General features: G+C 69.4%; 100 protein-coding genes and 2 pseudogenes (2 of these 102 running past the window's edge). 49 read left to right on the plus strand and 53 right to left on the minus strand.

The features are described 5' to 3' along the window. Positions 1–380, minus strand: the 5' portion of a protein-coding gene (locus J4H86_RS10155; RefSeq protein ID WP_236543262.1) for an acyl-CoA thioesterase. The gene continues 496 nt to the left of window position 1, outside the view; only the first 380 of its 876 coding nucleotides appear in the window; it begins with the start codon at positions 378–380; the stop codon falls past the left edge of the window. Positions 381–417: 37 nt separating this feature from the next. After that, on the minus strand, positions 418–2,463 hold the full coding sequence (locus tag J4H86_RS10160) for an ATP-dependent DNA helicase UvrD2 (RefSeq protein WP_236543263.1): 2,046 nt from the start codon (positions 2,461–2,463) through the stop codon (positions 418–420). Positions 2,464–2,674: 211 nt separating this feature from the next. Between J4H86_RS10160 and J4H86_RS10165 the strand changes: the two genes are divergently transcribed. Together J4H86_RS10165 and J4H86_RS10170 are read left to right on the plus strand one after the other, a co-directional pair. After that, positions 2,675–2,926, plus strand: a complete 252-nt coding sequence (locus J4H86_RS10165; RefSeq protein WP_236543264.1) for a mycoredoxin — start codon at positions 2,675–2,677, stop codon at positions 2,924–2,926. Positions 2,927–2,951: 25 nt separating this feature from the next. Further along, complete coding sequence (locus tag J4H86_RS10170; RefSeq protein ID WP_236543265.1) at positions 2,952–3,419, plus strand: ANTAR domain-containing protein; 468 nt, start codon at positions 2,952–2,954, stop codon at positions 3,417–3,419. Between the two features lie 4 nt (positions 3,420–3,423). Here the strand turns inward: J4H86_RS10170 and nudC are convergent, their stop codons facing one another. After that, entirely contained in the window at positions 3,424–4,407 is a 984-nt protein-coding gene (gene nudC / locus J4H86_RS10175) for an NAD(+) diphosphatase (RefSeq protein ID WP_236543266.1), read from the minus strand. Between the two features lie 116 nt (positions 4,408–4,523). Continuing rightward, a complete protein-coding gene (locus J4H86_RS10180) occupies positions 4,524–5,570 on the minus strand; it encodes a serine hydrolase domain-containing protein (protein WP_236543267.1) in 1,047 nt (348 codons plus the stop codon). Between the two features lie 72 nt (positions 5,571–5,642). Between J4H86_RS10180 and J4H86_RS10185 the strand changes: the two genes are divergently transcribed. Then, positions 5,643–6,191 (plus strand): PadR family transcriptional regulator, encoded by a 549-nt coding sequence (locus tag J4H86_RS10185; RefSeq protein ID WP_236543268.1) that lies wholly within the window; start codon positions 5,643–5,645, stop codon positions 6,189–6,191. Positions 6,192–6,836: 645 nt separating this feature from the next. Here J4H86_RS10185 and J4H86_RS10190 read toward each other — a convergent pair. The 5 genes from J4H86_RS10190 to moeZ form a co-directional block, all read right to left on the minus strand. After that, positions 6,837–10,280 (minus strand): ATP-dependent helicase, encoded by a 3,444-nt coding sequence (locus J4H86_RS10190; protein WP_236543970.1) that lies wholly within the window; start codon positions 10,278–10,280, stop codon positions 6,837–6,839. A gap of 1,147 nt (positions 10,281–11,427) precedes the next feature. Next, complete coding sequence (locus tag J4H86_RS10195; RefSeq protein ID WP_236543269.1) at positions 11,428–14,583, minus strand: ATP-dependent helicase; 3,156 nt, start codon at positions 14,581–14,583, stop codon at positions 11,428–11,430. Positions 14,584–14,833: 250 nt separating this feature from the next. Next, positions 14,834–15,148 (minus strand): MGMT family protein, encoded by a 315-nt coding sequence (locus J4H86_RS10200; RefSeq protein WP_236543270.1) that lies wholly within the window; start codon positions 15,146–15,148, stop codon positions 14,834–14,836. A 21-nt stretch (positions 15,149–15,169) separates the two neighbouring features. Beyond that, positions 15,170–15,547: a hypothetical protein gene (locus J4H86_RS10205; protein ID WP_236543271.1), complete on the minus strand. Its 378-nt coding sequence runs from the start codon at positions 15,545–15,547 to the stop codon at positions 15,170–15,172. A 368-nt stretch (positions 15,548–15,915) separates the two neighbouring features. Continuing rightward, positions 15,916–17,076: an adenylyltransferase/sulfurtransferase MoeZ gene (gene moeZ, locus J4H86_RS10210; RefSeq protein ID WP_236543272.1), complete on the minus strand. Its 1,161-nt coding sequence runs from the start codon at positions 17,074–17,076 to the stop codon at positions 15,916–15,918. A gap of 176 nt (positions 17,077–17,252) precedes the next feature. On the opposite strand from moeZ, the gene J4H86_RS10215 reads away from it, so the two are divergent. The 3 genes from J4H86_RS10215 to J4H86_RS10225 all read left to right on the plus strand — a co-directional run bounded on the left by J4H86_RS10215 (position 17,253) and on the right by J4H86_RS10225 (position 19,304). Next, positions 17,253–17,468, plus strand: coding sequence for a hypothetical protein (locus J4H86_RS10215; RefSeq protein ID WP_236543273.1), 216 nt, complete (start codon positions 17,253–17,255; stop codon positions 17,466–17,468). A 132-nt stretch (positions 17,469–17,600) separates the two neighbouring features. Further along, complete coding sequence (locus J4H86_RS10220) at positions 17,601–18,224, plus strand: TetR/AcrR family transcriptional regulator (protein WP_236543274.1); 624 nt, start codon at positions 17,601–17,603, stop codon at positions 18,222–18,224. A gap of 216 nt (positions 18,225–18,440) precedes the next feature. Then, positions 18,441–19,304: a mechanosensitive ion channel family protein gene (locus J4H86_RS10225; protein ID WP_236543275.1), complete on the plus strand. Its 864-nt coding sequence runs from the start codon at positions 18,441–18,443 to the stop codon at positions 19,302–19,304. Positions 19,305–19,391: 87 nt separating this feature from the next. Here J4H86_RS10225 and J4H86_RS10230 read toward each other — a convergent pair whose 3' ends face one another. From J4H86_RS10230 to J4H86_RS10240, 3 genes are all read right to left on the minus strand, one after another. Then, positions 19,392–19,634: a hypothetical protein gene (locus tag J4H86_RS10230; protein ID WP_236543276.1), complete on the minus strand. Its 243-nt coding sequence runs from the start codon at positions 19,632–19,634 to the stop codon at positions 19,392–19,394. Positions 19,635–19,865: 231 nt separating this feature from the next. Further along, the gene (locus J4H86_RS10235) at positions 19,866–20,084 is read right to left on the minus strand and encodes a DUF6401 family natural product biosynthesis protein (RefSeq protein ID WP_236543277.1); all 219 of its coding nucleotides are present in this window, start codon (positions 20,082–20,084) and stop codon (positions 19,866–19,868) included. A gap of 241 nt (positions 20,085–20,325) precedes the next feature. Then, complete coding sequence (locus J4H86_RS10240; protein WP_236543278.1) at positions 20,326–21,021, minus strand: ferritin-like fold-containing protein; 696 nt, start codon at positions 21,019–21,021, stop codon at positions 20,326–20,328. A 225-nt stretch (positions 21,022–21,246) separates the two neighbouring features. Between J4H86_RS10240 and J4H86_RS10245 the strand changes: the two genes are divergently transcribed. Continuing rightward, entirely contained in the window at positions 21,247–22,146 is a 900-nt protein-coding gene (locus J4H86_RS10245; RefSeq protein ID WP_236543279.1) for a hypothetical protein, read from the plus strand. A gap of 245 nt (positions 22,147–22,391) precedes the next feature. On the opposite strand, the gene J4H86_RS10250 is transcribed toward J4H86_RS10245, so the two are convergent. From J4H86_RS10250 to J4H86_RS10280, 7 genes are all read right to left on the minus strand, one after another. Continuing rightward, complete coding sequence (locus J4H86_RS10250; protein ID WP_269134548.1) at positions 22,392–22,862, minus strand: NUDIX domain-containing protein; 471 nt, start codon at positions 22,860–22,862, stop codon at positions 22,392–22,394. Between the two features lie 238 nt (positions 22,863–23,100). Next, positions 23,101–23,688: a GNAT family N-acetyltransferase gene (locus tag J4H86_RS10255; protein ID WP_330932511.1), complete on the minus strand. Its 588-nt coding sequence runs from the start codon at positions 23,686–23,688 to the stop codon at positions 23,101–23,103. A gap of 2 nt (positions 23,689–23,690) precedes the next feature. Continuing rightward, positions 23,691–24,413 (minus strand): lasso peptide biosynthesis B2 protein, encoded by a 723-nt coding sequence (locus J4H86_RS27235; protein ID WP_330932512.1) that lies wholly within the window; start codon positions 24,411–24,413, stop codon positions 23,691–23,693. Then, complete coding sequence (locus tag J4H86_RS10265) at positions 24,410–26,188, minus strand: albusnodin/ikarugamycin family macrolactam cyclase (protein ID WP_330932513.1); 1,779 nt, start codon at positions 26,186–26,188, stop codon at positions 24,410–24,412. Before J4H86_RS10265 ends, J4H86_RS27235 begins: the two co-directional genes overlap by 4 nt. 694 nt (positions 26,189–26,882) lie before the next feature. Further along, a complete protein-coding gene (locus J4H86_RS10270; protein ID WP_236543972.1) occupies positions 26,883–27,005 on the minus strand; it encodes a DUF397 domain-containing protein in 123 nt (40 codons plus the stop codon). Positions 27,006–27,198: 193 nt separating this feature from the next. Further along, positions 27,199–27,387, minus strand: coding sequence for a DUF397 domain-containing protein (locus J4H86_RS10275; protein WP_236543283.1), 189 nt, complete (start codon positions 27,385–27,387; stop codon positions 27,199–27,201). Between the two features lie 16 nt (positions 27,388–27,403). After that, complete coding sequence (locus tag J4H86_RS10280; protein WP_236543284.1) at positions 27,404–28,240, minus strand: helix-turn-helix domain-containing protein; 837 nt, start codon at positions 28,238–28,240, stop codon at positions 27,404–27,406. A gap of 335 nt (positions 28,241–28,575) precedes the next feature. On the opposite strand from J4H86_RS10280, the gene J4H86_RS10285 reads away from it, so the two are divergent. The 4 genes from J4H86_RS10285 (at position 28,576) to J4H86_RS10300 (ending at position 31,570) form a co-directional block, all read left to right on the plus strand. Next, positions 28,576–28,824, plus strand: coding sequence for a hypothetical protein (locus J4H86_RS10285; RefSeq protein ID WP_236543285.1), 249 nt, complete (start codon positions 28,576–28,578; stop codon positions 28,822–28,824). Beyond that, the gene (locus J4H86_RS10290) at positions 28,821–29,240 is read left to right on the plus strand and encodes an ATP-binding protein (RefSeq protein WP_236543286.1); all 420 of its coding nucleotides are present in this window, start codon (positions 28,821–28,823) and stop codon (positions 29,238–29,240) included. Before J4H86_RS10285 ends, J4H86_RS10290 begins: the two co-directional genes overlap by 4 nt. Next, positions 29,237–29,482: a hypothetical protein gene (locus tag J4H86_RS10295; protein WP_236543287.1), complete on the plus strand. Its 246-nt coding sequence runs from the start codon at positions 29,237–29,239 to the stop codon at positions 29,480–29,482. The genes J4H86_RS10290 and J4H86_RS10295 overlap by 4 nt, the downstream gene beginning before the upstream one ends. Positions 29,483–30,145: 663 nt before the next feature. Continuing rightward, a complete protein-coding gene (locus tag J4H86_RS10300; RefSeq protein WP_236543973.1) occupies positions 30,146–31,570 on the plus strand; it encodes a DEAD/DEAH box helicase in 1,425 nt (474 codons plus the stop codon). 774 nt (positions 31,571–32,344) lie between these two features. On the opposite strand, the gene J4H86_RS10305 is transcribed toward J4H86_RS10300, so the two are convergent. Together J4H86_RS10305 and J4H86_RS10310 are read right to left on the minus strand one after the other, a co-directional pair. Continuing rightward, positions 32,345–33,118 carry an MBL fold metallo-hydrolase gene (locus tag J4H86_RS10305; RefSeq protein ID WP_330932514.1) on the minus strand — a complete coding sequence of 258 codons (774 nt, stop codon included), beginning with the start codon at positions 33,116–33,118 and terminating at the stop codon, positions 32,345–32,347. Positions 33,119–33,251: 133 nt separating this feature from the next. Next, positions 33,252–33,905 carry a DUF6758 family protein gene (locus tag J4H86_RS10310; RefSeq protein WP_236543288.1) on the minus strand — a complete coding sequence of 218 codons (654 nt, stop codon included), beginning with the start codon at positions 33,903–33,905 and terminating at the stop codon, positions 33,252–33,254. Between the two features lie 103 nt (positions 33,906–34,008). Here J4H86_RS10310 and J4H86_RS10315 point away from each other — a divergent pair, with 103 nt between their 5' ends. Continuing rightward, positions 34,009–35,154 (plus strand): Mrp/NBP35 family ATP-binding protein, encoded by a 1,146-nt coding sequence (locus J4H86_RS10315; protein ID WP_236543289.1) that lies wholly within the window; start codon positions 34,009–34,011, stop codon positions 35,152–35,154. A gap of 79 nt (positions 35,155–35,233) precedes the next feature. Here the strand turns inward: J4H86_RS10315 and J4H86_RS10320 are convergent, their stop codons facing one another. From J4H86_RS10320 to sigE, 4 genes are all read right to left on the minus strand, one after another. Beyond that, entirely contained in the window at positions 35,234–35,620 is a 387-nt protein-coding gene (locus J4H86_RS10320; protein WP_236543290.1) for a VOC family protein, read from the minus strand. Between the two features lie 366 nt (positions 35,621–35,986). Then, positions 35,987–37,060: a S1C family serine protease gene (locus tag J4H86_RS10325; protein WP_236543291.1), complete on the minus strand. Its 1,074-nt coding sequence runs from the start codon at positions 37,058–37,060 to the stop codon at positions 35,987–35,989. A gap of 605 nt (positions 37,061–37,665) precedes the next feature. Continuing rightward, complete coding sequence (locus J4H86_RS10330) at positions 37,666–38,277, minus strand: anti-sigma factor family protein (protein WP_236543292.1); 612 nt, start codon at positions 38,275–38,277, stop codon at positions 37,666–37,668. Then, positions 38,274–38,897 (minus strand): RNA polymerase sigma factor SigE, encoded by a 624-nt coding sequence (sigE, locus tag J4H86_RS10335; protein WP_236543293.1) that lies wholly within the window; start codon positions 38,895–38,897, stop codon positions 38,274–38,276. The genes J4H86_RS10330 and sigE overlap by 4 nt, the downstream gene beginning before the upstream one ends. A 246-nt stretch (positions 38,898–39,143) precedes the next feature. Between sigE and J4H86_RS10340 the strand changes: the two genes are divergently transcribed. Continuing rightward, positions 39,144–39,749: an O-methyltransferase gene (locus J4H86_RS10340; RefSeq protein ID WP_236543974.1), complete on the plus strand. Its 606-nt coding sequence runs from the start codon at positions 39,144–39,146 to the stop codon at positions 39,747–39,749. A 34-nt stretch (positions 39,750–39,783) separates the two neighbouring features. Here the strand turns inward: J4H86_RS10340 and J4H86_RS10345 are convergent, their stop codons facing one another. Then, positions 39,784–41,310 carry a leucyl aminopeptidase gene (locus J4H86_RS10345; RefSeq protein ID WP_236543294.1) on the minus strand — a complete coding sequence of 509 codons (1,527 nt, stop codon included), beginning with the start codon at positions 41,308–41,310 and terminating at the stop codon, positions 39,784–39,786. An 82-nt stretch (positions 41,311–41,392) separates the two neighbouring features. Then, positions 41,393–41,557 (minus strand): DUF3117 domain-containing protein, encoded by a 165-nt coding sequence (locus J4H86_RS10350; protein ID WP_236543295.1) that lies wholly within the window; start codon positions 41,555–41,557, stop codon positions 41,393–41,395. 225 nt (positions 41,558–41,782) lie between these two features. Between J4H86_RS10350 and J4H86_RS10355 the strand changes: the two genes are divergently transcribed. Next, positions 41,783–42,562 carry an enoyl-CoA hydratase-related protein gene (locus J4H86_RS10355; RefSeq protein WP_236543296.1) on the plus strand — a complete coding sequence of 260 codons (780 nt, stop codon included), beginning with the start codon at positions 41,783–41,785 and terminating at the stop codon, positions 42,560–42,562. Here the strand turns inward: J4H86_RS10355 and J4H86_RS10360 are convergent. Continuing rightward, positions 42,549–43,136 carry a DNA-3-methyladenine glycosylase I gene (locus tag J4H86_RS10360; protein ID WP_236543297.1) on the minus strand — a complete coding sequence of 196 codons (588 nt, stop codon included), beginning with the start codon at positions 43,134–43,136 and terminating at the stop codon, positions 42,549–42,551. The two genes, J4H86_RS10355 and J4H86_RS10360, sit on opposite strands and share 14 nt — an antisense overlap. Beyond that, entirely contained in the window at positions 43,133–43,663 is a 531-nt protein-coding gene (locus J4H86_RS10365; RefSeq protein WP_236543298.1) for a hypothetical protein, read from the minus strand. The genes J4H86_RS10360 and J4H86_RS10365 overlap by 4 nt, the downstream gene beginning before the upstream one ends. Positions 43,664–43,840: 177 nt before the next feature. Between J4H86_RS10365 and J4H86_RS27435 the strand changes: the two genes are divergently transcribed. Next, complete coding sequence (locus tag J4H86_RS27435) at positions 43,841–44,053, plus strand: hypothetical protein (RefSeq protein WP_330932515.1); 213 nt, start codon at positions 43,841–43,843, stop codon at positions 44,051–44,053. A gap of 167 nt (positions 44,054–44,220) precedes the next feature. On the opposite strand, the gene J4H86_RS10375 is transcribed toward J4H86_RS27435, so the two are convergent. The 3 genes and pseudogenes from J4H86_RS10375 to J4H86_RS10385 form a co-directional block, all read right to left on the minus strand. Next, entirely contained in the window at positions 44,221–44,991 is a 771-nt protein-coding gene (locus J4H86_RS10375; protein WP_236543299.1) for an LOG family protein, read from the minus strand. Positions 44,992–45,277: 286 nt separating this feature from the next. Then, positions 45,278–46,336 (minus strand): succinyl-diaminopimelate desuccinylase, encoded by a 1,059-nt coding sequence (gene dapE / locus J4H86_RS10380; protein WP_236543300.1) that lies wholly within the window; start codon positions 46,334–46,336, stop codon positions 45,278–45,280. 23 nt (positions 46,337–46,359) lie between these two features. Next, a pseudogene (locus tag J4H86_RS10385) lies at positions 46,360–47,194 on the minus strand (2,3,4,5-tetrahydropyridine-2,6-dicarboxylate N-succinyltransferase). Between the two features lie 93 nt (positions 47,195–47,287). Between J4H86_RS10385 and J4H86_RS10390 the strand changes: the two are divergent. After that, on the plus strand, positions 47,288–48,139 hold the full coding sequence (locus tag J4H86_RS10390; RefSeq protein ID WP_236543301.1) for a hypothetical protein: 852 nt from the start codon (positions 47,288–47,290) through the stop codon (positions 48,137–48,139). A gap of 49 nt (positions 48,140–48,188) precedes the next feature. Here J4H86_RS10390 and dapC read toward each other — a convergent pair whose 3' ends face one another. Together dapC and fdxA are read right to left on the minus strand one after the other, a co-directional pair. Then, entirely contained in the window at positions 48,189–49,298 is a 1,110-nt protein-coding gene (dapC, locus tag J4H86_RS10395) for a succinyldiaminopimelate transaminase (protein ID WP_236543975.1), read from the minus strand. Positions 49,299–49,501: 203 nt separating this feature from the next. Continuing rightward, positions 49,502–49,825, minus strand: a complete 324-nt coding sequence (gene fdxA, locus J4H86_RS10400; RefSeq protein ID WP_236543302.1) for a ferredoxin — start codon at positions 49,823–49,825, stop codon at positions 49,502–49,504. A 186-nt stretch (positions 49,826–50,011) separates the two neighbouring features. Between fdxA and J4H86_RS27730 the strand changes: the two genes are divergently transcribed. The 3 genes from J4H86_RS27730 (at position 50,012) to J4H86_RS10410 (ending at position 53,161) form a co-directional block, all read left to right on the plus strand. After that, positions 50,012–50,290 (plus strand): putative acetyltransferase, encoded by a 279-nt coding sequence (locus J4H86_RS27730; RefSeq protein WP_449451342.1) that lies wholly within the window; start codon positions 50,012–50,014, stop codon positions 50,288–50,290. A gap of 70 nt (positions 50,291–50,360) precedes the next feature. Next, the gene (locus tag J4H86_RS10405) at positions 50,361–51,707 is read left to right on the plus strand and encodes a hypothetical protein (RefSeq protein WP_236543303.1); all 1,347 of its coding nucleotides are present in this window, start codon (positions 50,361–50,363) and stop codon (positions 51,705–51,707) included. A gap of 524 nt (positions 51,708–52,231) precedes the next feature. Continuing rightward, on the plus strand, positions 52,232–53,161 hold the full coding sequence (locus tag J4H86_RS10410) for a site-2 protease family protein (RefSeq protein WP_236543304.1): 930 nt from the start codon (positions 52,232–52,234) through the stop codon (positions 53,159–53,161). Here J4H86_RS10410 and J4H86_RS10415 read toward each other — a convergent pair. Beyond that, positions 53,150–53,647: a DUF6113 family protein gene (locus tag J4H86_RS10415; protein WP_236543305.1), complete on the minus strand. Its 498-nt coding sequence runs from the start codon at positions 53,645–53,647 to the stop codon at positions 53,150–53,152. The two genes, J4H86_RS10410 and J4H86_RS10415, sit on opposite strands and share 12 nt — an antisense overlap. Before the next feature lie 57 nt (positions 53,648–53,704). Continuing rightward, the gene (mshB, locus tag J4H86_RS10420) at positions 53,705–54,571 is read right to left on the minus strand and encodes an N-acetyl-1-D-myo-inositol-2-amino-2-deoxy-alpha-D-glucopyranoside deacetylase (RefSeq protein ID WP_236543306.1); all 867 of its coding nucleotides are present in this window, start codon (positions 54,569–54,571) and stop codon (positions 53,705–53,707) included. 123 nt (positions 54,572–54,694) lie between these two features. Here mshB and J4H86_RS10425 point away from each other — a divergent pair, with 123 nt between their 5' ends. From J4H86_RS10425 to J4H86_RS10455, 7 genes are all read left to right on the plus strand, one after another. After that, positions 54,695–56,821: a S9 family peptidase gene (locus tag J4H86_RS10425; RefSeq protein WP_236543307.1), complete on the plus strand. Its 2,127-nt coding sequence runs from the start codon at positions 54,695–54,697 to the stop codon at positions 56,819–56,821. A 480-nt stretch (positions 56,822–57,301) separates the two neighbouring features. Further along, a complete protein-coding gene (locus J4H86_RS10430) occupies positions 57,302–58,660 on the plus strand; it encodes a S1 family peptidase (RefSeq protein WP_236543308.1) in 1,359 nt (452 codons plus the stop codon). 238 nt (positions 58,661–58,898) lie between these two features. Continuing rightward, a complete protein-coding gene (locus J4H86_RS10435; RefSeq protein WP_236543309.1) occupies positions 58,899–60,233 on the plus strand; it encodes a S1 family peptidase in 1,335 nt (444 codons plus the stop codon). Positions 60,234–60,300: 67 nt separating this feature from the next. Then, positions 60,301–60,672 (plus strand): hypothetical protein, encoded by a 372-nt coding sequence (locus tag J4H86_RS10440; protein WP_236543310.1) that lies wholly within the window; start codon positions 60,301–60,303, stop codon positions 60,670–60,672. Positions 60,673–60,934: 262 nt separating this feature from the next. Then, positions 60,935–61,579 (plus strand): TrmH family RNA methyltransferase, encoded by a 645-nt coding sequence (locus J4H86_RS10445; protein ID WP_236543311.1) that lies wholly within the window; start codon positions 60,935–60,937, stop codon positions 61,577–61,579. A 1-nt stretch (position 61,580) separates the two neighbouring features. Next, on the plus strand, positions 61,581–64,556 hold the full coding sequence (locus tag J4H86_RS10450) for a DEAD/DEAH box helicase family protein (RefSeq protein WP_236543312.1): 2,976 nt from the start codon (positions 61,581–61,583) through the stop codon (positions 64,554–64,556). 298 nt (positions 64,557–64,854) lie between these two features. After that, positions 64,855–65,475: a GNAT family N-acetyltransferase gene (locus J4H86_RS10455; protein ID WP_236543313.1), complete on the plus strand. Its 621-nt coding sequence runs from the start codon at positions 64,855–64,857 to the stop codon at positions 65,473–65,475. Positions 65,476–65,552: 77 nt separating this feature from the next. Here J4H86_RS10455 and J4H86_RS10460 read toward each other — a convergent pair whose 3' ends face one another. The 3 genes from J4H86_RS10460 to J4H86_RS10470 are packed head-to-tail and all read right to left on the minus strand — an operon-like array spanning position 65,553 to position 68,928. Beyond that, a complete protein-coding gene (locus tag J4H86_RS10460) occupies positions 65,553–66,296 on the minus strand; it encodes a succinate dehydrogenase/fumarate reductase iron-sulfur subunit (RefSeq protein ID WP_236543314.1) in 744 nt (247 codons plus the stop codon). Next, a complete protein-coding gene (locus tag J4H86_RS10465; protein WP_236543315.1) occupies positions 66,293–68,233 on the minus strand; it encodes a fumarate reductase/succinate dehydrogenase flavoprotein subunit in 1,941 nt (646 codons plus the stop codon). Before J4H86_RS10465 ends, J4H86_RS10460 begins: the two co-directional genes overlap by 4 nt. Continuing rightward, positions 68,233–68,928 (minus strand): succinate dehydrogenase cytochrome b subunit, encoded by a 696-nt coding sequence (locus tag J4H86_RS10470; RefSeq protein WP_236543316.1) that lies wholly within the window; start codon positions 68,926–68,928, stop codon positions 68,233–68,235. The genes J4H86_RS10465 and J4H86_RS10470 overlap by 1 nt, the downstream gene beginning before the upstream one ends. 79 nt (positions 68,929–69,007) lie before the next feature. Here J4H86_RS10470 and J4H86_RS10475 point away from each other — a divergent pair, with 79 nt between their 5' ends. The 4 genes from J4H86_RS10475 (at position 69,008) to J4H86_RS10490 (ending at position 73,948) form a co-directional block, all read left to right on the plus strand. Further along, positions 69,008–69,976 (plus strand): LysR family transcriptional regulator, encoded by a 969-nt coding sequence (locus J4H86_RS10475; RefSeq protein ID WP_236543317.1) that lies wholly within the window; start codon positions 69,008–69,010, stop codon positions 69,974–69,976. A 317-nt stretch (positions 69,977–70,293) separates the two neighbouring features. Then, positions 70,294–71,103, plus strand: a complete 810-nt coding sequence (locus tag J4H86_RS10480) for a hypothetical protein (protein WP_236543318.1) — start codon at positions 70,294–70,296, stop codon at positions 71,101–71,103. A 119-nt stretch (positions 71,104–71,222) separates the two neighbouring features. Further along, positions 71,223–73,154, plus strand: coding sequence for a fumarate reductase/succinate dehydrogenase flavoprotein subunit (locus J4H86_RS10485; RefSeq protein WP_236543319.1), 1,932 nt, complete (start codon positions 71,223–71,225; stop codon positions 73,152–73,154). Then, entirely contained in the window at positions 73,151–73,948 is a 798-nt protein-coding gene (locus tag J4H86_RS10490; protein ID WP_236543320.1) for a succinate dehydrogenase/fumarate reductase iron-sulfur subunit, read from the plus strand. Before J4H86_RS10485 ends, J4H86_RS10490 begins: the two co-directional genes overlap by 4 nt. A gap of 87 nt (positions 73,949–74,035) precedes the next feature. On the opposite strand, the gene typA is transcribed toward J4H86_RS10490, so the two are convergent. After that, entirely contained in the window at positions 74,036–75,922 is a 1,887-nt protein-coding gene (typA, locus tag J4H86_RS10495) for a translational GTPase TypA (protein WP_236543321.1), read from the minus strand. Positions 75,923–76,147: 225 nt separating this feature from the next. Between typA and J4H86_RS10500 the strand changes: the two genes are divergently transcribed. After that, positions 76,148–77,068, plus strand: a complete 921-nt coding sequence (locus tag J4H86_RS10500; protein ID WP_236543322.1) for an SEC-C domain-containing protein — start codon at positions 76,148–76,150, stop codon at positions 77,066–77,068. Positions 77,069–77,132: 64 nt separating this feature from the next. Here J4H86_RS10500 and J4H86_RS10505 read toward each other — a convergent pair whose 3' ends face one another. Continuing rightward, complete coding sequence (locus tag J4H86_RS10505; protein ID WP_236543323.1) at positions 77,133–77,816, minus strand: DsbA family oxidoreductase; 684 nt, start codon at positions 77,814–77,816, stop codon at positions 77,133–77,135. Positions 77,817–77,879: 63 nt separating this feature from the next. Between J4H86_RS10505 and J4H86_RS10510 the strand changes: the two genes are divergently transcribed. From J4H86_RS10510 to J4H86_RS10535, 6 genes and pseudogenes are all read left to right on the plus strand, one after another. Beyond that, complete coding sequence (locus J4H86_RS10510) at positions 77,880–78,278, plus strand: winged helix-turn-helix transcriptional regulator (protein WP_236543324.1); 399 nt, start codon at positions 77,880–77,882, stop codon at positions 78,276–78,278. 146 nt (positions 78,279–78,424) lie between these two features. Continuing rightward, on the plus strand, positions 78,425–81,406 hold the full coding sequence (locus J4H86_RS10515) for a serine/threonine protein kinase (RefSeq protein ID WP_236543325.1): 2,982 nt from the start codon (positions 78,425–78,427) through the stop codon (positions 81,404–81,406). Between the two features lie 215 nt (positions 81,407–81,621). Beyond that, positions 81,622–83,538 carry a serine/threonine protein kinase gene (locus J4H86_RS10520; RefSeq protein ID WP_236543976.1) on the plus strand — a complete coding sequence of 639 codons (1,917 nt, stop codon included), beginning with the start codon at positions 81,622–81,624 and terminating at the stop codon, positions 83,536–83,538. Between the two features lie 207 nt (positions 83,539–83,745). Further along, on the plus strand, positions 83,746–83,874 hold the full coding sequence (locus J4H86_RS10525; protein WP_236543326.1) for a PQQ-binding-like beta-propeller repeat protein: 129 nt from the start codon (positions 83,746–83,748) through the stop codon (positions 83,872–83,874). Between the two features lie 15 nt (positions 83,875–83,889). After that, positions 83,890–84,111: pseudogene (locus J4H86_RS10530) on the plus strand (outer membrane protein assembly factor BamB family protein); the annotation flags it as partial. Between the two features lie 337 nt (positions 84,112–84,448). After that, on the plus strand, positions 84,449–85,225 hold the full coding sequence (locus J4H86_RS10535; protein WP_236543328.1) for an HAD-IIA family hydrolase: 777 nt from the start codon (positions 84,449–84,451) through the stop codon (positions 85,223–85,225). 72 nt (positions 85,226–85,297) lie between these two features. Here J4H86_RS10535 and J4H86_RS10540 read toward each other — a convergent pair whose 3' ends face one another. The 6 genes from J4H86_RS10540 to J4H86_RS10565 form a co-directional block, all read right to left on the minus strand. Further along, complete coding sequence (locus tag J4H86_RS10540; RefSeq protein WP_236543329.1) at positions 85,298–86,215, minus strand: ABC transporter substrate-binding protein; 918 nt, start codon at positions 86,213–86,215, stop codon at positions 85,298–85,300. Positions 86,216–86,270: 55 nt separating this feature from the next. Further along, a complete protein-coding gene (locus J4H86_RS10545; protein WP_236543330.1) occupies positions 86,271–86,951 on the minus strand; it encodes an ABC transporter permease in 681 nt (226 codons plus the stop codon). After that, positions 86,948–87,643, minus strand: coding sequence for an ABC transporter permease (locus J4H86_RS10550; RefSeq protein ID WP_236543331.1), 696 nt, complete (start codon positions 87,641–87,643; stop codon positions 86,948–86,950). The genes J4H86_RS10545 and J4H86_RS10550 overlap by 4 nt, the downstream gene beginning before the upstream one ends. Beyond that, positions 87,636–88,817, minus strand: coding sequence for an ABC transporter ATP-binding protein (locus tag J4H86_RS10555; protein ID WP_236543332.1), 1,182 nt, complete (start codon positions 88,815–88,817; stop codon positions 87,636–87,638). The genes J4H86_RS10550 and J4H86_RS10555 overlap by 8 nt, the downstream gene beginning before the upstream one ends. Positions 88,818–89,051: 234 nt before the next feature. After that, positions 89,052–89,711, minus strand: a complete 660-nt coding sequence (locus J4H86_RS10560; RefSeq protein ID WP_236543333.1) for an HAD family hydrolase — start codon at positions 89,709–89,711, stop codon at positions 89,052–89,054. Positions 89,712–89,815: 104 nt separating this feature from the next. Beyond that, positions 89,816–90,544 carry an NUDIX hydrolase gene (locus tag J4H86_RS10565; protein ID WP_236543334.1) on the minus strand — a complete coding sequence of 243 codons (729 nt, stop codon included), beginning with the start codon at positions 90,542–90,544 and terminating at the stop codon, positions 89,816–89,818. 850 nt (positions 90,545–91,394) lie between these two features. Between J4H86_RS10565 and J4H86_RS10570 the strand changes: the two genes are divergently transcribed. Continuing rightward, complete coding sequence (locus J4H86_RS10570; RefSeq protein ID WP_236543335.1) at positions 91,395–92,309, plus strand: hypothetical protein; 915 nt, start codon at positions 91,395–91,397, stop codon at positions 92,307–92,309. A 536-nt stretch (positions 92,310–92,845) separates the two neighbouring features. Here the strand turns inward: J4H86_RS10570 and J4H86_RS10575 are convergent. After that, positions 92,846–93,493, minus strand: coding sequence for a TetR family transcriptional regulator (locus tag J4H86_RS10575; protein WP_449451343.1), 648 nt, complete (start codon positions 93,491–93,493; stop codon positions 92,846–92,848). Positions 93,494–93,702: 209 nt separating this feature from the next. Here J4H86_RS10575 and J4H86_RS10580 point away from each other — a divergent pair, with 209 nt between their 5' ends. From J4H86_RS10580 to J4H86_RS10595, 4 genes are all read left to right on the plus strand, one after another. Continuing rightward, positions 93,703–94,983 (plus strand): AMP-binding protein, encoded by a 1,281-nt coding sequence (locus J4H86_RS10580; protein ID WP_236543337.1) that lies wholly within the window; start codon positions 93,703–93,705, stop codon positions 94,981–94,983. Positions 94,984–95,116: 133 nt separating this feature from the next. Beyond that, positions 95,117–96,388 carry a glycosyltransferase family 4 protein gene (locus J4H86_RS10585; protein ID WP_236543338.1) on the plus strand — a complete coding sequence of 424 codons (1,272 nt, stop codon included), beginning with the start codon at positions 95,117–95,119 and terminating at the stop codon, positions 96,386–96,388. Positions 96,389–96,450: 62 nt separating this feature from the next. Beyond that, entirely contained in the window at positions 96,451–97,164 is a 714-nt protein-coding gene (locus J4H86_RS10590) for a class I SAM-dependent methyltransferase (RefSeq protein WP_236543977.1), read from the plus strand. A gap of 20 nt (positions 97,165–97,184) precedes the next feature. Continuing rightward, positions 97,185–98,276 carry a glucosidase family protein gene (locus tag J4H86_RS10595; protein ID WP_236543339.1) on the plus strand — a complete coding sequence of 364 codons (1,092 nt, stop codon included), beginning with the start codon at positions 97,185–97,187 and terminating at the stop codon, positions 98,274–98,276. 739 nt (positions 98,277–99,015) lie between these two features. On the opposite strand, the gene J4H86_RS10600 is transcribed toward J4H86_RS10595, so the two are convergent. From J4H86_RS10600 to J4H86_RS10615, 4 genes are all read right to left on the minus strand, one after another. Then, positions 99,016–102,483 carry a transglycosylase domain-containing protein gene (locus J4H86_RS10600; protein ID WP_236543340.1) on the minus strand — a complete coding sequence of 1,156 codons (3,468 nt, stop codon included), beginning with the start codon at positions 102,481–102,483 and terminating at the stop codon, positions 99,016–99,018. Positions 102,484–102,704: 221 nt separating this feature from the next. Continuing rightward, on the minus strand, positions 102,705–103,280 hold the full coding sequence (locus J4H86_RS10605; RefSeq protein ID WP_236543978.1) for a class I SAM-dependent methyltransferase: 576 nt from the start codon (positions 103,278–103,280) through the stop codon (positions 102,705–102,707). Between the two features lie 104 nt (positions 103,281–103,384). Then, entirely contained in the window at positions 103,385–104,527 is a 1,143-nt protein-coding gene (locus J4H86_RS10610; protein ID WP_236543979.1) for a pyridoxal phosphate-dependent aminotransferase, read from the minus strand. A gap of 160 nt (positions 104,528–104,687) precedes the next feature. Then, positions 104,688–105,068, minus strand: coding sequence for a BlaI/MecI/CopY family transcriptional regulator (locus J4H86_RS10615; protein ID WP_269134550.1), 381 nt, complete (start codon positions 105,066–105,068; stop codon positions 104,688–104,690). 606 nt (positions 105,069–105,674) lie between these two features. On the opposite strand from J4H86_RS10615, the gene J4H86_RS10620 reads away from it, so the two are divergent. The 7 genes from J4H86_RS10620 (at position 105,675) to sigJ (ending at position 115,211) form a co-directional block, all read left to right on the plus strand. Next, entirely contained in the window at positions 105,675–109,313 is a 3,639-nt protein-coding gene (locus J4H86_RS10620; protein ID WP_236543341.1) for a multifunctional oxoglutarate decarboxylase/oxoglutarate dehydrogenase thiamine pyrophosphate-binding subunit/dihydrolipoyllysine-residue succinyltransferase subunit, read from the plus strand. A 6-nt stretch (positions 109,314–109,319) separates the two neighbouring features. Further along, the gene (locus J4H86_RS10625) at positions 109,320–109,496 is read left to right on the plus strand and encodes a DUF6104 family protein (RefSeq protein WP_236543342.1); all 177 of its coding nucleotides are present in this window, start codon (positions 109,320–109,322) and stop codon (positions 109,494–109,496) included. Positions 109,497–109,681: 185 nt separating this feature from the next. Then, a complete protein-coding gene (locus J4H86_RS10630; protein WP_236543343.1) occupies positions 109,682–110,539 on the plus strand; it encodes a DUF4097 family beta strand repeat-containing protein in 858 nt (285 codons plus the stop codon). Continuing rightward, positions 110,539–111,366 (plus strand): PadR family transcriptional regulator, encoded by an 828-nt coding sequence (locus J4H86_RS10635; RefSeq protein ID WP_330932516.1) that lies wholly within the window; start codon positions 110,539–110,541, stop codon positions 111,364–111,366. Before J4H86_RS10630 ends, J4H86_RS10635 begins: the two co-directional genes overlap by 1 nt. 1,123 nt (positions 111,367–112,489) lie before the next feature. Further along, positions 112,490–112,987: a hypothetical protein gene (locus J4H86_RS10640; RefSeq protein ID WP_236543344.1), complete on the plus strand. Its 498-nt coding sequence runs from the start codon at positions 112,490–112,492 to the stop codon at positions 112,985–112,987. A gap of 84 nt (positions 112,988–113,071) precedes the next feature. After that, positions 113,072–114,265 (plus strand): NAD(P)/FAD-dependent oxidoreductase, encoded by a 1,194-nt coding sequence (locus J4H86_RS10645; RefSeq protein WP_236543345.1) that lies wholly within the window; start codon positions 113,072–113,074, stop codon positions 114,263–114,265. 10 nt (positions 114,266–114,275) lie between these two features. Then, the gene (gene sigJ, locus J4H86_RS10650; RefSeq protein WP_236543346.1) at positions 114,276–115,211 is read left to right on the plus strand and encodes an RNA polymerase sigma factor SigJ; all 936 of its coding nucleotides are present in this window, start codon (positions 114,276–114,278) and stop codon (positions 115,209–115,211) included. A gap of 7 nt (positions 115,212–115,218) precedes the next feature. On the opposite strand, the gene J4H86_RS10655 is transcribed toward sigJ, so the two are convergent. Continuing rightward, a protein-coding gene (locus J4H86_RS10655) for a Uma2 family endonuclease (RefSeq protein WP_236543347.1) crosses the window boundary here: on the minus strand, positions 115,219–115,343 show its end. It continues 454 nt past the right edge of the window; the window shows 125 of its 579 coding nt (coding positions 455–579); the start codon falls outside the window, past its right edge; it ends in the stop codon at positions 115,219–115,221.

A 115,343-nucleotide genomic window follows, 5' to 3' on the forward strand; every position in this document is an offset into this window, starting at 1 on the left:
ATGGGTTCGGCGTGGCTCAGCCCTGGTTCCTCGCCGTGGAACGAGGCGGACAGGGTGAAGATGGCCTTGCCGTGCTGGATGGCGACGACCCGGCGCGTGGAGAAGGACCGGCCGTCGCGGACCCGGTCGACCTCGTAGACGATCGGGACCGTGGGGTCGCCGGGGCGGATGAAGTAGGCGTGCAGGGAGTGCACCGGACGCCCCTCGGGGACGGTTCTTCCGGCGGCGACCAGGGCCTGGCCGGCGACCTGTCCGCCGAAGACGCGCTGAGGTCCGACGTCGGGGCTGCGGCCGCGGAAGATGTTCACCTCGATCGGTTCGAGGTCGAGAATGTCCAGCAACTGTGTCAGTGACTGGCCCTCGTCGGTCGCGTCCGTCATTGGTCCCCTCCGCCTGCCTTGTGCGCTGTCGCCCCGGTCACGGGCTCTCTCCCGCGCACAGTGCCAGCACGGCCTCGCCGTAGCGTTCGAGTTTGACCGATCCCACCCCGGAGATCCGCGCCAGGCCACGGGCGTCGGTGGGCACCTGCTCCGCGACCGCCTGCAACGTGGCGTCGGTGAACACCACGTAGGCGGGGACCTTCTGCTCCTCGGCGACGTCGCGGCGCCACGCTTTGAGGCGTTCCAGGAGGGCTTCGTCGTAGCTGGAGGGGCAGTCGGTGCAGCGGCCCAGTTTGCGTTCGGCCGCCGCGATGAGGCGTGCGCCGCAGACCCGGCAGTCGACCTGTCGGGCTCCGCCCCGCCTCTCCGGCGTCTTCTTGGCGGTGTTGGGGCGCGCCCCGTCCAGGAACGGGCTGGGCTTGCGGGAGCGCCGTCCGCCGGGGGAACGAGAGAGGGCCCAGGACAGTGAGAGGTATTCCCGCGCCCTCGTGACCCCGACGTAGGTGAGTCGCCGTTCCTCCTCCACTTGGTCGGGGGTCTTGGCGTGCACGATCGGGAGCGTGCCGTCGACCACACCGACGAGGAACACCGCGTCCCACTCCAGGCCCTTCGCCGAGTGCAGCGACGCGAGGGTGACTCCCTCGAACTCCGGAGCGTGCTCGGTGCTGACACGCGCCTCGAGTTCCTGCACGAAGTCCGCCATCGTGGCGTCGGGCCGCGCGGTGGCCATGTCCTCGGCGAGCTGCGCGAGGGCGGCGAGCGACTCCCACCGTTCCCGGGCTTGGCCACCGGACGGCGGGGTGTCGCTCAGGCCCATCGGGGCGAGCAGGTGGCGCACGGTGGTGACGAGTGGGTCGGTGGTGGCGCCCAGGCGCGCGCCACGCAGGGTGTGCACGGCTTGGCGGATCTCGGGCCGTTCGAAGAACCGTGCCGCGCCACGCAGCACGTAGGGGATCTCCGCGTCGGCAAGAGCCTGTTCGTAGGTCGCGGACTGGGCGTTGACCCGGTACAGGACCGCGATCTCGCGGGCGGGGGTGCCGGAGGCGATGAGCGCCGCGATACCGCGCGCGACTCCCGCGGCCTCCGCTGGTTCGTCGTCGTACTCCTGGAACACGGGGTCGGGGCCGGTGGGTCGCTGGGCCTGGAGCTCGAGACGGTGGCGGGCCGCGTCACCCTTCGCCTGGGCCAGGACCGCGTTCGCCAGGCCGACGACCTGTGGGGTGGAACGGTAGTCGCGCACCAGGCGCACCACGCTGGCGTGGGGGAAGGCCGCGGAGAAGCCGGTCAGGTAGCTGGCGGTCGCGCCGGTGAAGGAGTAGATGGTCTGGCTGGGGTCTCCGACGACGCACACGTCGTCCCGGTCACCGAGCCACGCGTCGAGCACGAGCTGTTGGAGGGGGTTGACGTCCTGGTACTCGTCGACGACGAAGTAGCGGTACTGGGAGCGGACGCGTTCGGCCACCTGCCTGTTGTCGACCAGCATGGCGGCGGTGAGTTCGAGGACGGACTCGAAGTCCAGCAGGTTGCGTTCCCGGCGCAGTTCCTCATAGGCGTCGTAGACGCGCGCGACGTCACGCGGCGGGTTGGAGGTCTCCCGCGCGGCCTTGGCGGCCGCGGCCTCGTAGTCCTCGGGACGGGTCTGGGTCGACTTGGCCCACTCGATCTCCCCGGCGAGGTCACGCAGCTCTCCGCGGCCTGGGGTGAGACCACATCCGCGGGCGACCTCGGCCACCGCCTGGAGTTTGCTCTCGATCAGGGTGGGGGGCGGACCACCGACCACCTGTGGCCAGAAGTAGGACAGTTGACGCAGCGCGGCGGAGTGGAACGTCCGCGCTTGGACGCGCGGTGCCCCCAACTGCCGCAGCCGGCCGCGCATCTCCCCCGCGGCGCGGGTCGTGAACGTCACGGCGAGGATCTGCTGTTCGTTGACGACCCCGCTCGCGACCGCGTAGGCGATGCGGTGGGTGATGGCTCGCGTCTTGCCGGTCCCCGCGCCGGCGAGGACACAGACGGGACCTCGTACCGCGCGGGCGACCTCAAGTTGTTCCGGGTCGAGCCCTTCGAGGATGCGATCGGCGTGCACCACTTCTCCCCTCTACTGAACCCGGCCCACAACGGACTCTCTAGTCTCCCAAATCCCCACGACACTCGGCACGCGCACCACCAGTCCGTTCTTCCTGGAACCGCGACCCTGGGTCGAACGTCATAGGAGGCGGACATGGGAAAGGGAAGGAGATGTCGGCGTCAGGTGTTGGCAATGGATGGTCATGTCATCCCAGCAGAGAGGACCACTGATGACGTCCACACCGGAGATCATCATGTACACCACACCGTGGTGTGGATTCTGCCGACGGCTGAAGAGCCAGCTCGCCCGCGAGGGTGTGGAACTCACCGAGGTCGACATCGAACAGGATCCGACGGCGGCAGAGACCGTCATGCGTCTCAACGGCGGGAACCAGACGGTACCGACGGTGGTCTTCCCCGACGGGACGGCGATGACGAATCCGCCGGCCGCGAAGATCCTGGAGAAGATCGCCGGCAATTGAGCATGGGAAGAGGGGCAGGGGAGCATTGGGCGCGGACGCCACCGGCACGGGGTCTGATTCACCGGACGCCGATCCACAATGGATCCACCGCACGGCGACCGGTTGGCGGGTCGCGAGTGAGGAAGTTCCCGATCTCCTCAACGCGATCGTCCTCGCTGACCTCCTGCACAACGAACGGGGGGACGGTCGTGTTCGGCGCGACCTCCCGCCGCGTTCGACGCCGAACCAGTCAGAGGTCGAGCGGTTGCGGACCACGGTCAGTCAGCTCGAACACGCGCTGCAGACGCGCGTCGCGGTGGAGCAGGCCATCGGGGTGTTGGCGGAACGTCACAAGGTGACGCCACGCGCCGCCTTCGATGAACTCCGCCACGCCGCGCGTTGTCGGGGCCGCAAGGTCGCGGAGCTCGCGGTGAACGTCGTGCGCAGTTGTGACAGCCCCCTCGTCGCCCTGCCCCGGGAACTGGCGCGGGATGGCTCCGTCGTGGAGAGCTAGCGGGTCACCAGTCGCCCGAGAGCCGCGCGCCGTTCCAGTGCTCGATGAGCTTGCGTGCGATGGACACCGATCCCGGGAGGAGCACCTCGCCCGAGAGGGTGGCTTCACGGAGTTCCTTCCGGGAGAACCAACGGATCTGGTTGATCTCCTCGTGGTCGGTGCGTGGGGCGTCGCCCACCGCGCGGGCCGTGTAGCCCAGCATCAGGCTGCGTGGAAAGGGCCAGGGCTGGGACCCCAGGTAGGTGGGTTCGGTCACGGCGACGCCCACCTCCTCGGCGACCTCCCGCACGACGGCCTGCTCCAGGGACTCCCCTGCCTCGACGAACCCCGCGAGGATCGAGTAGCGCCGCCCGTCCGGCCACTGGGCGTTGTGCGCGAGCAGACACTTCTCCTCTCCGTCGCGGTCGCCGTGTACGAGCATGATCACGGCGGGGTCGGTGCGGGGGAAGTGCTCGATTCCTTCCTGGAGGCAGACCCGGATGTGGCCCCCGGCGCGCGGTTTGGTGGGTGCGCCGCAGGTCGGGCAGAAGCGGTGTGTAAGGTGCCAGTTGGCCAGGGACACCGCGTGGGTGAGGAGTCCGCTGTCCCGAGCGCCGAGCAGTGCCCCGACGTCGCGCAGCGACCGGAGCTCGGCGTCCGCTCCGTCGTCGACGGGCAGGTGCCCCGGCGCGCGGACCGCGAAGTAGGCGTGGCCCACCTCGTCGACGCCCAGGAAGTAGCGCTCACCGTCGGGCGAGGCGTCGGAGGCGACGAAGACCAGCTCGGCGTCCTCTTCGGTGAAGCGCACCAGCGCCCGGGACTGCTTCGCCCGCAACGCCTGGTAGCCGGTCTGTGACGTTCCCTCTCCGCTCCGCAAGACGAGGACGCGTGTCCGCGGGTCTCGCCACGCCCGCTCCAACCACTCCTTGTCCCGACGATGGTGGGCCGCGGTGTCCACGCCGCCCCTGGACAGTGCGGGAACGATCCCGGCCCCTTCGAGAATGCTCACCCCGCGAGACTAACCCCCGGCACTGGTCCGGCGCATATCCCGGCCGGAAACGGTGACGCTTCTCCACCGGGGGCGCAGGTGTGGGAAGGGTGTGGGGGCCGGCGCGTAGGGGGCGTTCAGGAGAGTCGGTGGATGCGGCGGGCGATGCGGATGTGGGTGTTGAAACTGCGGGCCATCTCCCGTGACCCGTGGAAGTTCAGCACCACGTGGGCGTCCTGTTCGGGGTAGTAGAACATGTGGACGGCGAAGTAGCCGATCCCCCCGACGGGGCTGGGCAAACTCCGGAGGAGCGGCAGGAACTCGCCGAACCGGATCGTGGCCGTTCCCGCGCCGTAGTGGATGCCGAGGCGCATGCGGTTGCGTGGCGGCAGCATGTGGTCGAGGGCCGCGCGGGAGACGAGTTGTCCACCGTGGAACGCCTCCTGGAACCGGACGAAGTCCTCCGCCGGGCCGACGACGCCGCCACCGGCCCAGTCGAGGCTGAGGGCTCGGGCGCGGCTGAGCTCGTGTCGACCGATCCAGAAGGGCGCGACGTCGATGTCGTTGAGGTCGTCGGGCTGCTCGGTCGCGTCGTAGGGCGTGGAACTGCGGGTCATGCCGCTCGGTTCGAACACCCGGCTACGGAGCAGGTCCGCCAGTCTCTCCCCCGTGGCCTCCTCCGCGATTCGTCCCATCAGCACGTAGACGGTGTCGCTGTAGTGGAAGCGTTGCCCCGGTCTGCCGATGGCGGGGAGGCGCCGGGCCTCGTCGAGGAGGTCGCTGGGCGTCCACAGGCGGTCGCGGTTGCTGGCGATGGACGCGGGTGACATGGGGGTGTCGCCGTGGTGCGGTTCGAAGAAGTCGGGCAGGCCACTGGTGTGGGTGAGCAGGTGGTCGACCGTGACGTCCGTGGCGATGTCGACGCCGGGGGCGGCGGGGAGCCCCGCGAGGTCCTTCGCGGGCAGCAGCCGGCCGATCGGGGTGGTGAACTCCAGTTGGCCGCGGTCGAACAGGCCGGCGATGAGCGTTGCCGTCATCACCTTGCCGACGCTGGCGGCGTGGAAGGGCTGCTCCAGGTCCCCGAACTCGAACTCCCAGCCCGGCGCCCGGATCAGCACCTGTGGCGGCGGCATGTCGCCGCGGCGCGCGCTGATGCGCTCCAGCGACCGCCGCAGCGTATCCACTGACCTTCGCTCCAAAACTCTCATAGATATATATCTATAGGACATATCTAAGGGAGTCAATAGACTGGGTTCATGGCGAACGTGATCCTGGGTCTGCTGCTGATCCGACAGATGAGCCTCTACGACCTGGTGAAGGGATTCGAGTCCGGGGTGTCGCTCTTCTACAGCGCGAGCACCGGAAGCATCAAGCGCGCGCTGGACACCCTGCTCACCAGGGGACTCGTCGAGGTCGCGAGTGTGGAGCCCGGGGCGCGTGGCCGGAAGGTGTATCGACCCACCGACGCCGGACGCACGGAGTTCCAGGCGTGGATGCGCAGTGACCTCACCGGTTCCGACCTCGAGGCCGCCGTCCTGTCCCGCCTGTACTTCCTCGGTCTCCTCCCCGCCGAGGAACGGGCGCCCGCGCTCCGGAGGATCATCACCCGCGTCGAGGCGCACCTGTCCACACTCACCACCATCAAGACCCAGGCGGACTCCTCCACGGTTCCCGAGGAACTCCGGGACGTGGCCACCCACCAACTCGCGACCCTCGACTACGGCATCTCCTCGGACCGCTTCACCCTCGAGTGGTTCCGGGAACACCTCCGCCGCCTCGAGGCGTCGACCGCCACCGAGGACTAGGTTCTGTGTCGTGGTTGGGCGGTGGCGGTCGGGGTGATGCTGGCACGATCACCGCGGGACGCCCAGCGGCGTGATCCACAAACTCGTTACGGGCTGCCTGAGGTGTGACCTGACGAGCGCCACGGCTCTGGGAAGCCCACGGCCACTCCGGCGCTGGGCCAACGACGGCACCCCACCGCATTCGCCCACGTCCCGGACGCCATCCGCGCGCCACGCACCCGCCCCGAACGCCTCATCGGGGACAGGGCCCCCTCCTCCGCAGCGATGAGACGACTACCACGCGACCGCCGGATCGCCCGCATCATCTCCCGCGCACCGATCGGAACGCCCCGCGACGCCGCCAAAGCTCATACGGGGGACGCCCGCCCACCTCCGACCCACGGGCCTGCAAGCGCCGCGACCGCGCCGAACGCCGCGTCGACCGACTCACGCACGACAGAGCCGGAATCCTCCTGATCAGCGCATGACTCTGGCGCAACCACCACCCAAGAACACAACCTGGGACACATCGCGCCTCTCTGACGGACCCGTGGCTCCACTGGGTGGGGGCTGTCGACCCCGGTATGGCGGGTCGATGCGCACCCCCACCGGTTGGATGTGGCGTGATCCCGGTGGGGGTGGAGAAATCCCGATGGGGGGTGGGTTCTAGGGAGGCGGGAGGTCGTCGAGGAGGGCCGCCAGGGCTTCGGGGGTCAGGAGGTCGGCGGGGCGGATCGTCTGTTGGGTTCTCACGAAGTAGAACGCCGCGCCAACCCGGTCGAGGGGTACGTCCGCGAGCTCGGCCCACGCCGCGCGGTAGGCGGCGAGCTGGACCGCGGCGGCGTCGCGCTCCTCCTGGGTGGCCGGCGGGCGTCCGGTCTTCCAGTCGACGACGTCGTAGCGGTCGCCGTCGGCGAACACGGCGTCGATCCGGCCCCGCACCAGGTGGCCCGCGATCGGGGTCTCGAACGCGACCTCCACCGCGACCGGTGTGCGTTCGGCCCACTCGCCGGACTCGAAGTTCTCTCGCAGGCGGTCGAAGTCCTCGTCCGGAGCGAGCGCGTCGTCGGCGGCGCCGGGAAGCTCGTCCGGGCCCAGCAGAGCTCCCTGGCCGAAACGGCCCTCCAGCCAGGCGTGGAACGACGTTCCACGCCTGGTGTGGGGAGTGGGTGGGTGTGGCATCGGGCGCCTGATCTCCCGGGCGAGCGCGGCCGGATCCCGCCGGAGTCCGACCAGTGCCGAAACGGAGACGCGGCGCGGGAGCACCACGTCCGCCCCCGTGGAGTTCTGGGGTTCGGTGCGGTCCCGGTGTGCCAGCAACAGGTCCGTGTCGCGCTGCCAGGCTTCCGCGCGGCGCCGCTGCCACTCGGGAAGGTGGTGTGCGTCGGAGAGCTGCTCCAGCCAGCGTTCACCGACACCGTCGCGGGATTCGGCGAGCAGTCGGGCCGCGGCCACGCTGGCGTGGTACGACGCCGCCGCTCCCGTCACCGGGTCGGACTCGGGCTCGACCCCTTCCTCCTCGGGCTGGGATGAGGGCTCTTCGAACTCCATGTCTGGGCCGCCATCCAGGTCGTCCAGGGCGGGTGCGGCGTGTTCGAGGGGGGTGTCGGGCGCGGGCCACGGAACGGGGACGGGGTCACCGAGCCGTGGATTGCGTTCGTCCTCCTCCGGTGGCGCCGCCCACCGGGCGACGCGCCCCGCACCGCCCGCGCAGGCGGCCCGGACCTCCTCCAGGAACTCCGAGGGGCCCCGCGTCCGCTGCGCCTCACCCCACCAGTGCCCGGTACACAACAGGGTGTCGGCCGCACGGGTGAGCGCCACGTAGAAGAGACGGCGTTCTTCCAGCCGTTCTCGGGCGACGTTCGCCGCGTCGAGGTCCGCGATCGCGGCGGGATCCACGTCCTCCAGTGTCGGCAGCGCGGCGCGGTCCCCCCGCAGGGGAAACGGTAGCCGTCGTTCGTTCTTCAGCCAGTTGCTGGTGCGGACGGGTTTGGCCGGGAAGACCGGGGCGCTCGCTCCTCCGCAGAGCCCGGGGACGATCACCATCGACCACTGGAGCCCCTTGGCCCCGTGCACCGTCATGAGTTTCACCGTGTCCGAGGTCCCGACCCGGCCCCCCTCCAGGCCGTGCTCGTTGTCCTCCGCCGAGGACAGGTAGGCGAGAAACGCGCCCAGCCCCGGATCCTCGCTCGACCCGGAGAACCGCGCCGCGGCGTCGGCGAACGCGTCGAGGTCCGCGCGGGCCACGGTAGGGGCGACGCCGGGCCGGGCGGGGACCTCGATGTCCAGGCCGTGCAGTCGTTCCACCTCGCTGATGAGCTCGGTGAGGGCGTGCCCACCGAACCCGGTGAGTCCGCGCAGTTCGGCGGCGAGTTGGCCGATGCGTTCGAGGCCGCGGGCGGAGTAGCGCTCCGGGGGGCCGGGGTCGTGCAGGGCGTCCAGGAGGCTGCCGCGCTCGGCCGTGAGGTCCAGGAGCGTCTGCCGCAGTAGGTCGCCGGACACCTCCTGTTCCGGGGCCTCCGTGGTGAGGTCGCGCCGGCCCGACTCGGCCAGTTCCTTGGCCCGGGCGCCGAGGGCCACCAGGTCGCGGGGGCCGAGCCGCCATCGCCGGCCGGTGAGGAGACGCACGAGTTCGTTGCCCGCCGTCGGGTCGTGCAGGATCCGCAGTGTCGACACGACGTCCCGGACCTCCGGCACGGTCAGTAGTCCGCCCAGGCCCACCACCTCGACCGGGATACCCCGCCGCTCCAGGGCGCCGCGCAGGACAGGGAACAGGGAGCGCTTGCGGCAGAGCACGGCGACGTCGCCCGGGGTGAGGAGTGGTTCCTCCGGGCTGGCCGTGGAGGCGTCGAGCGCGGATCGGACCTGGTCACCGATCCAGTCCGCCTCCTCCAGGTCGGTCTCGAACAGTCCGCAGGCGATGGTGCCCTTGCCCCTGCGGTCCGGCCCGGGGTGGAGGATCGGCACCACGCCGGTCCCGCTGTCGTCCTCTCCCTCTCCCGCGATGTCGGCGCGCAGCGGGTCGGAGGCGACGGTCGCGACGTCGAGGATCCGCTCCCCGTTGCGGAAGCTGGTGGCGAGTTGGCGCACCGGGGCGGGCGTGCCGGGGCGCACGGGGAAATCGGTGGGGAAGCTCACCAGGTTCCCGGCACTCGCCCCTCGCCAACCGTAGATCGACTGGCAGGGGTCACCAACGGCGGTCACCGGATGGCCGTCGCCGAACAGCGACCGCAACAGGACGAGCTGGGCGTGACTGGTGTCCTGGTACTCATCCAGCAGGACGACGTGGAAACGGTCCCGCTCGCTGAGGCCGACCTCGGGATGTCGGGCGGCGATCCGCGCGGCCAGGGTGATCTGGTCGCCGTGGTCGAGCACCTCACGTGCCGCCTTCGCGGTGCGGTACCGCTCCACGAGGGGCAGGAGTTGTTCCCGCCGGGCCTGTCGATCCAGCATGTCCCGGACCGGTTTGGTCTGCTTCTTCAGGGCGGCGGCGCGGGTGCGGAGCCAGTTGCCGACCTCGCGGACGTCGTTGGGGTCGCTGAGATGTTCGGAGATCTCGCCACTGAGCTCCAGCACCGCTTTGGTGACGTCGGCCGGACCGTTGGTCACCGCGTCCATCTCCCCGTCGAACTCGCCGACGACCGTGCGGGCGAGCTGCCAGGAAACCGCCTCGGTGATGAGTCGAACCGAGGGCTCGACCCCCTCCCGCAGCGCGTGGTCCCCCACGATCTGCGTCGCGAACGAGTGGTAGGTGGACACGGTCGGCTCGCCGTCCAGTACCTCGGTGGGAACCGCGTCGGCCTCGCGGAGCGCGTCGAGTCGGTCGCGGACCCGGTCGGCGAGCTCGTTCGCGGCCTTGCGGGTGAAGGTCAGCCCCAGAACCCGCTCCGGTCGCACATATCCGTTGGCGACCAGCCACACCACCCGCGCCGCCATGGTCTCGCTCTTGCCCGACCCCGCCCCCGCGACCACGACACAGGGACTCAGTGGCGCGGCGATCACCGCCGCCTGCTCGGTCGTCGGCTCCGGCCGCCCGAGGAGCCGGGCCAGTTGTCCCGGAGTCCAGGTCTGGTCCGGCACCGGAGTCAGTCCCACCGCGCCAGGCGCCATCACGACCGACCCCCATCCTTGTTGTTGGCTCCGACACCCACGCGGCGGACAGCGGTCCTGCCCGCGAGGGGGCCGGCCGGCGACACCGCATACGCACCGGCTTCCGGTGTCCCCACCTCGGCCGTCGGCCCATGGGTCGTTCCAGACGCGCGGTGCGGACGACCGCCGTGGACGTCGACGACACGGTCCCGAAGACGGTCGGTGCGTCTCAGCACCGGCGACCACCGAACAGCCCACCGACCCGCCGCCGGTTCCTCGAGGAGCACCGGGCGTGGATCCGGCATCGACCCGACGCCCGACCGCTCCTGCGGCGCGGCGCGGCCTCCCGACACGTCACCGTTTCCCACCGGGACCGAGACGCGAGCCGTGAAGGCCGAGCGAAGGCCGGCCGACCGGCGGTCGAGGTCGTCAATGGTCCGCCCGCGCGGCGGGCCCGCCGCAACCACCCACCGGTCCAGGCCCGGCGGCCCCCAAGCCGTCCCACCGGCCGCGCCGTTCACACAACCGACCGGGACCTCCACAACGCGACACCGAACACGACCGGGCGACCCGACGCCCCGCCCCTCTTGCGGCGCCGCGCGACCTCCCGACAGGCAAGCGTTTCCCACCGGAACCACGATGCGAGCATTGGCGGCCGAGCGAAGCTCGGTCGACCGGCGGACAAGGTCCTCGGTGGACGCCCCGCGCGGCCGGCCCGCCGCAACCACCCACCGGTCCAGGCCCGGCGGCCCCCAAGCCGTTCCATCGGGACCACCGGCCGCGCCGTTCACACGACCGCCCGAGACTTCCACAACGCGACACCGAACATGACCGGGCGTCCCGACGCCCCGCCGCACTGTCCGCCTCACCCGGCCTACCGTCCCGGCGGAGGCGGGGTCGGGCCCAGAAAGCGTGACGGTGCGGGCACGAACACCGGCGACGAGTCCGCCCCGGGTCCGTCTGGGGTCACCTGTCGGCTGTGCGCCGGACGGGAGCCCCGGCACCCTCACGCGGCACTCGTCACGGTTGGACCGGTGCCCACGAATCCCGGTTGGGGTCACACCCGAGGGGTCGTTCCCACGGCCGGTGGCGTCATCGTCGTCTCCCCAGCGGGGGGCGCTCGCCTCGTCGTCCGTCGACCGTGCGGGACCGGCCGGAGGTGGTGTCGTCACACTCGACCTCCCTCGTCGTTCGCCGGACAACTGGACCGTACGGCGCAGGTGCGGCAGCCGGCGTTGGGGGTGGCGGTGAATGTGCCGCCGGCCATGCCGGTGGCGACGTGCCGGACCAGGCGGTCGGCCCATTGGGGTTCGGGGTCGTCGTTGAGCGGGTTCTGGCGTTGCTCCCGCACCTTCTTGGTGAGCGACGCCTTGCCGACGTGGACGAGTTCGGCGCCACCGGGTTCGGCGAGACCGAACTTGGAGAAGGCCGCGTTGAGGACCGCGAGTTGGTAGACACCCAGTTGTGGGTGCCGGTCGAGGTCGTCCGCCTTGGAGTTGCCGGTCTTGATGTCGACCACGACGGCGCGGCCTTGGTCGTCGCGCTCGAGTCGGTCCACCCGGCCGGTGATCTGGATGTCGCCGACGTCCACGCGGAACCCCTGTTCCCACGCCACCAGGTCACGCGGGTTGTTCTCGTGCCACTCGGTGAGCATCTCCACCATGCCCTCGGCCCGTGTTCTCTCCTTGCGGGCGAACCAGGGGGCTCCGAACTCCATTTCCACCCAGATCTCGTCCAACCGACGGTCGACCTCCTCCAAGGGGGTGCCCTCGGCGAGCAGCACGGCGACCGCGTGGATCACGCTGCCGATGCCGGCGGCGAGCTGCTCGGAGCCGGCGCGGGCGCCGACGGCCCCTTCCAGGAGCCAACGCAGGCGACACGTCGCGAACTGTTCCACCTGGGAGGGCGAGACGCGAATCCGCTCGTCGCCCACCGACAGCGGGCGGGCGTCGGAGAGAGGTGTCAGCGCGTACCACTCGGTGGGGTCGGCGCCCCGGACTCCCTCGGCGGCGAGGCGAGCCAGGTGGGCGGCGGCGGCGCGGCGGAGCGGTTCGGGACAGTCCTGGTCGGTGACGGCGGAGCGGAGTTCGGCGACGAGGGCCGCGAGGGACAGGGAGCGGCGGCCCGACGCCACCCGGTCGGGTTCGCCGAGGCCCATCTCGGTTAGGAACCGCGACGGCCGTTCCTCGGTGTCGGTCTCCCCTCCCCCGACCGCGGTGACGACGAGGCGACGCCGAGCCCGGGTGAGCGCGACGTAGAAGAGACGCCGTTCCTCGTCCAACAGTCGCGAGGCCACGGACGCGCCGGACGTGAGCTCCTGCCCCGACGCCAGGTCGACGAGGTGTTCCACCCCGAGCAGCGACCCCCGCAGCCGGGTGTCCGGCCAGTGGCCCTCCTGGACGCCGGCCACGCACACCAGGTCCCACTCCAGGCCCTTGGCCCGGTGAGCGGTGAGGACCCGCACGGCGGCCTCGCGCGGGGCGCGCTCGGCCAGGGTGTCGCCGGGGACCTCACGGGCCTCGATGTCGGCGAGGAACCCGGCGGGGGCCCCGGGGGGCAGCCGGTCGCAGTAGCGCCCGGCCGCGTCGAAGAGGGCGACGGCCGCGTCCAGGTCACGGTCCGCGGCGATGCCCCGGCGTCCGCCCGCCTGACTGGCCGCGAGCAGCCGGTCGGCGACACCGCTTCGCTCCCACACGGCCCAGAGGACGTCCTCGGCCGAACCTCCGGACGCGGTCCGCTCGCCCACCAGCCGCAGCAACTCCGCCACCGACTCCGCGGGTGCGCGGATCTCCTCGGCGATGAGCGTGAGGTCGCGGGCGTCGCGCAGCGCGTCGGCCAGGAGGACGGCGGCGCGGCGGGTTCCGCCGGTGTCCAGTTCGAGCTGACGCAGGGCACGCCCCAGGCGCCGCACGCGGAGCGGATCAGCGCCGCCGAAGGGACCACGCAGCAGTTCCTGCGCCGTGACCTCGTCCAACAGTTCCGGCCGGAGTCCGCACCTCAGCAGCAACAGCAGGGACCGGACCAAGGGCTCCTCCGACAGGAGCGTCTCGTCTCCGCTGACGGCCACCGGCACACCGGAGGCGCTCAGGGCGCGCCGGAGTGTGGGGATCTGCCGGGACGCGGAGCGCACGAGTACCGCCATGTCGGACCAGGGCACGCCGTCCATCAGGTGGGCGCGGCGGAGGGTGTCGGCGATGTACCCGGCCTCCTGGGCCGGACTGTCGGCGAGGACGACCTGGCAGTCCCCCAGGGGGGCGTCGGGCAACGACCCGAGGTCACGGTGGCTGTTGCCGGGGGCGCCGTCCGGACGCGGCGCCGCTGGCAGCCGACTCGCCACCGCTCTCGACGCCTCCAGCAGGGCGGGGCCGCTACGGCGACACGTGCGTAGCGCAACGACGGGCGCGGGGGCTCCGGTGGCCGGGTCGGGAAACCGGTGGGGGAACCGCAGTATGCCGCGCACGTCGGCCCCGCGGAAACCGTAGATGGACTGGTCCGGGTCGCCGACCACCACCAGCTCACGGCCGTCGCCGGCCAGGGCGCGCAGGAGCTCCTCCTGCGCGGGGTCGGTGTCCTGGTACTCGTCCACGAACACGATCTCGTGCGCCTCACGTTCCCGGGCCCGTACGTCCGGCTCGGCCAGCAGGTTGGCGGCGACGCGCACCAGCTCGGCGTAGTTGAGGGTGGGCACCGGAGCCACGTCGAACCGTCCGATGTAGCGGTCCAGGAAGTCGCCGGCGGCGATCCAGTCGTCCCGGTCATGGGCGTTCCCGTACTCGCGGAGTGCCTCGGCGTCCAGACCGCGCTCCTGGGCGCGCATCAGGAAGTCCCGTAGCTCCTCGGCGAAGCCGCGCGTCGCCAGTGCGGGACGGAGACGGTCCGGCCACTCCTTCGCCCCGTCGGCGAGCTCCCCGTCGAGCAGGTCACGGAACTCCACGAGCTGCTCGGGGCCGGACAACAGCCGAGGATGGGGCTCGCCGGACCGCTGGAACTCACGCCGGATGAGGGCGAATGCGTAGCTGTGGAAGGTCATCGCGAGGGGGGAGCGGGTGGTGCGTCGCAGACGCGCGCTGATGCGTTCCCGGAGCTCCTCGGCGGCCCGGCGGCTGAACGTGAGCACGAGGATCCGCTCGGGGCTGACGCCACGCACCTCGATGCGCTCGACGACGGACTCCACGAGAGTCGTGGTCTTTCCCGTTCCCGGGCCGGCGAGCACGAGCAGCGGGCCGGTCTTGTGGTCGACGACACGGCGCTGCTGATCGTCCAGGACCGGCGCACGGGTCTCAGGACGATCGTTTCGAACAAGACGGTACTGGGGACGGATCACGCGTCCCAGTTCACCAGAAATCCATGACCAACACGTGCCGCTTCCCCCTCAAGAGCGGAAATGCGGCGCAGCTCTCCCGGACTGTTACCGGGAGGCCGGCCTCGGTCGCCGTGCTGGGGGCAACGCGACGCGGAGCTGTCCTTCCGACCGTCGTCCTCGACCTCCCCGACTCACGCGGGTATCTCGGCGACGCGCCAGTTCTTGCCTACGGCCCGGTACATGCCCCAGGTCCGGGTACCCAGGTGGGAGGTCAGGCGCCGTCCCAGCGGGCGACGCGCATGTCGACTCGGCGCCGGTCGGGTCGCATGGGGGTTCCCTCGGCGGCGTAGTGGCTGGCGGCGCGAACCTGGTGTTGGGGCGGGAGGGACCCGTCGGCGCGGATGACCCGCCACCACGGAACACCACCGCCCCAGGTCGACATCACCGCGCCCACCTGTCGCGGCCCGCCCTCACCGAGATACTCCGCGACGTCCCCGTAGGACATCACGCGGCCGGAGGGGATCCGTTCCACGACGTCGAGCACACGCTCGGCGTAGTCACTGGGGAAGGCGTCCGGGGGCGGCACCGCGAAGGAGGGATTACGCGCCTACGCGGACGCGGCGACCGGACGGCGCTGCTCGGCCCGGCTCAGCGCCGCTCCGGCGAGTCCCATCAGCACGACGATCGCGCCGGTGACCCACTCGGTGAGGATCGCGGAGACGTTGCTGTACCCGAAGACCGACGGGATCGCGATGAGGATGAGGCCCAGCAGCACGTTGGACAGGGGCGCGATCGTCAGACCGGGTCGGGTCAGGGCCATGCAGGAGGCGAGGATGATCGTGCTCGCGACGAAGAGGACGGCCGCCGTACCAACGCCGAGAGGCATACCGCCAAGCGCTTCACCGAAGTCAGCGGTCCACATCCAACTGCACGTAGCCACCAGAGCGGCCACGATGGCGACCCACTCGACCAACTTGCGGAGCATTACCGCCTCTTCCTGCCTTAGTCACGTTCGTGAAGATCTATTGGCAAGATAGCTGATCGTCGATTCGTCGCGCACGTCGACACAAGGCTCGCACGGCCGGCCCAGCGCGCCGCATCGTCGCCGGCTTCCCGCTCCGAACGGGAGGTCCGGGCCGGGTTTCCCGACGCGAGAGGGCGTGCCGGCGGCGGTCGGAACCGGGGCGAGGCGACCCGTCGTCGTGTCGGAATCGTTGCACAGACCACACCCTGGAAACCAGCGTGGGGCGGGATCCGCGGTCAGGGACTCCACGCACCGGCGGCGTCGTTCACGTCGTCGCCGGTGCGTGGAGTCCCCCGGTGGGCCCCGAACTCCCGGGGCCCACCCGTGTGTCAGTACGTCGGCAGCGATGTGTCGACCTGGTTGGCCCAGGCCAGCACTCCCCCACCAACGTGGACGGCGTCGGAGAAGCCAGCGCCGTGCAGGGCCGCGAGGGCCTCCGCGGAGCGTCCACCGGACTTGCAGTGCAGGACGACCCGCTTGTCCTGCGGCAGCTTCTCCAGGGCCTCACCGTTGAGGAACTGGTCCTTGGGGATGAGGATGGAGCCGGGGATGCGCACGATCTCGTACTCGTGCGGCTCGCGGACGTCGACCAGGGTGAAGTCGTCACCACGGTCGAACATCTCCTTGAGCTGCTGGGCGGTGATCGTGGATCCGGCCGCCGCGTCCTGCGCCTCCGCCGACACGGTGCCGCAGAAGGCGTCGTAGTCGATGAGCTCGGTGATGGGCTCACCCTCGGGGTCGCGGCGCACCTTCACCTCACGCCAGGTCATCTCCAACGCGTCGAAGATGAGCAGGCGGCCGACGAGCGGGTCTCCGATGCCGGTGATCAGCTTGATGGCCTCGTTCACCATCACCGAGCCGACGGACGCGCACAGCACGCCAAGGACACCGCCTTCGGCGCAGGAGGGAACCATGCCGGGCGGCGGGGGCTCGGGGTAGAGGTCACGGTAGTTGGGGCCGTGCTCGTTCCAGAACACGCTCACCTGACCGTCGAAGCGGAAGATCGAGCCCCAGACGTAGGGCTTGCCGAGGATCACCGCGGCGTCGTTGACCAGGTAGCGCGTCGCGAAGTTGTCCGTGCCGTCGAGGATGAGGTCGTAGTCGGCGAAGACCTCGAGGGCATTGGAGCTGTCCAGTTGTTCCTCGTGCAGCAGCACGTTCACGAAGGGGTTGATCTCGAGGATGCTCTCCTTGGCGGAGACGGCCTTGGGCTTGCCGACATCACTCTGTCCGTGGATGACCTGGCGCTGGAGGTTGGATTCGTCGACCACGTCGAAGTCGATGATTCCCAGCGTTCCCACACCCGCGGCGGCGAGGTACAGCAGCGCTGGAGAACCCAAGCCTCCGGCGCCAACGACCAGCACCTTGGCGTTCTTCAGCCGCTTCTGCCCGTCCATCCCCACTTCCGGGATGATCACGTGGCGAGAGTAACGGCGCACCTCGTCGACAGTCAGCTCTTCGGCCGGCTCGACCAGCGGCGGCAGCGACACAGCGGCTCCTAGTATTACTGAATCGAGGGACTTTCCCACGTTAGGGCATCTTCTCTAGCTCCCTACACATTTCCCAACCACATGAGTAGGGTTCGCATTCCCACGGGTTAACGTCCTCTACGGCGCGGTATGAAGATCGTGGAGCGTCTTCGTTCGCCAAGGGCAGGGGGTCGACGATGACGAACGCGCGCGGCACGAACGACCGCAACAACGGATCCTCGGATGACGCCGACCGCGCTGACGTGGTCGAGCAACAGACGGAACTGGACGACACCGAGGAGCGGGAGCCCCGACCGGAGCCCGACGACGCCCGTAGTCGGGGTGAGGCGACCGAGGCGGACACGGTGGAGCAGTTACGGGAGGTCCGGTCCGACGAGGAGGACTACCGCTGACGCCGCCCCCTCCCGCCCACCAGCGCCGACGGGGCAATCTCCGCCAAGTAGGATGGTGCGGGCACCGCGGGATGTGCACCGGCGCACCGTCCCGACAATCAGCGATCGCGAGCACTGGGAGGGACGCACGAAGTGGCGACTCCTTCGGACACCCGCCCTCGGGGGACGCGTCTGCCACGGACGGCGCGCCGCCGACAACTGTTGGCGGCGGCACAGGAGGTCTTCGTCGCGCGGGGATACCACGCGGCGGCCATGGACGAGATCGCCGAGTCCGCGGGCGTCAGCAAGCCCGTGCTCTACCAGCACTTCCCCGGGAAGCTGGACCTGTACCTGGCGCTCCTGGAGGAGCACTCCGAGGCCCTCGTGCAGACGCAGCGTGCGGCGCTTGAGTCCACCGAGGACAACCGGCAACGCGTCGCGGCCAGCTTCCAGGCGTACTTCGACTTCGTCGCCGGCGAGGGCAAGGCCTACCGTCTGGTCTTCGAGTCCGACCTGGGCAACCTCCCACAGGTGCGGGAGAAGGTCGACGAGACGACGGACCAGTGCGTCCGGCTCATCGGCGAGGTCATTCGTCAGGACACGAGCATCTCGGAGTCCGAGGCGAACCTGCTGAGTATCGGCCTGCTCGGGATGGCCCAGACCAGCGCACGGTACTGGTTGAACCACTACGGCACCATCCCCAAGGAGGACGCGGGCCAGCTCATCGCGCGGCTCGCCTGGCGTGGCCTCAGTGGCTGGGACCTCACCCGCGCGTAGCCGCCGCGCACCGCTCGGCACGTCCCATCAAGCCACAGCGACGCGCGCTCACGCGTGACCGTCCTCCGCCGTACCCAGATCACGTCCCGGCGGAATTCTCGCCGACACGCCACCATATGCACCCATAGTGGCTAATTCATTACTCTTCGGAGATTTGTTGCCCTGTTCCCCGGGTATCGGCCGGTTACCAGGCAATTCGTATCGGGGGAGATCACTATGGGTATCGGCCAAGGGTTAGCGGACGCCTGGAGTACCGTGGTGTCCGCGGCCCCCATGGTCATCGGGTTCCTCGTCATCCTGATCCTTGGTTGGATCATCGCCTACTTCATTGGCAAGTTGCTGGGACGGCTACTGGCCAAGGTGGGGTTGGATCGCGCGGTGGACCGGACGCCGGTCGGGGAGTACTTCCGCCGTGGCAAATACAGCGCCAGTGCGCTCATCGGCAGGATCGTCTATTACACGTTGGTGCTGGTCACCCTGACGTTGGCCTTCAACGTCTTCGGTGCGGGCAACCCGGTGTCGCAACTGCTGAACTCGGTCGTGGCCTGGATTCCACACGCGTTCGTGGCACTCGTGATCGTGGTTGTCGCCGTGGCGTTGGCGAAGATGGCGCGCGACCTGATCGCCGGAGCTCTCGGTGGCCTCAGCTACGGGCGCTTCCTGGCCACATTGGCGTGGGTCTTCATCGTCGCCCTCGGCGCGATCGCCGCGCTGAACCAGATCGGGGTGGCGACCGCAGTGACACAACCGGTGCTGATCGCCGTACTCGCGACCGTCGGCGGCATCCTCGTGGTGGGCGTGGGCGGTGGCCTCATCCGCCCGATGCAGCAGCGGTGGACCGGATGGCTGAACACGCTCGAACGCGAAACCGGGCGTGCCACTGACAGCTCGGCCTACGAGCGAGGCAGGTCGGACGCGATGCGCGGCGAGGAAGAGGCTCCCCGACACGCACAGGCGTCGGAGTCGACCGGGTCCGAGGAGCACCCCGAGCCCGCGGGGCACTCGGGGACGTCAGCCAGCGCATCGGGATCAACGAGCACGCAAGGACCTGAACAGACGCCGCCGCGTAATCCGATGTGATGTCCAGGCGACCTAAGGGTCGAGGAGACAGATACGAGGGCGGGGCGCGACCCCGCCCTCGTCTCGTTCGGGTGGGGCGGTGGGCCGCTAGAGAAGTTCCTCGCCGCGCAGTTCGTCACGGGAAAGTCGGTCGATGCGGCGCACCGCGAGAGTGACGCTGGCCACCGCGACCGCGATCGCCACCCAGAAGGCGATGCTGAGGGGGCCGGAGACCACCATCACGACCACCGCCGCGAGGATCTGCAATCCAAGCAGGAGAAAATCCGTCCGTTCCAGCCTGACCAGAACGCCGACGGGTGGCCGAGCCGCTCCATGTCGACCACTCCCCATGGGCCTATCCTCTCTCGCCGCGCCTACACTGACACACCACCCACAGCCGCGGAGACTCCGTGTCTCGGGCCAGTTCCTCTGCGGAGGCCGGGCGTCGCTCGCCGCGAACAGGCATAGCCTACGCCGGTGATCAGCCCGTTGGCTGATATTTGGATCGCCCCGACAGAGATGTCCGCACCCGGTGACGTCGATGGGCGGGGTGTCAGGCCGCGCCGATACCGGGGGCGAGGTTCAGCCGACGAACCCGCGCTCCGTCGCGAGGTGGCATACCGCCATCAATCGCAGGGTCTCCCAGTCGAACTCCGACTCCGCGGTCGCCCAACCGCGCTCCCGCATACCGTCCAGCAGGCCGCGCACGTAGAACCCGAGGCTCTGGCGGTCCAGCTCGATGCCGTCGTACTCCATCGAGGAGCGAACGGCCGCCGCGTGCTGGTCTACCTGGGCGATCACCCACGGCGGTTGTGACTCACCAACGAGACCGAACTGCTGGAAATCCCGTGTGAGTCGAGTGAGCGGACACTCAACGGAGAACTCACGACGCATGACTGTTCCTCGAAATGGGGACACAGGGGAACGAACTGTAGAAGACTATATACGCAATGTTGGTGTGCTTGTGTCCAATGTGTGACACCTGACAGCTACCGAAGGTTGACAGCGACAGCCGGTTCCGGTCTGTGGCCGTCCATGCGGGTCAGGTGGCGAGCCCCAGTTCCTTGAGGCGCCTGCTGTATCCCTCGGTGAGCCGCGCGGGCGCGCGCCCCACGCCATCGTCGTCGTCCGACGCGCTCTCCTCGACGCCGGCCGTGACCAGCTCCGCGAACGCGGGGTGGTCCTGGGCCACACGCTGTGCCTGGCTCAACGCTTCGCCGACCAGCCTTCTTCCCCACAGCGCCAGTCGGCCCGCGAGTTTCTGGTCCTGGTCAACCGCCTCGCGCACCCTCGCGACCACGAACGCCGCGCGTTCACCCTCGTCCAACACCCCGTGCACGAGGGTTTGGGTGTCACCGTCGAGTGCGTCGGCGACCTGGCGGTAAAAGTCCGCGGCGATCCCGTCCCCCACGTACGCCTTCACCAGTCCTTCCAACCAGTTCTGCGGTTGGGTCACCTCGTGCCAGGCGTCCAAGGCCGGGATGAACGGCCGCATCGCGGTCTCCACGTCCACGTCGAGCTCGGTGAGCCGGTCCCGGAGCTGGGCGTAGTGCTGGTACTCGACACTGGCCAGCCCGGCGAGCGCGGCCTTGTCGGTCAGCGTCGGCGCCAGCAGCGCGTCGGAGGTGAGACGGAAGAAGGAGACGAGTTCGCCGTAGGCCAGCAGCCCCAACAGGTCGACGACGGCCTCACGCGGCACATCCTGGTCGTTCTTCGAGGTGTCGGGGCTCTCAACCATGCGCCAAGCGTAGGGCATTCCCCTCCCCCCACCAACGCGCGGGCCGGCCACCTCACCGCTAAGGTCGCGCTGCTCCGATGCTTGATGGGCTGGTGCCCTCCAGGCCCTCAGCCCCATTGGTGGTGCAGCCGAAGTGGCCACTAGGGAGTGGGTCACGCGGAGCGTGGCGCTACGATGCGCCCCCTGGACGCGGCCCCGGGACCTCTTACCCGGAAGGGAGTGCTGATGCACCTACGCTGGGTGGAGGCCGACCGCCTGCGACTGGACCCCAGCGGCCGCCTGCTCGTGGTGCACGCGGATCACCCGGCCCACCGCGCCCGCATGCTCGACGCCCGCACCGGATCGCCTGTCGGCCCGGGAGTGTCTCCTGAGGACGGCTCGGTGTGCGTGCCGCTGATTCCACCGCCCGGATGGGGCGGCTGGGGCAGGCCGCTCATCGCGGAGGTGTGTGGAACGCTGCGCCTCTGGGAGGCGACCACGGGTCGTGTCCTGCGTGAACACCCCTACCCCGGGTGCATCGACGAGCCTTTGGACGCGGTGAGCGGACATCTGTACGGCCGACCGGCACTGTTCGTGTTCGGGACGCACCGGAGTACCGGCGAATGGGGGTGGGAAGCCTGCTCTCTATCGGGCGGAACCCTGCTCGCCAGCCAGGGCTTCCACATGACCTACTGCTCGGGCGACGTCAGGATCGCCTTGCTCGACGGCCTCCTCTTCACTCCTCGCGCGTCCTGGGGCTGGATCGGCGAAGACGTGGTCGATGTCTACAACCTGCAGGTCGTCCGCACCGGCGATGGCCAGGTGATGGGCGAGGTGGACGACGTCGCCCCGGATGACTTCCACGTGGCACAGACCTCCCGAGGCCCTGTGCTGGCTGCCAATGGGCGGTTGCTGGCGCTGCCCGGCCTGGAACAGGTGGCGCGCTACCCAGGGCTGGGAAGTCCGGTGGTCGCCGATGTGGGCGGCGATGTGGTCGTGGTGACGATCAACGATCTGGGTGGGTCCATCCGGTTGTGGCGCCCGCTGGAAAGAGACGCCCCGGTCGCCACGTGGACATCCCCGGGCGGCAGGCTGGCCCTTGATGTGGGGATCGCCTCCGACACGGTGTTCATCGCCCTGGGGTAGGGGGCAGACCATCGAGGCCCGCCGGGACAACTGGCAAGTACCCGGTACGAGGCTGTGACCTGCCCCTCACGATGGAAATGGCACTGAGGTGTGTCGAAGGTCGTGCTCCGCGCGGCTCATTTGTCGTGGCGGCTCCGGTTGCTCTGCGCCACTCGATGAGGGTCTGGAGCCCTCCAGGCCCCCAACCCCGCAGCTGGCGGAACCGGAGTGGCCATTGGGGAGTGGGTCGCGCGGAGCGTGGCGCTTTAGTGGTTTTGGGTATGCGGGACGTGGTGGGTCCAGGTGGTGATGACCTGTCGGGACTCGGGTGTGAGGTCGGTGTCGTCGACCTCGGCTGGGGTGATCCACCGGAGGGCGGTGTGTTCGGCCGACAACGTGATCGGTGAGCTGTCGTGGGCGAGGCTGAAGGTGAACTGCCGGGCTCTGCGTCCACTACCGGTGGTGTAGTCGAAACACGCCACGAAGCCAGCATCCAGAGCGATGGGACGGTGCCACCCGATCTCCTCACCCAGCTCACGCGCCAAAGCCTGGAAGAGGTCTTCGCCCGGATCCACCCCACCCGAGGGCAACTCCTCGATCCCCGGCAAGAAGTCATCCACCGCACTACGCCGCAGGATCAACACCCTGCCCACATCGTGTACCACCGCACCAACAACAAACTTCTCGACCCCATCCCGCTCCGCATCACCAACAAGACGACCAAAATCCAAACCCATGACCACGACGCTAACCCCCCACCAACCACCCAGGAGTGGGTTCACGAAGGAACGGTCACGCTCCGCGCGACTCACCAACAGGTGGCAACGTCGGTTGCTCCAGGCCAATGCTTGAGTGCCTGGCGCCCCGGACCGCCCCGCACCAGGCCCTGCACCCGGCAGGCGTGAAACCGGAGTGGCCACTGGGGAGTGGGCCACGCGAAGCGTGACGGCTGGTATCCGACGAGGAGGAGGACTTCTAGGCTTCGTCGGTGGGAGTGTGGATGGTTGAGTGGCCTTCAAAGTCGTTTGGAGTTGCGTCCATGAGGAGCTCGGCGCAGGGACGGCCGAGCCAGTGGCCGGCGTCGCGGAGTCGCCCGGCGTGACGGAAGCCGGCTTTCTCGTAGGCGCGTACGCCCGCCGTGTTGGGTTCGAGGACCTTGAGCCACACCATGCGTAGCCCGATGAGGTGGAACGCGTAGTCCAAGGTGAGCCGTGTCGCCTGCGTGCCGACCTGGCGCCCCCTCGCTTCGGGAGCGACCACGATCACGAACTCCGCGGTACGCACCTGATGGTCTATGAGGAGGCTGGACAGTCCAACCGGGGTTGCCGGTCGCGACGCGGTGTCATAGACGGTGAAACGAGCCTGGTCGGGCGCACCACGAAGCTGGTGCTCCAAACCTTCCGCCCGAGACTCAGGCGACTCGGGAACCTGACGCCCATAGCCCAGAACCGCCCCCGGGTCGCTCTCCCAACGCCAATACTCACGCGCCAGATCCCCACGCAATGGACCAAGCCCAACACCACCAGACTCCACCCACACAACCGGGTCAACCGAACCACTCACACCTACTCCTCGAACGGGGTGTAATCGACAATGTCGGCCGCCTCCTCAATCGGCTGGCCGTCGACCTCGACCCACGCGTGCAGTCGAACAGGGTCGACGGCGACTCCGTGCTTCCAGTCGGCCCCATATCCCAAAAGGCCCAGGATCAACATCACCGCAGCCGATTCCTCCAAACATGCCACACGAGCGGGAATAAGTCGCCCCGTTCGCCGAACTGCCCGAACGATGGATGTGGCCGTCACCGGATCGAGTACTCTGCGGCGCAGGGTGGCTTGGGTGGATACTGCGCGAAGCCGGGCGAACCTCAGCCGTTGTGGCCCCGAATCGCGAATGACAAGCACTATAAGGATCGCGATGAGGGCGGGTGCGTACCACCTCAAGGCCGCTTTGGGAATAGGAGGAAGTGCGGCGGGGCTATCGTGCGTGCCCCAGCTAGGGCGGGAAGCGCGGCCAGCTCTTGGCGGCAGCCATGGGCGCGGAATAGTCGTGGGAACGAGTAATCCGTGCTTGATTAAGGATCCCACACTGCGACCCACCGCGGAAGGTTCGACACCTTGGACTGGTGTCTGGGTGTCGCCCGTCGAAGCGAGAGCTGCCCAGATTCGGGAAGTATCGCCTGTCAGAGCATTGAGTGCGCCCGTGTTGCCCTTCAGAACCACTGTCACGTGGGGATAGGCGACCACCCGAACTTGATCCGCAGCGGTCACGAATCGTGGAGTGGTCACGGCGTTGCCTTATGGGCTGGAAAAGCCCGGGTCCATTTGACTGGGAGTGCGGCGGTGACCGCCCGCGCCCATGCCTCCAACGCGATCGCGGGCTCGAACTCACCGAATGGGCTCGGTAATCCTATTGCGGCTCGATCGAGTGCGGTATACATGGGGCTGGGTTGGATCAGGCTATGACCAGCTAGCCACCCATCCATCAGGGACTTGACAGGCCCCAGGTGAGCACGCAGGCCGTGATGATGGTCAACGTCGGTTCCGCCCTTCGTGTGACGTTGACGCACGTTTCTGGGCAATATGTCGGAAAACGCATCGGTGATTTGAGGCTTGTACTGCCAAGGTGATCCCCGGTCATTCAAGCGAAAACGCAATGCGGCATCCATCACCGTGCGGTCCATGAAGGGGGCATCCAAGTGGATGCCGAATGAGTGGGCGATCTGAGTATCCGCGTTCGCCGTTCGGGCGATGCTCCGTACGTCAGAAATGACGTACGCGTTGGTCATCGAAGTGTCAGGCGCCCCCCAAGCGGGATAGTCAAGTGCGAGCTCTTGAGCACGGTTGCTCGCCCACGGCGGCGACGCTCGTTTGTCCGGTGCTGTTACGAAGAGCTCGCGAACACGTGGCCAGGGACTAGCGTCGGCTAGTTTTGCCCACCCATGGACGTCACGCGCCAACCGCACGAATCGCGCACGATGTGCCAGTTCGTAGAGGTAGGCCGACGGAGGAATCAGGAGTGCGTCGCCGCCGTCTCCCGTGAGGTGGCGCTGGCTTCCTTCGTCCACCAATCGCTCATACGCTACCCGGTGGCGAGCCGTCGTGATCGTACTCGGTGCAGGCTCATCACACGGGGGAATTTCTTCCAATTCGGAGTATGGAAGGGCCTCGCCCGTCAATCCGAGAATTGAGTGTCTGATATTGTGCCGATAAAATGCAACAGTTCGAGCATGGTCCAGGTCGCCGCCCGAATCGGTTGATGCTGGACGCACCGTCAATCCTGTCACGCGTCGGTCTACCTCAATGAGGCCGGCCGCCAACAGGCACAGCGTGGTGGAATCGAGACCTCCACTCAGATCGCAGGATATTCTCTCTACGGTTGTGGTGCGTGCAAGTACAGATTTCTCAAGTGACCAGCGAAAACCAGTCGCTGCCTCAGACGATGAAACCGCGTTGGGCGCGAACCACCACTGCTGCGCCATTGGTTTCTTTCCCCGAGTGAACATCATGCGATATCCCGGAGGAATACAGTCCACATCGGCGAAAGCTGAACGTTGACCTGACGGGGGAATCGGTGGTTCGCACACCATAGCCCCGAGCCAGTTCAAGTCGAGTCCACTTCCATGGATTGCGGCCAGAGCACGGCTCGATGATGCCCACACCACGCCGCCCTCGATATTCGTGTAATAGAGCGGAGCAGCATGCGTCGGATCAGTCCACACGGTGATGGAGCACGCATCACGAACGACGACGGTGTATATTCCAGGCCAGGGTGGAAGCCCTCCCAAGCAAGCACTGTCCAGCCATTTGACCAACTCGCCGCGGGTCAAGCTGCAAACGCCGACCAATACGGCTTCCCGGCTCCGAGATCGAGCAAACACGATCTCATCGGGTGACCACTCACCCACCATCCATAGCGGAAATGGGTCCTCCCATACCAGAGATACGTCCTGTTCGGGGACATAGCTTGGAACGCCAGGAGTAGATGTGACGCATCCACCAAACCAACGCATGGCATCCTCTGTCAATGACGGACGCAATTGACGCGGGCGGCACCCGACCATATCGCCGCCCGCGCTCTCTGATCAGCGATACTTGTAACGTTTGTCCTCGGAGCCACTCTTGTTCGTCGTTCCTTCGGTCATGTCTGCCACATCACCGATAGTCATGACCTCTTCCGGACTACCGTTTTCCTCTTCTGATGATCTTTCCTCCATCTGGACTCCGTTCATTACTTCGCTCCGGATTCGATAACTGTACCCAGAGAGGCGAGAACAGTCTGACACCACCATGAAGGAAAACCTGGAACCATGTCGCAGGTTGAATCTATACCGATACATAAAACTATCGACCAAGACAAGGACGGCTTCCTGCGGAGTGAATGATGCGAGCACCATGCAACGCCTCGCCCCGGCTCGTGGCCCACGAGATCGATCACCTGCAGGGAATCCTCTACACTCACCGCATACGCGATGGGGTTTCCTCAATCCCTGTGGAGGAGTCTCACGGCGCGGGTCGCAACCTCGGTCACCATGAGCCAAAACCCGGCCGCGTGGTACCCCTTCCCCGCTCCCTGGACACCCCCACCAGGCCCCCAACCCCACAGGCGCCCAACCGGAGTGGCCACTGGGGAGTGAGCCACGCGGAGCGTGAACGATTCAAGCCACTGCCTGAGGGGTCACGCTGCGCGTGGCGGGTTTCCTGTGGCGGCTTCGGTCGAACTTCTCGTTGGCTGGTGGCCTGGAGCCGCGTGGGGACCTAGAGCTCGCCGGTGCGGGCGGCGTGGAGGAAGGCTGACCACTCGTTCGTGGTGAAGGACAGGTGACCCAGGTCGGGGTGCTGGGAGTCCCGCATCGCTGCCCCTGCGGGGAGACCGGCGATCTCTACGCAGTTCTGGCCGGTGTTGCTGCTGTAGCTACTCTTGTGCCAGGTGGGGTGGGGGGGTTTCTGGCATGGGGTCCTCCCGGCTGGTCGGGTTAGCCGTCAGAGTCACCGTAGCCCGGCGGGGTTCCTTCTACGGCGGGCATGAAGAAGGCCCCGGCGTGGGGGCCAGGGCCTGGGACGACTTGGGGTCTTAGAGTTCGCCGGTGCGGGCGGCGTGAAGGAACGCCGACCACTCACTCGCGGCGAAGGACAGATGCCCCAGCTCGGGGTGTTGTGAGTCCCGCACCGCAGCCCCGGCCGGAAGGTCGGCGACCTCCACACAGTTGTCTCCTCGGCCGCTGTAACTGGACTTGCGGAAGGTCGGATCAGGTGTGTACATCGTTTGCTTTGCTTTCTTAGGTGAGTGAATCCAGGTAGCGGACAGAGGCCTCTGGTGACTCGGCTGAGCTGCAGATGTGGCTGAAGATCGAGACATAGCCCTGGATTGTTTTCGGGGCTTCCAGGTAGAGGTCCTCGGTGGCTGTTTCGATGTATACGAGTGGTAGCTCCGCTGGATCGGGGAAGTCGAGAAGGACGAATGCGCCTTCCATGGCGGCGTGCGCGCCCGCTTCGTCTCGTATGACCTGCAGATCGATGTTCGGGCGCTCAGCCATCGCGATCAGGTGTTTGATCTGGCCTGACATCACGTCGCGGCCCCCGACGTGCTTGCGTAGGGCCGCTTCATCGACCAATGCCCACAGTCGTGGGGGCTCGTTCGCCTCCAACACCTGCTGCCGTCGAGTGCGGCTTTCGACCCTGCGAGTGATCTCCTCGTCGTTCAAGACTCGGCTGCCTCGAAGCACGGCCGCAGCGTAGTCAGGAGTCTGCAGCAGGCCAGGTATGAAGAGGCTCTCGTAGGTCCGAATCATCGAAGCGCCGGACTCAAAGTCCGCTAGGCCACCGCGCAACACGTCCTTGTATTCAACCCACCAGCCCCGAGCCCGAGCATCTCGCGCAAGACCGACGATGGCCTCACGAGTGTCGTCCGAGAGTTCATAAGCTTCTGCCAAATCACGCATGTCGCGCGGGGAGGGAAGCTTCCACTCGTTTCGCTCCATGCGGCTGAGCTTGCCGCCGGGCCAGCCCAGCCGGGCGTTCACGTGCTCGATCTTCAGGCCGCGCTCTTCGCGCATGGCCAGCAAGAGCTGCGAGAGCCTACGTCGTCGCGCGCTCGGGCTGTACTTCTCGGCCACGCTCAGTCACCTCCTGGCTCGCTCGATCATAGGACAGCTCGGGGATTCAGACATATCGCCCGATTGCGAATCGCATCTTGCGAATTCAATGTTATGTATCGCATCATGGGGATGCGGTACTCGTTTTCTGCAGTGACTGCCCTTGCTTCTCGTTCTCCTGGCGGAGATCGTCCCGTTTGAGTGGCAGCCGTGCAGTGTTCTCCCCGCTGTGGCCCAGTGCGGGTGCGGTCGCGTGGTGTGCACGCGGAGCTGCAAGGCAGAAATGAAAGGACCCCCGCGACGGATTAGGCCCCGTCCGGGGGTTGTGGCCACCACTCAGATGAGGAGTGATGACGGTGTCGACTCTATCGATCCACGATCCAACGCGAGTTCCCCGCCATCGCCGCTTCCCCGGCCGTCGGGCGGCTCGGGTGCGGCCCTATGTCAGTCGGCTGATGCGGGAGCGGGCTGTGGAGCAGCAGGACTTCCTGGCCCGTGTCCTGGCGGGGTTGCAGCAGTCGGCTTCGGCGGTGGGCGCGGCGGCGGGGATCGCTCGTACGTGTCACTCGTGTGGCGGACTCGGCGTCGTGGGGGGTGCCTCATGACGGGGCGTCGGTTTGCGGGTGTTCCTGGCAGTGTCGCCCTGGTTCGGGCGTGGACTCGGAATGAACTCCACCAGCGTGGTACCGATCTCGGCACAGTCGAGGAAGCTGCCCTCGTGGTCAGCGAGTTGGCGACGAACGCGATCCGTCACTCCCGGAGCGGTCACCCTGGTGGTTCGTTCTTGGTGGAGCTGGATGTTCGGCCGTCGATGGTGCGGATCAGTGTTGTTGATCAGGGCACGGAGGGGAAGTCGGTTCCGATGTGGGGGAAGAAGACCGACCCTCTCACCGAGCACGGTCACGGGTTGAACCTGGTGGCGAGTTTGGTGGAGCGGTGGACGACCATCACCAATGATGGCCACTGCACCGTCACCACCGACCTGCCCACCCTGGTCCCCACCGGGGGAGGCCGACGGTGAACACCAATCCCGTCACCACCTTGCTGAATCTGTTAACCCCACACGGCGCCGTCTTCTACCGCTCCACCGCCAACCCCACACAAGGCCGAACCCTCGTCTCCCTCTCCATCAAGCGGGACAACGGCCAAATGATCCACGCCACGTTGACCAACGGCATGTGGCATGTCGCTGGCCGCACCTATCCTGCCGGCGCCGAACACCACGTCGCCATCCAACTCCTCACCCACAAACACCACACCTAACAACAAACCAAGAACCCGCCCCGCACCCCTCCCGCAGGGCGGCCCCAGGTGGGGATCCAGGCCAACCCGACCCGGATCCCCACCACCACCCACGAGTGGCCATCGTGACCTACCCCCCACGCGCCTCGGTCACGCCCAGAACCCCCGCCGCGCGCGGGCGTCACTCCCGTCCTCAGGCACATCCACCCCTCTGATGGGGATTAATCCTCGCGAGGCGAGACGTTGCACATGTAACGCTCGATTCCCGAACGAGCTCGTAACGGTTACACTGTTCACGGTGTCCGACCGAGATACGGCCGCACATAGCGTCGGCCGAGTGGCCTGCGGGCGCGCCGGATGGCTATCCGGGCGCCGCAACGACGTGGCCGAGCCCCGTACAGTTCGGGCCGTTCGGGCAATGATGACAACCAAGCCGATGTTCCGTGCGTACGATCGCGCCTCAGCCGGCCCTGTGAATGAAGCACCGCGTCACTGCGCGCCATGGAAACCCGTGAGCCGCGCCGTGGTGGAGGACAGGGCGACATGCCGCCGAGCCGCATGGGCATCCACGGCCGCCACGGGCGGCCCGCTCAGATGGAGGCAGACGCCCTGACCACGGAAGAACAGCCCACAGAAGCTTCGACAACAGAATCGACCAGCGAGACGACGTTCGCTTCCCTCGGGTTGATGCCCGAGATCGCCGACGCCCTTGAGGCCGAAGGCATCGTCGCCCCGTTCCCTATCCAGACCCTCGCCCTCCCTCTCGCGCTCGGTGGGGCCGACATCATCGGCCAGGCGCGCACCGGTACCGGCAAGACCTTCGCCTTCGGCCTTCCGCTGCTTCAGCGCAGTGCCGCGGAGCCGGGTGTGGCCCAGCGGCCGCGCTGCCTGGTGGTGGTTCCCACCCGTGAACTGGCGATCCAGGTCGCGGCCGACCTCGAGACCGCGGGAAAGCGGCTGGGCACGCGCATCCTCACCGTCTACGGCGGGCGCGCGTACGAGCCGCAGATCAAGGGTCTGCGCGCGGGCGTCGACGTCGTCGTCGGTACGCCCGGACGACTCCTCGACCTGCAGCAGCAGCGGCACCTCGACCTCTCGCACACCGACGCCGTCGTGCTGGACGAGGCCGACAAGATGCTGGACTTGGGCTTCCTGCCCGACGTCGAGCGCATCCTCACCCTCGCGCCCGAGCACCGGCAGGTCATGCTGTTCTCGGCCACGATGCCCAGCGAGATCGTGACACTGTCGCGTAACTACCTGCGTCAGCCCACGCACGTGCGCGCCGGGGACGACGACGACACTGACCGTCTCCCCGCGAGCGCCACGCGCCAGCACGTGTACCGCACGCACGCCCTGGACAAGGAAGAGATGCTGGCGCGGTTGCTCCAGGCGGAGGGCCGCGGCCTGAGCATGGTGTTCTGCCAGACCAAGCGCGCCTGCGACAAGGTCGCGGCGTCCCTGACCCGGCGTGGCTTCGCCGCCGCCGCCGTACACGGGGACCTCGGTCAGGGCCAGCGGGAACGCGCCCTGCGCGCCTTCCGCAACGGCAAGATCGACGTGCTGGTGGCGACCGACGTCGCCGCGCGTGGCCTCGACGTCGACGACGTGACGCACGTGGTCAACTACGAGTGCCCCGACGACGAGAAGACCTACGTGCACCGCGTGGGCCGGACCGGACGTGCGGGCCGTACGGGCACCGCGGTCACGTTCATCGACTGGCAGGAAGTGGCCCGGTGGCGGCTGATCAACGCCGCGCTGAGCCTCGACCTCGCCGACCCGCCGGAGACCTACTCCACCTCGGACCACTTCTTCACCGACCTGGACATCCCGGCCGGTACGAAGGGGTCCCTGGCCAAGGACCAGCGCGACCGGGCGGGCCTCGCCGCCGAGGACGTCGAGGACATCGGCGAGACGAGCCCGACGGCGGGTCGCCCGAAGCGGCGTCGGAGCCGCTCACGCGGCGAATCGAAACCGCGCGGGCGCACGGAGACGACGGCGACCGAGCCCGAGAGCCAGGAAACGGCCAGTGGTAGCTCCGGCGGAGGTGCCACCCGCCGACGCCGGCGGCGCCGGACGCGCGGCGGAGTGGACATCGCCAGCGGCAACTGAGCCGACGGCGGACTCCTGGCGGGACACAGCCACCACCGGCTCCCCACCAGGAATTCTCCACCCTCATGAGGATTGGCGCACATCCACCATGTGGATGTGCGCATTTGTTTGCTCTGGCGGCGTGAGTCGCACACAGCGCTCCTGAGCCGACGGAGGGAGCGGAGCACGCGGCCGGCCGTTCCCCCGCCGGGGAGCACACCCGACGGGCATCGCGCGGTCGCGCCCGTTCCTAGCGGACCGAGCGACGGATTGGGTTCGTCGCGGCCAGCCGCGCCGTCGTGGCGTCGTCACCGCAGCCGCCCCCAGACAGCCAATGCGCCACCGGCGGTTCTTCCCGCCGATACCGCCGGGTGCCGTGGACTGGGGCTCTGCCAGCGGGCAGCCGGCCGAATTCGTGGCGTCCCGACCTCCACGCCGTCAACATGAACGGGCCGCCGCCTCCGAAAGCGCACGACACCTTGCCCCGCCACGCAGCCCGCCAGCAGGCGGCCGGCGGTTCCACTGGCCGACGTCCCCTTGAAGTGCGAGTCCGACTCGCCCTGGAGCCAACCACTCCACTTCCCCGGCGGGAGACCGCAACCGACCGCGGTCGTGGCACCGCCAGGTGCGGAACTTAGAGCGGGTTCCCTCCCCCGACACACCTGACGGCCGGCGATGGGCCGGGGCATCGGCGGGACACCCCGGGACGCGCCCCTTCCGACCTAAACCCGCGTTCGTACCAGGCCCCGCCACAGCGAGTCGAGGAGTCGGCGGTGACCGGCGCGCACCGGGGGGTCAGTGGCCGGCGACCCAGTCGTCGAAGTTGTCGGCTTCGGCCCCGATCGTGGTTTCCTCGCCGCGGTCGGGCAGGACCCGGGTGGAGCGGGGCAGCTCGAGGAGGACCTCGCCGACGGACGCGAGCTGTTGGGTGTAGTCGACGAACTCGCCGCCGACCGTTCCCAACTCGCCCTTGAGCAGGGTGTCCCCCGAGAGGACGAGGCCGAAGTCCGCGATGTAGTAGGCCACCGACCCGGTCGAGGTTCCGGGCAGGGCGAGCACCTGCACGTTGACGTCACCGATATCGAAGGCGCCACCGCCTTCGACCTCCATCTCCACGGCGTGCTCGATGCCGTGGACCTTGCGCCACGAACGCAGTTCCCGCCGGTGCAGCGCGACCGGGGCCTCGTCCCGTTCGGCGACCTCCACGGCGGCGTCGATGTGCGGAGGGTACCCGTTGGTGCAGGCCACGAGGTAGACCTCGCGCTCGCCCACGGCGTCCAGGATGGCCTTGCCGTCGTGCGCGGGGTCGACGACGATCACACCCTCGTCGTCGATGGGGACGATCCAGGTGTTGTTCGTGACCTCGAACTCCTCGCCGTGGTACTCGAACGTGCCCGACGTCTCGACACACTCGACCTTCACGTCCGGGCGCTCGTCGGCCGCCGCGTCGTCGGCGTCGGCGGCCCCGTCGACGTCCTCCGCGTCCTCCGGGGTCTCGGCCTCGGTGGCGGAGGTGGCCTCCTGTTCCGCGGCGCCTTCCTTCTTCTTGCCCTTGCGCTTCCAGAACACGTGCCGACCCTTCGCTCCATTGCACGGACTGACGTTCCGCCACGTCGCGGGGGCACCGGGTCGTCTGTTTCGTGCGCTGTCCGGAGGGCGGACCTCGCTCGGTGCCCCTCGCGTGCGGGCAGGTATCCGGATCCTACCGGGGAGCGAGCTGGGCCGAGATAAATGGTGAAAGGGCACCGAACGGCGGATGCAGCTCCACACCACCGTCACCAAGATCACGCAGGTCACGGAGGGAGGTGAGTTCGTACATGAACGTTCCGGCGTCGGCGGGGCTCAAGACGAACCACACCCAGCGCCCCAACGCCTCCCCGGCGAAGGCCGCCCGGTCCTCCTTCGCCGCGACATGCCACACGGCGACGTCGTGGCCGTCGAACCGCAGCTTGCCCTCGGCCGGGCCCGCGTCGAACTGCGGGCCGGGATCCGGGCCGTCCGCCCCGGCGAGACGGGCTCCGAGCCCGACTCCCGGCTCCTCGGCGACGATCGCCAGTTCTCCCACCCCACCCAGGGGGGCGGGGCCGGAGAGCGCGACGACGGAGGCGACGGCCCCCGTTCGGTCGTCGCCCGCGCACGAGAACCCCGTCACCACCCAGCCGGCGGGCAGCGGCCACGGGATCCACACGGGAACCCGCGTCCGGGCGAGGAGGATCTCGAGCCCTTCGTCACCGGGTGGAAGAACGCCACGGAGCGGGGAGACCGCGCCGTGGGCCTCGCACTCCCACTCGCTCGACCACAGGCCGGGCTCCCGTAGTTGGCGTCCGCAGCGGGGACAAGTGGGTTCGCACTTCATGATTGCCCACTGGATACCCGTGTGTCCTGAGGGGAAACCTTGCACGCAGCGGGTCGGACCTGGTGGTGGCTGGGGTACTCCATGGTTGCGTACCATCGGGGGTATGGCCTCCTCCACTCCCACCACCGAACAGGTGAACGCCGCGCTCGCCACGGTGAAGGATCCCGAGATCCACCGTCCGCTGACCGAACTCGACATGGTGAAGAACGTCGAGATCCTCGACGGTGGTCACGTCCACGTGAGCATCTACCTGACCGTGGCCGGTTGTCCGATGAAGGACCGCATCCAGCGCGATGTCACCACGGCTGTGGAGAAGATCCCCGGGGTCACCAAGGTGAGTGTCGGGCTGGACGTCATGAGCGAGGAACAGCGCAAGGCGCTGCAGACCAAGCTGCGGGGCGGCCAGGTGGAGAAGGAGATCCCCTTCGCCAAGCCCAACTCCCTCACCCAGGTCTACGCAATCACCTCGGGCAAGGGCGGCGTCGGGAAGTCCTCGGTGACCGTGAACCTGGCCGCGGCGATGGCCGACCAGGGGTACCGGGTCGGCGTGGTCGACGCCGACATCTACGGGCACTCCGTCCCCCGGATGCTCAGTGTCGACAGCAGCCCCACCAAGGTCGAGGACATGATCATGCCCCCCAACGGGCATGGCGGCATCAAGGTCATCTCGGTGGGGATGTTCACCCAGGGCAACTCCCCCGTCGTGTGGCGTGGGCCCATGCTGCACCGGGCACTGCAGCAGTTCCTGGCCGACGTCTTCTGGGGCGATCTCGACGTCCTGCTGCTGGACCTCCCGCCCGGGACGGGCGACATCGCCATCTCGGTGGCGCAACTACTCCCGACCGCCGACATTCTCGTCGTAACCACGCCGCAGCTCGCCGCGGCCGAGGTCGCCGAGCGCGCGGGGTCGATCTCCACCCAGACCCACCAGCGCATCACCGGCGTCATCGAGAACATGTCCTACTACGTCACGCCGGACAGCGGGGAGCGGGTTCACCTCTTCGGTGAGGGCGGTGGCCAGGCCGTCGCCGAGGCGCTGACCAAGCAGGTCGGGGCGGAGGTTCCGCTGCTCGGGCAGATCCCGCTCGAGGTCGGCATGCGCGAGGGCGGCGACTCCGGCACGCCCTACGTCGTCTCCTCCCCGGACAGCGACGCAAGCAAGACCCTGCGCACGCTCGCCGAGCAGCTCGCGGGTCGACGCCGTGGCCTCTCCGGCCTGGAGCTGGGCCTCACCCCGATCAACAACTGACGGCGCGCGCGAGCACTGTCACGAAGTCCCCCGCACCACGAGACTCGATCTCCCGGTGCGGGGGCCTCTCTGTGCGCTCTCACTCGCGCGGCAGGTCGTCCGTTGTCATTTGCCAGGCGTGCCCGTCGATGTCGGTGCACACGCTGGTGAACCCCCATGGCTGCCGCTGTGGTTCGACGAGGACGTCGCCCCCGGCGTCACGGAACCGTCCGACGAGCTCGGTGACCTCGCGTTCACTGGCGAGGGTCAGGCTCAGCAGGCTCTCACTGACCCCGGTCGGCGCGATCTCCCGACCGCCCATGACCCAGCCCAACCCGCCCGGAGGGATGAGCGTCAGCGACGTCTGGTCGTTGACCTGGAACCGCAACGGCTCGGGTACACCGTCCTCCTCCGGAACGCCGATCGGATCGACGCCGAACACCGCACGGTAGAACGCCATCGCCTTGGGACGATCAGCGATCTGCAAACAGACTTCCATCTGGCCGCTCGCGAACATTGACTGGCTCCGCTCTTGGGTTCGATTGTGCGTGCGATTTCGCCAATCTGACCAGATGATCGACGGAAACTCACCGGTCGGTCCCATTTCAAGAGCGATGTCGCGTACCGAACCCTCTCCCGCGGACAGATACCCCGCCCCGCTCCACATGGTTCGGACTCCCGGGATCGCATGTGATCCACAGGAACCCGGCCGCTATCACGCACGTCCCACTACGGAGCGTGGCACGGCCGGACCTGTGCCACGGGTTCACCGCGGAGGACGCGGCTCCGCGGTAGTGGGGATACGCGAAGGGCCGCGATCGGCGACGTCGTCGTCGATCGTGGCCCCACTCGGCTAGTCGTTGGACGCGCCCAGGGTGAGCTGGGTGGTCATCTCCTCGCCGTCGCGTTGGAAGGTCACGTCGACCTCGTCGCCCGGGTTGCTGTTACGGATGAGCACGATCAACTGGTCGGCGTCCCGGACGGGCTCTCCGTCGAACTCGGTGATCACGTCGCCCGGTTCCAGGCCAGCGTCGTCCGCCGGGCCGTCCGGCTCCAGGGGCGGTTCCTCCGACTCCCCGTCCTCTTCCATGATCATGGCGCCGCCGTCCTGGAACCGCATGTCCAGGAACGCGCCGATGACGGCGTGTGGGGCCTCACCGGACTCGATGAGCTGGTCGATGATGCTCGCCGCCTGCGACGACGGGATGGCGAACCCGAGGCCGATGCTGCCCGACTGCCCCAGCGAGTCACTGCCGGTGGTGGCGATCGCGGAGTTGACCCCGATCACCTCGCCCTGGGCGTTGACCAGCGGGCCACCGGAGTTGCCAGGGTTGATCGCGGCGTCGGTCTGCAACGCGTTGATGTAGCTGGAGTCGCCCACCTCACCAACCGTGACCGGACGGTCCATCGCGCTGATGATGCCCGTGGTGACGGTGCCGTCCAGCCCGAGCGGCGCACCGATGGCGATGACCTCGTCGCCCACGGTCATGGAGTCGGAGTCCCCCAGCGGGAGCGGCTCCACGTCGTTGGGTTCGTCGACCTCCAACACGGCGAGGTCGGAACTGGCCGCGGCGCCCTTGATGGTCGCCGAGCTCTCGTGTCCGTCGCCGTAGACGACCTGGATGTCGTCCCCGATACCGGAGGCGACGTGGTTGTTGGTGACGACGTAGCCGCCCTCGATGACGAAGCCGGATCCGTTGCCGCCGAGCGGGTCACTGCTCTGGATGGAGACGACGCTGGGACTCACCCGTTGCGCCACCCCCGCGATGGTGTCCGCCGGGCGGTCCTGCGAACCGTCCTCGCCACTCCCCAACGGGTTGGACGCACCCGTGTCCGAACCGCCGACGGCGGTGGCCACCGCTCCCCCCGCCGCGCCCGCCCCCAACGCGACCGCGACGACCAGTACTAAGACTCCCCACATCGGCATACGCCGGGGCTCCCGCGGCTTTGGTTCGGGCGCCGGTTGCCATTGGACGTTGCCCCACCCCCCGGTGGGCGGCCCTGGTGGAGGCGGTGGCGCCCCCGCTCCGCTCGCCGTGGCGGGCCCGTTCACGGGGGGAGTGAACCCGCCCGTGGGACTCTGCTCGTAGGTGGGGCGGGGCGGCCCCGTGTGTCCGGCGCTCTCGCGGAACTGTCCGTACCCCGCGGGAAAGTCGGCGCCTGGCGGTGGCGGGGCCGCAAACGACGGTGAGCTCGGTCTCCCCGGTTCCGGCTCCGCGCGCGGTGGGTCGACCGGACTCTCACCTCCGGGAGTGGGCTCCTCCCCCTGGGGCTCCTGCCGCCCGGTGTCGTCCGTCATCACTGTCCCTCTCGCACCTCATGCTGATCCCCTGAGCAGCACACTTCGGCAACTTCCTCCTACATCATGGCCGGTCAGGGATAAGGGAGGGATCAATGCCGATTTCTGACGGCGCGTCTGACTCTCGAGTCGAACGACCGGCCGCCCCACACGCCGTCACCGCGCGTAACCCCGCCGGCCGCGCGTGTCGAACCCGCGCCCGCCGCGCCACGGGGTGCGGCGCGGAGTGGTCGCTACGGGGCCGCCTCCCGGCTGGCGATGCGCACCGCCGTGCTCAGCGACGACACACTGTCGAGGGACCGGGTCACCGCCGGCGCCTCGGTGCGCGCCTCCTCGACGTCCCGCTGAGCGGACGTGGGCGGGCGGTCGGTGTCGGCGATGAACGCTGTGCCCAATGTCACAGCGGCGACGCATGCCCCGGCGAGTCCGTACCGCGTGCTGTGAGCGATCCGCCCACCCCGCAACCGGTCGAAGAACGTGCGTCCCGTGCCGCCGTCACCACCGCGGTTGTCCCGCTCGCGCTCCCGCTCGGGGGTCTCCCCCGGCCAACCGCCCAAGGGCCGGCTCGACCCGATCGGGGGCCGGCTGCCGAAGGAGTCCGACGGCGGGGGCGGGGAGTCGTCGTCGGACGCCCCCGTCCCGGTCAACGAGGACAACCTCCCGACCAGGTCCGTCGACGGGCCAGGGGTGTCGAGGTGGCACAGGCGGCGCTTGAGCCGGCGCAGCATCTCCGCCTCGAACCGACAGGACTCGCACGACGCCAGGTGGCTCAGCACACGGTCCCGGTCGGACGCGGCGAGCTCGCCGTCGACGAACGCGCTGATTCGCTCCCCGAGATGACTCATCGCTCCTCCCCTTCCGGCGCGGGGGCGACGGCCCCGCCCGAATCGCCCGAGAGCTCCCGCGCGGCCTCACCGGCCGCGAGACGACTCCGATGGTTCAGAGCGTCCCGCAGTTGGGCTCTACCACGGTGGATACGGCTGCGCACCGTACCGAGCTTGATGCCCAGGGTGGCCGCGATCTCCTCGTAGGACAGACCCTCGATGTCGCACAGCACGACAGGGGCCCGGAAGTCCGCGGGGAGGGCGTCCAGTGCCTGCTGGACATCGGCGTCGAAGTGGCGATCGTCGTAGGCCTGGGCGGGGGAGGGTTCACGGCCCTGGATGCGATCGTCGGCGGAGTCGGGGAATCCCTCGAACCGGATGCGGGCCTTGCGCCGCGCGGTGTCGAGGAAGAGGTTCGTGGTGATGCGGTGGAGCCAGCCCTCGAAGGTTCCCGGGGTGTAGTTCTCCAACGAACGAAACACCCGGATGAAGACGTCCTGGGTGATGTCCTCGGCGTCGTGCTGATTGCCCGACAGCCGGTACGCCAGCCGATACACGCGCGCCGAGTGCGTCCGCACGACTTCGTCCCAGGTTGGTGGAGTCCACTCCCCCAGGTCAGGGGCAGAGTCGTGTTCCGCCACGGCGCTCCCTTCTTTGGCGCGAATGCTCCGCGATCGGAGTTCTCGTCATTAGTCGTCAACGCCGGGTCCCAGTCAACATGTTCCCCGACACGGATGTTGTTTGCCGACCGTAACGCGACACGACCGCACCTGGCCAGGATTGCGCGGACCAGCGACGCCGTGCGCGATAGTCTCGCGACTGCACGTGCGGGACACACCCGACCCAGGGAGGCCATCATCAGCGTCCAGGACGACTTGTCGGCCTTCGTGGAGAATTACCTGCCCGAGGACGACGTTCAGGCCGAGGCGCGAGCGCGGGGAGTCCGGTCGGACGCCGCGCCGTTGAGCGCGGCCAGTGGTGCCGCGCTGCGGTTCCTCGCCGCCGCGATCGGTGCGCGGTCGGTTGTTGAGGTTGGAACCGGCTGCGGGAGCTCCGGCCTCTGGATCCTGCGGGGTATGCGCCCCGAGGGGATCCTGACCACCGTCGACTCCGCCCTGGAGTACCAGGAACTCGCCCGCAAGGCGTTCCTGGAGGCGGGTTTTCCGAGCAACCGTGCCCGACTGATCCACGGCCTCGGCTCTGAGGTTCTGCCCCGGTTGACCGACAGCGCCTATGACATGGTGTTCGTCGACGCCGACCGTGCGGCGTACCCGTCCTATCTGCCCGAGGCGTTGCGGATCCTGCGCATGGGCGGGGTGGTGGTCATCAACGGTGCGCAGGGCGTGAGTCACCGCGCGGACGGCCCCCTCGTCGCCCCGGACCCGGGGACGGCGGGGATCCGTGAGGTGGCTCGGGTGATCCGCGACGACGAGAACCTCGTTCCCTTGTTGCTGCCGGTCGGAGATGGACTGCTGGCCGCGATCAAGCGCTGACCAGCAGCCACACAGAGCCTCACCTTGCCCCGGCTCAGGTGGTGCGCGCCGGGGTCGTGAGCCAGCGCAGCAGCAGACGGGTGGAGAACCCCGTCGCTCCCTTGCTGAGGATCCCGTTCTCTCCCATCGCCCGTCCGGGCCCCGCGATGTCGAGGTGCGCCCAGGGGGTGTCGCCGACGAACTTGCGCAGGAACAACGCCGCCTCGGTGGCTCCCGGCCGGCCGTAGTCGGGGTTGGTGCCGATGTTGGCCATGTCGGCGACGGTGGAGTCGAGCGAGTCGACGTACTGCTCCTCCAACGGCATGCGCCACATCGGTTCGCCCGCGTCCCCTCCGGCCTCCTCCAACTCACGCGCGAGCTCATCGTCGTTCGCGTAGAGGGCCCCCAGGGTGGTTCCCAACGCGAGCTTCGCGGCCCCGGTCAGGGTCGCGACGTCGACGAGGACGTCCGGAGCGAGGTTCCGCACCGCGTAGCCGATGGCGTCGGCGAGGACGAGCCGTCCCTCCGCGTCGGTGTTGAGGATCTCGACGGTCTGGCCGTCGTAGGTCCGCATCACGTCGCTGGGGCGCTGGGCACTGCCCGAGAAGCTGTTCTCCGCCAGCGGGAGGAGAGCGGTCACCCGGGTCGCGGCACCGAGCCCGGCGAGGCGGGACATGACCGCGAGCACGATGGCGGCACCGCTCATGTCCGTCTTCATCAGCTTCATGTTGTCGTTGGGCTTCAACGACAGGCCCCCGGTGTCGAAGGTGATCCCCTTGCCCACGAGCACCACGTGCCGGTCCGCCTCGGCCGGCGCGTAGTCCAGCCGTACCAGGCGGGGCGGGCGGGGGGAGCCGTCGCCCACGCCCAGGATGGCGCCGAAACCGTCGCGCTTCAGCTCGTCGGCGTCCCACACCTGGCAGGACAGTCCGTCGCGCTCGGCGACCTCTCGGGCGCGCTCGACCATCCAGGCCGGGCCCTTCTCGTTGGACGGCACGTTCGCCAGGTCCCGCGCGATCGCCGCGCCCCGCGCGAGCGCCGTACCCTCGGCGACCGCCGACGTCACGGCCGCGACGTCGGCGTGGTGCAGGGTGACGGTCCGGGTCGCGGCGTCCTCCGCGGCGAAGTCTGCGGTACCGGCCACGGGGGGCCAGGAGAACGCGTAGGAGCCCAGCTGGAGACCCTCGACGAACGCCACGGTGCCCGCGTCCGACGCGCCGTCGGGGAGAGCGACCGCGACGTGGTCGGTCCCCTTGGTACGGCGAACCAGGGTCGCGGCCGCTCGGCGTAGCTGTTCGGGTTGGGCGGCACCGACACCGAACAGCACGAGCCGGCGGGGCCCAGCGCCCAGGTCGACCGGCAGGTCCCGGATCTCCCCGGGCTTGCCGGTCACGTCGTACATGCGCAGCACCTCCAGCAGAGGCGCGGGGAGTCGGGCGTCCATCTCGGCCGTCGTCAGGCCCAGGATCCCCAGATCGGGGTCCGGAGCGTTCTCACCCGCGCGGACCGCGACCGCCACCAGCGGAGCCACGGACTGGGTGAGGGCGTCGGAAACCACCTCGACGTTGGTCACGAGTGGCACAGGTTGTCTCCCAGAAAAAAGCGTGTCACTGAGGGTACGCGGCGGCGCCGCGCGCCCGAACCAAGGGGCGTGGAGCGGGGTCTCAGACGACCTCGTTGAGCCGCTCCGCGAGCTCGTTGGCCTCGTCGGGGGTGAGCTCAACGACCAGTCGTCCGCCGCCCTCCAACGGAACCCGCATGATGATGCCGCGCCCTTCCTTGGTGACCTCCATGGGCCCATCTCCGGTCCTCGGCTTCATCGCCGCCATGCTGTTCCCCTTTCCTAGGAAGGTTCGCCGAGCATACGGGTACCATCCCGATCTGAACCAGTTCCGTGCGATGCGAATCGCCAGGATTCCATTATCTCGGTTTCGGATCCCGCTTGGGAACGATCAATCGGCCATCCCGGCCAAACACCGCAATATTCTTAACCTGCGCCACCCCGACAGGCACACCTAGAGTGGTCGCGTAGCCGACCGGAAGGGTGACCCCACGTGTCCAGCAACGTCCTCTACGAGGTCAATGATTCAGTCGCGACCGTCACACTGAACCGACCTGATTCTCTCAACTCCCTGACGGTGGAGATGAAGGAGGAGTTGCTTGACGCCCTCCGCCGCGCCGGCGAGGAGGCGCGTGCCATCGTACTGACCGGCGCGGGGCGCGCGTTCTGCGTGGGACAGGATCTGCACGAGCACGCCGACAACCTCGCCCAGGGCAAGGGTCTGGACGACACGGTTCGGCGCCACTACAACCAGATCGTGCTCGCGCTGCGGGAGGTCCCGGCCCCGGTGATCGCCGCGGTGAACGGGGTGGCCGCGGGAGCGGGCGCCGCCTTCTCCTTCGCCTGCGATCTGCGGGTGGCGTCGGAGAACGCCAAGTTCTCGATGGCCTTCACCCAGATCGGTCTCACCGCCGACTCCGGTGCCTCCTGGACCCTTCCCCGCCTGGTGGGCCTCGGTCGGGCGACGGAGCTGCTGATGCTCGCCGAACCGGTGTCCGCGGAGTACGCGCTGCAGATCGGCCTGGTGAACCGGGTCGTGTCGGCGGACGACCTCATGGGCGACGCCACCGAGATCGCGACGCGACTGGCCAACGGCCCCACGACCGCCTACGGCGCGGTGAAGGGTGCGCTCGCCTACAGCTCCGTGCTGAAGCTGGACCAGGCCCTCGAGCTCGAGGCCCGTCTCCAGGAGGAGTGCGCCGAGACCAAGGACCACGTCGCGGCGACCCGCGCCTTCCTGGACAAGGAGACCCCGACCTTCACCGGTCGTTGACGCCCGGCCGGCGCCAGCAGTCCCGTAGGTGGTCGTTGACCAGTCCGGCCGCCTGCATGGTGGCGTAGGCGGTCGTCGGGCCGACGAACCGGAATCCCCGCCGTTTGAGTTCCTTCGACAACGCCACACTGTCGGGCGTGGTCGGGGGAACGTCGGCCGCGCTGACCGGGACGGGGGCGCTCTCTGGCTGGAAGCTCCACACCAGCCGGGCGATCCCACCCGGCAGTTCCAGGGCGGCGCGGGCGTTGGCGATCACGGCCTCGATCTTGGCGCGGCTGCGGATGATTCGCGCGTCGTCCAACAGGCGCGCCACGTCGTCGGCGTCGAACGCCGCGACCTTGGCGATGGCGAAGTCGTGGAAGACCTCACGGAACGCGGGGCGTTTCACCAGGACGGTCCGCCAGGAGAGGCCCGCCTGGAACGCCTCCAAGGAGATCCGTTCGAACATGCCCTGGTCGTCACGGACCGGGAGCGCCCATTCGGTGTCGTGGTAGCGCAACTCGTCGTCGCTGTTCAACGCCCAGTCACACCGTGCCCGCCCGTCGGCGCCGACCGGGGCGCCCGCTGTCGTCACGCGTTCGGCGGTGTCGATGGTGGCTCCTCGGACTCGTCACTCGGCGACTCGGGGTCGAGCCGCTCCTCGTCCTCCGGCTCGGGCCGCGCCGCGCCCTCATCCGACGTCGGGGACCGCTCGGGTTCCGGGTTCTCATCCGGCCGAGTCACCGGCGGAGGTGGAGGAGGCATGGGGGCGACACCGGCTGGCCACGAAGGTGGCGGCGCGGCACCGAAGGGAACGGCCGCCCGCTGGCTCACGATCTGTTCCTCCAGCGCCGCGATGCGACGGTCACGCTCGCGCACGGCACCGGAGAGCCGGTCCAGGGTCTCGTCCACGGCACGCACGTGGTACCCCCACAGGGAGAGGGGAAGACGCAGCGCACCCAGGTCGCTGGCGGAGATGGGGCGGTCGGCGGGCAGGTCCAGTGGCGGATAGTCCGCCTCGAACTGGCCCACGGCCCCACCGCGACCCATCACGACCAGCACGACCCCCGCGAGGACGGCGAGCGCCGCGACAGCACAACTGACCACAATGACGATCTGCACGGCATCGATGCTGCCACATGCCTGAAGGGAACCCGTCCGGCCCCGGTCGCACGGCTCCCGTCCGGCCGCGCCGTGGTGGCGCCACCACGGCAGGCCCGCGAAGTAACCTGGAGCGACAACACAGCCGGACCGTCCGACCAGTCCGGCTCGCCACCGTTGGAAGGGGACAAGGCCCTGGTGGAACGCGACGACCCAGCCCCGCCCGACCTCACCGTGGTCGGTCCACGGGAGTCCGTCCCCGGCACTCTTGACCTCGGCCATGCGCCCTCCGAGGCCGAGGTTCGCGCGGCGGTGACGGCGGGGCACGACGTGCTGGTCCGCTGCGGGTCCGCGGAGGACGCGGAGGTCACCGTCGCCGAGTCCCTCGCCGACGTCGCGGTCTACGCGTAGCTGGGTGTGCGGTCCTTCGCCACACCACATCCGGCGCAGGCGCGCCAGGCCCTGGACATGGTGGCGTCAGTCCGAGGCGAGCGCCCCCCGGCCGTGGCCCGGCGCGGTCTCGCCTGAACGAGACCCGCCCACCCGGTCACCGGCGGGCGCGGCCCACCGCACGGTCGTCACACAGCGCCGTTGCCGTTGCCATTGCCGTAGATGTTGTTGTGTGCCGCCTGGATGACCTGGACCGCCTCGTCCGGGTCGTCGGTCAGGTGCACCAGGTCCGGGTCGTCCGGGGAGATCATGCCCTCGGTCAACAGCGACTGCCGGATCCAGTCCACGAGCCCGCCCCAGAACGAGGTGCCGAGCAGGACCACCGGAAAGCGGGTGACCTTACCTGTCTGCACCAACGTGAGCGCTTCGAACAGCTCGTCCAGGGTCCCGAACCCGCCGGGCAGGACGACGAACGCCTGGGAGTACTTCACGAACATCGTCTTGCGGACGAAGAAATAACGGAACGTGACACTGATGTCCAGGTACTCGTTGAGGGTCTGCTCGAAGGGCAGCTCGATGCCGAGGCCGATCGATCCGCCACCGGCCTTCCGCGCGCCGGCGTTGGCGGCCTCCATCGCGCCGGGGCCACCGCCGGTGATCACCGAGTACCCGGCCTTCGCCAGCCGCTCCCCCGTCGACTCGGCCAGCTTGTAGGCGTCGGTCCCGGGGGCGGTCCGCGCCGACCCGAACACACTCACGGCCTGACCGAGCTCCGAAAGCATCCCGAAGCCCTCGACGAACTCGGCCTGGATCCGCATGACGCGCCACGGATCGGTGTGCACCCAGTCAGTGGGGCCCCGTCGGTCGAGGAGTCGCTGGTCGGTCGTGGTTTCGGGGATGGCGCGCCCGTGGAACGTCAACGGTCCAGCGTGACGGACATCCGAACTGTCGTGTGTCATGGGCCAAACGTTATCCGCCCAGACCACGGACCGTGACGCGCTCCGCCGACTCTCCTCGGCGAGTTCAGCCACATGATCTTCCCTCGTCACCCGCCAGACGCCGTCGAGCCGGACGCGTCTCCATCCCGCTACCAACGACTGGAGAACGTCGGGAACCGCCAGATCAGGGTACGCACGCTTCCTGTGTGGCCCATCAGACGGCTCCCCCGGGCCCCGGAGAGGACTCCGGCCGTCCATACGGTTTCTGCGTCCTCGCCCTCGCTGGGGAGGACGCAGAAACACCGTCCTACGCTCCGCTCAGCCAGGCGATCATGCGGCGTTCCGCGGCGCGGATCTCCTCGAGGTCGACGTACTCGTCCTTGGTGTGGGCGAGGGTCGGGTCGCCGGGGCCGTAGTTGACGGCGGGGACTCCGAGCTCGGACATGCGGGCCACGTCGGTCCAGCCGAGCTTGGCGCGGGGTTCCCCGCCGATCGCCTGGGCGAACTCGGCCGCGGCGGGGTCGTCCAGTCCGGGGCGGGCCGCGGGGGCGGAGTCGACCATCCGGACCTCGAAACCGTCGAACCACTCTCGCAGCCAGACCTCGGCCTCGGCGACGGAGCGGTCGGGAGCGAAACGGAAGTTGACGGTCACGGTGCACTCGTCGGGGATGACGTTGCCGGCGACGCCTCCGCTGACCCCCACCGCGTTGAGACCCTCGTGGTAGCGAAGACCATCGACCACGGGCTGCCGCGGCTCGTAGGCGCGCAGCAGCTCCAGGACCCCGACCGCGTCGTGGATGGCGTTGTGCCCCATCCACGCGCGGGCGCTGTGGGCCCGGGTGCCGTGGGTCACGATCTCCGCCCGCAGCGTGCCCTGGCAGCCGCCCTCGATCACGCCGCCGGTGGGCTCCATCAGGATCGCGAAGTCACCCGCGAGCCAGTCCCCGTGGTCCCGCGCCATCCGGCGGAGGCCGTTGCGTTCGGCGTCGACCTCCTCGCAGTCGTAGAAGACGTAGGTGACGTCGTGGATCGGTTCGGTCACCCGGGCGGCCAGCGCGAGCTGGACCGCCACGCCGCTCTTCATGTCGCTCGTGCCGCATCCGTAGAGCCGGCCGTCGCGCACGGAGGACGGAAGGTTGCCGGCGAGGGGAACGGTGTCGATGTGCCCGGCCAGGACGACGCGCCGCGCCCGACCGAGGTCAGTCCGGGCCAGCACGCTGTTGCCACTACGCCAGACCCGCAGGTGCGGTAGCGACTCCAGGGCGTCCTGGATCCCGGACGCGAGCGCGTCCTCGTTCCCACTGACGGACTCGATGTCGACGATGTCGGCGGTGAGGTCCACCGCGTCCTTCGACAGGTCAACCACGGGGCGCTCCTCGCGTCGCAGGATCAGGCGTTCACGCCGTGCTCACGCAGCATCTCGTTGAGGGCGAGCTTGTCGTGCTCGGCCCCCTCGGGCAGCCGCTTGAGCACCAGCAGGCACGGCATCCCGAAGTCCCCGCCGGGGAAGCTCTTCACGCGGTTCGCGGTCACGCAGACCGACCAGGCCGGCGCCTCGCCTCGGGGGAGCTCCTCGCCGGTCTCCGCGTCGTAGACGAGTGGAGGCGGTCAGGATCGTGCCGGCGCCGAGCTTCGCGCCACGGCGGACCCGCGCGCCCTCGACGACCATGCTGCGAGACCCGAGGAACGCGTCGTCCTCGATGACCACTGGGGACGCCTGCGGCGGCTCGAGGACGCCGCCGACGCCCACGCCACCGGAGAGGTGCACGTTGGCCCCCACCTGCGCGCAGCTACCCACGGTGGCCCACGTGTCGACCATGGTTCCCGATGCCACGTACGCGCCGAAGTTCGTGAAGGACGGCATCAGCACCACGCCGGGGGCGAGGTAGGCGCCCCACCGGGCGATCGCGCCGGGGACCACGCGCACACCGTCGAACCGCGTCTTCAGCGGGATCCGGTCGTTGTGGACGAAGCTTCCTACCTCGGAGCGCTCCATCTCCAGCACGCGGAAGCTGAGCAGGATCGAGCGCTTGGCACGTTCGTCGACGACGACCTCGTCGGTGTCTGTGTCGACGAACGCGACCCGGGCCTTCCCAGCGTCGAGATCGTCCACCGCGGCGATGATGGTGTCGCGGGCGTCGCTGTCGTTCGGGGTCAGGTCGGCGCGCCGCTCCCAGAGGTTGTCGATCTCCTCGGGAAGTGGGCTCACAAACGGGGTGCTCATGGCCTTGAGACTACTGGTTGAACGAAGCACGACGGCCACGCCCTATGATCGACCGCGTAGGATCTCCCCCGATTTCGCACCCCGGGGTCACACGTGTCCACTCGGCGACGGCCATTCGGATTCTTCCGAATTCTGCTAGTCCTCACCCTCGTCTGCGGCGGTCTGATCGCCGGCGGTCTCTACGTGCTGCGGTCCATCGACGAGATCCAGCCCGCTCCGCCGCGCGCCGCCTGCGTCGCGGAGCTCGACGACGTACGTGACCGGTTAGACGTCGAGCAGGCCGCGAACGCCGCAACCGTCAGCGGTGTGGCGTTCAACCGGAACCTGCCCGACGACGCCGTCGTCGTGGCCTACGCCACGGTGTGGCAGGAGTCGCAGTTCTACAACCTGCCGTTCGGGGACCGCGACTCCCTCGGCCTGTTCCAGCAGCGCCCGTCGATGGACTGGGGCGACGAGGAACAGCTCATGGACCCGGTCTTCGCCAGCGAGGCCTTCTACGACGCCCTGGTGACGATCCCCGACTACGGTGACCTCCCGGTGTTCGAGGCCGCGCAGGAGGTGCAGCGCAGCGCGGACGGCGAGTACTACGACCGCCACGAGGACCGCTCACGGGTGATGGCCGAGGTCTTCACCGGCCGTGCCGGGCCCGCGATGGACTGTTGGTTCCCGGACGACGAGCGGGAGGCCACCGACGTGACCGCGGCCGAGGCCGAGTTGCTGCGCGTCTTCGGCGTCGGCCCCGACGAGCTGGCCCACGCGGAGGCCGCACCCACCGGCGAACTCGGGTGGGCGATGGCGTTGTGGGCGGTCAGCAACGCCCAGGAGTACGGCCTGAACTCCGTCACCCTGGGCGAGCACCAGTGGATCGCCAACTCCGAGGAGGGGAACTGGAACGTCCTCACCGAGGGTGAGGCCTCGGCGGCGGACCAGTTGCTCCTGGAGTGACCGGCGCGCTCGGGGCGGCTCCCACGCCCCAGACGGGACGTGGGCGGTGTCACCCCCGCAGGCGCTGGACCGCCGCGCCGATCCGCTCGTCGCTCGCCGTCAGCGCGACCCGCACGTGGTTCTTGCCGCTCGGCCCGTAGAACTCACCGGGGGCCACGATTATCCCCTGGTCGGCGAGCTCCCCACAGGCCTCCCAGGCGCCGAGGCCCGGCTTGTGGGCCCAGAGGTAGAGGCCGGCCTCGGAGTGGTCGATCTGCCAGCCGGCGTTCTCCATGGCCGCGCGCAGGCGGGTGCGGCGCTCCCGGTACCGCTCCTTCTGCTCCTCGGCGTGGGCGTCGTCGGCGAGGGCCGCGCCCATCGCCACCTGCACCGGGTCCGGCATGATCATGCCGGCGTGCTTGCGCACGGCGAGGAGTTCCCCCACCAGCTCCGGGTCTCCGGTCACGAAGCCGGCGCGGTACCCGGCGAGGTTGGACCGCTTCGACAGTGAGTGCACCGCGAGCAGTCCCTCGGTGGACCCTCCGGTCACGCTGGGGTGCAGGATGGAGCGCGGATCCGGGCCCTCCCACCCCAGCTCGAGGTAGCACTCGTCAGAGGCCACGACGGCGCCGCGTTCCCGCGCCCAGGCCACGACCTTCGCGAGGTGTTCCGGCGGGAGGACCCGACCGCTGGGGTTCGCGGGCGAGTTGACCCAGACCAGGGGAACGCGGGCCGGGCCCGAGCTGAGCAGGCTGTCGGCGCGCAGCGGCTCGGCGCCGGCGAACCTGATCCCGACGTCGTAGGTCGGGTAGCTCAGTTCGGGGTGGATCACGGTGTCGCCCGGACCGATGCCGAGCAGTGTCGGCAGCCACGCGACCAGTTCCTTGGAACCGATCGTGGGCAGCACCGACCCCGGGTCGACGTCGACCCCGTGCCGGCGGGACAGCCAGTCGGCGGCGGCGGCGCGGGTCCGCTCCCGTCCCAGCGTGGTGGGGTATCCGGGTGCGTCAGCGGCGTCGGCGAGCGCCGCGCGAATCGAGGGCGCGACCGGGTCGACCGGGGTACCGACGGAGAGGTCGACGACGCCGTCGGGATGACGCTCGGCCCGTTGCCGATAGGGCACGAGCTGGTCCCACGGAAAGACGGGCAACCGCGCGCTCACCGGTGTCCGTTCCACCACTGGGCTTTCCCCTTCCTCGACGACTCCGCTCACCACCGACACGGGGGTTCGGTGGCGCACCGTCACCCTATGCCCCGCTCCGCGAGGAACACGGGCGTACGCAGGGGGACGGTCCGACCGGAAGCACGAAGGTGCCGGCCCGGAACCCTGGTCCCGACCGACACCAACGAACGTTTGTCACGCGCGAGCGTGGCTGGGCGCCGTCACTCGTGAGCCTGTGGCGGCAGCGCCGCCACGACCGGGTGGTCGGCGTCGATCTTGCCGACCTTCGACGCGCCGCCCGGGGAGCCGACCTCGTCGAAGAACTCGACGTTGGCCTTGTAGTAGTCGGACCACTGCTCGGGCAGGTCATCCTCGTAGTAGATGGCCTCCACCGGGCACACGGGTTCACAGGCACCGCAGTCGACGCACTCGTCAGGGTGGATGTAGAGCATCCGCTTGCCCTCGTAGATGCAGTCGACGGGGCACTCTTCGATGCACGCCTTGTCGAGAAGGTCCACGCAAGGCTCTGCGATGACGTAGGTCACGCCGTACTCCTCTTTCGGTATCTCACCGCGTTGACCGCATAGGCTGCGATTGCGTTCAGCGGACAGTGCTGTCCCGGCAGCGCCGGACTATGTTGCGCCCGGCCCTACACCGGAGCGTGGCCCGCACGCTGTGCGCTACCGGACCGCGATTCTCCGACCTGCGTGGCGGGTCACCCTCTCTCTAGTATGGCCTTTCGGAGGCAGCACAACGCAATTGGGGGCCTTGTGGCTGGTTATCGGTTGGTCCACGAGGTGACTCCACGTGATGTCGGGCGACGTGTCATGGTGCGGTATCGCCTGGTCTCCGGCCAGATGACCGATGTGGTCGGCGTCCTGATCGCGTGGGAGGGAGAGGAGATCAGCGTCCAACGTCGAGACGGACAAGTGACACAGGTCATAGCCTCTACTGTGATAGCGAGTAAAGTCATTCCCCCAGCTCCTTCACGGAGCAGTAACCGCAGGTGATGATGCGACTACCACCCCCGTCGCGGGGTCACCTGCCTCACGGACGCCTGGGAGGTGAATCACTCCCGCCATGCAGGAAACCGTTGCGTCGGCTCTCGCCGAGCTGGCCCGACTCGACCCCAAGGCTGCCCGCGTCGCGGAGAACGCGCTGACGACGCTCACATCGGGGCGAGGACTCGAGCCCCTGAGCAAGCTGGCGGTGCAGGAGTTCTGTTGGTACGTGCTCCCGGTGCGGTTCGCCGCGACCCGATCGGAGTGCGAGTCCGTCGCCCACGCGCTGGGGCGGCTCTTCACTCTGCTCGACCTCGATCGCTACGCCGACGTGTGCACGTCCGCGACCACGCGTGAGGTCCTGTCCGCCTACGCCACCAGCCACGAGAACGGAGTCGCCTGCTACGAGAAGCGGATGCGGGCCTCCGGAGTCCAGCCCCCCGACCTTCCGGAACTGACCTGGGGAACCGCTCTGGGCACGGCCGAGATCGAGGCCTACAACGCGACCTCGGCCGCTCTGGAGATCGCCATCGCCGTGGGCGAGATCCGCCCGGGGACCCGAGGCTGGCGAGCCGCCCAAGAGCAGCACACCCGAGGGTTCCTCACCCAGCCCGACATGCAGGGCCGCAGCCGGCTGGAGAAGATCCGCGACGAACGGGTCAAGGGCTGGCTGAGCGCCCCCTCCCACCCCCACCGCCAGGAGCTGTGGCCGCTGCGGGGGCAGATCATCGCCGGCGCCGGGACGCCTCGCGACGCGGACGCGGCACTGGCCCCGATCCGTCGTCTGCTCGACTACGCCAACGACGGCATCGGTCTCACCCAGATCGGCTACATCTCCCCCACCATCGTGCGCGAGTTGTGCGCGGAGTTCGGCTGGACCGAGGCGCCGCCCCGCAGTGAGACCGACGTCCTGCAGCTCATCGCGCTGCACAAACTGCTGCGTGGTATGCGTGCGGTGCGCCGGGTGGGGCGCCGCATGATCCTCACTCGTCGGGGCCGACAGTTGCGGGAGAACACCGACGACCTGTGGCGGGCCGTGGCCGAGGGCGTGCTCAGCACGGACGGGTTCGAGCAGGCCGCCATCGAGACGCTGCTGGGGTTGCTGCTGTCGCGTTCCTCGTCGGGAGCCGTGGAGTCGCGGCGCGGCCGATCGGCGATCGCGGAGGAGGCGAGCGGGATCCTCCTCAACTGTGGCTGGCGTCGCGTGTCGTCGGAGAAGTCGAACGCGAAGGACGACGGCGACGAGGAGTCCGACGACGCGACCGCCCGCTCCGTCCTACTGAACGCGACGTGGTTGTTGGAGACGCTGCGTTTCGTGACCAGCGGGGAGGAGTCCGCCGACCACTGTCAGCTCACGACCGCCGGCCGGGCGTTCGCCCTGACCGCCATCCACCTGTCCGCGACCTCTCCCGGCGCCTCCATCTGAGGCGCCGGGCGCTTCGTCGCCATTCGGTCGAGCGGCGGCCCTGTCCGCGCTGCCTCGCGCTGGAGCACCACGGAGTCGCTGATCTCGACGGACACCGTTGGCGGGGGTGCCACCGCCCGAACGGCGTTCCTGAGCCGCCCGCGGCGCCCAACACGCGACGTCGTTCACCGATCCATCTCGACCGGATGTGGTGAACTCGCCAGGTCGACGTATCCGGGCTGCTTCCGAGCGGCCTCCACGGCGGGCGACGCGCCTCGACGGAGCCGCCCCATCACGTTGTGCCACGCACGGCGTCCCGCCCCGATCACCGTGATGTCGCCGCCACTCGTCTCCCTGTCCCAGAGCCCTTTCCCGGAGAGCCCTGTGGCCACGGTTGTTGACTCCCGCGACGCGCGAGAGTCGCCGCGCGTCACGACGGGCGAGGGCCAGGATCGGCGGGTTCTGACCGTATGACCCGGTGACGCGGGGGCCGCTTTCCGTGACCCAGGTGCTCATGTTCTGGACACGCCCCTACCCTGGGGACCGTGACCTCGGAATCCACCGACGAAATGCCCGACGCTCCGGCCGACTCCTCGGCCGGCAGCGTGACCGACGGCGCGACCGGGACCGCGATCGACAGCGGTTCGGACCGGGTGAGCCCCACGGGGACGGCCGCCGCGGAGGACGCGCCCGCGCAGGCCGCCGCGGAGCCCCGGCGTTCCCGGTTCGACCACCTCCCGAGTCCGGTGTTCCTCGCCCTGCTCGGCGTCACGGCCCTCGGCGGGTGGCTCGCGTGGAACAGGACCGACCCGGGCGCGTTCGTTCTCGTCCTGGGCGCGTGGCTACTGTCGATCGTGATCCACGAGTGGAGTCACGCGGCGCTCGCCCACCGTTGGGGGGCGCGCGATCTGCGGGGTAGTGGTCTGCTGTCCCTCAACCCGTTCCGGTATCCGGACCGGTTCTTGAGCGTCGTCCTTCCTTCGGCGTACCTGATCCTCGGCGGGTTCGGTCTCACCGGACCGGCGCACCGGTGGGAGGGGGTTCGTGGCCGGCGCCGCCAGACGCTGGTCGCGCTCGCGGGTCCCCTGACCAACCTGCTTCTGGCGGTGCTCTTCGTGGCCGTGCCCGCCCTCATGCTGCGCGGGCAGCCCACCGACTCCTGGTTCTGGTCGGGACTTCTGCTCGTGGCGTTCGTGCAGGCCACCGCGGCGATCGTCGGTCTGCTGCCCATTCCGGGTATGGACGGCTTCGCCGCCCTCGCCCCGTACCTTCCGCGCCGGTGGGCGACGTTCGGACTGAGCGACGGTGTTCGGACCTACGCCCCGATCGCGGTCTTCGCGCTGCTGTGGATTCCCCCCGTGCACAGCCAGCTCCTGCCGATGGCGACGGTGGTCCTGGAGTCCCTGGACCTCTTCGACGAGTCTCTGCTGCTGCCGTACGGGGAACTGAACTTCAGGTTCTGGTCAGACTCCTGACGAGGTGGTCAGGTCCTTCCCACCGGACGCCCGCCGGGGCACCCGTGGGCCGATGGGCGCGGTGATCACCGCGGCCGCCACCACGAACACACCGCCGTAGAGCACCACGTAGTTGACGATCTGGCGGCCGAACACGACGTCTCCGCCGGTGTTGAACGTGGCGACCGCGAGGGTGGCGAGTATCCAGCCCGCCGCCGGCAGGAACGCCCCGACCCTGCCGTCCATCCCGACCGCGCCCAGACGACACCCGACGAAGAGCATCACCACGTAGCTCGCCGCCCCCGCGTAGGCGAGGACCATGCCGAGTGTCCCGGTCTGCTCCACCCAGGCGAACCACGCGACCGTGAATCCGCACACGAGTCCCGTGGCCGCGCCAGCGAGAAACAGAAGCGTGCCCGTGGCGATGTCCAGCAGGGTTCGCCCCACATCGTTCCTCGTACTCGGCACCTGCCGCAGCTCCCCCCGCAGGGTCGTCAGACCAGCCATTCCAGCAGGCTATCGCTCCGGCCTCACCGCGCGGACACGCTCGCGCCCAGCGCGCGTTCAGGCGAACAGGTCGGTTTCGTATCCGTCCTGGGTCGGCCGGGACGCCGGCCCCCGCAGCAGGGTGAAGTACTCCACGGCGCTGATCTCCTGGGCGATGCCGTTGGACAGCGCGAACCGCTCACCGTCGACGGTGATCTGGGTGCCGTGCGCCCGCAGTGCGAGGGTCTTGGCCGCCCACTGTTCCGTGCCGTCGATCCGGGTCGTGACCTGTTGGTCGGGGGCCGACTCCCAGAGGTCCTCCATGGAGTCCGGCGCCGTGAACGAGCCCGGCGCCGCACGGAGGCGATCCACCGAGGCGGCGAGGACGGACCGGGGTACCGCGATCGCGTACACCTTGCGGGTCTGCCACGGGTGTTCCCCCGGTAGGGCCGGGCTGCCCGCGAGCTCCACCGCGCGCAGTGTCACCTGGTGGGTCCTGATGTGGTCGGGGTGGCCGTACCCGCCGTTGGCGTCGTAGGTCACCACGACGTGGGGGCGCACCTGGCGCACGACGGCGGCGAGGTCTCTGGCCGCTGTGTCCAGGTCGGCCTGCCACAGGCTCTCGGGCCGTTCGTTGCTGGGCACGCCCATCATTCCGGAGTCCCGGTACTGTCTCCCCTCGTCCTCTCCCAGGAACCGGTGGTCGGGAACCCCCAACAACAGGCAGGCCTTGTCGAGTTCACCGACGCGGTGCTGGGCGAGCGCGTCGCCGTCCTGGGTGAGATGCTCCAGCGGTGCGGGGATGACCTCGCCCTCCTCGCCCCGGGTGCAGGTCACCAAGGTGACGTGAGCTCCCTCGGCCGCGTACTTGGCCATGGTCGCCCCCGTGGTGATCGACTCGTCATCCGGGTGGGCGTGTACCAAAAGCAACCGGCGATCCTCCATGCCGGGGACCATACCCAACTACCGGTGGGCACAAGACGCACACCCACCCATTTCCCGCCCGGTCGGACCTCCCGACCGGGCGTGGTTCCCCCGCGGCGGCGCCGTTACTGGCATCATCGACGCGTGAGTTTCCCACGCCAGTACGCACGAACCCAACGATTCTCCCTCGGCGCACCGCGCTCCCCGCGGGTCTCCGCGGACGGTCAGCGCGTCGTCTTCCTCCGCAGTCGTACCGGGACCGACCCCGTGGGCTGCCTGTGGATCGCGGAGTCCGACGCCGACGGAACGTGGAGCGAACGGATCCTGCTGGACCCCCGCGACCTCCATGACGACGACGCCGACATCCCTCCCGAGGAGCGGGCCCGCCGGGAGCGCGTACGCGAGAGCGGAAGCGGAGTGGTCAGCTACACCGCCGACCCCGCGCTACGCGTGATCGTGTGTCCGTTGGCTGGGCGCCTGTTCCTCGTGACCGTGAGCGAGCCCGGGCGCTGGATCCCGGTTCGCGAACTCCCCAGCGCCGAACCCGCCGTCGCACCCCAGGTGAGCCCCGCCGGGGACTCCATCGCCTACGTGCACCGGGGCTCGGTGCGCGTACTCGACCTCGTTTCGAACGACGACCGAGCCGTCGTCGAGCCCGATGCCGACGGGGTGACCTGGGGTCTCGCGGAGTTCATCGCCGCCGAGGAGATGGGTCGGACCCGGGGACTGTGGTGGTCCCCGGACGGGCGCGCGCTGGTGGTGGCACGGGTCGACGAGAGCGCGGTGCACCAGTGGCAGGTCAGCGACCCGGGAACACCGGAGGCCGGGTCGACCACCATCGCCTATCCCGCCGCGGGGACGCCCAACGCGGACGTGTCCCTCGCCGTGGTCGCCACCGAGCCCGGCTCGACGCCCATCCCCGTACCGTGGGACGTCGACGCCTTCCCCTATCTCGTGGACGTGGACTGGAGCAGCGACACAGCGCCTCCGCTCGTCACCGTGCAGTCGCGTGACCAGCGCGAGGTCCGGTTCCTCGAGGTCGACCCGACCACGGGCGACACGACACTGGCGCGCAAGGACACGCATCCGGCGTGGGTCGAGCTGATGCCGGGCGTGCCGACCAGGGCCGCGGACGATCAGGTGGTGTGGATCGGGGTCGCCGACGACACTCGGTCCCTGTTCCTCGACTCCACCCCCGTCACGCCGTCGGGGCTGGAGGTACGCGGCGTGCTCGACGTCGACTCCTCGGGGCGGGAGGACGGTCGCGTGCTGTTCCTGGCCTCCTCGGAGCCAACCCAGATCGACGTCTGGACCTACGACCCGCGTACCGGCCTGCACCAGCTCACCGAACCAGGCGGGGTTCACGGCGCGACCCGCGGTGGCGGGACTCTCGTGCTGCAGCGGCGCGACTTGGACAGCTGCGCGGTGCACACGGCGATCTGGCGCGACGGGCGCCAGGTCCACACCCTCGCCTCCCACGCCGAGACGCCGGACCTTCCCGCGCCGCGCCTCACCCTGACGAGTGTGGGCCCACGAGAGCTGCGCACCGCCGTGATCCTGCCGTCCTGGCACGAGCCGGGGTCAGGCCGGCTTCCGGTCCTGATGGACCCCTATGGCGGCCCGCACGCGCAGCGGGTCCTGTCCGCGGGAGCCGCCTTCGCCAGTTCCCGATGGTTCGCGGAGCAGGGATTCGCCGTGGTCGTGGCCGACGGTCGCGGTAGTCCCGGCCGAGGCGTGGCGTGGGAGACCGCGGTGCGCGACGACCTGGCCAACCCACCGTTGGAGGACCAGGTGGAGGCGTTGCGCGGGGCCGCGGAACGGTTCCCGGACCTGGATCTGGACCGGGTGGCGATCCGGGGGTGGTCCTTCGGGGGCTACCTGGCCGCACTCGCGGTGTTGCGCCGTCCCGAGGTGTTCCACGCGGCGGTCGCGGGGGCGCCGGTGACCGACTGGTCCCTGTACGACACGCATTACACGGAGCGCTACCTGGGGCAACCCCAGGACGCGCCGGAGGTGTACACACGCAGCTCGCTGATCCAGGACGCGGAGGGGCTGCGTCGCCCGCTGATGCTGATCCACGGATTCGCGGACGACAACGTGGTCTACGCGCACACCCAACGGCTGTCGGACGCTCTGTTGACCGCCGCGCGCCCGCACACCGTGCTCCCCCTGTCCGGCATCACGCACATGGCGTCGGACGAGACGACGGCGGAGAGCCTGCTGCTGCTCCAGGTCGAGTTCCTCCGCAACTCGCTCCGCCCGCCGCGTTGAGGCGTCGGAGCCCGTGGTCGCGAGCGCATAGCCGATCGGTCGGCGCGCGTCCCGCATGACGTGGGATGTGCGCCGACCGAAATCGGACATCGTTTGACTGAATTCCCGCGCCGTCTCCGGCCGAATCCCCGGTTGACCGCACCGGTGAGCTCCGCACCTGCCTAGTGGTGGGTGAACCACCCCACAACGGAGTGACAGGGACGTCACCCTCCGCAGCGTGAAGACAATTCACGTCACCTTACCCATGCGCCCTGTCCAGCCATGATCACCGAGCGAAGTCCGTTGTGTACGGTTCATCCTTCATCGTTCGTGATGTCATGACTTATGGCCGCTTTCGGCCAAATCATCCCACCCGTAACAGGTGAACCGTTAGCGTCAGTGATCGATCTGCGACGCGGCGTTGACCCCTGCGCCCGGCAACGCACCCCCGAATCTCGCAGTGTCTCCCCCTTCATCGAACAAACAAGGAGCCCACGAGTCGTGCGCACGACTACGGACAATCGCAAGCGCCTGTGGAGAAACGGCGCTATCGCACTGGTGACCCTGGTCGCCCTGGTGGCCGTCACCATCGTCGGAGTCAACTTCCTCTGGAAGGACGACAGCGCTCCCGAGCCGACGGCCCAGGCCGAGAACACCGAGGACGCCCCCGAGGCGACTGAGGACGCGGACGAGGACGCCGAAGAGAGCACCGAGGACTACGCCGCGACGCCGGAGGAGGCCCTGACTCGGGACCTCCAGATCAGCCCGGCCGAGGCGGAGGAAGTGTTCCCTCAGCAGGCGAGCGCGGAGGAGATCCGCGCCGGGCTGGAGGCCAGCCTCGGTGACGCCTACGGCGGCGCCGTCTACGACATCGACTCCGACACCCTCACCGTCTCCGTCACCGACGAGTCCGCGGTGGACGAGGTCGAGGCCGCCGGCGCCGAGGCGCGGGTCGTCGACCACGGCCGCACCGAGCTCGCCTCCGCCGCCTCCGGCATCGAAACCGCCGAGACCTCGAGCGTCTACGTCGACGAGGCCGACGACTCGATCGTGGTCGAGGTGCCCGAGGGTGCCGAGGACGACGCCGAGTCCATCGCTTCGGCGAGTGGCATCGACCCGTCCATGGTGCGGGTCGACCGTGCCGAGGAGTACGTGACCTTCGAGCCGGCCGAGGGCGACGTCGTCGGCGGCTTCAACTACTACATCAACAACGAGTCGCGGTGCTCCGTGGGCTTCGCGGTGACCGGGGCCGATGGCCAGGGTGGTTTCGCGACCGCCGGTCACTGTGGCAACGAGGGCGACACCACCACCGAGATCGACGGTTCCTTCGCGGGCTCCGACTTCCCCGGTGCCGACATGGCGTGGGTCTCCACCGACGCCCCGCTGACCAACCTGGTGCACCGTTACGACACCGGCGGCTATGTCGAGGTCTCCGGCTCCCAGGAGGCGCCGATCGGCGCGGCCGTGTGCCGCTCCGGCTACACCACCGGCTGGAACTGCGGTCTGGTTCAGGCCTTCGACTCCACGGTGAACTACGCGCAGGGCCAGGTTGACGGTCTCACCCGTACCTCCGCCTGCGCCGAGCCGGGCGACTCCGGTGGCTCCTTCATCAGCGGAGCCCAGGCCCAGGGTGTGACCTCCGGCGGCAACGGCAACTGCGACACCGGCGGCACGACCTTCTTCCAGCCGATCAACCCGATCCTGGACGCCTACGGGCTCGACCTCGTCACCGAAGCCCCCGCGGGCGACGGCGGCGACGAGACCACCTCCGAGGACGCCGAGACTGACGGCGACGAGGACGAGGTCCAGGACGACGAGGACGAGGACGCCGACACCGAGCTCAGCGTCACCTCTCGCTAGTCTGACCTGGGGTCGCTGAACCCCGTTCGGTCATCCGTCCGGTGTCCCACATCCGTGGGGCACCGGACTTCTCTCTTCCGGGGGGCGTGGGGAATCGTCGACGGCGCCGTAGGACCGAGGTGGCCACTCGGGGACACTCCGCCCGATGTACGGACATCCCCAGATACCGTGGATCATGGATGCGGTGCCCCCCACCGGGTCCACAACGGCTCCCTCCCGCACCGAAGGAGACCGCCAGGTGCGCCCCCCTCGCCCAGGCCGTGAGCGTTTCTACCGCCGGTCGGCCATCGCCCTGTTCGCCACGACCGCCCTCATCCTCGCCGTAGTCGGCGGTGTCGCCTACACCCGGTGGGACGGCCCGGCCGAGCTCCCCGAGGAGTGGCGGGAGGCCGACGAGGTTCTCGCCGCGATGCAGCGTGACCTCGGGGTGGACGCCGACGAGGTCGCCAGGCTCTTCACCGACCAAGCCCAGGCCCGACTCACGGACCAGGACCTCCGAGACGCGTTGGGCGACGCCTACGCCGGATCGGTCTTCGACCCCGAGTCCGGCGAGTTGACGGTGTCGGTCACCGACCCCGCGGCCACCGACACCGTCGAGGACGCCGAGGCCAACGCGCGCCTCGTCACCTACGGCACGAACACCCTGGACGGGGCCGTGGACGCGCTCAACGGGGTCGACCCCTTCGAGGCCGCGCGTTGGTACACCGACGTCACGCAGGACCAAGTGGTCATCGAGGTCCCGCAAGGACAGACCGTGGAAGGCGAACTGTTCGCGGCCAACGCGGGCATCGACACGGGCATGGTCGACATCCAGGAGACCTCCGTGCGCTACGAGACCTTCGAGGGTGCCCCCGAGGACGGAACGGACGACACCGCGCCGGCCGAATCCGACATCGTGGGGGGACTCGCGTACACGACCCCCAGTGGCCGGTGCTCCGTGGGCTTCGCGGTGGCCCCGCGCGACACGGACGACCTCCGGCTCGACGTCGAGTCGGAGCCGGACGACCAGGGCGATTCGGAGACCGAGGAGGACGGCGGGAAGGATCCCGTCCCCGCATCGGTCTCGGGCTTCGCGACCGCCGGGCACTGCGGCGGGGAGGGCGTCCCCACCGAGTCGCCCGACGGCATCGTCGAGGAGTCCCTGTTCCCCGGGGACGGCGACCGAGCCTGGGTGAGCAGTACGTGGCATCCGACCGCGCTGGTGTCCCAGTACGACACCGGAGGGTTCGTGCGGGTCTCCGGGTCCGACGAGGCGCCGGTGGGCTCGACCGTCTGCCGCTCCGGGTCGACGACCGGATGGCATTGCGGCGTCGTCGAGGCCACCAACGTGTCGGTCAGCTACCCGGAGGGCGTGGTGGACGGCGTCACCGCGACCACCGTGTGCGCGGAGCCCGGCGACTCCGGCGGCCCCTTCGTCAGTGACACCCAAGCCCAGGGAGTAACCTCCGGCGGGTCCGGCGACTGCGGAGGTGGACAGTCCGTGACGTTCTTCCAGCCCATCAACGAGCTTCTGGCCGAGTACGACCTCGACCTCGTCACGACAGACGGCCCCGCCGGTCCCCCGGACTCCTAGGGAGGCCCTCCCACGCTCCGACGATTCGTGGCACGCTGAAGTCCCCACCACCCCCCTGGGAGGCGCCATGAGTGATCCGGTCACCCTCGCCGTAGCCGCCGCCGTGGCGGGAAAACTCGGCGAGGGCCTTGTCGAGGGAGCGAAGGCGCTTTTGCCCAAGCTGCGCAGAACCCTCCGCGAGCGGCTTGCGGGCTCCAAGGAGGACACCGAGCTCCTCCAGGCGGTGCGCGACGACGAGTACGACTCCGACGCCCAGGCGAAGCTCGCCGACCGGCTGGCGGTACTGCGGGAACGGGATCCCGTCATCCGCGATCTGATCAACGAGCTCACCTCCACCTCGTCCCGCCCCGCCGTGCACAACTCGGTGTCCGGAACCGCTGGAACGGTCACCCAGATCGGTGGTGACGTCCACGGCGACATCACCATCGGCCGAGGCTGACCGGCCCTCTGGTGACGTGGCCGCCGGCCGGCGCCATCGGGGCGACAGGTAGAGGGCGGCCTCCGGCCGATGGGCGGGCGATGCCTTCACGTCCGGCGTCGATCCCGCGTCCCGGTCCCGGCCCTCCGCGAGGACCGCCGCCGACCCAACGGAGTCGGCGGGTGATCGGTGGTCGCCGACGTGGCACCCGCCCCCCACGGTTCGCCGGCGGTATGACCTGGCCAAGTACGGCCTGGCGTGGGGGCGCCGTATTCTGGTGCGGATGAGTGACGAGACGGTGTCGGTCCAGCGGGGGGCGCCCGAGGTGGGTGTCGGCCCGTGGCTCGGCACGCCTCCCGTCGGGGACCACTACGACCCGGTTCTGCTCGCTGAGGGGGACCGACGCAACGTCGTCGACCGGTATCGCTACTGGCGCGACGAGGCGGTGGTCGCGGACCTGGACACCCGTCGTCATCCGTTCCACGTGGCGGTGGAGAACTGGGAGCACGACTTCAACATCGGATCGGTCGTGCGGACGGCCAACGCCTTCGCCGCCGAGGCCGTCCACATCGTGGGCCGCCGCCGGTGGAACCGACGGGGCGCCATGGTGACCGACCGGTACCAACACGTCCTGCACCACCCCGACGCGGCGGCACTGGTCTCCTGGGCGGGTGAACGCGCGTTGCCGGTCATAGGGATCGACAACCTGCCGGGCTCCGTGCCGCTGGAGACCTACCCACTACCGGAATCCTGTGTCCTGGTGTTCGGGCAGGAGGGCCCCGGGCTGTCGGCCGAGGTACGGGAGGTGTGCACTGCGGTGCTGTCGATCGCGCAGTTCGGGTCCACCCGATCCATCAACGCCGGTGCGGCCGCCGCTGTCGCGATGCACGCCTGGGTCCGACGGCACGTGTTCGACCAACCGAACTGAGATGTCCTCCGACGCTGGGGACATCGCGGCCGGGCTGGCCGCGGCTCGGTGGGATCCCGGGTTCCGGGACTACCAGGAGCGGGTCCTCGACGAACTCGCGGCTCGGTGGGAGTCGGGGACGCGGCGTGCCTGGGTGGTCCTACCGCCCGGCGCGGGAAAGACCGTCGTCGGGTTGGAGGCCGCGCGCCGTCTCGGCCACGCCACGGTGGTCCTCACTCCGAACTCGGCGATCCAGAGCCAGTGGATTTCGCACTGGCGCTCCTTCAGCTCGACCGGCCCGGAGATCCCGGCGGGCACGGATCGCGACCTTCATGCCCCGATCACGGTCCTCACCTACCAGTCCCTGGCCGTCTTCGACCCCGACTCCGAGGACGAGACCAACGGGGCGCGGCCCGACGGGGAGGACGAACCCGCGGGCTCCAGTCGGGCCCGCGCGCACCGGTCGCCCACGACGGAGCGACTCCTGCGCCGTCTCCACCCCAACGGTGCCGCTCTCGTCGAACGGCTGCACGCGGCGGGGCCCGTCACTCTCGTGCTGGACGAGTGCCATCACCTCGCTCAGGTGTGGGGGCGGCTGCTCCGCGAGATCCTCCAGCGGATGCCGGAGGCGCGCGTCATCGGGCTGACGGGCACCCCCGCCGAGAACCTCAACGCGCAGGAATCGGAACTGGTCTCGGCACTGTTCGACCAGCCCATCGCCGGGCCCTCCGTCCCCGCCCTCGTCCGGGAGGGGTACCTCGCGCCGTTCGCCGAACTCACCTGGCTCACCCAACCGACCGCCGTGGAGCACGACTACCTCCGCTCGGAGGCCGAGCGATTCACCGAGCTCTGCACCGACCTGATGGACCCCGCGTTCGTCACCCCTGGCTTCCTGGAGTGGCTGGAGCGGCGTCTCACCACCCGCGCCCTCGACGGGGCCACGGCGGGACAGGAGCGGGTGAGCTGGTCCCGAATCTCGGCGGAGGAACCGGAACTCGCCGACGCGGCGTTGCGGCTGCACCATGTGGGCCGCCTCGCCCTCCCCGACGGAGCGCGGCCCAGCGAACGCCACCGCCGGGCCCCCGACGCCGACGACTGGGTGGCGCTGCTCAGCGACTACCTCAAGAACTGCCTGGCCGGGCGTGCGGACGAGGACCAGCGCACCACGGATGCGGTGGAACGCATCCGGTCCGCGCTGCCGGCGACCGGCTACCGACTCACCCGGCAGGGTGTGCGCAAGGGACGAAGCGCCGTCGACCGCCTGTTGGCACGCAGCGAGGCCAAGGCGCGCGGCGTCGTCGAGATCGCGGCGCTGGAACGGGCGTCGTTGGAGGACCGGCTCCGGCTTCTCGTTCTCTGCGACCACGAACGGGCCCCCGCCCGATCGAGCGCGCGTCTGGGCGACGTACTGCGCCCCGAGGCCGGCTCCGCGATCCGGCTCCTGGACCTCCTGAGCGACGACGAACGCACACTCCCCCTCCACCCGCTGCTGGTCACCGGACGCACGGTCGCCGGGACCCGCGGCACTCTCGACGCCTTCCGGTCCTGGATCGAGGAGCGGACGCCCTCGCTGGAACTGGAGGTCGAGGACGAAGAGGTGGAGGGACTGGCGGCGCTGGTGGGCCGCTGGACTCCGCGCACGTGGGTGCGCCTGGCGACGGCCTACTTCGAAGCGGGGCACACCCGACTCCTGGTGGGCACCCGTGCACTGCTCGGGGAGGGGTGGGACGCCCGCCGGGTCACCACGGTCGTCGACCTGACCACCGCGACCACCTCCACGGCGGTGACCCAGAGCCGCGGCCGAGCGCTCCGGTTGGACCCGTCCTGGCCCGAGAAGGTGGCACACACCTGGACGGTGGCGTGCGTAGCTCCGGAGCACCCGAAGGGGGCCGCCGACTGGTCCCGGCTCGCCCGCAAGTACCAGGGTTTCCTTGGCGTGGATCGCTCCGGGGCCGTGACCGAGGGCGTCGCACAGGTCGACTCGGAGTTCTCGTCCTTCACCCCGCCCCCCGCCGAGGACTTCGACGGGATCAACGCCCGGATGATCGCCCGCGCCGAGGACCGACCCGCGACGCGCGCGTTGTGGCGGGTCGGCGACGGCTACGACGACGTGACACGGGTGGGGCTCAGCGTTCGTCTCCCCCGTACCCACATCCCGACCACGACGGCGCTTGGGACCTCCCCTCGTCCCGCCGGGCTGTCCTCCCGAACTCCGACCCCGCCGCCGCTGGTCCCGGCGGAGCGCGGGTTCCACGTCGTCCGTCCACCCGCCCGGCCGGCGGCGTCCGGCCCGGCGGTGACAGGAGCGCTCCTCGGCGGCGTACTGGCGGCCGTGCTCGCCGCGTTCACGTCTCCCGCCGAGGCCGTGGTGTGGGGAGCCCTGCTCGCGGGCTGTGCGGCGCTGATCCTGGGCGTCGGCGCGCCACGGGTCCTCCGCCGACGCCACCAGTCGCGCTACGCCCAGACCCACGCGTCGCTCGCCGCCGGCTCGGCCCGGGGCCCCGACGTCATCGACATCGCCTGGGCCGTCGCCGACTCACTCCAACGCACGGGGCACTGCGCCCGAGGCCCGGACAGCGTCCGGTTGGAGGTCGATCCACAGGGCGTGTACCGCGTGGTGATGCACGGCGCCACTCCCGAGGAGTCGACACTGTTCAGCGAGGCCCTGGACGACGCCCTCGGCCCGATCACCGGCCGGGTTCGCTACCTCATCCCCCGCTTCGAGGCCGAGGTCACCGACGAGGAGGACGCCGGCCGCCAGCTCCTGGCGTCACTCCGCGGCGACGGCACCGCCAACCGCGCGATCTACCACAAGGTCCCCGAGATCCTCGCCCGCCACCGCCGCACCGCCGACATATACGCCCGCAGTTGGACCCGCTGGGTCTCCCGCGCCGACGCCGTCCACACCGGCGGCGAGGAAGGCGCGGCCCTCCTCTTCGTCACCCAGGGCACCAGCCCCCTCGACCTCGAAACCACCCGCCGCCTCGTCTGGACGTAGCGGCCCCTTCCGATCCCCACGGTGTCCCGCGCTCACCCCGCGCGGTGCGGGTCGTCGGCTCGCCCCCAGGACGAAGGCCGGGCGGCGAGAACCGTCGACGCGGCCAGGTCGTCCCGGTCTCGCCCAGCGAGCGGGCTGTCGTAAGCGCTCTCCCACGCGGTGGGCTCCGGCGGCTCCCGGCCGTGGTCAGCGCGAGCGGCAGCACCTGCGCAGGCCGGCTCCAGCGGGTGCGGGACCGTGGTCGAGGGCACGGTGACGGCCTGGTGTGGGCAGGGGTCCGACGGGGAATCGGGGGATCATGACACGCACGAGCTCTCCCACGGTTCGGTGGGCGACGAAGGGGGACACCGCCGGGGCTGTTCGTGCCTTCGCGCAGGCGTTTCGGGGAGATCCGTTCTGGGACTGGATGTTCCCGGAGAACCCACGCGACGTGACGCGCACGGCGCGGTTCTACGCGATCGACGTGGGACTGGGACACATCCCGGCCGGGCGGTGCGAGGTCGCCGTCGTGGAGGGAGTGATCGCGGGGGCCGCGATCTGGTATCCGCCGCACGAGGCGGGGACCCGGCCGATGGAGTTCCTGCGCGCGACCCCGCACATTCTGCGGCTGGTCGGGCTCCGACGCGCGATCGCGCTGAGCCGGGCGTTCGACGCCATGGTGGCGGCCGCTCCGCGGCGGCCACACTGGTACCTGTCGGACCTGGCCACGGAACCGCGCTACCAGGGGCGGGGCGTGGCCTCGGCGATCCTTCGGTCCGGGATCAGGCGGGCCGAGGCCGACGGACTCCCGATCTACCTGGAGTCCTCGAAGACGGAGAACATCCCGGTGTACGAACACTTCGGGTTCCACGCGACCGCGGACATCACCACCGACGGGTTGCCGACGATGCACGGGATGATCAGGGAACCGACCGGCTGAGCCGCGTCGGCCCCGACACCAGACGCCGACTCCGATGTGCCGGGCACGCCCGGCACATCGGAGGGAACCTCAATACCTCAGGCGCCCTTGCCGAGGGAACCCAGCAGGTCACGGTTCAGCGTGGCGATCGTCTCCAGCGGGATGCCCTTGGGACACACCGCGGCGCACTCTCCGATGTTCGTGCAGCCGCCGAAGTCCTCTTCGTCGTGCTGATTGAGCATCGACACGACGCGGGCGGCGCGCTCGGGCTGCCCCTGAGGCAGTTTGCCGAGGTGGGTGACCTTGGCCGCGGTGAACAGCATCCCCGAGGCGTTCGGGCACGCGGCGACACACGCGCCACAGCCGATGCAGGTCGCCGCGTCGAACGCGGAGTCGGCGTCGGCCTTGGGCACCGGCACCGCGTGGGCGTCGGGAGCCGTTCCGGTGGGGGCGCTGATGTAACCGCCGGCCTCGATGATGCGGTCGAAGGCCCCGCGGTCGACCACGAGGTCCTTCAGCACCGGGAACGCCTTGGCCCGCCACGGCTCCACGTCGATGACGTCGCCGTCCTTGAAGCTGCGCATGTGCAACTGGCACGTGGTCGTGGTCTCGGGGCCGTGCGCGGTCCCGTTGATCACGACGCCGCACGCGCCACAGATGCCCTCGCGGCAGTCGTGGTCGAAGGCGACCGGGTCCTCACCCTCCAGGGTGAGCTTCTCGTTGAGGACGTCGAGCACCTCGAGGAAGGACATGTCCGAGGACACGTCGTCCAGGCGGTACTCGACCATGCGTCCGGAGTCCTTGGGACCCTTCTGGCGCCAGACGCGCAGGGTGATCTTCACTTGTAGCTCCGCTGGACCATCTTGACGTACTCGTATTCCAGGTTTTCCTTGTGCAGCACCGGCGCCTCGCCCGTACCGGTGTACTCCCATGCGGCGACGTAGGAGAAGTTCTCGTCGTCGCGGAGCGCCTCGCCCTCTGGGGTCTGGCTCTCGGCGCGGAAGTGTCCGCCCGCGGACTCCGAACGGTGGAGCGCGTCGATGCACATCAGCTCGGCGAGCTCGAAGAAGTCGGCGACGCGGCCCGCGCGTTCCAGCGCCTGGTTGAGCTCCTCGTTGACGCCGGTGACCTTGACGTCCGCCCAGAACTCGGTGCGCAGCTCCCGGATCCGGTCGAGGGCCTTGCGCAGCCCCTCGTCCGTCCGTTCCATTCCGCAGTAGTCCCACATCAGCTTGCCGAGCTCACGGTGGAAGGAGTCGACGGTGCGGCTGCCGTTGACGGCGAGCAGCTTCTCGATGCGGGATTTGACCGAGTCCGACGCCGCCTTCGCCTCGGGGTGCTCGTCGTCGAGCGCCTCGAAGGGGCCGGAGGCGAGGTAGTCGTTGATGGTGTTGGGCAGGACGAAGTATCCGTCCGCGAGCCCCTGCATCAACGCGCTCGCCCCGAGCCGGTTCGCGCCGTGGTCGGAGAAATTGGCCTCGCCCACGACGAACAGCCCCGGAACGGTGCTCTGCAGGTCGTAGTCGACCCACAGGCCACCCATGGTGTAGTGCACCGCGGGGTAGATGCGCATCGGGACCTCGTAGGGGTTCTCGCCGGTGATGCGCTGGTACATGTCGAAGAGGTTGCCGTACTTGGCCTCCACCGCAGGCCGGCCGAGCCGCTTGATGGCGTCGGCGAAGTCGAGGTAGACCCCCTGGCCGCCGGGTCCGACACCGCGGCCCTCGTCGCACACGTTCTTCGCGGCGCGGGACGCGATGTCACGCGGAACCAGGTTCCCGAACGACGGGTAGATGCGCTCCAGGTAGTAGTCGCGCTCGTCCTCCGGGATCTCCCGCGGGTCGCGGTTGTCGCCGATCTCCTTCGGCGCCCACACCCGACCGTCGTTACGCAGCGACTCACTCATGAGGGTGAGCTTGGACTGGTGCTCGCCGCTGACGGGGATACACGTCGGGTGGATCTGGGTGTAGCAGGGGTTGGCGAACATCGCGCCCTTGCGGTGCGCCCGCCAGGAGGCGGTGACGTTGCAGCCCATGGCGTTGGTGGACAGGAAGAACACGTTGCCGTATCCACCCGTGGCCAGGACGACCGCGTCCGCGAAGTGCGTCTCGATCTCCCCGGTCACCATGTCCCGCACGATGACGCCGCGGGCCCGCCCCTCGACCGTGATCAGTTCCAGCATCTCGTGCCGGCTGTGCACCTGGACGGTGCCGGCCGCGACCTGGCGCTCCAGCGCCTGGTAGGCACCGATGAGGAGCTGCTGCCCGGTCTGCCCACGCGCGTAGAACGTGCGGGAGACCTGCGCCCCACCGAACGAACGGTTGTCCAACAGCCCGCCGTACTCACGGGCGAAGGGGACGCCCTGGGCCACGCACTGGTCGATGATCTCGACGCTGACCTGCGCCAACCGGTAGACGTTGGACTCCCGCGACCGGAAGTCACCGCCCTTGACCGTGTCGTAGAACAGGCGGTAGATGCTGTCGCCGTCGTTACGGTAGTTCTTCGCCGCGTTGATACCGCCCTGCGCGGCGATGGAGTGCGCCCGGCGGGGCGAGTCCTGGTAGCAGAACGAGGTGACGTTGTACCCGGCCTCGCCCAGCGTGGCCGCGGCCGACGCTCCCGCGAGCCCCGTCCCCACGATGATCACGGAGAGCTTCCGACGGTTGGCGGGGTTGACCAGCTTGGCCGAGAACCGGCGGCTGTCCCACTGTTCCTGGATCGGGCCCTCGGGTGCCTTGGTGTCGGCGATCGGGTCGCCCTCGGTGTAAAGGTCGGTCATTAGTTCACCACCCCGATGAGCACGGCCAGCGGCGGGACGATGAACCCGACGAACAGCGCGGTCGCGACAACCGTGGCCGTGAGACTGATCGCGCGCTCGCGGCGCGCGTTGTTGAAGCCGAGCGTGGCGAGCGCGCTCCAGATCCCGTGCCGCAGGTGCAGCCCCAGGGCGGCCACTGCGAGGAGGTAGAAGCCGGTCACCCACCAGATCTGGAAGCCGTTCACCACGCGCTCGTAGGGGCTGTCCGACGCGCCACCCGGATGGATGACGTTCGCGGTCAGGTGCAGGAGGTGGTACACGATGAACAGTGCGAGCAGGACCCCGCCCCAGCGCAGCGTGTAGGACGCGTAGGTGCGCTGAACCCGCTTGGTGCTCTGGTACCGCACCGGGCGCGCGCGCCGGTCGCGGATCGTCAGGACCGCCGCGGTGTAGATGTGCGCGAGGATCGCGGCCAGCAGGACCACCCGCATGATCCACAGCGCGCCCTCATGCGGCAGCGCCGGGTACCCCAGTTCCCTGAGCCACGCGGAGTAGTTGTCGAACCCCTCCTGGCCCTCGAAGATCTTGAGGTTGCCCACCATGTGCAGGATCAGCCAGGCGGCCATCGCCAACCCGGACACCGCCATGATGGCCTTCATCGCCACCGTTGACCTCAACGCCGAGGATCGCTGCCTCGACACAGTTGCATTCGCCACGACCAGCAATGTAGGCCGTGATAAACAGCAACGTCCAAGACATGGAATCACTTATGACCATAGCTTTAAGCTATGGAGCATGCAGTTCCAGCAGCTCACGTACTTCCTCGCCGTGGCGAGAACCCGCCACTTCACCCAGGCAGCGGAGTTGTGTCAGGTCGCGCAGCCGTCGCTGAGCCGTCAGGTGCGCAACCTCGAGGAGGAGCTCGGCGCGTCCCTGTTCCGCCGCGCCCGGGGAAACATCACACTCACGCCGGCGGGTGAGGCACTGCTCCCGCTCGCCCAGCGGATCCTCGCCGACATGGATACGGCGCGGCACGAGGTGCAGGAGCTGGCCGGTATGCGCCGCGGACGGGTGCGACTCGGGGCGACCCCGAGCCTGTGCAGCGGCCTGCTCGCCGACGCGCTCGCCCAGTTCCACGACGAGTACCCCGGGGTGGAGCTCCTGATCGAGGAGGGCGGATCGCGGGACCTGGTGCGGGAGCTGGCCAACGGAGAACTGGACCTGGCCCTGATCGTCCTGCCGCTGCAGAGCAACGATCCCGCCCTGTCCACCCAACCGATCCTGCGCGAGGGCCTCGTCGTGGCGAGCGCCGTCGACCGGCCCGCCCCGTCGGTGAACGCGTCCCCGTTGAGCATCAGCGACCTGCGGGACCGCCCACTGGTGATGTTTCGTCATGGCTACGACCTGCGGGAGACAACCCTCCAGGCGTGCCGTTCGGCGGGTTTCGAACCGACGGCCGCGGTCGAGGGCGGAGAGATGGACGCCGTCCTGCGGTTCGTGGAGACGGGACTGGGGTGGGCGGTGGTACCGAGCATGGTGCTCAAGGCGCGTCCGGCCCTGCGCGGGACGCCACTGGATCATCCACGTCTGGTGCGCACGATCGGGCTCGCGCACCGCAAGGACGTCGAGCCGCCGCACGCCGCGCGCACCTTCCGTCGCGTCCTGCTGGGATACCTGACGCGCCTCGGCGCCGACGAGTTGGGCCCGGACTTGGAGGTCCTGGAGACCACGCCCCCCGGTGAGACCCCGCCCGACCACATATGATCAACGCCAGTAATGAAGGATAGCCTTCACTGAATTACCGGATTCAATTTCCGACAAAACTCGCAAATCTCCCAAAATGCAGCAAGCGGCACCAATTACCACAATAGCCCCGCAACCTGCACAAACAACCGCACTAGCGTGGCATTTTTCACATCCGGGTTGCCCGAATCTCGTGGTTAATTCGTGATCACGCGGGCTTAACGTGTCGTCTCAAGCATGTTGCCGTCGAATGTTTAACCCTGCTGCGCTGCCGGTTTTCCGCGCCGTCACCATCCACCACCGGTAGACGCCACAGCGGAGATGGAGATCCCGCGACAATGACCGCGACCGTTGCGCCGCCCACCAAGAGCCGCGCCCAGATCAGTTCCCGCACATTCCGGAAGGACCGCTGGCGAGTAGGCCCAATCCTCACGGTGTTGGGATTCGCCACCTTCCTCACCTATTCCACGGTGCGGGTGTTCCAACAGGACTACTACTTCGTTTCGGACTATCACTACCTGACGCCGTTCTACTCCCCGTGTCTCAGCGCCACGTGCGTCGAGGGGTCCTCGGTGTTCGGCACATTGCCCTGGGCGTTCCCCTGGTTCATCCCCTACGCCTTGGTGAGTCTCCCGTTCCTGCTGCTGTTCCGGTTCACCTGCTACTACTACCGCAAGGCTTACTACCGCTCGGTGTGGCAGTCGCCGACCGCGTGCGCGGTGCGGGAACCCCACGGCAAGTACTCCGGCGAGACGCGTTTTCCGCTGGTCCTGCAGAACAGCCATCGATACTTCTTCTATGTCGCCTTCGCGATCGCGGTTCTCAACACCTATGACGCGTTGATCGCCCTCGCGCACGGGACGAACGGCGGATTCGGGATCGGCGTCGGAAACCTCGTGCTGCTGGGGAACGTGATCCTGCTGTGGTGCTACACCATCAGTTGTCACTCCTGCCGGCACGTGATGGGCGGCCGGTTGCGCGGTTTCGGTTCACATCCGGTGCGCTATCGCCTGTGGACCCAGATCTCCCGGCTGAACACGCGCCATATGCAGTTCGCCTGGATCACGCTGGGAACCCTGATGCTCACCGACCTCTACGTCGCGCTCGTCGCCAGCGGCACCATCACCGATCTGCGCATCTTCAACTGAGCGCACCGAGCCGCCGCGACAATTAGCCAACGAAAGCGCGGCCGGCGGCGACCGCGACAGCGGTGAACCTCTCGCGCAGGTCGTCGGCGCGTCCGAATTCGTGTGAAGGAACCCCACTCATGTCTGCCCCTGAAATCGCCCGCCACGCGTTCGACGTCGTGGTCGTGGGCGCTGGCGGCGCTGGCCTCCGAGCCGCCATCGAAGCGCGCCATCGCGGCAAGCGCACCGCCATCATCTCCAAGTCCCTCTTCGGCAAGGCCCACACCGTCATGGCCGAGGGCGGTGCCGCCGCCGCGATGGGCAACGTCAACTCCAACGACAGTTGGCGGGTGCACTTCCGCGACACCATCCGTGGCGGGAAGTTCATGAACAACCCGCGGATGGCGGAGCTGCACGCCAAGGAGTCCCCCGACCGGGTGAAGGAACTCGAGTACTGGGGTGCGCTGTTCGACCGGACGAAGGACGGGAAGATCAGCCAGCGCAACTTCGGTGGCCACGAGTACCCCCGGCTCGCCCACGTCGGTGACCGAACCGGCCTGGAGATGATCCGCACCCTCCAGCAGCGCATCGTGCAGTTGCAGCAGCAGGACGCCGTCGAGCACGGCGACCCCGAGGCGATGGTGAAGGTCTTCGCCGAAACCACGGTCACCGAGCTGGTGAAGGACGGTGAACGAATCGCGGGCGCGTTCGGCTACGTCCGCGAGACCGGGCAGTTCGTGCTGTTCGAGGCCCCGGCGGTCGTGCTCGCCACGGGAGGGATCGGCAAGTCCTTCCAGGTCACGTCCAACTCCTGGGAGTACACCGGCGACGGTCACGCCTTGGCGTTGCGCGCGGGGGCGACCCTGCTGAACATGGAGTTCGTCCAGTTCCATCCCACCGGCATGGTGTGGCCTCCCTCGGTGAAGGGCCTCCTGGTCACCGAGTCGGTGCGCGGCGACGGCGGGGTGCTGCGCAACTCCGAGAACAAGCGCTTCATGTTCGACTACATCCCTGAGCTGTTCGCCGACCAGTACGCCACCACGGAGGAGGAGGCCGACCGGTGGTACACCGACCAGCAGAACAACCGCCGGCCTCCGGAGCTTCTCCCCCGTGACGAGGTGGCGCGGGCGATCAACAGTGAGGTGAAGGCGGGGCGCGGTTCCCCCCACGGTGGGGTGTTCCTCGATGTCTCCACCCGGCTGTCGGCCGACGACATCGTGCGCAAGCTGCCGTCCATGCACCACCAGTTCAAGGAGCTGGCGGACGTGGACATCACGAAGGAGCCGATGGAGGTCGGCCCGACCTGCCACTACGTGATGGGCGGGGTCGAGGTGGACGCTGACACCGGCGCCACGGTGATTCCGGGGCTCTTCGCCGCGGGCGAGGTCTCCGGCGGGATGCACGGCTCCAACCGGCTCGGCGGCAACTCCCTGTCCGACCTGTTGGTCTTCGGGCAACGCAGCGGCTCGGGGGCCGCCGCGTACGTTGACGAGCTGGGGGACCATCGACCCACGCCGCCCGAGGCCGACCTGCCCGCCCTCGCCGACACCGCGCAGGCGCCCCTCACGCGTGAGTCGGGCGAGAACCCCTACGAGGTGCACCACGAGCTGCAGCAGGTCATGAACAGCCTCGTCGGCATCATCCGCACGGGCGAGGAACTGCGCCGGGCTCTGGAGAGGCTGGCCGACCTGAAGAAGCGCGCCGAGGATGTCCGGTCTCCCGGTGAACGCGCCTACAACCCCGGCTGGCATATCGCACTGGATCTGCGCAACATGCTGCTGGTCTCGGAGACGGTGGCGCGCGCGGCCCTGATGCGCGAGGAGAGCCGTGGCGGCCACACCCGGGACGACTTCCGTAAGGCCGACCCCGAGTGGCGCAAGGTCAACCTCGTCTGCCGACTCAAGGACGACACGGTGGAGCTGCGCACCCAGCCACTGGACCCGCTGCGGGAGGAACTCCTCGACCTGTTCGAGGCGGGCGAGCTGATCAAGTCCCTCACGCCGGCGGAACTCCCCGACCGCGTCGCCGAACAGGCCGCCGCCGCGACCCACCCCAAGGAGGACGACAAGTGAGCATCAGAACCTTCCACGTGTGGCGAGGGGACGCCGGAGCGGGTTCCTTGGAGGAGTTCAAGGTCGAGGTCAACGAGGGGGAGGTGGTACTCGACGTCCTTCACCGAATCCAGGCCACCCAGGCCTCGGACCTAGCCGTGCGCTGGAACTGCAAGGCGGGCAAGTGCGGCTCCTGCTCGGTCGAGATCAACGGCAGGCCACGCCTGTCCTGTATGACCCGCATGAGCGTGTTCGAGTCCGACGAGGAGATCACCGTCACACCGATGCGGACCTTCCCCGTGATCCGCGACCTGGTGTGCGACGTGTCCTACAACTACGTCAAGGCGCGTCAGATCCCGTCCTTCACGCCCGACCCCGAGACCGAGCCGGGCGACTTCCGCATGTCCCAGACGGACGTGGAGCGGTCGCAGGAGTTCCGCAAGTGCATCGAGTGCTTCCTGTGCCAGAACGTCTGCCACGTGATTCGGGACCATGACGACAACAAGGAGAACTTCTCCGGCCCACGGTTCCTCATGCGGGTGGCCGAACTCGAGATGCACCCGGAGGACACGGCGGACCGGCGCAAGGCCGCCCAGGAGGACTTCGGGATGGGCTACTGCAACATCACGAAGTGCTGCACCGAGGTCTGCCCCGAGCACATCAAGATCACCGACAACGCGTTGATCCCGCTGAAGGAACGCGTCGCCGACCGCAAGTACGACCCACTGGTCTGGCTCGGCGACAAGATCGGCGTCCGCCAGGGCGCCGACACCCCCATGGTTCCCAACACCAAGCGCGCCGGCGGCGACGCCTGATACGCGTGAGGGGGTGGGGGTCCCGGCCGGGACCCCCACCCCCTCACGTCCACGCCCCTGGCCACTCTCGCCGCGGGGAGGACCCGCTCAGGAGCGCTTGGCGTGGGCGGTGCGGCGCGCCCGCTCTTTGTGGTCGAGGACGACCTTGCGCATGCGGATCGAGGCGGGCGTGACCTCGACGCACTCGTCCTCACGGCAGAACTCCAGCGCCTGCTCCAGCGACAGCGCCCGGGGCGGGATGAGCCGCTCCAGTTCCTCACCGGTGGACGAACGCATGTTCGTCAGCTTCTTCTCCTTGGTGATGTTCACGTCCATGTCGTCGGCGCGCGAGTTCTCCCCCACGATCATGCCCTCGTAGACCTCGGTGGCGGGCGGCACGAACATGGTGCCCCGCTCCTGGAGGTTGAACATGGCGAACGTGGTGGCCTGCCCCGTGCGGTCCGCGACGAGCGAACCGGTGGCGCGGGTCCGCAACTCGCCGAACCACGGCTCGAAGTTCTCGAACACGTGGTGGGCGATCCCGGTCCCGCGGGACTCGGTGAGGAACTCGGTGCGGAACCCGATCAACCCCCGCGACGGGACGAGCCAGTCCATCCGGACCCATCCGGTGCCGTGGTTGGTCATCTGTTCCATCCGGCCCTTGCGCACGCTCAACAACTGCGTGATCGCCCCGAGGTACTCCTCGGGGAGGTCGACGGTGAGACGCTCCACCGGCTCGTGCACCTTGCCGTTGATCGTCCGGGTGACCACGCGCGGCTTGCCGACGGTGAGCTCGTAGTTCTCCCGCCGCATGGTCTCCACCAGGATCGCCAGCGCGAGTTCACCACGGCCCTGCACCTCCCAGGCGTCGGGGCGGTCGGTGGGGTTCACGCGCAGGCTCACGTTGCCGACGAGCTCACGGTCCAGTCGCTCCTTCACCAGGCGGGCGGTGACCTTGGTGCCCTTCTCCCGTCCGGCCAGCGGCGAGGTGTTGGTGCCGATGACCATGGAGATCGCCGGCTCGTCGACCGTGATGCCGGGCAGTGGACGCGGGTCCTCCGGGTCGGCGAGGGTCTCGCCGATCATGATGTCGGAGATCCCGGCGATGGCGATGATGTCGCCCGGTCCGGCCTCCGCCGCGGGCTTGCGCTCCAGCGCGTCGGTCATCAGCAGCTCGCTGATCTTCACCCGGTCGACGCTGCCGTCGGTCTTGCACCAGGCCACCTGCTGACCCTTGCGGATCGTCCCCTGGTGGACGCGGCACAACGCGATGCGGCCCAGGAACGGCGAGGCGTCGAGGTTGGTCACGTGGGCCTGGAGCGGCGCGCCCGGGGTGTACTCCGGAGCGGGGATCGTGTCCAGGATCGCCTGGAACAGCGGCTGGAGGTTCTCGCTGTCCGGGGCGGTGGCGTCCGCGGGCTGCTCCAGGGAGGCCTTGCCGTCGATCGCGCAGGCGTAGACGATCGGGAAGTCGATCTGGTCCTCGGCGGCGTCGAGGTCGAGGAACAGCTCGTAGGTGGCGTCCACGACCTCGGAGATCCGACTGTCCGGCCGGTCCACCTTATTGATCACCAGGATGACCGGGAGCTTCGCGGCCAGCGCCTTGCGCAGCACGAACCGGGTCTGGGGCAGCGGGCCCTCGCTCGCGTCCACGAGGAGCACCACGCCGTCCACCATGGACAGGCCACGCTCGACCTCGCCACCGAAGTCGGCGTGGCCCGGGGTGTCGATGATGTTGATGACGACGTCGCTTTCCTCGTCCGTCGCCTCGGGCGGGCGGTACCGAATGGCCGTGTTCTTCGCCAGGATCGTGATGCCCTTCTCACGCTCCAGGTCCTCGGAGTCCATGACGCGGGCGTCCACGTCCTGGTTGGCTCGGAACACCCCGGACTGCCACAGCATCGCGTCGACCAGAGTCGTCTTGCCGTGGTCGACGTGAGCAACGATGGCGACGTTGCGGATGTCCTCGCGGTGTGCGGAGGCGGAGTTGGGCATGCGAGCTGATCCTGATCAGTTGTGGGATAGGGGCCGTCCGATGCGGCCGGGTTTCAGTCTAGGTGCTCCACCGTCACGGCCTCGCTGCCCGTGAAGTCCGTGAACGTCGTCGGGCCTGATTTCGGATCGACTTTTCCGATACTTGTGGATGTCTTGAACTGATCCAGGAACGGACGTATCCCGTAAATCTCGGACAACCCAACACGGCGGCGCTATTCTCCCGGGATGGAGCAGGAATCGGCGCACTTCCGCCGGTTGATGGCGCGCCTTGCCCACGAACGCCGAATGGCGTGGACAGACCCGCGCATCACGGTGACGAGTCTGACCATGTTTCGCGACACCGCCAGCGAGGCCGGCCTCGCCGATCCCGAAGCGCTCACGGTGAAGCTGTGCGACCGGCTCATCGCCGAGGCCGACCACTCCGTCGCCCTCAGCGCCCGGTTCTTCCGCGCGGCGACCCAGTGGGAGCAGGGAATGCAGCGCCAGGCCGAACGGGAGTTCCACGTGCTGTGGGACGGCGTCGACGCGGTGCACCTCGCGGTGGAGATCGCGGAGTTCTGGCTGGGCGTCCCCGACGACGAACGCGCCCTGGACTGGTACGAGCGGGCCCTCTTCCTGGAGTGTCCGCTGGACGGACCCGACCACGAGGACCGGATCCTGGCGGGCCAGGGGCGTAGTTCGCTCCGGGCCCGCATGGGTCACCCACCTGACGACCTGGACCTCGAGCTCTTCATGGAGGAACTCGCCCAACGCGCGCCCGACGGGGAGTCCGAAGCGGTGGAGGAGAGCGAGGTCGTGCTCACACCGTTCCTCCCGCGCAGCGAGGTGGCCCGCCCCGACGCGGAGGACATGCTCGGGCCGGAGGAGACCCCCGAGACCTACCACGACTGGCAGGAGCGCACCTGGCGCTCCCTGGCCCAGTCGGGTGGCACCCGGTTCCGCCAGCTCGTGCCCCTGACCCTGGCCGAGATGCGTCTGGTGCGAAACCTACCGCGCGGGGACCGCGATCAGGTCGGCACGCAGGAGTTCTACCTGAACGACCTCGCGGAACGCGGACTGGGCGTCCCCTGGCCCCCCAGCGGGAGCTCGCCCTGCTGGTGTGAGTCGGGTCGGGCCTACGTCGCGTGTTGCGGCGACCCCACGTAGCTCCCCCCGCGCTCCCCACCGCCACCTGGCGTTCCGACGGGGTACCGCGCCTCACCGGTTCCGATCAGCACGCTCCGTCGAGGCGGCAGGTCCCACCAGCCGCCGAGTCCGTCGGACCCTCCGACCACGCCTCGTCCAAGAGCTTGCGGAAGGCGTCGGGGCGAAACCCGCCCGCGACCGAGTGCCGTCCGTCGATCACGAAGGTCGGGACCCCGCTGATGCCCAGAAGCCGGGCTTCCTTCTCGTCGGCGCGGACCTCCGACGCGAAGTCGGCGCTGTCGAGGGTGGCTCGTACGCGATGGGGGTCCAAGCCGCACTCGGCGGCGAGACGCACCAGCGTTCCGTGGTCGGAGAGTACGGCTCCCTCGGCGGTGTACGCGGTCATGAGTCGGTGACGCACGCGCTGTCCCAGACCCACCGACTCCCCCAGCTTCATCACTCGGTGCGCGTCGAAGCTGTTCACCGGACGAGCGCGGCTTAGGTCGTAGTGGAGCCCGGCGGCCCGGGCCTGCTCGGTCACCATCGCGATATTCCTTCTCGCCCGCTCGGCCGTGACACCGAGATCCCGACGATGTCGTTCGGGGAGGGTGAGGCCCGGCTCCGTGCTCGCGTTCGGGTCCAGCTCGAAGCTGTGTGGACGGACCTGGACGTGTTCGTGGTGGGGAAAGCGCGCCAGAGCCGCACGCAGGTTGCTCTCCCCGATCGCGCACCAGGGGCAGACGAGGTCGGACCAGATGTCGATGAACATGTCGCTGATCGTAGGGATACAGCTAACGAACAGTAAGGACATACCTATGGGTAAGCTCCGGGCATGACCGTTGGTGACCAGGTAGAGGCCAAGGGACGTGACGTATTCGACAGTGACTGTCCGGCGCGCGAGGTACTGAACCACATCACCAGCCGCTGGGCCGTGCTCGTCCTCCTCGCGCTTCGGGGCGGACCGCTGCGTTTCCACCAGCTACGGGACCGTATCGACGGCGTCAGCGAGAAGATGCTCTCCCAGAACCTCCGGGTCCTCACCCGCGACGGCCTGCTGGACCGCACGGTGACCCCCACCGTCCCACCGAGCGTGTCCTACGACCTGACGGCGATAGGGCGTGAGGGAGTCGCACACCTCGCCGAGCTGACGGAGTGGATCACCCGTGTCGCGCCGGCCGTCCAGGCGGCCCAGGAGCGCCACGACACCCCGGACACCCCACCAACAAGGTGACCTGCGACGACGATGGCCCATGACGCGTCCACCGGCGGGACGGTTCCTTCACTGATGGAACTGGCCGGGGGCGGTCAAGGCCTCGACGGAAGCGGGGCTGGTGGGAAGGATGGGTCCCAATCGCGAAGAATCGCCCGGAGGCCCCTGTGACCGGTGACCACACCAGCTCCGCATGGGCCCGTGCACACGGAGGCGGTTCCCGGCCACCCGAGCTCTACTCACCACACGACGACGACCCCCGTACCGTCGGGGTCTATCGGATCGCCGGTCGGCTGGGAGCCGGCTGGAGCGGCGTCGTGTACGGCGGGTTGGACCTGGACGGGCAGAGCGTCGCCGTGAAGATCGTCCGGCCAGAGCACGCCCAGGACAGCGCCTTTCGGGCGGACTTTCCGCACGACGTAGAACGTCTCCGCCGGGTGAGCGGGGTGTGCACCACCCCGGTGCTCGCGGCGGATCCCCACGCCGGATCCCCGTGGGTGGCCACTCGCTACGCCCCGGGCCGCACCCTGAACGAGCACCTCCGCGAGCTCGGCCCGCTCTCCGGCGACTCCCTGTTGTCGTTCGCCTCCGGCCTCGCTGAGGCGCTCTCCGCGTTCCACGCGGCGGGAATGGCTCATCGCGACGTCAAGCCCGACAACGCGGTCCTCACCGCGGACGGCCCCGCTCTCGTGGACTTCGGTCTCGCCACGGCCGGCCGCCCGGTCGGACGCTCCGGCTGGGTGTTTCCCGAGGGCTACGCCGGAGCGACCCCAGGCCCCGAGGCCGACGTCTTCGGCTGGGCCTGCGTCGTGGCCACCGCCGCCACCGGCCGTCCCCCTTTCGGTTCCGGAACCGCGAAGGAGCTTCGGCACCGCGTCCTGAACTCCGATCCAGACCTCGCTGGGGTACCCGACGCACTGCGGTTCACCCTGCGCTGGGCCCTCGCCAAGGATCCGGAGGACCGACCGCACGCCAGCACAGTGCTGCGCACCCTGCTCAGCGAGATCAACGACGCCCACCCGAGCACGGCCGCCGCCCCGGACGCACGCCTACGCGCCCTGCTCGCCCGCGACTGGGAGGGCATCGCCCCGCGCCCGCACGATCCCCGACAGTGGGCTCTCGCCAGCGAGGACCGTGACTCCGTCGACGATCTCGACACCGAGACCACCGGCATGACGGTTGACGCGGCCACCACCGGAGTGAACACCGCCCCGCGGAGCTCGGGGGCGGGAGCCCCCGAGGACAGTTCGAGCACCGAGGAGCCAGACCCCGACGCGACCACCGCGTTCACCCGCTCGGAGCCGTCCGGCGCTGGTGGTGCCGCCGACACCGACACCGACACCGACACCGACACCGACACCGACACCGACACCGACGAGAACCATCGCATCAGCGCTCCACGACGCGACACACTGGCGGCGGCGTCGGCTGGGGCGACTCCCCACTCCGCCACTGATGACCGCGATCGCGCCGAGAACGACGGTCGAGACGGTGGCGTGGCGGAGGCACGGCCCAGCGCGCGACCGTCCACGGACGCGGACACGGCGGCGCGCCGTGGATCCTCGGAGTGGTCCGGGACAGCGGTTCACACCCCACCGGCCGGCGACGCGGGCACCACCGGAGTGAACACCGCCCCGCGACGGTCCGACCCGACGGGCACCACCCCCACCGCTGGGGAGCGTGACTCTGCCCCGGCCCCTCCCCTCTCCCCGTCCGCGCCGGCCACGTCCCCTTCCGACGCCTGCACCTCCGCCGCCTCCGGTGGGGCGTCGCGCGACGCCGACGTCACCGGAGTGTTCGCCGCCGACGCCGTGGGCACTGGATCAGCGGCCAGCGCCGACGGGGACCCCGAATCCGGTGGGGCGGATGCCCTTTCGCCCACGGGGACCCCGGTCCCTGGGACCGTCGGGGGCCACCCAAGCCCGGGGGACGCAGATTCGGACGTGACCGCCGCGTTCGCCCGTTCACCCCGGCCCGCGCCGGAAGACTCCGCTCACGACCAGGGTCGAGGCGGCGGGACTCCGGCGGCGCGTCCACCCGCCGCGGGTGACCCCGATGCGGCCACTCCCGACACTCACAACCGGGACGCGGACACGACCGACGGCGCCGGGGCCGATCGAACGGCCACCTCGCGACGTGACGAATCGCCACCACCGACCGACGACGCGGGCATCACGGGGTTGTTCTCCACTGCGGTCACGACCTCCGCGAGGGACGGTGGGGCCGCCGAGGACGGTCGGGTGCCCGAAGCCACCCCCGGGTCGGGTGGCGACGCAGCGGTCGCCGGCGTGAACAGCGCCCCCACCGGTACCGACCACAGCGCGGACGCGGGATCCGCTGCGGCGAGCGCCCCGAGCTCTCGCCCCGAGGGCGGCTCTCCGCCACGTCGACGCAGGCCACGGGTGGTCGGTGCGGTGCTCGCGGCTGTTTTGGCACTGGTATTGGTCGGTGGCGGATACGCCCTGTACCGCGTGCTCCCGCTGGGTTCTTCGGATGAGGAGGACCCTGTCGCCGGGGGTGGGGACCCCGACAGCGACGAGCGGGCTCCGGCCTCGCCGGGGAGCGAGCGCGAGGAAGAGTCGCCGGGTTCCGACACCTCGCCGCCGGAGGGCGACGCGTCCGCCGAGGGCGAGGACAACTCCACCCCTGAGGAGGGCACGGACGGGAACGGGGATCCACCGTGGCCTCCGGAGGCGCAGAACTCCGCCCAACTGGACGGATACGCGGCCGACCTCAGATTGCGCTCGGAGCTCGGGCCGGGGTGCCTGTTCGACGAGGGCGCCCAACTCACCCGTGAGGCCACCGCCGAGTCCAGCCCTCCGTCGGACTGTCTGGACCTTCCTCTGACCTCGGGTGACGAACTACGCATCAGTGGGTCGCGGACCTTCTCCGGGAGCAACCCCGGACACGTCTCCGTCGAGGAGTTCGCCATCCACACACCCAACGGTGTGATCCGCCCGGATCCGGCCCGTTCGACGCAGACGGTGGACGGCGCCAGCGTCACCTACGAACTGGTGTTCCCGACCGCGCCCGGCGCCGGACTGCTCACCTACACGGGTTCGACCGAGGGCAGCGGCCCCTACCCGGCGGTGGGGATCTGCTACGACACGCGCACCGGATACTCCGAGGGCCTCGAGACCTGCACCTGAGCCCGATCACACCTCGCGGCTGACACGGAACGGACAGACCGGGTCACGGCACGCCGAGGAGGGTCCTACACTGAGCAAACCTCCACCACCCCGCTCACACACCCGGTCACGGGGCGAAGCGGTCTGGGGAGATGAGCACCACCTTGTCGGTTTTGACGACGCGCGGCACTATGGAACGTCGTGATCGAACCGAGACCTGGAGGAACGTCTTGAGCGTGGCGAACGACGCGCATGCTCCCACCGGACCCGGCGGGGTTCCGGCAGAGCTGGCCCCGTTGGCCGCGGGTGACCCCGCGACCATCGGGCCGTACGCCATCGTGGGACGGCTCGGCTCCGGAGGGATGGGGTCGGCCTACGGCGGCGTCGACGCCGCTGGTCGCTGCGTCATCGTGACGACCATCGACCCCGACCCCAGCACCGGGGTCGCCGCACGGGAGCTCCTCGGGCGGGAGGTCGCGCGGCTGCGCGGCATCGACGGCGTGTGCGTTCCCCGCGTCCGGGCGGCGGAGCCCGACGGCCTCACCCCGTGGATGGCGACCGACTTCGTCGCCGGGAACACGCTCGGCCACGTCGTCCGCACCACCGGTCCGCTGTCGGACTCCACCCTCATGTGCCTGGCCGCCGGCACGGCGGAGGCACTGACCGCGATCCACGCGGCGGGAGTCGTCCACCGGGCCGTGTCGCCGGAGACCGTGATCCTCGCACCGGACGGACCGCGCGTGGTGGGCATCGGCGCCGCCTCCACACAGACCGACGACGGGACTCCGGGGTGGTCCGCTCCGGAGGCCGGCGGAGACAGCGCGGCCGCCGCCGCGGGAGACGTCTTCTCGTGGGGCGCGGTCATGGCGTTCGCCGCGACCGGGCGGGAACCGTTCGGCGCGGGCGGCACCGTGGAGCTGCGCCGCCGGATCGTCGAGGAGGAGCCGGACCTCGCTGGCCTCCCCGCAGCCCTACGCGACCTCGTCACGAGCGCGCTCGCCAAGGACCCGCGCTCGCGCCCCGCGCCGGAGGAGCTGCTTCGCGTCACACTCGCGCGGATGACCGGTGACTCGGAGCAGGGAGCGCAGTCGCGCACCGCCCTGAAGGGGGCGCTGCGTGGGCAGCTCGCCCTCACGTGGACGGTGTTCGACGCGGCGGGTCACGACCCGGCCGCGTGGGCCCGCGCGGCGGCCCAGGGCTCGGCGACGGCCGCTTCCGAGGCCGTTGCCGGTGACACGAGCGGTGGACGGACCCGCCGCCGTCGCCCGTTGCGCGCGTTACTGATCACCGTGATCGTGCTGGTCGTACTGGCCGTCCTCGGTGTCGGCGGCTATCTGGCCTACGACCGCCTCACCGAGGAGGAATCGGCCGCCCCGGGACAGCCGGACGCCCCGGAGGACGAGGGTCCCGAGCCGCGGGAGATCGTGTTCGAGGCGTCCGAGACGCTGCTCAACGCTGACACCTTCGAGGCGGAGACGCAGGAACGCCCCATCGACGACGACTCCGATCTCGAGACACGGGTGATCACACAGCAGTTCACGGCGTCTCCCGAGCCGACGTTCGTGGCGGGAATCGTCGCCGACGACGAGGAACCGAGCTACGTCTCCACGGCGGACGGTGAACTGTTGGAGTACGACCCGGGCGAGGAGGAGTGGGTTCGCGATCCCGAGGACGTCGGGCTCTCCCGTGACTTCCCCGGCCCCGCTCCCTACACCGCGGAGGAGCTGATCGCCCCGCTACAGCGGATGGCCGAGGCGGACGATCTCCGGGTCCACATCGAGGAGCAGGAGGGCGGCGTCGACACCGTCGTCTACACCGGCAGTTTCGACGTGCAGGTCCCCAACGGCGAGCGGGACGCCGACGGTGCCCCCGTCCGCGCCACCGAGACCACCGACTTCCAGGTGCGGATCGACGAGAACGGCCACCCGATCCGCAGCTTCTACACCCGCGGCCCGGTCGAGGTGCGCACCGAGTACGTCGCCATCGACGACGACCTCGAGCTCGGCTACCCGTGGGACGAACTCCCCGACGACCTCGAGGACATCCCGAACGCGGAGGACGTCGCCGACGAGGACGACGAGGAGGACGAGGAGGACGAGGAGGACGACTCCACGGACTCCGACGCGGAGGACTCGTCGGACGACGAGGAGTGATCGCCGACGGTCACCGGATCGGCGGAGCACTCTCGCTCCGCCGACCGGAGTCGGAAGCGCCCGCGCGTACGGGAAATGGCGGGGGTCCGGTGTGTGGCGCGGCGCGAGTGGCTGGTCAGCGGCTCCAGTAGGAATCCTCACCGTCGTGGACAATGAAGGCGTCCTCAGGGCCCACGGCGGCTCCGACCCAACATCCCCGCCGTCGACGTGAACGGCGGCGAGATCGTCTGGTGTCTGGAAACCGAGGGCGCCGGGTGGCGGCCGACCGTCGCGTCGGGTGTGGTGCACGTGGGCAGCGCCGATCGGCACCTGCACGCCGTGGATGTCGACACCTGAGACGAGCGGTGGCGAGTCCGCACCGATGAAGCGGTGACATCCGCCGCCGTGGCGGTGACGGACGGCGTGGTCTATGTCGGTACCCGCGCCGGTGGTCTTTATGCGGTGGGGGCGGACGAAGGCGTCGCGATGTGGCGAACACAGGTCGGCAGCGCCATCTGGTCATCACCGACGGTCGCCGATGGTGTGGTGTACGTCGGCGGTGACGACGCCCACGTACACGCCGTTCTCGCCTGAACGCGAACGCCGGCAGCGCGTCCCCCCGGATCGCGTGACGAACGAGGTTCATGAGCAGTCGTTACGTGCCCGCAACGAACCATTGTCCAATTACGTCCCCTCTGTCGTGTTGACCAGCACAGTCGCTGAGGGTGCCGGGCCGGTGGTGGTGCTCGGCGGGCGGGGTTCTGTCGGATCCGTGATCCGTCGGTTACGTCGTGGAAGCATCGTGCCGGGTCAGAGCGTTATGACTGGCGCCCCCCGCAGGAAAGGGACCGTCGGGCGTGGATACGATGACCTGCCCTGGTGAGACTGGGGCACGGGCGACCCGTTGCCCCCGTGAGCGGATCGGAGCACGATGGGTGGCCTTGTAGTTGACCTGGATGGCACTGTCTACCTCGGGGAGTCGCTGATACCAGGAGTCGACGAGGCCCTGGGTCGGTTGCGTGCGGCGGGGTTCGGGGTCGTGTTCGCGACGAACAAGTCCGTCGCCCGGCCCAAGGACTACGTCGACAAGCTGACTCACCTGGGCGTGCGGGCCACCGAGGACGACCTGGTCACCGTGAACGCCGTCCTGGCCGACCACCTGGCGGAGCGTCTGTCCCCCACGGACCGCGTCCTGGCGGTTGGGGAGGCACCCCTGTTCGAGGCACTCGCCGCGGCGGGACTCCACACCACGACCGACTGGTCCGAGGCGGCCGCCGTCGCCATGGGGTGGGACCGGTCCTTCGACTACGCCACCCTGGACGCGGTGTTCCAGGCGGCGCGGCGCGGCGCCTACGTGGCCGCCACCAACCCTGACGTGACCTGCCCCGTGGAGCACGGCGAGGTCCCTGACTGCGGGATGCAGATCGCGGCGCTGGAGGCGGGGCTCGGCCGGCCGATCGACATCGTCGTCGGCAAGCCCGCGGCGACCATGGCACGGGCCGCCACCAGCCGGTTGGGACTGCCTCCCGAGCACTGCTGGATGATCGGGGACCGCGTCAGCACTGACATGCGGATGGCGCACGAGGCGGGGATGCGCTCCGCCCTCGTCCTCACCGGGGTCACCACCCGGGACCAGGCCGTGGAGAGCCGGTGGGAGCCGGACCTGGTGTGTGAGTCGCTGGTGGAGTTCGCCGACCGGTTCGCGTGAGCGGCCAGGACGACGACGGGACCAGCCGGAGCGCCGACTGATCCCGTACCGCGGTGGCGGGTGAGGCTGGGCTCAGTCGAGACCGACGGACTCCAGCCAGTCGGCGGCCACCGCGTCGGGGTCGTCGTGGTCGATGCTGACCCGCTCGTTGAGCGCCGTCAGATCCTCCGTGGTCAGCTGCGCCGAGACCTCGTTCAGGGTCTCCCGCACGGTGTCGTCGACACTGTCCGCGTTCACGAGCGGTGTCACGTTCTGCGACCCGAACAGGTTCTCCGGGTCGTCCAGCACCACGAAGTCGTTGATGGTGATGGCGGGATCGGTGGTGAAGAGGTTCGCGACCTGCACGTCATTCTCCGTGAGCGCCTGCGGGATGATCGCCGTCTCCAACGCCGAGAACTCACCGAAGGTGAGCCCGTAGGTCGCCTCCAGCCCGGGCACCCCCTGGGGCCGCGACTCGAACTCGGCCGGGCCGCCCAGCGTGTAGTCCTCGGCGAGGGGCTCCAAATCCGGGATCGCCGTCAACCCCTCCTCGTCGGCGGTGTCGGCGCGCACGGTCAGAGAGTCCTTGTTCTCCGCCGGTGAGGAGTCGAGGATCTCCAGCTCGTCGGGCAGGAGTTCCTCGACCTCGGCGTTGGTCTCCTCGGTGTCGCCGGCCTCGGCCTCGGAGTCGAGGTGGAAGAGGATGCCGCCGTTGTACTCAGGGAACACCGAGAGCTCCCCCGACGTGATCTGGTCGAAGTAGACCTCTCGGCTGCCGATGTCGAACCGGGTGTCCACCTCGACCCCGGCGGCCTCCAGCGCCTGGGCGTAGATGTTGCCCAGCAGGGTGCTCTCCGGGAAGTCGGAGGATCCGACCACCACCTGGTCTCCGTCGCCGGCGGGCTCCCCGTCCTCCTCGAACGGATCCTCACCACCACATGCGGATATGAGGGCCAGGGACGCCGCTCCCGCGGCGACCGCGCCCAGCCTTGGTGCGGGGTTCGTACGCACGTTGTTTCTCCTCTTGCTCGACGATGAGTGGGCGGCACCCCCCATTGGGGCCGCGTCAGGTTCCGGAGGGCTGTCGGACTCGGAGGCCGGGCGCGACGAGGGTGCGCCGGGCGATCGCCGACGCCGCGATCACGACCATGGCGAGCGCGACCACGAGAATGGATCCGGCGATCACCATGTCGAACTCGCGGCGTGCCTGGCCGTCCACGATGAACCGGCCGAGGCCGCCGATCCCGACGTAGGCGGCGATGGTCGCGGTGGAGACCACCTGAATGGCCGCGGTACGCACCCCGAGCAGGACGAGCGGCAGCGCGACCGGGAGCTCCAGACGAAACAGGACCTCCCAGCCCCGCATCCCCATCCCGACCGCCGCGTCCCTCAGCCGGGGTTCGACGCCGCGCACCCCCTCGTAGGTGTTGACGAGGATCGGGGGCACCGCGAGCGCGACCAGCGCCACCATGACGGGCACCAGACCGATTCCCGCGAGCAGGACCACGAGGAAGAGGACACCCATCGTGGGCAGGGCCCGAGCGAAGTTGGCGGCGCTGGCCGCGGTGAAACCACCTCGCCCGGTGTGCCCGGTGACCAGCCCGACCGGAACGGCGATCAGCGCGGCGAGGAACAGGGCGAGGCCTGAGTACCCGGCGTGCTCCGCCAGGCGGACGGGGACGCCGGAGGGGCCGGTCCAGTGTTCGGGCTGACTGAACCAGTCGATCGAGATCTGGACGAAGTTCACGCCGCGTCCTCCTCACGCGTCCGGACACCGGGGGTGGGGGTGTCCCGCGCCCAGGGGGTGAGCCAGCGCTGCAGCAGCACCAGCAACGCGTCGACCACGAACGCCAGCACGACGGTCAGCGTGATCCCCACGATGATCGGGGTCGGGAACTGGCGCCGGAACCCGTCGGTGAGGATGAGCTGGCCGAGGCCGCCGAGGCCGACCAACGCCGCGACGCTCACCATGCTGATCGTCGCGACCGCCGCGACGCGCAGGCCGGCGATGAGGACGGGGACGGCGACGGGGAGCTCCACCGTCAGCAACCGGCGCAGCGGACCATAGCCCATCGCCGTCGCGGCGCGGCGGACGTGGTCGGGAACCTGGTTGAGTCCGTCCACGACGTTGGGGACGAGGATCGCCAGGGAGTACAAGGCCAGGGGGATGATCGCGGTCCACAGGCTGAAGCCCGTGTAGGGAAGCAGCAGGAAGAACAGGGCCAGTGACGGCACCGCGTACACGACGTTGACCGAGGTCAACACCGGCGGATAGAGGCGTGGCCAGCGGGCGGAGGCGATGCCCAGCAGCAGCGCCACGACCAGGCCGATCGCCAACGGAATCAGCGACAGTTGCAGGTGTTCGATGAGGCTCGCCAGGACTTTGGTGTCCCAGTTGCGCGCGATCCAGTCCCAGCGGATCAGTGGCCCGTCACCCATGGGTAGTGCCGCCGCCCTCCTGGTGTGACTCGGTATCGGGCGCCACGAGGGTCTTGTCGGCGGAGTTCCCGACCGACCAGATGGCCGATCCGAGGTCGGCCTGGGCGACGATCCCGACAACTCGCTCCTGCGCGTCCACGCCGACCGCGCGCCCCGCCGGGGACAGCACCGCGGAATCGAGCGCCGCCCGCAGGGAGTCGGTCTCCACGTGGAAGATGTGACCGTAGCTCTCCAACGGGAGCTCGCCGACGGGGCGGATGCCACTCTCGACGGCGAGGGTCTCGGCGCTCACCCATCCCAATGGCCGACGCTCGTCGTCCACGACGAGCAGCCACGGCTCGCCGGCGTCACTCAACCGTCGCGCCGCCGCGACGTCGGAGTCGGCGGTGACGACCGCGCGGCTGTCCAGGTCCAGGTCCCGCGCCGCGAAGAAGGACAGGCGACGGACGCCACGGTCGTAGCCGACGAACCGCTCCACGAACTCGTCCCGCGGGCTGGCGAGCAGGTGCACGGGTGAGTCGACCTGCGCGAGCACCCCACCGGGACGAAAGACGGCGATCTGGTCCCCGATGCGCACGGCTTCGTCGATGTCATGGGTCACGAACACGATGGTCTTGTGCAGCTCGTTCTGCAGGCGCAGCAGCTCCTCCTGCAGACTCGCCCGCACGACGGGGTCGACCGCGCTGAACGGCTCGTCCATCAGCAGCACGGGCGGGTCGGCGGCGAGCGCGCGGGCGACACCCACTCGTTGCTGCTGTCCGCCGGAGAGCTGGTGCGGGTACCGCCGGGCGAGGTCGGGGCTCAGTCCGACGAGTTCCATCAACTCCTGGGCGCGGCTCCGAGCCTGTCGGCGCGGGGTTCCCAGCAGCAGGGGGACCGTGGCGACGTTGTCGAGGATCGTTCGGTGAGGGAAGAGGCCAGCCTGTTGGATCACGTATCCGATGGAGCGGCGCAGCACCGGAGGGTCCTGGGACCTGACGTCGACCCCGTCGATGGTGATGGAACCCGAGGTCGGCTCCACCATACGGTTGATCATTCGTAGGGTGGTGGTCTTCCCGCAGCCGGAGGGTCCGACCAAGACGGTCGTGCGGCCGCTCGGGATTTCCAAGTCAAGGTCGGAGACCGCGATCGCGCCTCCGGGATACCGCTTCGTCACGTCGGCGAAGCTGATCATGATGTGTCCTCAATGCTCCACGTGCCACCGGCGTGCGCTCACACCACGGTGAGGACGCCGTGGTGGCGGCCCCGCCGCGGAGAGGCCGCGAGTCATACATACTTTCGACATCGGGCTACCGTAGTCCGGTGCTCAGGGCACCGCAAGCACAAATGGGGCGTTTCGGGCCGCACGATCGAAGGTTGTGACCTGACCGGTGTTGGGATGCCATGGGTGGATGTCGGGGGGTTGGAGTCAGTTCCCGTGCGCGATGAAGGCCGGAAGCCCGTCGAGACCGTCAAGAATGACATCGGCGAGCTTCGCCTCCGGCTGTTCGCTGTGGAGGTAGCCGAACGGGCCACGCCGTAGCAGCACCGTTCGCATACCCGCAGCCTTACCCGGAATCACGTCGTTGTCGAGTCGATCCCCCACATAGAGGATCTCTTCGGACGTGACACCCGCCACGTCCCGGACGCGCTCGAAGAACCGAGGATCCGGTTTCTCGACACCCCAGTCCTCGGACACGTGGATCGAGTCGACGGGCAGGCGCATCGCGGCGAGGGCGGGACCGGCCTCGCTCGGCTGGTTGCCCGCGATGATCAGGGACAGCCCCTGGGCGCGCAGCGCGTCCAGGGTGGGCCGGACGTCGGGATAGAGGTCGTCGGAATCGAAGCCCGTCGTCAGGGAATCGGGTTCGTCCCTGCGCCACGCGGCGATCTCGACGTCCAGGCGTTCGACGTCGGGACGCACCAGCCGGATCGCGTCCGTGGGCGAGCCACCGTTGTGCAGCACAGCGCCGAGCGTGCCGAGGAACGACAACCGTGGGACGCCCAACCGCTCCGCCCACCGCTGGAAGATTCGGCTCTCGTCGATGAGCGTCTCACCGACGTCGAACACCACGCTGCGAATGGCCACATCACAAGACGCTACCAGGGGGACAATTCACGACATATCACCTGCCCAGGTCCTCGTCGCCACCGCCAGAGGGCCACCCTCCCGGACGACGCGGGACATCAACCCTAACCCCGGGGCGGCCGCAGGACGGCGAACGGGTCGGTGATCTCCAGTTCGCGGGCACGGAACCGGAAGAGCGCCGCGGGACGACCACCGGAGCGCCCGGAGGGCACCGTACGGCCAAGCTCCTCGATCTGACCACGGCGCAGCAACACCCGGCGGAGGTTGGTCACACCCACGTCGTGCCCGAGCGCGAGCCGGTAGTAGTGCGACAGCTCAGTCATGGTGAACTCCGACGGCGCGAGCGCGAAGCCGAGGTTGGTGTAGGAGAGTTTGGACCGGAGCCGCCGGCACCCGGAGGCGACCAGCGCGTCGTGGTCATACGCCATCGGCGGCAGCTCCGCGGCGGGATGCCAGCGCGTGTCCTCGGGGATCACCGGGTCGACGTCGGCGGGGACGAGGCCGAGATACCCGGTGGCCAGGACCCGCGCGTCGGGACTGCGGCCGGGGTCGCCACGCGTCTCCAACTGCTCCAGGTGCGACAGGTCGCGTACGTCGACCTTCTGCGCCAACTGCCGCCGCACCGACTCCCCGAGTCCCTCGTTCGGACCCAGACGGCCGCCGGGCAACGCCCAATATCCGTCGAACGGCGCCCGACCGCGACGCCACAGCAGAACGGCCAGTTCACCGGCGCGGACCTGTAACACCACCGCGAGCACCTCGTGTGCGCAGGCCTCTGGTGCCGCGTTCACTGCCCCGTGCTCCGACGTGTCCAACGGTGCCGTGCCTCCCATCGATACGTCCGTATGCCCCCATGCTAGGCTCACTCGGAATTTGCGTCTCAAGAACTCAAACCGGACCGCCCGTCCTCTCGGGGCTCGGGACGCGACGCCCCCCCCCGGGCGACGCCCGCGTGCCACGACTGAGCACCCCGACCCATCGGCGACTCGGTGATTCAGCCCGCGACGTCACCACGGAGAGTCAGGGGACAACCCCGCCACAGGGCTATTACCTTGTGGTCTGTTTTCTGCGAGAATTGTCCGCAGTCAATTCCCGCCTCGTCACTCCCCGTGGACACGACAGGCGCGTTCTCCCCTTGAGGATCCGGCATGAGCGGACAACGGCGGCCCATCGCCATCGCGCGGGAAGCCGGCGCCGACCTCTACGCTCAGTTGCGTCAGGGTCACGGAGCCTCCGCGTGCTACGACGCCGCGGCAGCTCCGTTGTACCAGTACTGCTGGGCGTTGGTCGGTCCGGGCCACATCAGGGAACGCCGGCACGGCGATCCCGAGCTCAGCGGTGCCAGCGCCGCGATCAGCGAGGCGTTCCTTACCGCGGCCAGCGAGATCCGCAGGCTCAGTGACCCCGGAGACTTCCCCGCGTGGCTGTTCGCACTGGCCCGCGCCGCCTGCCAGCGTCAGGGGTTCGCGACGATCAGCCCCTACGCCGGGCTGGCGACGGTCCCCGACGAGCGACCGATCATCCAGGCCCTCACCCAGCTACCACCCAGCCAGCGTGAGCTACTGGAGCTGGCGCTGCGCCACGGACTCACCCCCGCCCAACGGGGACGCGTGGTGGGACTGGACGCGGAGATGGCCGGGGAACTCACCCACACCGCCGTGCGACGCGCCGCGGACCTGTTCCGTGCGCCCGACACCACCCGTGTTCCCGACGCCACCGACATGGGCGACTTCATGGCGTCGGTGCCGCCGCCACAGCCCCCCGCGCGAGCTGCGCGGACTGGTCCTCGCGGCGTGCGGGGACCCGGATCGCGTCGCGGCGTGGAGCGCACAGGCTCGCTCCCTGTTCCCTCTGGGCACCGACGGGTTCCCCCGCCACCGCGACGGCGGCCCTGCCCCGACCCCCGCGGCCGAGCCCCAGACCGCGCCCCCTCCCGTGGACGACGCTCCGCGGGCGGACCTGCGCACCGAACGCCTGACGACCGACGACGTCCCCGCGCGGACCAGGACGGAACAGCTCGCCGAGATCGCCCCGGAGGGGAACTCCGACGATTCGGAGCCACGCCGTGGCAAGTGGTTCGTGCCCGCCTTGGCGGGAGTCCTCACCATCCTCGCGGCGGCCGGCATCTGGGGCGCGGCCACCGTCCTCACCGACGCACCCCCGGCGGGCATCGAGGCGGGTGAGGCCAACGGTCCGGACCTGAGCCCGTCGCCGTCGGAGTCCGGCGCCGCCACCACGCCCCCCGTCGAGGGCGCACCCGACGCCACGCCCGTCGAGGGACCTTCCGGCCCCACCGACGAGTCGCGAGGAGCACACGCCGAGGACACACTCGCCGGGGACCCCGACGGTGACGCGGCCCCGGGCGAAGGTGCGCCCCACCAGGGAGAGGACACCGACCCAGCCCCGGAGGCATTCCCGACCGAGGCTCCCCCCACCGAGGACGAACCCGAACTCGGCGTCCACGAGCGGCGCAACCCGCCCGCCCCACCCGAGGACGAGGAAGGCGGCGGAGGGCTCCTCACCGACCTGTGGGACGGCATCCGCGACATCATCGGTGGCAACCGCCACGACGCGACGAACACACCCCCACCCGAGTAGCAACGCCCGACCACACACACCAGGTACGACGGGTTGGCGCAGCCCGTCCGTCGCGGCCCTCGACGAACTCCCCCCATGCGGAAACGCGATGGGAGACCGTGGGTGGTGACCAGCCCCGCGAGTCGCGGTCGACGTGGCTCCGCAGTAGGAAGCCGGCGACCCCGATCGGCTTTGGCGGAGGGGGCTACGAGGAGTGGGGAGCCACGACGTGGAAGGTCAGGCGAAGTTCGGCGGCCGCCCTGTTCGCCCCGCGAGGCCTGGCCCCGACCGTCCCGTCCCATGTGGGTGATGGCGAGCGAAGGGTGGACGGCGGCGTACGGCGACGCCCACCGGTCGGGGCCCAGGCTTCGGCTCACACGGCGATCCGTGACGGGCACCCTGGCTGGCGGCTGGAAAGGATCGACGCAGGCGAATGTCGTCCCGTCGGGCACGAGCATCCCCCTCTCCGCGCGGAGCGGTGGTGGGGACGGCGGCCGTGCGGCACCAATGTTGGGGGTCGCGAGCCGGAGGCGCCGGAGCGGCGTTCCCCGTCCGGGTTACGGGGTGGGGCGGAGGAGGCGGGCGGCGGCGACTTCCAGGCGGTCCTGGGACTCGGTGAGGTCGCGGCGGCCCTTGAGGACCTCGAGGACTTCGAAGATCCAGACGCTGACGAGGGCGTCGAGGGCGACGTACTCGGCCGATGTCGCTTCGGTGGGTTCTGGACGCTGCGGGGCGTCGGGGTAGGCGACCCGCCACAGCATGCTGGTCAGACGCATCCCCAGATCCGCGGTCACCTCGGAGAAGACCAGGGAACGTACGAGGGCGTCGGCGAGCTCGGGTTCTCGGACGAGGCCCCGGGAGGCGCGCATCAACAGGTCGGTGGCACGACCCGCCGGGGTGTCGGAGGTCGGCGGGCGGCGGACGATGCTGCTCTCCAGGACGTCCAGCTCTTCGGTGACGACCGCGGCGACGAGATCCATCTTGGACGGAAAGTAGCGGTAGAGGGTGCCTAGGGCGACCCCGGCCCGCTCCGCCACGGAGCGCATCTGCATCGCTTCCACGCCGCCACGCAGGGCCAACGCCGCCGCCGTCTGCACAATGCGCTTACGACGTTGGTTCTGGTTGTGGGCCCGAAGCCCGAGTGTCGAACGCACTGGCGCGGTACTCACCGGTCGCTGCCTCCTCGACTCCAGTGCCAGCCTCATCAGCTCATCCCACGGTATCGGACCACCCAGAGTGACAACTGTCTGCCAGAACCCGACATAGCTCCCAAATATCGGACAGGCATGGCACTAGACTGGAATAGCTCCCTTTCGAGATCATTCCCGGTGTCCTCACCTTGTGCGGAGGCGAAATCCCCTGGGCGAGGACACGACCGCGTGATCCAGCCGGACCGATAACTCCTGGAGTCGACGTGCACTCCCCCGCCGAACCAACCGTCTCCTCGCTCCTGCTCGACCGCACCCGTGACACCGGCCCAGCCATGTACTACGGGGACGCCTCATGGACCTGGCGCCGGTTCGTGCAGCGGTGCATGGAGCACGGTGGCTGGCTGCAGTCGGTCGGTCGTGGGGTGCGTTCCCGGTCCAACAACGGCCAGTTGCACGTCGGTGTGCTCGCCGAGAACACCCCCGAGACGCTCTTCCTGATCGGCGGCGCCGCCCTGTCCGGGCACGTCATCGTCGCTCTCGACGCGAGCCGCACCTTCGACGAGATCGCCGAGGAGATCAGTACCGCCCACTGCGACGTACTGGTCACCGACGGCACGAACCCCCAGCGCGCGGCCGACCTCGCGACACACACCCGGGTCGCTCTCGTGGACATGAGCAACGCGGGCCGGCAGCGCGAGACGCGCGACGCCCTCTCGGGGTTCCAACCCGTCCCCGCGCACCCGTCCACCCCCCTCATGATCGTCTTCACCCGTGCCAGTACCACGTCACACGCGCTCACGGTGACCCACCGGCGGATCACCTGGGCGGGCGCCTCGGCGGCGGCGATGCTCGGCCTGGGCTCGGGCGACGTCATCTGTTCGCCTGTTCCCCTGTTTCGGGCCGAGGCCCTCGACCTCGTGCTGGCGCCGGCACTCACACTGGGCCTGCCCATCGACCTCCCGATCCACGGTCACAGCGGGGTCTTCCGCGACGTCCAGCGCCGCCGGTGCACCTACCTGCACGTCGACGAGGACGTGCTCACGGTCTGCCTCCGGGCCCCGCTGGGCGTGGGTGACGGCGACAACCCGATCCGACTGGTCACCACCGCGGGCGCCCCCGCCGAGTTACGTCGGCGCTTCTCCGAGCGCTTCCGCTGCCACGTCCTGGACACCTACGGTCTCCCCGAGTCGGGGATCCGGCTCGCGCCCGACCCCCAGGCGCCCTATCCCGTCGTCGGTCGGCTGCTCCAGGGGATCTCGGTGCTGCACCCCCGCACGGGTCAGCCCTGCCCGCCCGGGCGGTGGGACGCCGCGGGGCGGCTGCTCAACCCGGACGAAGCCATCGGTGAGCTGGTGAACACCGCGGGGACCGGCCTGTTCGACGGGTACTACGACGACGCCGGCGCGACGGCGGAACGCATCCAGGACGGGATGTACTTCAGCGGCGATCTGGTGTTCGTCGACGCGGAACACCGCGTCTACCTCGTGGGCGCCGCCGACGACTGGCGGCGCATCGTGGACGAGTCGCTCGCGCGCATCCGGTGACCACGGGGCCGCACCCCCTCCCCGATAAACTGACCGGTAACCTGAGGTCCGTCTGTCACCCCATGGGCGTTAGTGGCGGGCGAGTCCTGTGTGAGACGGCGCGGATCGCCGACGAGCCCGAGAGGCGGTACCAGTGCCCCCAGCGAAGCGTGATTCGTCCGAACCGCTGCGCGTCGCACTGTTGTCCTACCGGAGCAAGCCCCACTGTGGCGGCCAGGGCATCTACGTCCGCCATCTCTCCCGGGAACTCGCCGGCCTGGGGCACACCGTGCACGTGTTCTCCGGACAGCCCTATCCCGTCCTCGACGACGGCGTGGTGTTGGAAAAGGTGCCCAGCCTCGACCTCTACAACGACGCGGACCCGTTCCGCGCTCCCCCGCTCCGGGAGTGGCGCGACTGGATCGACGTCCTCGAGGTCGCCGGAATGTGGACCGCGGGCTTCCCCGAACCGCTGACGTTCTCGCTGCGTGCCCTGCGGGAACTGCGGCGCCGCGCGGGAGATTTCGACGTGGTGCACGACAACCAGACCCTCGGCTACGGGATGCTCGGCGTCAACCGGCTCCGCGCGCCGCTGGTCACGACCATCCACCACCCGATCAGCGTGGACCGTCGCATTGAACTGGAGGAGGCGCGCGGATTCCAACGCTTGTCCAAGCGGCGATGGTACGGGTTCGTGGCCATGCAACGTCGGGTCGCCCGCCGCCTCGCGCCGATCCTCGTCCCCTCGACGTCCTCCGCGGACGACATCGTGCGGGAGTTCGGGGTGGCCCGCTCCCGGCTCGAGGTGGTGCCCCTGGGCGTGGACACCTCCGTCTTCCATCCGCGCCCCGAACTCCGGGTGCCCGGACGCGTGGTCTGTGTGGCCAGCGCGGACAGCCCGATGAAGGGGGTGGCGACGCTGCTGCGCGCCACGGCGAAGGTCGCCACCGAGAGCGACGTCTCCCTGACGGTAGTCGGCCGTCCCCGCGGTGACGGTCCCACCGCCCAGCTCGTCGAGGAGCTGAGCCTGGGGGACGTCGTGCGCTTCGAGCACGGGCTCAGCGACGACGAGCTCGGTCGGCTCCTCGCCAGTGCCGAGATCGCCGTCGTACCGTCCTTCTACGAGGGCTTCTCCCTGCCGGCGGTCGAGGCGATGGCCAGCGGGACCCCACTCATCGCCAGTCGGGCGGGGGCACTCCCGGAGGTCGGCGGCGACGCCGCGTGCTTCGTCTCCCCCGGTGACGCCGAGGAACTCGCCCAACGCATGCTGGCCCTGCTCGGTAACCCGCGGGAACGCGACGCCCTGAGCTCCGCCGGCCTGGCGCGGGTCCGTGAACGCTTCACCTGGCGCGCGGTGGCGGAGGCGACCGCGCGGCGGTACCGAGAGTCGATGGCGGACGTCGCCGCGGCCCCCCTCCCCGTCTAGACTCCTGGCCTCGCCTCCACCGCCCGAGTCCCGACCGAACGATCCGAACAAGTGGAGTTCTCCTGATTACCGTCGACTTCACGCTCTTCCCCGTCTCTGGAGAGCGCCTGCTCGACCTGGGCAGCGGCAACGGCCGGCACACCTTCGAGGCGCTGCGCCGAGGGGCGTCCGTGGTGGCGTTCGACCAGAACACCGACGATCTCGACAGCGTCGAGTCGATGACCGGCGCTATGCGGGCCGAAGGTGAGCTCCCGGAGACGGCGACCTTCGAGGCGGTGCCGGGCGACGCGTTGGACATGCCGTTCCCGGACAACTCCTTCGACCGGGTGATCGCCGCCGAGATCTTCGAGCACATTCCCCACGACACCGCCGCGATCGCGGAAATGTACCGGGTCCTGCGCCCGGGCGGCCTCGCCGTCGTCACCGTCCCGAGCTGGTTGCCCGAGCGTCTGTGCTGGGCCCTGTCCGAGGAGTACCACGCAGTCGAGGGCGGCCACGTGCGCATCTACACGCGGGTCGAGTTGGAGGCGAAGCTGCGGTCCGCGGGCTTCGTCGTCGGCCCGCACCACCACGCGCACGCCCTGCACTCGCCGTACTGGTGGCTCAAGTGCGCCGTGGGGACGGACAACGACGACCACGCCCTCGTCTCCGCCTACCACCGCATGCTCGTGTGGGACATCATGAAGGGCCCCGCGATCACGCGGCTCACCGAGCGTGCGCTCAACCCCGTCCTCGGCAAGAGCGTCGTCGTCTACCTCCGAAAGCCGCGCACCTGACGCCCCACCGAGGAGACCCCATGCCCCACGTCGAGCTGCCCGAACTGCCGGGCGTCCTCGGCGCGGACGCCGTCGCGGCGACCGCCGAGTACATTCGACACAGCCAACGCCCGTCCGGTGCGATCCCCTGGTACCCGGGCGGACACGTGGACGCCTGGGACCACGTGGAGTGCGCGATGGCGCTGACCGTGGCCGGACACCGGGTCGAGGCGGAACGTGCCTACCGGTGGCTCGCGGCCGCGCAACGTCCCGACGGGTCCTGGCCGGCCCGCATCCCCGCCGAGGAGAAGGCGTCACACGCCGAGGCCCACCACGCGGCCTACCTCGCGGTGGGTCTGTGGCACCACTACCTCGTCACCGGCGACGTGGACCTGGTCCGGCACCTGTGGCCCCACGCCCGGTCCGGGGTGGAGTTCGCCCTGGGGCTGCGTACCGACCGCGGCGACGTGCTGTGGGCACGTGCCCCCGACGGCGCCCCCGGGGACCATTCGCTGGTGACGGGATGCGCGAGCGTCTACCACGGCCTGCGCTGCGGCGTCGCCCTCGCCGAGCTGCTCGATCGGCCCCAGGTCGAGTGGGAGATCGCGGCCGCCCAACTCCGCCACGTCGTCGTGGAGCACGAGGGCACCTTCGCCGACCGGCGCCGGTTCTCGATGGACTGGTACTACCCCATCCTCGGCGGCGTCCTGGACGGACGGGCGGCGCGAGAACGCGTCACGGAACGCTGGGACACGTTCGTCGTCCCGGGCCTGGGCATCCGCTGTGTGAGCGACCAACCCTGGGTGACCGGGGCCGAGACCTGCGAGCTGGTGCTCGCGCTAGCCGCGGTGGGCGAAGTGGGCCCCGCGACCCAGCTCTTCGCGGACATGCAGCACCTACGCGACCCGCAGGACGGCGCGTACTGGACCGGCTACCAGTTCGCCCACGACGTCCGGTGGCCCACCGAACGCAGCACCTGGACCTCCGCGTCAGTCGTCCTCGCGGCCGACGCGCTCAGCTCGACGACTCCCGGCACCGGCGCCTTCGGCGCGCTCGCCGCACCGGCCCCCGCCACAGACGCGGCCGGCTGCGGGTGCGCCTCCCACCAGGCCGACGCACACCCACGGGGATAAGCCACCACAACCCCGCGGACCCGTCGGCAACACACCCCGGTTCGGGACGACGTGTGGGTGAGCCGAAAGCCAACCAACGCGCCCCAACCCCACACGCGCAGTGGACGGGACGCCCCCGCGAAGATTCGACGCCCGACAGGCTCCCCTCCCCACACTGGCTCCCGCCACGGAACAACCGGCTGCGGGTGCGCCTCCCACCAAGCAGACGCACACCCACGGGGATAAGCCACCACAACCACGGCGGACGCGTCGGCAACACCCCCGGTTCGAGACAACGTATAGGTCGAGCCGGCAGCCAACCAACGTGCTCCAACACTCCGACGCGCGGTGGACGAGGTGCCCCCGCGAAGGGTCCACGCCCGACACAGTCAACCCGTCGGTGCGACCGGAGTGGGTGGGGTGACGGGTGTGGTGATGGGAGGTTCACCCACCCGGCGCGCCAGGCGAACGTCGCCCGTCGACCGCGATGACTGGAGGCGAGACAGCGAGCGAGAGACGGGACACCTGGGAGGCTCGAGGGGTCGCCCATCATCGCGCTCGACCCGTGGGACCACGGCCCCACGATCACGGATCCCCGCGAGCCACCAGCGGTACGGGAGCGGAGTCCGGCAGGGTCAACCGGCCCGCCAACCCGGGACTCGACCACGACCCGCGCTCGGGACGGCGGATGTGCCGCCCCTTGGCGAACGAAAGGCGGGTCAGGCCCCTCTCCGGGGTCCTGACCCGCCTTCGCGCGTCGTCAGTCGTCTTCTCGGAGTGTGGGGGCGTTCTGGTGCGCGAACGCCTCCGGGCCGTCGGGTGAGCCGGGAAGCTCTGGCATGGTCTCGAGCTCCTCCTCGTCAGCGGGAGGTTCCTCCTCAACCGGAGCTTCCTCCTGGGTCTCCTCCGGCTCGGGCTCGGGCTCCTCTTCGTCGTTGCTCTCGTCCTCAGCCGGAGAGGGCTCTGGCTCGGCGCCACCCCAGTCGTGGGTGGAGCCCTGGCCACTCGGACCGGAGAAGCTCTCGACGTCCTGGCCCTCCAGCGCACGGCTCATGAAGGTTCGCCACACGTCGGCCGGCATGGTGCCACCGGACAACGAACCGTACCCGGGCATGCTGAACGGTTGGTTGTCGCCGTTGTAGATACCGACCGCACCCGAGAGCTGGGGGGTGTAGCCCACGAACCACGCCGCGACACTGGAGTCGGTGGTCCCGGTCTTTCCGGCGGCGGGGCGCCCGATCGACGCCCGGGTACCGGTACCCGAGGTGATCACACGCTCCAGCGCGTAGGTGACGTCCGAGGCCGTGGCCTCACTCATCGCCTGGTTGCGCTCCGGGGCGGGCCGCTGGTCCTCACCGTCCCGGTCGATGATCGACCGCACGACGTGCGGCTCGATGTGCTCCCCACCGTTGGCGAAGGTCGCGAAGCCACTCGCCTGGTCGACCGGGCTGACGTCGGAGACACCGAGCGCGAGGGTCGGCGCGAGCGCCTGCTCCGGCGTGATCTTGTCGTCGGGGATACCGGACGCGTGCATCATCTCCACGACGTTCTCCTGCCCCGCCTGTTGGAGCAGGTGGATGTAGCCGGTGTTCACCGAACGCGCGGTCGCGTCCACCAGGTTGACCCGGGGATAGCTGGCACCGCCCGCGTTCTGCACCGGCGACCCCTCGAAGGTCTGCGGTGAGCTGGCGTCGATCACGGTGTTCAACCCGATGCCCTGTTCCAGGGCGGCGGCCAGCACGTAGGGCTTGATCGCCGATCCGGCCTGCGCCGAGCCACGGAACGCGCTGTCGTAGTTGTCCACCTCGTAACCGGGACCACCGTAGAACGCGAGGACCTCACCCGTCGCCGGATCCACGGCGGTGAGACCGGCGCGCACGCCGTCCGGCAGGTTGTCCACCGGGACGATCTCCTCGACGGACTCCTGGGCCGCCGTCATCATGTCCTCGTCGAACGTGGTGACGATCTCGTAGGCGCCGGTGTCGAGGTCCTCCTCGGTGAGCCCGAGCGTCTCGAGCTCCGTCATGGCCTGCTGCCACATGTATCCGGTGTGGCCCGTGAGCTCCTCGTCGCGCAGCGCGGGTTGGGCGAGAGGGATCTCGGCCTCGGAGCGGCTGTCCGCCTCCAGGGTCTCCTCGTCCATCGAACCGAGCTGGACCATGTGGTCCATCACCGAGTCCCACCGGCCCTCGAGGGAGCCGAGGTTCTCCTGGTTGTCCTCGTCCACGGCGCCGAAGGTGTGCGGCTGCTGGATCGCGGCCGCCAGGTAGGCGGCCTCCTCCGTGGTGAGCTCGGAGACGTCCTTGTCGAAGTAGGCCTGGGCGGCCGCCTGGATACCGAACGCCTGACGACCCATGTAGATGGTGTTCAGGTACTGCTCGAGGATCCACTCCTTGTCCTGCTGCTGGTCCACCTTCAGCGCGATGACGATCTCCTGCAGCTTGCGGTCGATCGTCTGTTCCTGACTGAGGCCCTCGTAGTAGTTGCGCACCATCTGCTGCGTGATGGTGGACCCGCCCTGCATCTCCTCGGCTCCGGTGAAGCGGCTGGTCAGAGTGACCCACAGCGCACGACCCGTACCGCGGATGGACACACCGGGCTCGGTCCAGAAACCGTGGTCCTCCGCCGCCAGTACGGCGTCCTGTACGTGCTTGGGCACGTCGTCGAGGTCGACGGGCTGACGGTCGGTGCCCCGTTCCAGGAACTCCGTCTCGCCGTCGCTGTAGTAGAAGGTCGACCCCTGGTCCGTCGCGCCCTCCTGGGTGGCGTCGGGGACCTCGATCAACGCGTAGGCCGCGCCGAACGCGCCGAGGCCCAACAGGACGACCGCGAACACGGTGATCAGGCCGGCCCGGGTCAGCCGGAACCACAGGGGCCGCTTCTTCTTCGGTCGTTTCTTCTTCTTCGCCGCCGACTTCTTCTTGGTCGCGGAGGACCCCGATTGGAGCGCGCCCGCGGCGTGCGGCGCCACCTCCTGCGGACCGGACGGGCCGTTCGGGCCGTCCCCGCCTGGGGGAATGATCGCCGGGGGGCCACCCGGGCCGCCGGCCGGTGGTTCTCCGCCGGCGCCGTACCCCGCCGCCATTCCGGGACTCAGCGCACTGAACGTTCCCGTCGCTCCCGCACCGGTGGGGTCACCGAAGTCGGGGACCGCGGGGGCGCGGTGGGACTCGAACGGGTCGCCGCCGGACGTCTCGTCGTCGCCGGAGTAGGCCTGACCGTGGTTGTCGGCCCCGCTGACCTCGGCGTGGTCCGACGTGTCGCCGCCGGACGCGAAGGGACCGCTCGCCGCGGCCGAGGGCCCGAACGGATCGTCGTAGCCGGGCGGCGTCGTGAACGCCGACGGTGTCTCCGCCCCGAACCGCTCGGGGGGGTCGGCGTAGTCCGACCGCTCGGAGTACCCGGCGCTCTCGAAGCCGTGACCCTCGGAGGAGTGGGGGCGGTCCGAGGCCGCGTACGGCTCGTCGTAAGGGTCGCGCGTGGGGGCGTCGGGGTAGGAGAACGGCGGCTCCGTGGATTCCGCGCCGCGGTCGGGCGGGGTGAAGACGCTGGTGGACGGGCCGACGTCGGTGCCCCGATCCTCGGAGTCAGCCCACGACGGCGTGGCGTCGGACTCGAACTCCTCCACCACGGAGAACGGTTCCGTCCCCGGCCGTACGTCCTGGTCGGGGAGGTCGGCGGGGTCCGGGATGTCGTTGGCGCCGGTGTCGGTGGCGTAGTCCTCATCGCCGCCACCCGTGGACACCGCGGAGAAGTCGGGATCGGCGTCCGCGGTCGCGGCGTCGTCGTCGAGGGGACGTCCGTTCTCGTCCAGACGTAACCCGTAGTGTTCCGCGAGGTTGCGGGCCACCCGGTCCCGGAAGAAACTCCCGCTGTCGTGGAAGGCGCCGCCCCCCAGGGAGGGCTCGGCCGCGTCGGAGTCGTCGGCGAACGGTGTGGCGTCACCGCTGTCGGGGCTGGACGCGCTGTCGGTGTGGGGGGTGTCGAACGCACCGACGTCGGTGTCCGCGGGGCCCGCGTCCTCCGACGCGTCGTCGGCGAGCTCCGGCTCGTCGGCGTCGTTCACGTGGTCGGCTGACGCCGTGGACCCATCGCTCGGCCCGGACTCCGGTGAGTCCGCACCCGAGGGTATGCCGGATCGCGACTCGTCGGCGCCGGTGTCGGCACCGCTGGTCTGGTCGTCGTCAGCGGACGGGTGGGTTGGTTTTGTGCCGTCGCTGTCGTGCATCTCGCTCAGTTCCTCAGCCCCCAGAAGCCGGGACTCCCCCTATGAAGTCTCGTGAATGCTTCGTCTCATAGCGACGCGCGTGCGGCCGGAACGGACTCACCGTGGAGATCTCAGTACCGTTACGACACCGTGGGGGGACCCTAAACGACACTTCCCGAACACGATACCGCTTCCCGACGTCACCCCGAGCGGAGCATATCCGGCCCGGGTGACATCACGACTCACGGCAGTCGTTCGAGGACGCGCAGCGAACCTGTGGCACTTGTCTCCCGGAAAGCGCCGCTGGCCAGGGCGCGACAGTACACGTTGTACGGAGGGCGCCCTCCGTCGGCGGGGTCGGGGAAGACGTCGTGCAGCACCAGGGCGCCGCCCGGTGCGATGTGGGGACTCCACCCCTCGTAGTCGGTCTGGGCCGCCGTCTCGGAGTGACCGCCGTCGACGAACACCATCCCCAGCGGCGTTCCCCACAGTGCCGCGACGTCGGCGGAGGCCCCCACGACCGTGACGATCGTGTCCTCCATGCCCGCCCGGACCACCGTTCGTCGGAACGCGCCGAGCGTGTCGAGCCGGTCGATCTCGGGGTCCACCAGGGACGGGTCGTGGTACTCCCACCCCGGCTGGTGCTCCTCCGAGCCCCGGTGGTGGTCCACCGTGACGACCTTGACGCCGGCGAGGCGGGCCGCGTGCCCCAGGTACAACGTGGACTTCCCGCAGTAGGTACCGATCTCCACGATGGGCCCGACCACGGAGTACTTGGACGCCGCGTCGAACAGGGCGCGCCCTTCGTCCTCGGGCATGAAGCCACGCGTCGCGTTGACCACGTCACGCAGTGCGCGCGGCAGGACGTCGGTGGGCTCGCCATCGCGGCGGCCGACATCGGCCACGAATTCGCCGCCGGGGTTCACAGGGTCGCGCCCAGGCGGCGCACCGCTTCGTCCAGTACCTCGTCGCGCTTGCAGAACGCGAACCGGACGAGGTGCCGGCCCTCCTCCGTGTTGTCGTAGAGGACCTGTGCGGGCACACAGGCGACGCGGCTGCGTCGCGGAAGGTCGCGGGCGGCCTCGATCCCGTCGCGGTAGCCCAGGGGACGGATGTCGGCCATGACGAAGTAGGTCCCCGAGCTCCGCTGCACGGTGAAGCCGGCGTCGGCCAGACCCGCGGAGAGGCGGTCGCGTTTGTCGGCGAGCGCGCTGTTCTGGGCTTTGATCCAGTCCGCCTCGCCGGTCAGTCCTTCGGCGAGGGCGAGCTGCAGCGCGCCGTTGGCGCTGAAGGTGAGGAACTGGTTCACGGTGCGCACCGCGCGCAGCAGCGGCGACGGCCCCATGACCCATCCGGTCTTCCAACCGGTGACCGCGAAGGTCTTGCCCGCCGAGGAGATGGAGAGCGTCCGTTCGGCCATGCCGGAAAGCGTGGCGAGCGGAACATGGGGCTCATCGTCGTAGGTGAGGTACTCGTACACCTCGTCGGTCACCGCGATGACGTCGTGCCGTTGGCACAGCTCCGCGACCAGGGACAGTTCCTCGCGGGTGAACACTGTCCCGGTGGGGTTGTGCGGAGAGTTGAGCAGCACCATCCGAGTGCGCGGCCCGAAGGTGGACCGCAGCTCGTCGGGGTCGAAGGTGAACCGGCCGGTGGCGTCGGGGCGCAGGGCGACGGGCCGGCGCACGCCGCCGGCCAGCGAGATCACCGCCGGGTAGGAGTCGTACATCGGCTCGAAGACGACGACCTCGTCCCCGGGCTCGACCAGGCCGAGCACGCTGGCGGCGATTCCGGCGGTCGCGCCCACCGTCACGTAGATCTCCGTGGCGGGGTCGAGGCGCTGGCCGTACCGGGCGGCGCGTTCGGCAGCGACCGACGCGCGCAGCTCAAGGTGGCCGTCGCCCGGCGGGTACTGGTTCACCCCGTCGGTGAGGTGCCGGGCCGCGGCCTCGCGCAGCGCCTTCGGTCCGTCGGTGTCGGGGAACCCCTGGCCGAGGTTGATGGACTCGGTGGCCACGGCCAACTGCGTCATCTCGGCGAAGATGCTCTCGCCGTAGGCGCGCATCCGCGCTACTCGTAGGTCATCCACAGCACGAGCATAGGTGGACGGGTGTCGCGGCTCACGACGCGGGCGAGGGAGTGTGGACCGATCCCCGCTCACCGCCGGGTCCACTCACCCGGGGCAACCACCCCGGTGGCCGACGCCACCGACGTCGAGGGCGGCACTAAGGGGTCGCCCGTCGCGGACGCGGGAGGCCGTGCAGGGCTCGGCTGATGAGGCGTCGCTGTTCCTCGGAACACCGCTCGATGAACCGCGTCATCGCGGTGCTGGGGTCGTCGCTTCCGTCCAGGACCTCCAGCATGAGCCGCGCCGTGTGGTCGCCGCGGTCCTCCTGTGGCCAGTACCGCCAGGCCCGTCCCGACTTCTCCCGGTGCAGCATCCCCTTGTGGAACAGGATGTTGGTGACCGTCATCACCGTCGTGTAGGCGACCTCGCGGTCGTAGAACATGCTCGCGCGGATGTCCCGAACAATGAGCGGTTGCTCGGCACGCCACAGCGCGTCCATGATCGCGAACTCGAGTTCGCCGAATCCCTGCTGAACCACTCCGTGTCCACCTCCGCGGCGCCATCGTAGGAAGGCGGCATCGACTGCGAGGAATTTCACCGACATGCGTACCGTTTGGCGTCGCACACACCCGAATCAGCGGCCTGGGGCACCTGTGGCCGTGGTTTCGTCGGCCCCGTGGCCGGGAGGGGCCACCGATACGGCGCCCGCGCACCGACCGCGTCACCGCGCGTGGACCGGTGCGCGCGGCCGCCCGACACCCCGGCCGTCGGCACGAACTCCGACGTTCTCACTGGTGAAGGCTAGTTCGCCCCCCAGGACGACTTCTGCGGGGCCCGGCACTGGGTCCGGCCGGCGGAACCCCCGTGCCCCGCCCGCCGGACCCAGCCGTCCTGCCGGGCCCCGCACATTCACTGCGACGCGGCGAAACCCCCCACGGTTCCCGTTCTCCGCGAAGAACATCGGGGTGAACGAGCGGAGAGTCACCACCCCAGGCTGGGCACACTCGTGACAAAACTCGGTAACCTGTGGCCGGGAGACCGTCCACCGGTTCCACCGGCCAATGTCGCGTCACGGTGGCGTGGGGTGCGGCCGTCTCCGCAACCATCAGCAGCACGCGAGCACCGGAAGTGGGCGATCACCGCCGTGTCGTCTGAGTCGTCGCAACCCCCCACGGATTTTGGACCGAATGAGTGGCTGGTCGAGGAGCTGTACCGCAGGTACCTCGACGATCCGAACTCAGTAGATAAGGCCTGGTGGAACTTCTTCGCCGACTACAAGTCGAGCAGCGCCACCGGGGCGTCGTCGGCCAGCGCCGCCACGACTCCCGCGGCACCTCGGGCCGCGGCGGGCTCGTCGAGTCGCCCCAAGGCCGAGGCCACAGAGCAGGAGGCCGGGGAGCAGGACGACCTGCTCGCCGTCACCACCGAACGCATGCGCGGCACACCCGCCCGCACCGCGACGAACATGGAGGCCAGTCTCGGCCTGCCCATGGCCACCAGTGTTCGCTCGCTGCCGGTGAAGCTGCTGTTCGACAACCGCATCGTCATCAACAACCACCTCAAGCGGGCGCGCGGCGGGAAGATCTCCTTCACGCACATCATCGGTTACGCGATGGTGAAGGCGCTGAGCACCGTACCGGCGATGAACTCCGCCTACGCCGAGGTGGACGGTAAGCCGGGGCTGGCCACGCCCAAGCACGTCAACCTGGGCCTCGCCATCGACATCCCCAAGTCCGACGGCACCCGTCAGCTCCTCGTGCCCAACATCAAGGGCGCGGAGGCGCTGGACTTCAAGGAGTTCTGGACCGCCTACGAGGAGGTCGTGCGCAAGGCCCGCGCCGGCAAGCTCGCGGTCTCCGACTTCCAGGGCACCACGATCAGCCTCACCAACCCTGGTGGCATCGGTACGGTGCACTCGATTCCCCGGTTCATGCAGGGGCAGGGCGCGATCCTCGGTGTGGGCTCGATGGAGTACCCGGCCGAGTTCCAGGGCGCCGCCCCGGAGACCCTGAACCAACTGGCCGTCAGCAAGATCATGACGCTGACCTCCACCTACGACCACCGGATCATCCAAGGTGCGCAGTCGGGTGAGTTCCTGCGGCGTATCCACCAGCTCCTGCTGGGCGAGGACGGTTTCTACGACGAGATCTTCCGCTCCCTGCGCCTGCCCTACGAGCCGGTGCGCTGGGTCCAGGACATCTCCATCAACCGCGACACCGAGTTGGACAAGGCGAGCCGGGTCCAGGAGCTGATCCACGCCTACCGGGTCCGGGGCCACCTCATGGCCGACACCGACCCGCTGGAGTACAAGCAGCGCCGTCACCCGGACCTCGACGTCCTGGAACACGGACTCACCCTGTGGGACCTGGAGCGCGAGTTCCCCACGGGTGGATTCGGCGGCAAGCCCGTCATGCGGCTGCGCGACATCCTGGGTGTCCTCCGCGACACCTACTGCCGCACCGTGGGCATCGAGTACATGCACATCCAGAGCCCGGAGGAGCGGGAGTGGATCCAGGAGCGCATCGAGCGCCGTGGCCACGACACCGTCTCCCGGGACGAGCAGCTCCACATCCTGCGCCGCCTCAACAGCGCCGAGGCCTTCGAGACGTTCCTGCAGACCAAGTACGTCGGGCAGAAGCGCTTCTCGTTGGAGGGCGGAGAGTCCCTGATCCCCCTGTTGGACGGGGTGATCTCCGAGGCCGCCCGCAGCTCCCTGGACGAGGTCGTCATGGGGATGGCCCACCGGGGCCGCCTCAACGTGCTGGCCAACATCTGCGGCAAGTCCTACGCGCAGATCTTCGGTGAGTTCGAGGGCAACATCGACCCGCGCAGTTCGCACGGGTCGGGTGACGTCAAGTACCACCTGGGCACCGACGGCGTGTTCGAGACCCCGACCGGGGAGAAGATCAACGTCACGCTCGCTGCCAACCCCAGCCACCTCGAGGCCGTGAACCCCGTGGCCGAGGGCATCGCCCGCGCCAAGCAGGACCTGTTGGACAAGGGCCAGCACGGCTTCACCGTGCTGCCGGTCCTGATCCACGGCGACGCGGCGTTCGCGGGCCAGGGCGTGGTCGCCGAGACCCTCAACCTGTCCCAGCTTCGCGGCTACCGCACCGGCGGCACCGTGCACGTGATCGTGAACAACCAGGTCGGCTACACCACCTCGCCCGAGGACAGCCGGTCCAGCGTGTACTCCACCGACGTCGCGCGCATGGTGCAGGCCCCGATCTTCCACGTGAACGGCGACGACCCCGAGGCCGTGGTGCGCGTCGCGCACCTGGCGTTCGAGTACCGCCAGGCGTTCAACAAGGACGTCGTCATCGACATGGTGTGCTACCGGCGTCGGGGCCACAACGAGGGGGACAACCCCGCGTTCACCCAGCCGCTGATGTACGACGTGATCGACGCGAAGCGTTCCACGCGCAAGCTCTACACCGAGGCCCTGATCGGCCGCGGCGACATCACCTTCGACGAGGCCGAGCAGGCGCTGCGGGACTACCAGGACCAGCTCGAGCGGGCCTTCGTGGAAACCCGGGAGGCGTCGGACCATCCGGCGCAGTCCGGCGCCGTCGTCCGTCCGGAGACCTTCGACGAGGGCCGGATCGACCACGCCGACGCGCCGACCGCGATCTCCGGCGAGGTCCTCAAGCGGGTCGTCGACACCCAGCTCAACCTGCCCGAGGGATTCTCCACCCACCCACGGCTCGCACCGCAACTCCAGCGGCGCGCGCAGATGGTCACCGACGACGCCATCGACTGGGCCACCGGAGAGATGCTGGCGCTGGGCTCGTTGCTGATCGACGGGCACCCGGTGCGGCTGGTGGGTCAGGACACCCGCCGTGGCACCTTCGGCCAGCGCCACGCGGTGCTGGTGGACCGCAAGACCGGCGCCACGCACACCCCGCTGAAGGCCTTCGACCAGGGCACGTCGAAGTTCTACGTGCACGACTCGCTGCTCAGCGAGTACGCCGCGCTGGGCTTCGAGTACGGCTACTCGGTCGTGCGCCCCAACGCGCTCGTCGCCTGGGAGGCCCAGTTCGGCGACTTCGTCAACGGCGCGCAGACCATCCTGGACGAGTTCCTCTCCTCCGGTGAGCAGAAGTGGGGCCAGCGTTCCAGTGTGGTGCTGCTGCTGCCGCACGGCTACGAGGGCCAGGGGCCGGACCACTCTTCCGCACGGATCGAGCGGTTCCTGCAGATGTGCGCGCAGGACAACATGACGGTGGCGCTGCCGAGCACGCCGGCGAACTACTTCCACCTGCTGCGGTGGCAGGTCCGTTCGTCGCTCAGCCGTCCGATGGTGGTGGCCACGCCCAAGTCGATGCTGCGCCTGAAGGCCGCGACGTCGCCGGCGTCGGACTTCACTTCCGGGGCGTTCCAGCCGGTCATCCCGGACACTGGGGACCTGCAGGCCGACGACGTCCGGCGTGTGGTGCTGTGCTCCGGCAAGATCTACTACGAGCTGGAGGCGGCGCGGAAGGCCACCGGCGATCTCAGCACCGCCCTGGTCCGGGTCGAGCGCCTCTACCCGTTGCCGATCTCGGAGATCCGGGAGCAGCTCAACCGCTACCCCAACGCCGGCGAGGTGCTGTGGGTGCAGGAGGAGCCGGCGAACATGGGGCCGTGGCCGTTCGTGGCGCTGACCTTCGCCGAGCAGCTTGACCGGCCGTTCGCCCACGTGTCCCGTCCGGCGAGCTCCGCTCCCGCGGCGGGGTCGGCCAAGCGGCACGAGAACGAGCAGCGGGCGCTGATCGACACGGTCTTCCCGCCCGCGGATAGCTGAGGCGCCGTGTACTACACCGACCGGGGGATCGAGGAGCTGGAGCAACGCCGGGGCGAGGAGGAAGTGACCCTTGCCTGGCTCGCTGACCAGCTACGCATCTTCACCGACATCCATCCGGAGCACGAGACCGCGGTGGAACGGCTGGCGACCTGGTTGGCCCGACCGGATGACGAAGACGAGTGAGTGAGACGGGGGCGCGGGAGACCGCGCCCCCGTCTTTTTTGCACCCCGGCCCACTGGCTCGCGCTCGCTGGCATGCTCTAGTGGTTTGAGGCCGTTCGCGCCCCAGCGCTCAGGTTCACGACATATCTTGACTTTTGTCAGACACGATATATCGTCGAATCACAGCGAACGTGAAGGGGTGTGCGATGGCACGGTGGAGCATCGAGGACTCGATGACCCGCACGCTCGACGGAATCGTCGCGCTACACGTGCGGATCGTGGGTGGGCGGGTCAACATCCTCCCCACCCAGGACTTGGTCAGCTTCGAGGTGAGCGAGGTCTCGGGTCCCCCGATCCTGGCCACGCATGAGGCGGGAATTCTGACCCTCACCTACGAGGACTTGACCCGTAACGGCATTTTCGACCGCATCCGGGACACCAAGCTCGGCGCCTACCGCCGACTGGGACGCCGTGCGGCGACCCTGTACCTTCGGGTTCCACCCGACTGCCCGGTGGAGGTCGCCACGGTGTCGGGTGACGTCGTGGCGGCGGGGCTCACCGCACGCACCGCGATCCGCAGCGCGTCGGGGAACGTGACCCTGGACGACATGGCGGGGTCGGTCGACGTGAACACGGCCTCCGGCAACCTCGACATCCGAGACATGGCCGGAAACCTGAAGTTCAACAGCGTGAGCGGGGATCTCGCCATCGCCGGCGGCAACCTGTCCGACCTGTCGGCGAAGACCGGGTCCGGGCAGCTTCTCGGCGATGTCGACGTGCGTTCCGCGGGTCGGGTCCGACTCGCCTCGGTGTCCGGCGACATCGCCCTCCGGGTTCCGGGTGACACCTCCGCGAGCGTCGACCTGCGTACCGCTACCGGCAAGCTGAACACCGAGTTCACGTTGGAGAACCGGGACAAGAGGGCCTACCGCCGGATGGGCGGCAACGTGGGCAGCGGAGTCGATCCGGCGTCGGTGACCACGACGACGGTGTCGGGCTCCGTGGACCTGCTGCGCCGCGCACCCGACGCGCCTGCCGCGATCCCCAGGGGAAGTGAGGAGTAATGGCGAACATCTTCGGCCATGGGCGGCTGCGGCTCTACCTGCTGAAACTACTCGACGAGAGCCCGCGTCACGGGTACGAGATCATCTCGCTGCTGCGGGACCGGTTCCTTGGCGTCTACTCACCCTCGCCCGGCACGATCTACCCTCGCCTCGCTCGCTTGGAGGAGGAAGGGCTGGTCACGCACGAGGAGGTCAACGGTCGTAAGGTCTATCGCCTCACCGATGCCGGCCGCGAGGAGCTCAACCGACGAACCGAGGACATCAGCGCGTTGGAGAACGACCTGATCGACTCCGCCCACGAGATCGCCCGCGCCGTGAAGCGCGACGTACGCGACACGATCACCACGCTGCGGGAGGAGCTCAAGGGCGCCGCGAACGAGGCTCGCCAACGCGCGAACCGCGGCGAGCGGCGCGGAAGCGAACGCGAGGAGACGCCGACCGACGAGAACGAGGACGTGTGGGGACGCGCCGCCTCGGAGGAGTCGGAACGGGAAAGCACTCGCGGGGCGTGGTGGAGTCGCGAGTGGGAGAAGGTCTCCCGCGGCTTCGGCTCCTGGGGCTCGACTGAGTGGGGGTCCAAGCCGGAGTTCGACCGGGCGATGAACGACTTCAGCGATCGCGTGCGACGTGTCGTGCAGGACGCGGGCCAGGTCGGGGAGTCCACCGTGGAGAACCTCCGCCGAATCCTCGACGACACCGTCGAGGTCATCCGTCGTGACGCCGCGGACTGGGGCCCCCGGTGCGACGACACCGCCGGCCGGGACGACACACCCGCGACCGACGAGAAGCCGGCGTCAGACGACACCGACGACAAGAAGGCCGACTGACGACCCACATGTCGGGGGATGGGTGATGCCGGGGCCGTATCGGCCCCGGCATCACCCATTGTGGGTGCGCGGCGGGGCGCCCGGAGGCGCCCCGCGTGCACGCCCACGGATCCGATGTGGGCGTCAGGGCTCAACTGGTCGTCAACGCCGCGAATCCCGCACCGTCGAGACCCCCTTCGTCCGGCAGCTCCCCGCCTCGACGGCCCCACATCGCGCGCCCACACCTGGATCACCCCCTCCCCCGCGTGGCGGAGCCTGTCCGTCCCACAGGCGAGCGTCTACCGGCTCGCTGCCGCTCAGTCAACGGACCCGTTCCTCCATCGGCGCTGCGCTCACCCGAGGTTGTCACCACCCAGCGTGTGGTATCCGTACGGCGGCAGGGTCGGGGACAGTGCCCCCGGGACGAACCCTGTCCCTGGCCGCCCGCTCGCGGCTGGGACCCCGCCCATGGCGGGCTCCGACGTCCGACGCCGTGGCTCAGCCCATGAAACCCGCAAAGCCTTCGTCCGGCAGCTCCCCGCCTCGACGGCCCCACACCGCTCCCGAGTGGAAGGCAAGGCCCACAGGATCGGCCCGCACCGTCTACCCGATCCGCCAGCGGCGCCGCGCTCACCCACCCGAAGTCGTCGACACCCAGTGCACCCCCGGACGATCACTCCCCTGGTTGCCCACTCGCGGCTGGGACCCACCGCCCATAACGGACTCCTTGGTTGATGGACCGGGGATTCGGCGTTGGGCACCGCGATCCCTGCCCAACGCACTGGGCCGCCCCGGCGAGGCCTGCGCTCACCCAAGTCGCGTGTCGTTCCGGACAGGAGTGGGGCGGCCTCCGGAAGGGCGGAGGCACCACGGATGTCCCCGACCTCAACCACCCGGAACGCGCGGCGTCCGTCAATGCTCGGCCTGAATTGGGAGCGTTCGGCGGCGCCACCACCAGCGATCGCGCGGTCGACTGGTCGACCGCGGCGGGCGGGCCGGAGCGATGTGGCGCCACCGACGACCGACCGGTCCGGGGCAGGCGTCTCGGAGCACCTCGGCGGGCCCGTCTGCCTGGCCGGGGGCGGAACCCGGGGTGGCCGCTTTGGGCCAGGCGTTGGTGTCTCGTCTCCTCATCCTGGTCCCGGTGCCACACTCGGCGAACAGTGGCCTGGGTCGTGGTTCGGGATCGGAGGGGATCGTGGGGCTGCGTGGGATTCCGGGGCTCGTGACGGGGGTCCTGATCGTGTCGGCGTGCGCGCCGGGGGACGACGTGCCGGAGACGCCCACGGGCTGGGAGGGCACCGTGGGGCCCGTCAGCGAGATCGGTGAGGCCGAGCAGGCCATCTGCGCTCAGGTGCGGATCGGTGAGGCGCTGCGGGCCCTTGACGAGGTCGGAGCGCTCGACCACGCGGAGCGGGTCGAGCGGCAGGCGTGGGAGCGCGCCATGGAGGGCGGCGTGCTGCCCGAGGTGCATTTCCTCGCGGTCCAGTACGTGGCGGGCTCTCCGGACTGGCAGACGGAGATGATCGCGTGGTGCGCCGACAACCTCTGGGACGTGGCACCCGGCGGGCCACTGCCACCGTTCCCCGAGGATGCCCTCCCCTCCTTCACCACGTCGGAGCGCGGAACCCACCTCCCCTGAGAGTGACCCACGCCACACGTATCGCTGTCAGGGATCGGTGGGCTGTCTCGTTCGAACAACAAGCGAACGGACAGGAGCAAGATCATGCGACACCGCATCATCGTCCTCGGAGCGGGTTACGCGGGGGCCGCCTCCGCCGGGTACCTCGCCCGCCATCTCCACTGTGACGACGTCGAGATCACGGTCGTCAACGCCGAACCCGACTTCGTGGAACGGATTCGCCTGCACCAACTCGCCGCGGGACACCAACTCCCCCGGCACCGGCTGACGGACATGTTCGCCGGCACGGGGATCCGACTCCGGGTGGCACGCGTCACCGCGGTCGACGCCGACGCCCGCACCGTGACCGTGGCCGACGACGAGGGAACCGACCAACTCGGCTACGACACGCTGCTCTACACACTCGGTAGCTCCGTCTCCGACGGTGGCGTCCCCGGAGTGCGCGAGCACGCCTTCGACGTCACCAGTGAACCGTCGGCGCGCAGCGTGCGCGAGCGCCTCGCCGCGCTGGGGGAGAACGCCCGGGTTCTGGTGGTGGGTGGGAACCTGACCGCGATCGAGTCCGCCACCGAGATCGCGGAGGCCCGGCCCGATCTCCGGGTCTCGCTCGTCACCACCGACCAGCTTGGCGGCTGGCTGGGGACGTCAGCGCGGCAGCACATGCTGCGTGCCTTCGACCGGCTCGGCGTCCCCGTACACGAGCACGCCACCGTCACACGGGTCGGGGCGTCGGAGGTCGTCACGTCCGGCGGGGCGACGTTCCCGACCGACATGACCGTGTGGGCCGCCGGATTCGCCGCGCATCCGATCGCCGCCGCGAGCGGTCTCGCGGTCGAGGAGAACGGCCGCGTCACCGTCGACGACATGATGCGTTCGGTCTCGCACCCCGGGGTGTACGCGGCCGGGGACAGTGTCCTCGCCGTCGGTGGAAACGGGCGAGCACTCCCGATGTCGTGCGCCACGGCGGGATTCACCCGGATGCGGGCGACGGCGGCGATCATCAGGGACCTGACCGGCCACGAGGCCGGTCTGACCCTGCCACTCGCCTACTTCGGCAACTGCGTCAGTCTCGGGGAGAACGACGGAATCTTCCAGATGGTCGACGGCACGGGCCGATCCAAGGCGTGGTCGTTGCGCGGGCGTTCGGCCGCCTACTACAAGCGGTTCGTGTACCGGAACACGGCCTGGAACATGCACAACCCGACCTACGGACTCCCGACGTGGGGACGGCGCGTGACCGCCGCGCCGCACCGTGCCTCGGAGAGGGTCACGGACTAGCGTGATGCTCATGGACGCCGCCACCGTCGAGCGCTTTGAGGCCAACCGGTCCCGGTTGGCCTCGCTCGCCTATCGCCTGTTGGGTTCGGCGGCCGACGCTGAGGACGCGGTGCAGGACACGTTCCTCCGCTGGCAGGCCGCCGACCGGGACCACATCCTGGTGCCGGAGGCCTGGTTGACCAAAGTGGTCACCAACGTGTCGCTGGACCGGCTCCGCTCTGCCCAGGCCCGGCGGGAACGCGCCGTCGGCGAGTGGATGCCGGAGCCGCTCCTCGACGGCGACCCGATGCTGGGCCCGGCCGAGACGGTGGAGCAGCGCGACTCGGTGACCCTGGCGGTGCTGATGCTGCTGGAACGTCTGTCTCCGGTGGAGCGCGCCGTGTACGTGCTCCGTGAGGCGTTCTCCTACGGGCACGCCGAGGTCGCCGAGATCCTCGACATCTCGGAGTCCGCGAGCCAGCAGCACGCGCACCGCGCGCGCGAACGGGTCGCGGCCGAACGCCACGTGAGCGAGATCGACCGCGCCTCCGCCGACCGGATCGTCGAGGCCTTCGTCGAGGCCGCCTCCTCCGGGCAGACCGAACGGCTCGTCGCGCTACTGACCGACGACGCGACCGCGGTCAGCGACGGTGCGGGGCTGTCCCGCACGCTCATGCGCTACGCGGATCCCACCAAGATCGCCCAGGTGATGCGGGCCGGGTTCAAGCCCAGCACGGCCAAACGACGCATGGCGGGCGGTACCCCCATGTTCTACTCCGGTCGTGTCAACGGCTCCCCGGCCGTGCTGGCCCTGGTGGACGACCGGATGGTGGGCGTGGTCGCGTTGAGCGTCCGCGACGGGAGGATCGCCGCCGTCCATGGTGTCGCCAACAAGGACCGGTTGGGCCGCGCGTCCGAGGCGTGGCGCCGGCGACGACCCGACGCTCCACTCCTGGGGTCGTGGTGACCAGCGCTCAGCGGCGAACTCCGTACCGGGGAAGGTCCGCGGTGTCCAGCACGACCCCTTTCAGCGGCTCGGGCAGCTCGACTCCCTGAGCGAAGGTGGTGTCGTGCTTCGCGCGGTACTCACCGTCTTGGG

The sequence above is a fragment of the Spiractinospora alimapuensis genome, assembly GCF_018437505.1.
Lineage (GTDB): Bacteria > Actinomycetota > Actinomycetes > Streptosporangiales > Streptosporangiaceae > Spiractinospora > Spiractinospora alimapuensis.

What these genes read in the sequence shown, in the direction of transcription:
- J4H86_RS10165 (WP_236543264.1), top strand. Translation starts at nt 2,675, where the DNA reads ATGACGTCCACACCGGAGATCATCATGTACACCACACCGTGGTGTGGA.
- J4H86_RS10185 (WP_236543268.1), top strand. Translation starts at nt 5,643, where the DNA reads ATGGCGAACGTGATCCTGGGTCTGCTGCTGATCCGACAGATGAGCCTC.
- J4H86_RS10190 (WP_236543970.1), bottom strand. Translation starts at nt 10,280, where the DNA reads ATGGCGCCTGGCGCGGTGGGACTGACTCCGGTGCCGGACCAGACCTGG.
- J4H86_RS10205 (WP_236543271.1), bottom strand. Translation starts at nt 15,547, where the DNA reads ATGCTCCGCAAGTTGGTCGAGTGGGTCGCCATCGTGGCCGCTCTGGTG.
- J4H86_RS10215 (WP_236543273.1), top strand. Translation starts at nt 17,253, where the DNA reads ATGACGAACGCGCGCGGCACGAACGACCGCAACAACGGATCCTCGGAT.
- J4H86_RS10225 (WP_236543275.1), top strand. Translation starts at nt 18,441, where the DNA reads ATGGGTATCGGCCAAGGGTTAGCGGACGCCTGGAGTACCGTGGTGTCC.
- J4H86_RS10230 (WP_236543276.1), bottom strand. Translation starts at nt 19,634, where the DNA reads ATGGGGAGTGGTCGACATGGAGCGGCTCGGCCACCCGTCGGCGTTCTG.
- J4H86_RS10240 (WP_236543278.1), bottom strand. Translation starts at nt 21,021, where the DNA reads ATGGTTGAGAGCCCCGACACCTCGAAGAACGACCAGGATGTGCCGCGT.
- J4H86_RS10245 (WP_236543279.1), top strand. Translation starts at nt 21,247, where the DNA reads ATGCACCTACGCTGGGTGGAGGCCGACCGCCTGCGACTGGACCCCAGC.
- J4H86_RS10250 (WP_269134548.1), bottom strand. Translation starts at nt 22,862, where the DNA reads ATGGGTTTGGATTTTGGTCGTCTTGTTGGTGATGCGGAGCGGGATGGG.
- J4H86_RS10265 (WP_330932513.1), bottom strand. Translation starts at nt 26,188, where the DNA reads ATGGTCGGGTGCCGCCCGCGTCAATTGCGTCCGTCATTGACAGAGGAT.
- J4H86_RS10275 (WP_236543283.1), bottom strand. Translation starts at nt 27,387, where the DNA reads ATGTACACACCTGATCCGACCTTCCGCAAGTCCAGTTACAGCGGCCGA.
- J4H86_RS10290 (WP_236543286.1), top strand. Translation starts at nt 28,821, where the DNA reads ATGACGGGGCGTCGGTTTGCGGGTGTTCCTGGCAGTGTCGCCCTGGTT.
- J4H86_RS10310 (WP_236543288.1), bottom strand. Translation starts at nt 33,905, where the DNA reads ATGAAGTGCGAACCCACTTGTCCCCGCTGCGGACGCCAACTACGGGAG.
- J4H86_RS10315 (WP_236543289.1), top strand. Translation starts at nt 34,009, where the DNA reads ATGGCCTCCTCCACTCCCACCACCGAACAGGTGAACGCCGCGCTCGCC.
- J4H86_RS10325 (WP_236543291.1), bottom strand. Translation starts at nt 37,060, where the DNA reads ATGCCGATGTGGGGAGTCTTAGTACTGGTCGTCGCGGTCGCGTTGGGG.
- J4H86_RS10330 (WP_236543292.1), bottom strand. Translation starts at nt 38,277, where the DNA reads ATGAGTCATCTCGGGGAGCGAATCAGCGCGTTCGTCGACGGCGAGCTC.
- J4H86_RS10350 (WP_236543295.1), bottom strand. Translation starts at nt 41,557, where the DNA reads ATGGCGGCGATGAAGCCGAGGACCGGAGATGGGCCCATGGAGGTCACC.
- J4H86_RS10375 (WP_236543299.1), bottom strand. Translation starts at nt 44,991, where the DNA reads ATGACACACGACAGTTCGGATGTCCGTCACGCTGGACCGTTGACGTTC.
- J4H86_RS27730 (WP_449451342.1), top strand. Translation starts at nt 50,012, where the DNA reads ATGGCCTTTCGGAGGCAGCACAACGCAATTGGGGGCCTTGTGGCTGGT.
- J4H86_RS10405 (WP_236543303.1), top strand. Translation starts at nt 50,361, where the DNA reads ATGCAGGAAACCGTTGCGTCGGCTCTCGCCGAGCTGGCCCGACTCGAC.
- J4H86_RS10415 (WP_236543305.1), bottom strand. Translation starts at nt 53,647, where the DNA reads ATGGCTGGTCTGACGACCCTGCGGGGGGAGCTGCGGCAGGTGCCGAGT.
- mshB (WP_236543306.1), bottom strand. Translation starts at nt 54,571, where the DNA reads ATGGAGGATCGCCGGTTGCTTTTGGTACACGCCCACCCGGATGACGAG.
- J4H86_RS10440 (WP_236543310.1), top strand. Translation starts at nt 60,301, where the DNA reads ATGAGTGATCCGGTCACCCTCGCCGTAGCCGCCGCCGTGGCGGGAAAA.
- J4H86_RS10445 (WP_236543311.1), top strand. Translation starts at nt 60,935, where the DNA reads ATGAGTGACGAGACGGTGTCGGTCCAGCGGGGGGCGCCCGAGGTGGGT.
- J4H86_RS10450 (WP_236543312.1), top strand. Translation starts at nt 61,581, where the DNA reads ATGTCCTCCGACGCTGGGGACATCGCGGCCGGGCTGGCCGCGGCTCGG.
- J4H86_RS10455 (WP_236543313.1), top strand. Translation starts at nt 64,855, where the DNA reads ATGACACGCACGAGCTCTCCCACGGTTCGGTGGGCGACGAAGGGGGAC.
- J4H86_RS10465 (WP_236543315.1), bottom strand. Translation starts at nt 68,233, where the DNA reads ATGACCGACCTTTACACCGAGGGCGACCCGATCGCCGACACCAAGGCA.
- J4H86_RS10475 (WP_236543317.1), top strand. Translation starts at nt 69,008, where the DNA reads ATGCAGTTCCAGCAGCTCACGTACTTCCTCGCCGTGGCGAGAACCCGC.
- J4H86_RS10480 (WP_236543318.1), top strand. Translation starts at nt 70,294, where the DNA reads ATGACCGCGACCGTTGCGCCGCCCACCAAGAGCCGCGCCCAGATCAGT.
- J4H86_RS10485 (WP_236543319.1), top strand. Translation starts at nt 71,223, where the DNA reads ATGTCTGCCCCTGAAATCGCCCGCCACGCGTTCGACGTCGTGGTCGTG.
- typA (WP_236543321.1), bottom strand. Translation starts at nt 75,922, where the DNA reads ATGCCCAACTCCGCCTCCGCACACCGCGAGGACATCCGCAACGTCGCC.
- J4H86_RS10500 (WP_236543322.1), top strand. Translation starts at nt 76,148, where the DNA reads ATGGAGCAGGAATCGGCGCACTTCCGCCGGTTGATGGCGCGCCTTGCC.
- J4H86_RS10505 (WP_236543323.1), bottom strand. Translation starts at nt 77,816, where the DNA reads ATGTTCATCGACATCTGGTCCGACCTCGTCTGCCCCTGGTGCGCGATC.
- J4H86_RS10510 (WP_236543324.1), top strand. Translation starts at nt 77,880, where the DNA reads ATGACCGTTGGTGACCAGGTAGAGGCCAAGGGACGTGACGTATTCGAC.
- J4H86_RS10535 (WP_236543328.1), top strand. Translation starts at nt 84,449, where the DNA reads ATGGGTGGCCTTGTAGTTGACCTGGATGGCACTGTCTACCTCGGGGAG.
- J4H86_RS10550 (WP_236543331.1), bottom strand. Translation starts at nt 87,643, where the DNA reads ATGGGTGACGGGCCACTGATCCGCTGGGACTGGATCGCGCGCAACTGG.
- J4H86_RS10555 (WP_236543332.1), bottom strand. Translation starts at nt 88,817, where the DNA reads ATGATCAGCTTCGCCGACGTGACGAAGCGGTATCCCGGAGGCGCGATC.
- J4H86_RS10565 (WP_236543334.1), bottom strand. Translation starts at nt 90,544, where the DNA reads ATGGGAGGCACGGCACCGTTGGACACGTCGGAGCACGGGGCAGTGAAC.
- J4H86_RS10575 (WP_449451343.1), bottom strand. Translation starts at nt 93,493, where the DNA reads ATGAGGCTGGCACTGGAGTCGAGGAGGCAGCGACCGGTGAGTACCGCG.
- J4H86_RS10595 (WP_236543339.1), top strand. Translation starts at nt 97,185, where the DNA reads ATGCCCCACGTCGAGCTGCCCGAACTGCCGGGCGTCCTCGGCGCGGAC.
- J4H86_RS10600 (WP_236543340.1), bottom strand. Translation starts at nt 102,483, where the DNA reads ATGCACGACAGCGACGGCACAAAACCAACCCACCCGTCCGCTGACGAC.
- J4H86_RS10605 (WP_236543978.1), bottom strand. Translation starts at nt 103,280, where the DNA reads ATGCCCGAGGACGAAGGGCGCGCCCTGTTCGACGCGGCGTCCAAGTAC.
- J4H86_RS10610 (WP_236543979.1), bottom strand. Translation starts at nt 104,527, where the DNA reads ATGCGCGCCTACGGCGAGAGCATCTTCGCCGAGATGACGCAGTTGGCC.
- J4H86_RS10630 (WP_236543343.1), top strand. Translation starts at nt 109,682, where the DNA reads ATGGCACGGTGGAGCATCGAGGACTCGATGACCCGCACGCTCGACGGA.
- J4H86_RS10635 (WP_330932516.1), top strand. Translation starts at nt 110,539, where the DNA reads ATGGCGAACATCTTCGGCCATGGGCGGCTGCGGCTCTACCTGCTGAAA.
- J4H86_RS10645 (WP_236543345.1), top strand. Translation starts at nt 113,072, where the DNA reads ATGCGACACCGCATCATCGTCCTCGGAGCGGGTTACGCGGGGGCCGCC.
- sigJ (WP_236543346.1), top strand. Translation starts at nt 114,276, where the DNA reads ATGGACGCCGCCACCGTCGAGCGCTTTGAGGCCAACCGGTCCCGGTTG.